101 protein-coding genes and 1 pseudogene (2 of these 102 cut by a window edge) are annotated in these 115,343 nt (G+C 38.7%); 60 read left to right on the forward strand and 42 right to left on the reverse strand.

What is annotated here, in order from left to right; translation table 11 throughout:
* Positions 1–86: the 3' portion of a LysR family transcriptional regulator gene (locus RH40_RS10310; RefSeq protein ID WP_009601416.1), read on the forward strand. Its footprint begins 796 nt before the window's first position; only the last 86 of its 882 coding nucleotides appear in the window; its start codon lies beyond the left edge, outside the window; the stop codon is at positions 84–86.
* Here the strand turns inward: RH40_RS10310 and RH40_RS21240 are convergent.
* Positions 83–526: a prepilin peptidase gene (locus RH40_RS21240; RefSeq protein ID WP_050790439.1), complete on the reverse strand. Its 444-nt coding sequence runs from the start codon at positions 524–526 to the stop codon at positions 83–85. The two genes, RH40_RS10310 and RH40_RS21240, sit on opposite strands and share 4 nt — an antisense overlap.
* Positions 527–693: 167 nt before the next feature.
* Here RH40_RS21240 and RH40_RS10320 point away from each other — a divergent pair, with 167 nt between their 5' ends.
* The 12 genes from RH40_RS10320 to RH40_RS10375 all read left to right on the forward strand — a co-directional run bounded on the left by RH40_RS10320 (position 694) and on the right by RH40_RS10375 (position 11,127).
* Positions 694–912 carry a Flp family type IVb pilin gene (locus RH40_RS10320; RefSeq protein ID WP_009601418.1) on the forward strand — a complete coding sequence of 73 codons (219 nt, stop codon included), beginning with the start codon at positions 694–696 and terminating at the stop codon, positions 910–912.
* Between the two features lie 71 nt (positions 913–983).
* A complete protein-coding gene (locus tag RH40_RS10325) occupies positions 984–1,736 on the forward strand; it encodes a hypothetical protein (RefSeq protein ID WP_009601419.1) in 753 nt (250 codons plus the stop codon).
* The gene (locus RH40_RS10330) at positions 1,723–3,045 is read left to right on the forward strand and encodes a type II and III secretion system protein family protein (RefSeq protein WP_009601420.1); all 1,323 of its coding nucleotides are present in this window, start codon (positions 1,723–1,725) and stop codon (positions 3,043–3,045) included. Before RH40_RS10325 ends, RH40_RS10330 begins: the two co-directional genes overlap by 14 nt.
* A 65-nt stretch (positions 3,046–3,110) precedes the next feature.
* Positions 3,111–3,491: a hypothetical protein gene (locus tag RH40_RS10335; protein ID WP_139056876.1), complete on the forward strand. Its 381-nt coding sequence runs from the start codon at positions 3,111–3,113 to the stop codon at positions 3,489–3,491.
* 3 nt (positions 3,492–3,494) lie between these two features.
* Positions 3,495–4,679 (forward strand): AAA family ATPase, encoded by a 1,185-nt coding sequence (locus RH40_RS10340; protein WP_009601422.1) that lies wholly within the window; start codon positions 3,495–3,497, stop codon positions 4,677–4,679.
* Positions 4,676–5,941 (forward strand): TadA family conjugal transfer-associated ATPase, encoded by a 1,266-nt coding sequence (locus tag RH40_RS10345; protein WP_009601423.1) that lies wholly within the window; start codon positions 4,676–4,678, stop codon positions 5,939–5,941. The genes RH40_RS10340 and RH40_RS10345 overlap by 4 nt, the downstream gene beginning before the upstream one ends.
* Positions 5,938–6,852 (forward strand): type II secretion system F family protein, encoded by a 915-nt coding sequence (locus RH40_RS10350; protein WP_009601424.1) that lies wholly within the window; start codon positions 5,938–5,940, stop codon positions 6,850–6,852. The genes RH40_RS10345 and RH40_RS10350 overlap by 4 nt, the downstream gene beginning before the upstream one ends.
* Positions 6,852–7,718 (forward strand): type II secretion system F family protein, encoded by an 867-nt coding sequence (locus tag RH40_RS10355; protein WP_009601425.1) that lies wholly within the window; start codon positions 6,852–6,854, stop codon positions 7,716–7,718. The genes RH40_RS10350 and RH40_RS10355 overlap by 1 nt, the downstream gene beginning before the upstream one ends.
* Positions 7,715–8,764, forward strand: a complete 1,050-nt coding sequence (locus tag RH40_RS10360; protein WP_009601426.1) for a tetratricopeptide repeat protein — start codon at positions 7,715–7,717, stop codon at positions 8,762–8,764. The genes RH40_RS10355 and RH40_RS10360 overlap by 4 nt, the downstream gene beginning before the upstream one ends.
* The gene (locus RH40_RS10365) at positions 8,761–9,246 is read left to right on the forward strand and encodes a TadE/TadG family type IV pilus assembly protein (protein WP_009601427.1); all 486 of its coding nucleotides are present in this window, start codon (positions 8,761–8,763) and stop codon (positions 9,244–9,246) included. Before RH40_RS10360 ends, RH40_RS10365 begins: the two co-directional genes overlap by 4 nt.
* Before the next feature lie 14 nt (positions 9,247–9,260).
* Complete coding sequence (tadF, locus tag RH40_RS10370; RefSeq protein WP_039954566.1) at positions 9,261–9,842, forward strand: tight adherence pilus pseudopilin TadF; 582 nt, start codon at positions 9,261–9,263, stop codon at positions 9,840–9,842.
* Positions 9,829–11,127 (forward strand): TadE/TadG family type IV pilus assembly protein, encoded by a 1,299-nt coding sequence (locus tag RH40_RS10375; protein WP_009601429.1) that lies wholly within the window; start codon positions 9,829–9,831, stop codon positions 11,125–11,127. The genes tadF and RH40_RS10375 overlap by 14 nt, the downstream gene beginning before the upstream one ends.
* Positions 11,128–11,550: 423 nt before the next feature.
* Here RH40_RS10375 and RH40_RS10380 read toward each other — a convergent pair whose 3' ends face one another.
* The gene (locus RH40_RS10380; protein WP_009601431.1) at positions 11,551–12,777 is read right to left on the reverse strand and encodes an insulinase family protein; all 1,227 of its coding nucleotides are present in this window, start codon (positions 12,775–12,777) and stop codon (positions 11,551–11,553) included.
* A gap of 222 nt (positions 12,778–12,999) precedes the next feature.
* Positions 13,000–14,742, reverse strand: a complete 1,743-nt coding sequence (locus tag RH40_RS10385) for an EAL domain-containing protein (protein ID WP_039954598.1) — start codon at positions 14,740–14,742, stop codon at positions 13,000–13,002.
* 355 nt (positions 14,743–15,097) lie between these two features.
* Between RH40_RS10385 and RH40_RS10390 the strand changes: the two genes are divergently transcribed.
* The gene (locus RH40_RS10390; RefSeq protein ID WP_009601433.1) at positions 15,098–15,496 is read left to right on the forward strand and encodes an RNA-binding S4 domain-containing protein; all 399 of its coding nucleotides are present in this window, start codon (positions 15,098–15,100) and stop codon (positions 15,494–15,496) included.
* 174 nt (positions 15,497–15,670) lie between these two features.
* Here RH40_RS10390 and cueR read toward each other — a convergent pair whose 3' ends face one another.
* On the reverse strand, positions 15,671–16,066 hold the full coding sequence (gene cueR / locus RH40_RS10395; protein WP_009601434.1) for a Cu(I)-responsive transcriptional regulator: 396 nt from the start codon (positions 16,064–16,066) through the stop codon (positions 15,671–15,673).
* 279 nt (positions 16,067–16,345) lie between these two features.
* Here cueR and RH40_RS10400 point away from each other — a divergent pair, with 279 nt between their 5' ends.
* Positions 16,346–17,536 (forward strand): HNH endonuclease signature motif containing protein, encoded by a 1,191-nt coding sequence (locus RH40_RS10400; RefSeq protein ID WP_009601435.1) that lies wholly within the window; start codon positions 16,346–16,348, stop codon positions 17,534–17,536.
* Between the two features lie 59 nt (positions 17,537–17,595).
* On the opposite strand, the gene amt is transcribed toward RH40_RS10400, so the two are convergent.
* Entirely contained in the window at positions 17,596–19,863 is a 2,268-nt protein-coding gene (gene amt, locus RH40_RS10405; RefSeq protein WP_009601436.1) for an ammonium transporter, read from the reverse strand.
* A gap of 326 nt (positions 19,864–20,189) precedes the next feature.
* Here amt and RH40_RS20055 point away from each other — a divergent pair, with 326 nt between their 5' ends.
* From RH40_RS20055 to RH40_RS10435, 6 genes are all read left to right on the forward strand, one after another.
* A complete protein-coding gene (locus tag RH40_RS20055) occupies positions 20,190–20,570 on the forward strand; it encodes a GNAT family N-acetyltransferase (RefSeq protein ID WP_081454994.1) in 381 nt (126 codons plus the stop codon).
* 976 nt (positions 20,571–21,546) lie between these two features.
* Complete coding sequence (locus tag RH40_RS10415) at positions 21,547–22,287, forward strand: SDR family oxidoreductase (RefSeq protein ID WP_009601438.1); 741 nt, start codon at positions 21,547–21,549, stop codon at positions 22,285–22,287.
* Between the two features lie 10 nt (positions 22,288–22,297).
* Positions 22,298–23,509 carry an acetyl-CoA C-acetyltransferase gene (locus RH40_RS10420; RefSeq protein ID WP_009601440.1) on the forward strand — a complete coding sequence of 404 codons (1,212 nt, stop codon included), beginning with the start codon at positions 22,298–22,300 and terminating at the stop codon, positions 23,507–23,509.
* 29 nt (positions 23,510–23,538) lie between these two features.
* Positions 23,539–23,886 (forward strand): phasin family protein, encoded by a 348-nt coding sequence (locus tag RH40_RS10425; protein ID WP_009601441.1) that lies wholly within the window; start codon positions 23,539–23,541, stop codon positions 23,884–23,886.
* A gap of 57 nt (positions 23,887–23,943) precedes the next feature.
* Positions 23,944–25,719, forward strand: a complete 1,776-nt coding sequence (gene phaC / locus RH40_RS10430; protein WP_009601442.1) for a class I poly(R)-hydroxyalkanoic acid synthase — start codon at positions 23,944–23,946, stop codon at positions 25,717–25,719.
* 272 nt (positions 25,720–25,991) lie between these two features.
* Positions 25,992–27,167 (forward strand): MFS transporter, encoded by a 1,176-nt coding sequence (locus tag RH40_RS10435; RefSeq protein WP_009601443.1) that lies wholly within the window; start codon positions 25,992–25,994, stop codon positions 27,165–27,167.
* A 31-nt stretch (positions 27,168–27,198) separates the two neighbouring features.
* Here the strand turns inward: RH40_RS10435 and RH40_RS10440 are convergent, their stop codons facing one another.
* From RH40_RS10440 to RH40_RS10455, 4 genes are all read right to left on the reverse strand, one after another.
* Complete coding sequence (locus RH40_RS10440) at positions 27,199–28,440, reverse strand: SGNH/GDSL hydrolase family protein (protein WP_009601445.1); 1,242 nt, start codon at positions 28,438–28,440, stop codon at positions 27,199–27,201.
* Between the two features lie 228 nt (positions 28,441–28,668).
* Positions 28,669–31,422 (reverse strand): immune inhibitor A domain-containing protein, encoded by a 2,754-nt coding sequence (locus tag RH40_RS10445; protein ID WP_009601447.1) that lies wholly within the window; start codon positions 31,420–31,422, stop codon positions 28,669–28,671.
* Between the two features lie 74 nt (positions 31,423–31,496).
* Positions 31,497–31,760, reverse strand: coding sequence for a hypothetical protein (locus RH40_RS10450; protein WP_009601448.1), 264 nt, complete (start codon positions 31,758–31,760; stop codon positions 31,497–31,499).
* A 644-nt stretch (positions 31,761–32,404) separates the two neighbouring features.
* Entirely contained in the window at positions 32,405–33,316 is a 912-nt protein-coding gene (locus RH40_RS10455) for an endonuclease/exonuclease/phosphatase family protein (RefSeq protein ID WP_009601454.1), read from the reverse strand.
* Between the two features lie 252 nt (positions 33,317–33,568).
* Between RH40_RS10455 and RH40_RS10460 the strand changes: the two genes are divergently transcribed.
* From RH40_RS10460 to RH40_RS10470, 3 genes are all read left to right on the forward strand, one after another.
* Positions 33,569–34,750: an amino acid aminotransferase gene (locus tag RH40_RS10460; protein WP_009601455.1), complete on the forward strand. Its 1,182-nt coding sequence runs from the start codon at positions 33,569–33,571 to the stop codon at positions 34,748–34,750.
* A 52-nt stretch (positions 34,751–34,802) separates the two neighbouring features.
* Entirely contained in the window at positions 34,803–35,447 is a 645-nt protein-coding gene (locus RH40_RS10465; RefSeq protein ID WP_039954602.1) for an ATP-dependent zinc protease family protein, read from the forward strand.
* Positions 35,448–35,610: 163 nt separating this feature from the next.
* A complete protein-coding gene (locus tag RH40_RS10470) occupies positions 35,611–36,075 on the forward strand; it encodes an NUDIX hydrolase (RefSeq protein ID WP_081454995.1) in 465 nt (154 codons plus the stop codon).
* Positions 36,076–36,245: 170 nt separating this feature from the next.
* Here the strand turns inward: RH40_RS10470 and bamJ are convergent, their stop codons facing one another.
* Positions 36,246–36,719, reverse strand: coding sequence for a BamJ family beta-barrel-assembly machinery protein (gene bamJ, locus RH40_RS10475; protein ID WP_009601458.1), 474 nt, complete (start codon positions 36,717–36,719; stop codon positions 36,246–36,248).
* A 270-nt stretch (positions 36,720–36,989) separates the two neighbouring features.
* Here bamJ and RH40_RS10480 point away from each other — a divergent pair, with 270 nt between their 5' ends.
* A complete protein-coding gene (locus tag RH40_RS10480; RefSeq protein ID WP_009601459.1) occupies positions 36,990–37,610 on the forward strand; it encodes an OmpA family protein in 621 nt (206 codons plus the stop codon).
* Between the two features lie 65 nt (positions 37,611–37,675).
* Here RH40_RS10480 and RH40_RS10485 read toward each other — a convergent pair whose 3' ends face one another.
* Complete coding sequence (locus RH40_RS10485) at positions 37,676–37,993, reverse strand: DUF496 family protein (protein WP_009601460.1); 318 nt, start codon at positions 37,991–37,993, stop codon at positions 37,676–37,678.
* Positions 37,994–38,539: 546 nt separating this feature from the next.
* Between RH40_RS10485 and RH40_RS10490 the strand changes: the two genes are divergently transcribed.
* The 4 genes from RH40_RS10490 (at position 38,540) to RH40_RS10505 (ending at position 43,592) form a co-directional block, all read left to right on the forward strand.
* On the forward strand, positions 38,540–39,202 hold the full coding sequence (locus tag RH40_RS10490; protein ID WP_009601461.1) for a YceH family protein: 663 nt from the start codon (positions 38,540–38,542) through the stop codon (positions 39,200–39,202).
* Positions 39,195–39,494 carry a GIY-YIG nuclease family protein gene (locus RH40_RS10495; RefSeq protein ID WP_009601462.1) on the forward strand — a complete coding sequence of 100 codons (300 nt, stop codon included), beginning with the start codon at positions 39,195–39,197 and terminating at the stop codon, positions 39,492–39,494. The genes RH40_RS10490 and RH40_RS10495 overlap by 8 nt, the downstream gene beginning before the upstream one ends.
* A gap of 457 nt (positions 39,495–39,951) precedes the next feature.
* The gene (locus RH40_RS10500; protein ID WP_009601463.1) at positions 39,952–41,049 is read left to right on the forward strand and encodes a substrate-binding domain-containing protein; all 1,098 of its coding nucleotides are present in this window, start codon (positions 39,952–39,954) and stop codon (positions 41,047–41,049) included.
* Positions 41,050–41,114: 65 nt separating this feature from the next.
* A complete protein-coding gene (locus RH40_RS10505) occupies positions 41,115–43,592 on the forward strand; it encodes a LuxQ periplasmic sensor domain-containing protein (RefSeq protein ID WP_241209882.1) in 2,478 nt (825 codons plus the stop codon).
* Positions 43,593–43,606: 14 nt separating this feature from the next.
* On the opposite strand, the gene RH40_RS10510 is transcribed toward RH40_RS10505, so the two are convergent.
* From RH40_RS10510 to yccS, 3 genes are all read right to left on the reverse strand, one after another.
* Positions 43,607–44,866, reverse strand: a complete 1,260-nt coding sequence (locus tag RH40_RS10510) for a hydroxymethylglutaryl-CoA reductase (RefSeq protein WP_009601465.1) — start codon at positions 44,864–44,866, stop codon at positions 43,607–43,609.
* 74 nt (positions 44,867–44,940) lie between these two features.
* Positions 44,941–45,222 (reverse strand): hypothetical protein, encoded by a 282-nt coding sequence (locus RH40_RS10515; protein ID WP_009601466.1) that lies wholly within the window; start codon positions 45,220–45,222, stop codon positions 44,941–44,943.
* Positions 45,223–45,624: 402 nt separating this feature from the next.
* Complete coding sequence (gene yccS / locus RH40_RS10525) at positions 45,625–47,766, reverse strand: YccS family putative transporter (protein WP_009601468.1); 2,142 nt, start codon at positions 47,764–47,766, stop codon at positions 45,625–45,627.
* Positions 47,767–48,305: 539 nt separating this feature from the next.
* On the opposite strand from yccS, the gene helD reads away from it, so the two are divergent.
* Positions 48,306–50,363, forward strand: coding sequence for a DNA helicase IV (gene helD, locus RH40_RS10530; RefSeq protein WP_009601469.1), 2,058 nt, complete (start codon positions 48,306–48,308; stop codon positions 50,361–50,363).
* A gap of 19 nt (positions 50,364–50,382) precedes the next feature.
* On the opposite strand, the gene RH40_RS10535 is transcribed toward helD, so the two are convergent.
* Positions 50,383–50,982: a DUF2238 domain-containing protein gene (locus RH40_RS10535; RefSeq protein ID WP_009601470.1), complete on the reverse strand. Its 600-nt coding sequence runs from the start codon at positions 50,980–50,982 to the stop codon at positions 50,383–50,385.
* A gap of 229 nt (positions 50,983–51,211) precedes the next feature.
* Between RH40_RS10535 and RH40_RS10540 the strand changes: the two genes are divergently transcribed.
* Positions 51,212–52,051, forward strand: coding sequence for an isopenicillin N synthase family dioxygenase (locus RH40_RS10540; RefSeq protein WP_009601471.1), 840 nt, complete (start codon positions 51,212–51,214; stop codon positions 52,049–52,051).
* Between the two features lie 123 nt (positions 52,052–52,174).
* A complete protein-coding gene (locus tag RH40_RS10545; protein WP_009601472.1) occupies positions 52,175–52,804 on the forward strand; it encodes a DNA-J related domain-containing protein in 630 nt (209 codons plus the stop codon).
* A gap of 74 nt (positions 52,805–52,878) precedes the next feature.
* Here RH40_RS10545 and RH40_RS10550 read toward each other — a convergent pair whose 3' ends face one another.
* Positions 52,879–54,741, reverse strand: a complete 1,863-nt coding sequence (locus RH40_RS10550; protein WP_009601473.1) for a putative bifunctional diguanylate cyclase/phosphodiesterase — start codon at positions 54,739–54,741, stop codon at positions 52,879–52,881.
* A gap of 322 nt (positions 54,742–55,063) precedes the next feature.
* Positions 55,064–55,672: a GDSL-type esterase/lipase family protein gene (locus RH40_RS10555; RefSeq protein WP_009601474.1), complete on the reverse strand. Its 609-nt coding sequence runs from the start codon at positions 55,670–55,672 to the stop codon at positions 55,064–55,066.
* On the opposite strand from RH40_RS10555, the gene RH40_RS10560 reads away from it, so the two are divergent.
* The 3 genes from RH40_RS10560 (at position 55,671) to RH40_RS10570 (ending at position 60,501) form a co-directional block, all read left to right on the forward strand.
* Positions 55,671–56,345 carry an ABC transporter ATP-binding protein gene (locus RH40_RS10560; RefSeq protein WP_009601475.1) on the forward strand — a complete coding sequence of 225 codons (675 nt, stop codon included), beginning with the start codon at positions 55,671–55,673 and terminating at the stop codon, positions 56,343–56,345. The genes RH40_RS10555 and RH40_RS10560 overlap by 2 nt on opposite strands.
* Positions 56,346–56,380: 35 nt before the next feature.
* Complete coding sequence (locus RH40_RS10565) at positions 56,381–58,777, forward strand: ABC transporter permease (protein ID WP_050790441.1); 2,397 nt, start codon at positions 56,381–56,383, stop codon at positions 58,775–58,777.
* Between the two features lie 278 nt (positions 58,778–59,055).
* Positions 59,056–60,501, forward strand: coding sequence for an FAD-dependent oxidoreductase (locus RH40_RS10570; RefSeq protein WP_009601477.1), 1,446 nt, complete (start codon positions 59,056–59,058; stop codon positions 60,499–60,501).
* Here the strand turns inward: RH40_RS10570 and RH40_RS10575 are convergent.
* Entirely contained in the window at positions 60,498–61,250 is a 753-nt protein-coding gene (locus RH40_RS10575; protein WP_039954572.1) for a 5-oxoprolinase subunit PxpA, read from the reverse strand. The genes RH40_RS10570 and RH40_RS10575 overlap by 4 nt on opposite strands.
* A gap of 169 nt (positions 61,251–61,419) precedes the next feature.
* On the opposite strand from RH40_RS10575, the gene galE reads away from it, so the two are divergent.
* From galE to RH40_RS10590, 3 genes are all read left to right on the forward strand, one after another.
* Entirely contained in the window at positions 61,420–62,433 is a 1,014-nt protein-coding gene (gene galE / locus RH40_RS10580) for a UDP-glucose 4-epimerase GalE (RefSeq protein WP_009601479.1), read from the forward strand.
* A 502-nt stretch (positions 62,434–62,935) separates the two neighbouring features.
* Positions 62,936–63,475 carry a cytochrome b gene (locus RH40_RS10585; RefSeq protein ID WP_009601480.1) on the forward strand — a complete coding sequence of 180 codons (540 nt, stop codon included), beginning with the start codon at positions 62,936–62,938 and terminating at the stop codon, positions 63,473–63,475.
* Positions 63,472–64,041, forward strand: coding sequence for a YceI family protein (locus RH40_RS10590; protein WP_009601481.1), 570 nt, complete (start codon positions 63,472–63,474; stop codon positions 64,039–64,041). The genes RH40_RS10585 and RH40_RS10590 overlap by 4 nt, the downstream gene beginning before the upstream one ends.
* Positions 64,042–64,215: 174 nt before the next feature.
* Here the strand turns inward: RH40_RS10590 and RH40_RS10595 are convergent, their stop codons facing one another.
* Positions 64,216–65,847 (reverse strand): ATP-dependent endonuclease, encoded by a 1,632-nt coding sequence (locus RH40_RS10595; protein WP_009601482.1) that lies wholly within the window; start codon positions 65,845–65,847, stop codon positions 64,216–64,218.
* Positions 65,848–66,054: 207 nt separating this feature from the next.
* On the opposite strand from RH40_RS10595, the gene RH40_RS10600 reads away from it, so the two are divergent.
* Both RH40_RS10600 and RH40_RS10610 read left to right on the forward strand, forming a co-directional pair.
* Positions 66,055–67,794, forward strand: a complete 1,740-nt coding sequence (locus RH40_RS10600; protein ID WP_009601483.1) for a bifunctional metallophosphatase/5'-nucleotidase — start codon at positions 66,055–66,057, stop codon at positions 67,792–67,794.
* Between the two features lie 521 nt (positions 67,795–68,315).
* Positions 68,316–68,507 (forward strand): hypothetical protein, encoded by a 192-nt coding sequence (locus RH40_RS10610; RefSeq protein WP_009601485.1) that lies wholly within the window; start codon positions 68,316–68,318, stop codon positions 68,505–68,507.
* Between the two features lie 107 nt (positions 68,508–68,614).
* Here RH40_RS10610 and RH40_RS10615 read toward each other — a convergent pair whose 3' ends face one another.
* Positions 68,615–69,172, reverse strand: coding sequence for a PhnA domain-containing protein (locus RH40_RS10615; protein WP_009601486.1), 558 nt, complete (start codon positions 69,170–69,172; stop codon positions 68,615–68,617).
* A gap of 209 nt (positions 69,173–69,381) precedes the next feature.
* Between RH40_RS10615 and RH40_RS10620 the strand changes: the two genes are divergently transcribed.
* On the forward strand, positions 69,382–70,464 hold the full coding sequence (locus RH40_RS10620) for a metalloprotease (RefSeq protein WP_039954574.1): 1,083 nt from the start codon (positions 69,382–69,384) through the stop codon (positions 70,462–70,464).
* Between the two features lie 48 nt (positions 70,465–70,512).
* Here RH40_RS10620 and RH40_RS10625 read toward each other — a convergent pair whose 3' ends face one another.
* The gene (locus tag RH40_RS10625; protein ID WP_050790442.1) at positions 70,513–71,262 is read right to left on the reverse strand and encodes a M48 family metallopeptidase; all 750 of its coding nucleotides are present in this window, start codon (positions 71,260–71,262) and stop codon (positions 70,513–70,515) included.
* A 149-nt stretch (positions 71,263–71,411) separates the two neighbouring features.
* Here RH40_RS10625 and RH40_RS10630 point away from each other — a divergent pair, with 149 nt between their 5' ends.
* Complete coding sequence (locus RH40_RS10630) at positions 71,412–71,840, forward strand: hotdog fold thioesterase (protein ID WP_009601489.1); 429 nt, start codon at positions 71,412–71,414, stop codon at positions 71,838–71,840.
* A 28-nt stretch (positions 71,841–71,868) separates the two neighbouring features.
* Here RH40_RS10630 and RH40_RS10635 read toward each other — a convergent pair whose 3' ends face one another.
* From RH40_RS10635 to RH40_RS10645, 3 genes are all read right to left on the reverse strand, one after another.
* A complete protein-coding gene (locus RH40_RS10635; protein ID WP_009601490.1) occupies positions 71,869–73,032 on the reverse strand; it encodes a methyl-accepting chemotaxis protein in 1,164 nt (387 codons plus the stop codon).
* A gap of 89 nt (positions 73,033–73,121) precedes the next feature.
* On the reverse strand, positions 73,122–73,427 hold the full coding sequence (locus tag RH40_RS10640) for a TehB family protein (protein ID WP_009601491.1): 306 nt from the start codon (positions 73,425–73,427) through the stop codon (positions 73,122–73,124).
* A 43-nt stretch (positions 73,428–73,470) separates the two neighbouring features.
* Entirely contained in the window at positions 73,471–74,244 is a 774-nt protein-coding gene (locus RH40_RS10645) for a ferredoxin--NADP reductase (protein WP_009601492.1), read from the reverse strand.
* Between the two features lie 184 nt (positions 74,245–74,428).
* On the opposite strand from RH40_RS10645, the gene norR reads away from it, so the two are divergent.
* The 3 genes from norR to RH40_RS10660 all read left to right on the forward strand — a co-directional run bounded on the left by norR (position 74,429) and on the right by RH40_RS10660 (position 78,052).
* Entirely contained in the window at positions 74,429–75,991 is a 1,563-nt protein-coding gene (gene norR, locus RH40_RS10650; RefSeq protein WP_009601493.1) for a nitric oxide reductase transcriptional regulator NorR, read from the forward strand.
* Between the two features lie 101 nt (positions 75,992–76,092).
* Positions 76,093–77,808 carry an SgrR family transcriptional regulator gene (locus tag RH40_RS10655; RefSeq protein WP_009601494.1) on the forward strand — a complete coding sequence of 572 codons (1,716 nt, stop codon included), beginning with the start codon at positions 76,093–76,095 and terminating at the stop codon, positions 77,806–77,808.
* Positions 77,801–78,052, forward strand: a complete 252-nt coding sequence (locus RH40_RS10660) for a hypothetical protein (protein WP_009601495.1) — start codon at positions 77,801–77,803, stop codon at positions 78,050–78,052. Before RH40_RS10655 ends, RH40_RS10660 begins: the two co-directional genes overlap by 8 nt.
* Before the next feature lie 625 nt (positions 78,053–78,677).
* Here RH40_RS10660 and RH40_RS10665 read toward each other — a convergent pair.
* Positions 78,678–80,831: a TonB-dependent hemoglobin/transferrin/lactoferrin family receptor gene (locus RH40_RS10665; RefSeq protein ID WP_009601496.1), complete on the reverse strand. Its 2,154-nt coding sequence runs from the start codon at positions 80,829–80,831 to the stop codon at positions 78,678–78,680.
* A 222-nt stretch (positions 80,832–81,053) separates the two neighbouring features.
* Here RH40_RS10665 and RH40_RS10670 point away from each other — a divergent pair, with 222 nt between their 5' ends.
* The gene (locus RH40_RS10670) at positions 81,054–81,956 is read left to right on the forward strand and encodes a LysR family transcriptional regulator (protein WP_039954577.1); all 903 of its coding nucleotides are present in this window, start codon (positions 81,054–81,056) and stop codon (positions 81,954–81,956) included.
* A 40-nt stretch (positions 81,957–81,996) separates the two neighbouring features.
* Here the strand turns inward: RH40_RS10670 and RH40_RS10675 are convergent.
* Together RH40_RS10675 and RH40_RS10685 are read right to left on the reverse strand one after the other, a co-directional pair.
* Positions 81,997–83,206: pseudogene (locus RH40_RS10675) on the reverse strand (alpha/beta hydrolase).
* A gap of 11 nt (positions 83,207–83,217) precedes the next feature.
* A complete protein-coding gene (locus RH40_RS10685) occupies positions 83,218–84,021 on the reverse strand; it encodes a MipA/OmpV family protein (RefSeq protein WP_009601498.1) in 804 nt (267 codons plus the stop codon).
* Positions 84,022–84,188: 167 nt separating this feature from the next.
* Between RH40_RS10685 and RH40_RS20060 the strand changes: the two genes are divergently transcribed.
* Positions 84,189–85,004 (forward strand): LytTR family transcriptional regulator DNA-binding domain-containing protein, encoded by an 816-nt coding sequence (locus RH40_RS20060; protein ID WP_009601499.1) that lies wholly within the window; start codon positions 84,189–84,191, stop codon positions 85,002–85,004.
* On the opposite strand, the gene RH40_RS10695 is transcribed toward RH40_RS20060, so the two are convergent.
* Complete coding sequence (locus RH40_RS10695) at positions 84,993–87,671, reverse strand: bifunctional acetate--CoA ligase family protein/GNAT family N-acetyltransferase (protein WP_009601500.1); 2,679 nt, start codon at positions 87,669–87,671, stop codon at positions 84,993–84,995. The genes RH40_RS20060 and RH40_RS10695 overlap by 12 nt on opposite strands.
* A gap of 206 nt (positions 87,672–87,877) precedes the next feature.
* Here RH40_RS10695 and RH40_RS10700 point away from each other — a divergent pair, with 206 nt between their 5' ends.
* Both RH40_RS10700 and RH40_RS10705 read left to right on the forward strand, forming a co-directional pair.
* Entirely contained in the window at positions 87,878–88,450 is a 573-nt protein-coding gene (locus tag RH40_RS10700; protein ID WP_009601501.1) for an SPOR domain-containing protein, read from the forward strand.
* Between the two features lie 150 nt (positions 88,451–88,600).
* Positions 88,601–89,605 (forward strand): D-alanine--D-alanine ligase, encoded by a 1,005-nt coding sequence (locus tag RH40_RS10705; protein ID WP_009601502.1) that lies wholly within the window; start codon positions 88,601–88,603, stop codon positions 89,603–89,605.
* Here the strand turns inward: RH40_RS10705 and RH40_RS10710 are convergent.
* Positions 89,589–90,548 (reverse strand): tyrosine-type recombinase/integrase, encoded by a 960-nt coding sequence (locus RH40_RS10710; RefSeq protein ID WP_009601503.1) that lies wholly within the window; start codon positions 90,546–90,548, stop codon positions 89,589–89,591. The two genes, RH40_RS10705 and RH40_RS10710, sit on opposite strands and share 17 nt — an antisense overlap.
* A 104-nt stretch (positions 90,549–90,652) precedes the next feature.
* On the opposite strand from RH40_RS10710, the gene RH40_RS10715 reads away from it, so the two are divergent.
* The 8 genes from RH40_RS10715 (at position 90,653) to RH40_RS10750 (ending at position 100,394) form a co-directional block, all read left to right on the forward strand.
* Positions 90,653–91,033: a DUF3319 domain-containing protein gene (locus tag RH40_RS10715; protein WP_009601504.1), complete on the forward strand. Its 381-nt coding sequence runs from the start codon at positions 90,653–90,655 to the stop codon at positions 91,031–91,033.
* A gap of 6 nt (positions 91,034–91,039) precedes the next feature.
* The gene (gene yciH / locus RH40_RS10720) at positions 91,040–91,351 is read left to right on the forward strand and encodes a stress response translation initiation inhibitor YciH (protein WP_009601505.1); all 312 of its coding nucleotides are present in this window, start codon (positions 91,040–91,042) and stop codon (positions 91,349–91,351) included.
* A 339-nt stretch (positions 91,352–91,690) separates the two neighbouring features.
* Complete coding sequence (locus RH40_RS21170) at positions 91,691–93,634, forward strand: calcium-binding protein (RefSeq protein ID WP_009601506.1); 1,944 nt, start codon at positions 91,691–91,693, stop codon at positions 93,632–93,634.
* A 26-nt stretch (positions 93,635–93,660) separates the two neighbouring features.
* A complete protein-coding gene (locus RH40_RS10730) occupies positions 93,661–95,343 on the forward strand; it encodes a hypothetical protein (protein WP_139056877.1) in 1,683 nt (560 codons plus the stop codon).
* Entirely contained in the window at positions 95,333–95,887 is a 555-nt protein-coding gene (locus RH40_RS10735) for a hypothetical protein (RefSeq protein ID WP_009601510.1), read from the forward strand. The genes RH40_RS10730 and RH40_RS10735 overlap by 11 nt, the downstream gene beginning before the upstream one ends.
* Before the next feature lie 24 nt (positions 95,888–95,911).
* A complete protein-coding gene (locus RH40_RS10740) occupies positions 95,912–97,654 on the forward strand; it encodes a hypothetical protein (RefSeq protein WP_009601511.1) in 1,743 nt (580 codons plus the stop codon).
* A 91-nt stretch (positions 97,655–97,745) separates the two neighbouring features.
* A complete protein-coding gene (locus tag RH40_RS10745; RefSeq protein ID WP_009601513.1) occupies positions 97,746–99,464 on the forward strand; it encodes an AAA family ATPase in 1,719 nt (572 codons plus the stop codon).
* Between the two features lie 495 nt (positions 99,465–99,959).
* A complete protein-coding gene (locus RH40_RS10750; protein ID WP_009601514.1) occupies positions 99,960–100,394 on the forward strand; it encodes a DUF3653 domain-containing protein in 435 nt (144 codons plus the stop codon).
* 278 nt (positions 100,395–100,672) lie between these two features.
* Here the strand turns inward: RH40_RS10750 and RH40_RS10760 are convergent, their stop codons facing one another.
* Positions 100,673–100,900, reverse strand: coding sequence for a hypothetical protein (locus tag RH40_RS10760; protein WP_009601516.1), 228 nt, complete (start codon positions 100,898–100,900; stop codon positions 100,673–100,675).
* A gap of 841 nt (positions 100,901–101,741) precedes the next feature.
* Between RH40_RS10760 and RH40_RS10765 the strand changes: the two genes are divergently transcribed.
* The 3 genes from RH40_RS10765 to RH40_RS10775 all read left to right on the forward strand — a co-directional run bounded on the left by RH40_RS10765 (position 101,742) and on the right by RH40_RS10775 (position 104,501).
* Positions 101,742–102,698 carry a DUF4062 domain-containing protein gene (locus tag RH40_RS10765; RefSeq protein ID WP_009601517.1) on the forward strand — a complete coding sequence of 319 codons (957 nt, stop codon included), beginning with the start codon at positions 101,742–101,744 and terminating at the stop codon, positions 102,696–102,698.
* A gap of 339 nt (positions 102,699–103,037) precedes the next feature.
* Positions 103,038–104,003 carry a DUF2971 domain-containing protein gene (locus tag RH40_RS10770; protein WP_009601518.1) on the forward strand — a complete coding sequence of 322 codons (966 nt, stop codon included), beginning with the start codon at positions 103,038–103,040 and terminating at the stop codon, positions 104,001–104,003.
* A 126-nt stretch (positions 104,004–104,129) separates the two neighbouring features.
* A complete protein-coding gene (locus tag RH40_RS10775) occupies positions 104,130–104,501 on the forward strand; it encodes a PH domain-containing protein (protein ID WP_158091825.1) in 372 nt (123 codons plus the stop codon).
* On the opposite strand, the gene RH40_RS10780 is transcribed toward RH40_RS10775, so the two are convergent.
* The 12 genes from RH40_RS10780 to vxrA form a co-directional block, all read right to left on the reverse strand.
* On the reverse strand, positions 104,498–104,689 hold the full coding sequence (locus RH40_RS10780; RefSeq protein ID WP_009601520.1) for a hypothetical protein: 192 nt from the start codon (positions 104,687–104,689) through the stop codon (positions 104,498–104,500). The two genes, RH40_RS10775 and RH40_RS10780, sit on opposite strands and share 4 nt — an antisense overlap.
* Before the next feature lie 363 nt (positions 104,690–105,052).
* On the reverse strand, positions 105,053–105,421 hold the full coding sequence (locus RH40_RS10785) for a hypothetical protein (RefSeq protein ID WP_009601522.1): 369 nt from the start codon (positions 105,419–105,421) through the stop codon (positions 105,053–105,055).
* Positions 105,422–106,732, reverse strand: coding sequence for a hypothetical protein (locus RH40_RS10790; RefSeq protein WP_009601523.1), 1,311 nt, complete (start codon positions 106,730–106,732; stop codon positions 105,422–105,424). It abuts the gene before it with no gap.
* Positions 106,733–107,121: 389 nt separating this feature from the next.
* Positions 107,122–107,868 (reverse strand): hypothetical protein, encoded by a 747-nt coding sequence (locus RH40_RS10795; protein WP_009601524.1) that lies wholly within the window; start codon positions 107,866–107,868, stop codon positions 107,122–107,124.
* Between the two features lie 109 nt (positions 107,869–107,977).
* Positions 107,978–109,171: a hypothetical protein gene (locus RH40_RS10800; RefSeq protein WP_009601525.1), complete on the reverse strand. Its 1,194-nt coding sequence runs from the start codon at positions 109,169–109,171 to the stop codon at positions 107,978–107,980.
* A 332-nt stretch (positions 109,172–109,503) separates the two neighbouring features.
* On the reverse strand, positions 109,504–110,235 hold the full coding sequence (locus RH40_RS10805; RefSeq protein ID WP_009601526.1) for a substrate-binding periplasmic protein: 732 nt from the start codon (positions 110,233–110,235) through the stop codon (positions 109,504–109,506).
* 187 nt (positions 110,236–110,422) lie between these two features.
* Positions 110,423–111,346: an endonuclease gene (locus RH40_RS10810; protein ID WP_039954580.1), complete on the reverse strand. Its 924-nt coding sequence runs from the start codon at positions 111,344–111,346 to the stop codon at positions 110,423–110,425.
* A 395-nt stretch (positions 111,347–111,741) separates the two neighbouring features.
* Positions 111,742–111,897: a YoaH family protein gene (locus RH40_RS20355; RefSeq protein ID WP_009601528.1), complete on the reverse strand. Its 156-nt coding sequence runs from the start codon at positions 111,895–111,897 to the stop codon at positions 111,742–111,744.
* Positions 111,898–111,957: 60 nt separating this feature from the next.
* Positions 111,958–113,154 carry a conjugal transfer protein TraF gene (locus RH40_RS10815; RefSeq protein ID WP_039954581.1) on the reverse strand — a complete coding sequence of 399 codons (1,197 nt, stop codon included), beginning with the start codon at positions 113,152–113,154 and terminating at the stop codon, positions 111,958–111,960.
* Between the two features lie 52 nt (positions 113,155–113,206).
* Positions 113,207–114,082, reverse strand: coding sequence for a DUF2861 family protein (locus RH40_RS10820; RefSeq protein WP_009601530.1), 876 nt, complete (start codon positions 114,080–114,082; stop codon positions 113,207–113,209).
* A complete protein-coding gene (gene vxrB / locus RH40_RS10825) occupies positions 114,082–114,741 on the reverse strand; it encodes a response regulator transcription factor VxrB (protein ID WP_009601531.1) in 660 nt (219 codons plus the stop codon). The genes RH40_RS10820 and vxrB overlap by 1 nt, the downstream gene beginning before the upstream one ends.
* A protein-coding gene (gene vxrA / locus RH40_RS10830; RefSeq protein WP_009601532.1) for a sensor histidine kinase VxrA crosses the window boundary here: on the reverse strand, positions 114,716–115,343 show its 3' portion. Its footprint extends 800 nt past the window's final position; the window shows 628 of its 1,428 coding nt (coding positions 801–1,428); its start codon lies off the right edge, out of view — the gene reads right to left on this strand; its stop codon occupies positions 114,716–114,718. Before vxrA ends, vxrB begins: the two co-directional genes overlap by 26 nt.

A 115,343-nucleotide genomic window follows, 5' to 3' on the forward strand; every position in this document is an offset into this window, starting at 1 on the left:
CGTGCAAGCTAGCTAGACGGTTAAGAGAGTTCGGTAATCCCCATGACGTGAAGAATGATATATCCTATGATGATTTAGACTCTTAATTTGCTAGCAGAGATATAATCAAAAGCATGAAGCTAGATATTGATATTGGTATGCCATATGGTATACCTTTTTTAATCTGAACCTTTTTAAATAAACAGTCGTAAGCGATCATGATTACGACTTGCATAGCTCCTAGAATTCCTATTAAGATAAAATAAAAGGCTATAAAATCAGGCTTGATGGCTAATGTGAAAACACATATCGCTTTGACATCTCCTCCGCCGATAAAACCCAAATACCAAAAACAAAAAAAGACAATAAACGAAAATATAAAAATCAGAGATGAATTAATAAAGTGGCCTTGGTATAGCGAAATTGCTGTCCCTAAGACAAAAATGATCTTTATAATAATGTTTGGTATTATTCTATATCTCATGTCGTAAATCATTACAGTCACACAAAGTATAAAGTAAGATAAAAATATAATATTTATTATCATTTCAGTCTATGGTTTTAATTGTTTGGTCTCATTCTAAGGAAATAATTATCTTTTTGCCATTTTAATTAGTTATAACCTAATAAATAAACTTTATTTGAATTCTTAATGATAACAATGTAAATTTTAAAAGTCGTATTTTTGTCGATAAAATAATCCTAGAGAAATTTATGTTTAATAAAATATTTACAAGTTTATATTTTTTGAAAATCAAGTTTAATGAAGATATACGAGGTGCAGCAGCATTAGAGTACGTTTTTATCGTTGCAGCGATAGCAATAGTAATATTTCCGCTTCTGAGTCAAGATGGAACTTTTATGAAAGCCTTGAATACAGCGTTTAGTGATATGACCACTGCATTTACAGAAGCTACGAAAAAGAAGGGGTAGGAATATAGTACTGTAAAAAAATGTTTATTAAAATAGGGGTAGTTCCCCTATTTATTTAATGAAGGAATGAAATGAATAGAAACATTTCAATATTATTGGTAACGTTGTTTTTATTTACTACAATATATTTTTTTTCACAAGATTCAAAAGATAAACCATTACAGGAAGAAATAGTCAATGAGGACGTCTTGTCCATCTATTGTATAAATAAAAACGTGAAAAAAGGTGAGTTGGTAGATAGGAATTTCATATCCATTATTGACGTAAAAGAAAGTGAATTATCAAACCTAGAATACATCGATTCCAACAATGAAATACCAAGTGGTTCTGTCTTTAAGACAGACTTAAAAGAGGGAGAATTTCTCAGTCAATCAAAGTATTTAGTTCCTGGTGATAATGACTATATAAGCTTCTTACTTGATAGCGATGAATTGCCTTATCTATATGAAAATGTATCTAGCTTTACTGCGAAATCACTGAATTTGAATTCTGGTGATAGGATCAGTTTTATATCTACGATGTCATCAGAAAGTAATGTTTTAATCTCTGGTTATGATGATATAAATAATGTTACCAGCAAGATTGTAATAAATAATGCAAGAGTTTTGCAAGTGCTGAGAGAAAAAAAAGAGGAGACTGATGAAGAAAATACGAGTATTGTTGTGGCTTTAAAACCAAAAGAAATATTAAAGTTAGAGTTGTCAAGAAAGATAAGCGAAGTTTCTATAATTCCTTCGTCATTCAAAAATAAAAATCTAAAAGTAGAAATTAATGACATTTTAGAAAGTAAAATTAGAGTTAGAGAGTTACGTGGTAAATACTAAAATAAAAAAGGTAAATATACTAACTTTGTTGTCGTTAATTTTTATATTTATCTCAAATTGTTCAGCTGCTGAAATACTAAACATTGACCAAGATAGTGCAAAGACTATTAATTTAAAGAATTCAATATCTACTGTTTTCCTCGTCAATCCAACAATAGCAGACTACAAAATTATAGATGATAACAAGCTTGTTATTTTCGGTGTTGGTGTGGGGTCGACCTCGGTGATCGTCTACGGAAAGGGTGGTAGTGAAATTTATAATACTGAATTAATTGTGAATAAAAGTTTAAGACTACTTAAACAAACAATCCTGGCACGATTTCCAGGTGAAACGATTTCAGTTTCTAATATAGGTGATCAAGTTGTCTTGGATGGTGTTGTCAGTAGTGAGAGAGTTAAAAAAGCGGTTTCACGTCTCGTCGGTGAAATGTTAAAAAAACAGAGAAATGTTCAAAAGTATAGCGATGCATCTGGTGGAAATACACAATTAGAATATAACTATCACGAAATAATTAACAATATGAAAGTACTCTCAACAGAACAGATAAATGTAAAAATTACTGTCGCTGAAGTAGCAAGTTCTTTTCTAAATGAAATTGGTGTTAGTTATTCCGAGATGGGTGGAGAAGCGGGAAAATTCGTAAATAAAATCACACACTTTAGTGCAAAAGATATTGTAGCTGTGATTTCTGCTGTAGGCAATGAGAGTGTCGGTCATGTATTAGCAGAGCCAAATCTGTCAGTAATATCTGGAGAAAAGGCAAGCTTCCTTGTCGGGGGAGAAATCCCTATAGGGGTGAGAGATGATAAGGGTGTTTCAATTAGTTATAAAGAATATGGCGTCAAGCTTTCCATGATAGCCAAAGTGGCGGATTCCGAGAACATACGTTTATCACTTTTTCCTGAGGTGAGTACTATAGACGAGAACCATGTAACTAAAGTTGGTCAGCTAACAGCACCTTCCCTTCAAACTCGACGTGCTGAGACAACAGTACAGTTAAAGGACGGACAAAGTTTTGTATTAGCAGGTCTTTTGCGTAGTGAAGAACGGGAGTCTTTGAGTAAAGTTCCTTACTTAGGAGACATTCCAATAATAGGTGCACTATTCAGTCATAGCAAAACTGATCGAAGTAAGACCGAACTTATTATCGTTGCTACAGTAAACCTAGTTACTCCTGTCGATCCGGATAAGGTGAAACTACCAGGCTTCCATAGGACAAGCGACATAGAAAGATTGCTTAATATTGATTTATCTGAATTAACAGAGCCTAAACTTGGAGATATGATCATTCAGGGAGGTTTTAACTAGTGAGGGTATTGAAAGCATCACTTCTAATTTTATTATCAAATATTTCGAATGTATATGGATTAGAAGTGAGAAATGATATTTATTCCGACTATGATAAGGAAATTAAAATCACTCTTAATAACAATGATGAAGCTATTAGTTGTATTAAAGTTTTCGTGGATAAATTGAGAAATAAAAACCCTAAGTATTTGGTAGAATACAGTGTTGACTTTAGCGATTTTATAAATGAAATAAGCATTTTCCTGAGTAATGAAGGAATAGAAGAAGTTAAGTATGAAGCAATAGAATTTAAAGATGAAAGATATGATGTAAGATTATTAGCAGCTTGTCATGAAAAAAAAGAAAAACGCGTTCAATTAAAAATAATAGATAATAAATATAATTTTGGATCCACTGTTGAACATAATAGGGTGATAAGTCTATTAAATCCTTCAAGAGGTCAATGATTAATGAATCTAGATAATATTTTTAAAAAAACAGAAAATAATCAATCTTCTGAAAACAAAAAAGATATCATAGTTTCTGATGATAATGAATTTCTAGAATCCATGAAAGAGAACTATATTATAGAAGGATATGATAAACCGGTACTACTAAATAAAAATAATAATGTAAACTATAAATCTTATACGGATAGAAATGCTAAAAATATTATTATTGACTTTAGGGGTTCTGATGATCTTATCAAAGAAACATCTGATTTAATCTATTATCTGGATATAAGAATATCTCTTTTTGTTGTCGGTGATATTGATTCTATAAAGTTACAAAATGAAGTTAAAAAATTAGGAGCTAACTATATTTTCTTTTGTGGAGATGTTGGTGGTGTTTTTAATGCAATAGATTCTTTTTCACAAGGTAAAAAAAATGGTTTTTCTCGTTCCGCAAAAAGAATACTTATTTTGGGTACGAAAGGTGGCATTGGAGTATCAACAATAAGTTGTTTATTATCCAGATTTATATCTGAAAAAATTAATTTAAAAACTTTATTAATCGAACACTCTTCTTTATCGATTAATTCAGATATACTTTTGGGGATAAAATCAGAAAAATCAAGAAGAAATATCTTTGATATTGAATATACAGAGATAGATAGTGCTATTGCAAGTACATATATAAAGAACTCTTTTGAAAAATTAGACTATTTATCACTAGATAATAGCTTCTCTCAGTCTAAAAGTAAGTCCTTGATGTTAATTAAGCTGTCGGAAGAGGTTAAAGATAAGTATAATTTTATTATTGATTCCGTATGTTCAGAGAAGTTCGAAGAACTATATAATGAGTACGGTCGGATAAAGTATCATCGAGTTTTTGTAATTTGTGAGCCATCTGTAAGCTCTATAAGGACATATAATAATATTAAAAGTAAATTTAAAGATGATAATTTAAAAGTGGTATTAAATTCTAATAGAGTCTCAAAAGATTATATAATGTCTCTAAGGCAAGCAAAAGAAAAAATTGATATAAGTGATGTTTTTCAAATTAATCATGAAAGTAATATAGAAAAAACAATTATTAAACACGGGCTTGAAGGATTAAACAGAACTAAATTTTATACTTCCGTAGGTGAGATAGTCACTGATCTGACTGGGAAAAATTTTGACAAAAAATACAAGTATTCGCTTTTTAAATGAACAGATTCAAAGAAATTTATATAAAAATCCGTGATGAGATATTCGATGCAATTGATGTAGGTACATTAGCTGAATCAAGCCGTATGGAATTGAGTCAACAGTTGATGAGCTCGGTGAATCTACTCATAGAAAGTAGAGATCTCCAAGTAAGCAATCAACAAAGGCAAAATTTAGTCAACGCGCTGGTAGATGAACTCAAAGGGTTGGGGCCTTTACAAGCTTTAGTCAATAATGACGATATTTCTGACATCATGATTAATGGTCCATTTAATGTATTTATCGAGATAAACGGTAAGGTTGAAAAATCACCTGTACAATTTATCAACGAGGAACAACTGATAACCATTGCAAAGCGTATTGCCTCTGATGTTGGGCGAAGAATTGATGACTCAAAACCACTTTGTGACGCGAGGCTTGCTGATGGTAGTCGGGTAAACATAGTTATACCTCCACTCGCAATAGATGGAACTTCGATTTCAATAAGAAAATTTAAAGAGCAAAAGATTAAATTAGAGAACCTCGTAGATTTTGGAGCTTTGTCTGTAGACATGGCAAAGATATTATCAATTGCGAGCCATTGTAAATGCAATATACTCATCTCCGGCGGAACAGGATCTGGAAAAACAACGTTGTTGAATGCGTTGTCAGGTTTTATTGGTGAGGGAGAGCGTGTTGTAACGATTGAAGATGCGGCAGAGCTTCAGTTGCAGCAACCTCACATTGTGCGGCTTGAGACAAGGCAAGCCAGTGTAGAAGGTACAGGAGAAATTTCTGCGAGGGAGCTTGTCATTAATTCACTTCGTATGCGCCCAGATCGAATTATAGTTGGTGAGTGCCGAGGAGCAGAAGCTTTTGAAATGCTCCAAGCTATGAATACTGGCCATGATGGATCTATGTCTACTCTACATGCAAACACACCGCGTGATGCGATTGCTCGTACAGAAAGTATGGTGATGATGGCTACCTCAAACCTTCCCATTGCTGCCATTAGACGGTCCATTGTCAGTGCAGTTGATTTGATTGTTCAGGTTCGCAGACTGCACGATGGAAGTAGAAAAGTAATGTACATATCCGAAGTCGTTGGGATGGAGGGTGATAACGTTGTTATGGAAGACATCTTTCGATTCGATGCCGCCCCCACTTTAGAAGAGGGCAGAATAAGTGGTAAGTTCCATTCATCGGGCCTTTCAAAGAATTCAGTCATTTACCAGAGAGCAAGGTATTTCGGGCTTGAAAGTACTGTAAGAGACATATTTTCATGATGCTATTATTACTTTTTATTTGGTTTACCCTCTTACTATACATCGCATATCAGGATAGAAAATCAAAGAGAAAATTAGATAGTTTAATTAACTCTATCCAAGACGAAAAGTTAGAAGAAAATTCGCGTACTATCATTGACTCTGAATATTTTAATGAAAACTTTTATTCTAAAGTAAAAAAAAGAATAAAAATATCCTTATCAGTTTTTGAACCAAATTTGGTTAGAAATATTTCTCTATTCTTAGTGATTAGTCTTACACTCCTTTACTTTGTCAATGAATTATTTTTTAGGTTAAATCTTATTTTAAGTATAGTACTGATCTTTCCACTAGAATGTTTGTTATTCTATAAGTATATGGGAGGACGGAAAAAGAAGATATTTGTGGAAAATTTTCCAGATGCTCTTAATATACTAAGTGGAGCAATATCTTCTGGCCAGAGTATTGTGCATGCTTTCGAGTATGTTGGTAGTCAACTCAATAATGATGTGGGAAAAGAATTTAAGATAATATCGGAACGACTGCTTATAGGTGAAAACCCTGATGATGTTCTAGAAAGAAGTGGGATCCAGTATCCATATCTTGAATATTTTTTTTTCATATCTGCAATAAGAATAAACATTTCACGAGGCGGACAACTTAAAGATATTATTAATAAAATAAATAGGCTAATGTTTGAATCGCGTTCTTTAGAAAAGAAAAAGAACTCTCTTACAGCTGAATCACGTATGTCAGCGAAAATCCTTGGAGTATTGCCAATAGGATTTTTGTTTGTTTTAAAATTTATTAGCCCAGAAGATTTCGATTTTGTAATGTTTCAAGAGGAAGGAAGACCTATTTTTTACTATCTGATTTGTAGTGAGTTCATTGGTTTTTTTATAATTTGGCGCATCATAAAAGGTGTTGAATAGTGGAATTAGGTATGTATCCTATTTTAGTTTTGACTCTCACTTTTTCTTTCTTTTTGTCTCTTATATTAATATTTATATTTGAAAGTATGAAGCTTAAGGTCAAGATTTCAAAACTGACATTAAATAATTTCCACGAAGAAAAAAATAAAAATAAAATTTTTTATATAATCTCAAGGATAAATTATGATAAGGATGATTTAGAAAAGAGGTTATTCTCTGCTGGATTTTATCATCCAATGATATTGAAATTATATTATCCTTTAAAATATATCATTATGTTTTTATTCTCTGTATGCATATTGATTTCTTTTATTGTTGGTATTATTTCATTATATGATTTGTTTTTATATAATGTTATCTCAGTATTTATGATATTTTTTATTCCGGATAAAATTATAGGATTAAGAATCAAATCAAACATAAAAAACATTAGTTCTCGACTTCCATTTTTACTCGACCTAATGAACGTCTGTGTTCATACCGGCATGACGATCGAATCGAGCTTAGAGTACCTTGCTAAAGAATTGCAAATGGTCGATAGACAATTAGCAAGAGTTGTAACGCTTACAGTCGAACGTGCGAAAATAGTTGGTTTAGATAAGGCCTTGCAAGAATTTTATGATCTTGTGCCAACTAGTGAGTCACAAAGTATGGTTATGACTCTTGTTCAAAGTTTGCAGTTTGGTTCTTCTGTAGGGGCAGTCTTATCGACTTTGTCTAAAGATATTCGTGAACTAAACATGATGGATATAGAAGAAAAAATAGGAAAAATGGGCGCAAAGATGACCATGCCTTTGGTAGTTTTTATTATGATACCCATGCTAGTTCTTATTGTGGCACCTAAAGTAATGAGGGTGATGATATGAAGAAATTATTTGTTTTATTACTTCTAGGCATTACTGGATGTGCGTCGCCTAACAATGAGAACACAATAAAAGAACAACTGCTCATTAGCGCAAATGATCAAGAAAAACTGATAGAATTTTACAAACTCAACGTTCATTCTAATTTAGAATATAAAGCAAAGCTTGTGGAAGCTTATTTAGAACAAGGGGATATAGAATCTGCCGACCTCTATATTAAAACGTATAGTTCCTCCGAAGAAGAACTGCCTTTATTTATATATACGACTGTAAGAGCTAGCTATTATAAGAAAAAATTTAATCAAGCAGAAAAGCAGTTAGAGAGATATATAAAAAAAGGGGGAGATAAAGGACTTTATTTAACTATGTTAGGAAAGATAAAAGCTCACAAAGGTGAACTAGACAAGGCAAAATTTTTATTCGAAGAAAGTAAAAAGTTTGGAGTCTCGGATAGAGATATTAAAAATAATATAGCAGTGGTGAATATGATAGGAAAAGAATATCTAAACGCATTGCCAATTTTATACCAGCTATATCTCGATGATCCAAGTGATAGTAAAGTTACAGCTAACCTCGTTATATCTTCTTTGCACGCAAAGCGTTTCGATATTGTATCTGAGGTTCTTAGGTCATCTAACTTTGATGAAAATAATGATCATATTATAAAACAACTTTCTAATTTAGCTGGTATTAATTACAAAGTTAGTGATAAAGATGAAAAAACAATGGAAATAGAGTTAGTTGAATCAAATGTAAATAAAATAGCCTCAGTTGAAGAACAGGTATATACCCCAAAGAAAAAGACTAATAAAAATAATGGAAAATATCGTATCCAAATATTAGCAACAGATAATTTTGTTGATGATGAGAGGTTGCTTTCATTTAAATCTCTTTATGGAGAAGTATATTTATACCAGCATGGTTTTTGGAAGAGATACTGCATAGGAAGCTTTGATTCTTTTAAAAGTGCGAAAGTGAGTTTAGATAATATGAATATTAAAGGCGCATTTATCGTTAACTATAAAAACTATCGATATAATATTTTATGAAACATAGGCAGTCGGGTAATATAACTATAGAAGCGGCACTTGGTTTTCCCATTATCATTGCACTTGTTTTTGTTTGGATTGAAATTTGTTATTTCTCATATGCTTTGAATTTTTTAGATCATAAGTTATTTAATGCCGTAACGACTGCGAAAAAGTCCAATGTAAGTATTAAAAATGATTACAAGTCTATTCTTATCAAAAGCCTAAATGAAAAAAATGATTACTTTGTCGACAGAGTGGTAAAGAAGGAAAATATTAAATCTGAAGTCTGTTATTATATAAGCTATGAATCTCTAGTACTTAGGGATAATAAAATAAATGGCAAAGTTAATAAAAGTAAAGTAATGTCTCATAATATGCCAATAGCAGTTTATAAACTAAGATACTCATATACACCGGTATTAATTAATTTTTTAGGTGATATTGAGATTTACCGAGAGATTATAGCCTTACAAGAAAAAGAAAGAAGTCAATTTAAGTGATATTGAGGTGTACTTTGAAAAGAAAACAAAACGGCTCTTTTTTAATTGAATTAATGATTTTTCTCATATTTCTTATTAGTATATTGGTTTTAATGATTAATCATATGATTGCTCTTAATTATAAAGGGCAGCTAGATAGACTTGCATATTCTGCTAGTACTATCCTTGCAGAGCGAAAACAGCTATTTGATGGTGATATTGATATATCTTCCAGAGAAAAAAACACTGCTTCTTCACTATATACATTAGTCGCTTCTTCGATGACAAAAATGAATAAAAACTTTGATAAACAGAACCTCTCAGTTAAGGTTGAGATGATTAAATTAGAAAAATCTTCTGGGAAGTCATCAAATACCTCTTTTGAATTAAAATCTTACTCAGTGTATGCACCATCAGCAAAGCGTCACGACTTTCAAAATGATTTTAAATTATCAAAAGAGGAAGTATTAAACCTTCTACCAATGACAAATCGCGGGCGCTACCTTCCTCTGTATCGTGTTTCTTTAAGTTATCAAATTCCTTATGACTTGTTAGGAAGCCTAAATGGTCAGTCACACAGGGTTATAAGTAGTTCTTTTTCATTTGGCAGAATTTGATATGAATCGGTTGAAAAATAGTTGTGGTGCTGCCGCTTTCATTTTCATCTTAATTTTACCCGTGTTGATCTGTGTGATGGCTCTATCGCTGCAGGCATCACAGATATTACTCGCGCAGTCAAAAATTACAGAAGCTAGCGAGGTGACAAGTCTTGCTCTGTCTGCTTTGAGTGAGGAAAGAGCACAACAAAAATTAAGTAGCTATGCAACAAGAGTATTAAAGCACTACCTTGTAGGCACAGATGATGTAAAAGGGCAAGCGACGATGCAATCATCCACCTTTCAGTTTCAAACAGATTTAGTGGGCGAGGCTACACACGAGTTTTGGTTTAAACATAAGCCTCAGGCTGATACTTTTAAGGTTAGTGGTGCTTCTACGTCTCGGAAGCATAAACCACAGCCGATGGATGTTTACTTTATCACTGATCTTAGTGAATCTATGAACCGCAGCGAACCATCGAGATTGACTATCGTTAAAGATGCAATAAGACAGGTTGTATCCAAATTACCAAAAGGAAGTCGTGCGGCTTTCATTGGCTACAATACAGAAAACGTCAAACTGACCGGACGATACTTCGACAAGCGCACTGGTCGTGAGATTACTAGTAAAAAACCTACCGAGCTTCAAGGACCGAATATTTGGGCGGAAAAGTCTATTTACGACTATTTGACGGGACGACATCCTGATTTCGTCATAGAGAATTTGTTTGATATAGCTTTATCTAAGAAAAAGAAGTCGTCTATCGATAAGCTGCTCGAAGGTTATGGCCCGCCAGATCTGGATCAAAAAATACGAGATTTTGAAACAAAATATCCATTTTATGACATTTCACTTACTACTGATTTAGGTTCTTTTAAAGAAACTATTAAAAGCAACGCAATTAACGCTAACGGTAATACTCATTCATGGAATGGTATCATCGCTGCGGCGCGGGAGGCACATCGACAGCCGAGTTCAGTGTTTAACCCTCAACAGGTTTTTGTTTTGCTAACAGATGGGGAGGACTCTAAAAAATTTCCTAAGGGTTATTACGCCCCCTTGTGCGAAAAAATCAGAAACGACATCAGTGATAAGCAAAATCGTAGTCAAATTCAAAATGCTAGTGTTGAGGAAAAAACCAAAGTTACCATGAGTGTCATTGGAGTGGAATTCAACCCATATAAAAATGAGGGAGTAACAGAGTGTTTTGGACGTGAGAATATCTTTGAGGCTAAAAGAGAAGATGAATTAGTAAAAAAAATATTGCAACTATTCGAATATGAAATGGGGAGCCTGGGCTATTAAATTGAAACCTTTACATATACTAATAACTGAGCTAACTCCGGAGTTGGTCCGCCTTTAGAGGCCGCATATAGCGGAACGAAACTAATCAAGACACAAAGCGTGAAAATTGATTTTAATACCATTCAGTCCTTCTACGTTTACTTCAACATTGAATCTGTTTAACAGAGCTTTCCAAGAGCTGGAAGCATATAACATGATAATGCTTAGAGGAATAATTGCATCTTCTCGCAAATGAAATGTAGTTACGATTAGATAGGGGTTAAACACTTCGAAACGTGCCAGTGGATCGAATAGAAAGATTGAACTGTCAGTAAAAATTAAAATAGCGCCTTTAAAAGGCGCTATTTAAGTATGTATCGCAGCTTAACTCGCTTATGATAGTATCAATAAAACCTTATAAAGGTCTAACGCTCAATACCGAATTCACTGGTTTTTGGTGCTATTATAGTAGACAAAATCATTAAGGTTTTCAGGCCAAATTGTTCTGAAAGTTTTCGAAATATCAATCTCATCCATGTGCGCAACATGGAAATTAAAAAGATCAAGATCGTAAGAGGGAGTTGAATAAACGGTACCTTGGTTTATTGCTCTAACTATCCTATCCGCTTGCTCTTTTGTGTAATTAATATTCCCACCGATTTGTGTATGTTCATATAGTTGAGATCTTGTCTCCTGGACAACTATATGATACTCGGACAAAGTGAAGCCCTGAGCATAAATTTCTTTTAGTTCTCTTTCAACTCGGCTTTTTAATACCGTTTTGTCTAGAGTATCGGAAAGGTTTTCTAGCTTGATTTGAGATAGGAGCTCCCCGTTAAATAGAATTTCATTTTCGACGGTGAGTTTCAATTGAGTTTGGTCTGGATCTAGCTCATTAGCTATGCGTTTTGCCAAAAGTTTCGTAGCAAGAAGTGACATGAGCTTCTCGCGTCTCTGTAACTTGCTGTCTTCAACCTCTTGTAAGTTAGAAAGAGTACTCAGAGACATTCCAGTGTCAGTGATAACAATTTGTCGCTTGTACTGGTCTAGTTCAAGGTTTACTGAATGCTCTAATGATGGTTTTACATCGCTTGACCAATCTGAGAAGACTCGTTTTAACAAAGCAAGCTGCTCATTTTTTTTCTCACCACCAGTAACAATTATGGTTGTATGACCCGGTACGTAAAACGTATCTTTAAATTCTACAGCTTGATTATCAAGGGCCTTTGTTGGTTGATTATTCTTTGCTTTTGGTCTGTATGGAGCTTTGAGTCTTTCTTTAATCAATTTGAGAGATTGCTCAAATGTATTTCTCTGTTCATAGTTCAAATCAAGAGAAAAAGTTGTTTGAGTCAATTGAGCACGACCAGTCCACGGCGTATCTTTAGTGACTTGTCTAGATATTACCTGAGCAATTAGTTGTTCATTAAAGTCATGTGCAACACCGGCTGCGACACGTACACGAGCTGACACACCGCTATTTCTATGGATAGTCGGGAGTATAACGATTCTTACACCATTATGAAGTTCAGCTGCTATCGCATGGCCAGGTATCTTGATATCAGTTTCTTTAAACCAAAGAGCACTGTTCTCTCCAGAATAAGCATTTTTGGCAAAAATTAAAGGTACTGTACAGGTAATCAGCAGTAGCCTAAAGAATTGGCGTATCATTTAACTCTCCAGAAATAAATACTTCATATATTTCTGTGCTCGGTATCAATAGCAAGCACTTTTTTGATAAATACATTATTAGTTTAATAGATATGTGTAGCAAAGTTGGCTTAAAACTTAGACAATTTTATCAGCTGGCGAGATTCTGCGAGAAACAACGAGCTTAGTCAAACACGACGAGATAGTTTCCAAAGCCAGTCTTAATTTTGAGACAGGAGTTTTTCAGACTTTTGTGTAGCGACAGGCGCTAGCTAGAGAAAGAGGTTTGGAAAACAAAAAGCCTTGTAGATAAGATGCACCCATTTTGATAAAAATTTGCTGCATTTCAGCATTTTCTATACCTTCAATGACGATATCAATGTTGTGTGCTTTGCATAGCTTGGTTATAAAAGATAGGTATTCAAATGTTGCTGAGTTGTTTAGTGAGCGCCAAGCAATAGACTTATCGATTTTAATTTGTGAAAGGGGCAAATCAAAAAAACCTTTTAATGAACTGTGTCCGGCGCCAAAATCATCAAGTGATAACTTAAAACCGAAGCTTTTTAACCTATTTAGCTGCTCAATGGCATTTTTATTATCATCCAATATTATGGTTTCAGTGAGTTCTAAGACAATAGTATCTGAATCAATTCGATATTTTTCGGCCAGTTGTTTGATGTTTTCTGGAAAGTGTTTAGTTAAAAGTTGCAGCACAGATACATTGACATTGACTTTAATGTTTTTTTTGTTGTTGCTTTTATATTCATTTATAAACTGGCAAGCTTTTTCGAATACAAAATAGCCGAGTTCACTTATAAAACCTTTCGCTTCTGCAATGTGAATAAATTCATCTGGGTAAATTTCTCCCATTTTGGGGCAGCGCCACCTAACCAGACTTTCAAAACTTGCAACGTCTAAAGATTTGCTACAAATAATTGGTTGAAATTTTACTGATAACTTATCATTTTGAATGGCATTTCCAAGCTCTTTCTCAATAAAGAAATGCCGATCAACCTTTTGTTTTGTTACTCCCGAATAGGTACGAATTCCATCTTCTCTTTTGTGATTTGCGTATTGACTTGTTTGTGCTGCAACTCGAACAATCTCATCAGTAGGTACATCGCAAGTTATATTTGGGTATATACCAATACTGATATTTGCAGCGCCCAAAAACTCTATCACCTTAATTGATTCCTGATAAGCATCGTAAATTCTTGCGGCGAGATCGTGTAATGCTCTCTCGCTGTAGTCACCCCTAATCAGAACAGCAAAGTCGTGTGATTGTATACGATAAAAATCGACGAAGTAATCTGGAAACTCACCCAACATGCTTGTTAGGTGTGACAATAGATTACGCATCAATTGTGAGCCATAGAGAGTCTGGTATGAACGTGTTGCGCCTGGCTGTATATACATTAGATGATAAGAATGCTCGGTATCAATATTGAGTGTTTCTAAATCGAGGGCAAGTTTTTGTTCATTGGACAAGCCAGATGAATTATCCATTAACGAAGACTGTTTTACATAAGACTCCATTAGCTTTCGGTCGGATATATCTCGATGGCAACCGATCATAAATCTTTGGCCGTTCACAGTTTTGGTAATGGCGGTTCCCTCTAACCAAATATATTGACCATTTTTACACCTTACTCTGTACTGAGTCGTCATTCGTGTACCGTTTTGTAGGATATGTGCTTCAACCTCTCCTTTAAACACATGCTGATCTTGAGGGTGAATGAGGTTTATCCAATGGCTAAGGTGAGTATGACCAGGGGCAATCCCAAATCGAGAATAGAAAGAAGGATTGTAAAAGCAAACATTGTCACGATCATTCATATAAAAAATGCCATCATTTAGCACATCTATCATATGGCTGAAATGATTATCCATAAGAAGATCGAGTTCAGCACCAGTTAGTCCAATAAAAACATGTTCACCCTCAGGAAACTGGGTGTGTAAATCGCTCGGAATTTGAAAGCTATTCATGGAAGATGCTTGATGATTTTTCGACATATATGTATGAGATACCTAACTGTTAGCCGACGTCGTTTTACAATTATTCTTAATATTTGTTATGTAATTAATACAATAAACAAATAGAGAACTCTAGTCAATTAACCTCATAAGTCGTTGTTCAGAGCGTAAACCTTTGATAAATGTGAATCTCTACCTATTATTAGGGCTAGAAATTGTTAATTTATAGCATCAAATTTACGACTAAAGTATGACGACTTCTACCTCTTATAGTGACTTTTTATGCGCTATATCATTGCAAAGACATTTATTTATCTTTGCAATCAGATTAAAATGAGGACGTTAAGCCTTTAATCCTGAGATTGTTATGAGAGATGAGACACAAACGTCAGAGCCCATAGAAATAGAAGCATTTGGGATTGAGGTCAGCACTCAGCCTATAGAGCTATATAAAGTGCTCAAAATTGCAGAGCTTGTCAGCGGAGGGGGAGAGGCGAAACATTTTATTTCCAACGGTTACGTCGCTGTTAACGGAGAAGTTGAGTACAGAAAGCGGAAAAAGCTCTACGATGGAGACTACTTCGAGTTTAACCAAGAATTTTATGTCATTGTTTACACTGAAGATAAAACAGAGACTTCTAATCTTGAGAGCAATGCGTCATTCGAAAACAATAGCTTCTACGATAACCAAGGTGCTGATGATATCGAAGACAGAAAGCGATCAGAAAAGCCGAGGCAAGGCCGAGCTTCAATTGATTTCTTTTAGAAAGCCCAGATGAGCAGATTAATCAAACTTGCAACGTCGCCAGTCACGACATTGACTTGTCTGTTAGGCAATCCATTCTCTCTCAATCATACATCTAGAGGCTGTTTGAGCGTTTTGAGTTAAAAAAGTCAAAGTAGAGTAATCATATTTACTCTGACCATACGCCGGGAGCAATTAGCGCTTCGTGAGTTCATCTATTATGGGGCAGTGACTTTCGGTGTTTCCCGGACACGCATCAAGCCACTGAAGCAATTGCTCCTGAATTTTTTTTAATTGTTCCATTTTTGCTTGAACCTCCTCAAGCTTCTTTTGCGTTTTTTCTTTGACTTCACTACTTTTTCGGTGCGGATTCGAAGCAAGGGCTACGAATTCTTTACACTCTGTCAAAGAAAAGCCTGCACTTTTTGCTCGAGCAATTAATTTCAGTTGCTCTATGTGTTCGTCAGAATATTCCCGATAGCCGGACTCACTTCGATTTGGTTTAGTAATCAAGCCTTTCTCTTCGTAGAGTCGGATTGATTTTGCTGATAATTGAGTTATTTCACATACCTTACCAATATTAAAACTCATAACCTGCCTCGCTTATACAAACGTATTCTGAGCTTACATTGAGAATAGATGAGAAGCTATTCTTTTGAACACTGAAGTATAGTTAAATTTACAATGTAAATTAATAGCGGGATAGCTCGGTTTATAGATACATCCACTGCCATTTTTTAAGGGAATATGATTTGTGAATCTTTGTTGAATTTTGACTTCTAATACTTTTTTAAAATGTGTCATTCATTCTAGTATTTTTTTAGAAATTGTTTACTTTGTAATCGTTAAACCGTACTTAAAGGAAAAATCATGATCAATACGGCTTCAAAGTTTGCATGTGCATCAGTAGTCGGGTGCTTATCATTCAAAATAATAGCGCAACCATTAGTCAATTTTGAGGGCGATATCTGTGATGAAAGTATTGGCATTTTGAACATTGTGACTGACGGGTATGCTCACGAGACGAGTTGGAAATTGTTATCTGATACTGGTGAACAATTATTTGGGGGGGAAGGGTACGCAGATAATTCGGAGGTGGTCAAAACGATGTGCCTTGTTGAAGGTAATTATACTTTTGAAATTAGTGATTCACATGGTGATGGGATCTGTTGTAGGTATGGGGAGGGGAGCTTTTCCTTCACTGTGGATAAGAAACCAATTTTTAGCGGGAGTAATTTTGGAGATATTATGTCTCATTCTTTCTATGTCGACCCTCCTGCTAGTGATGATTCTGATTCTTATTATGCCCACGCTGTTGGAAAAAAAGGATACCCATTAAAAACTGCACTCTATGAGATTATCAAAGACCATAACACCAGAGGGTACTCAGCTGTGTGGAGTTTGATTAATGATGCTGATATTGACCATTATTTTGATAAAGACCTGACCATACTTGATATTTATTCTGAAAAAGTAAGGGGTCGTGATTCACATAACTTTGAGCCTTCGATCGATCAATGTGGTCAATATCGTAAGGAAAGCGATTGTTATAACCGAGAGCACTCTTTTCCAAAAAGTTGGTTTGGAGGAAAGATTGAGCCAATGAATTCTGATGGACATCATATCTTTGCTGCCGACGGGTACGTGAATGCCAAACGTGGTAACTGGCCGTATGGAGAAGTAGGCTTTGCGACCTATGTGTCTAGTAATGGTTCAAAAGTCGGTCTGGCCAAGTCTATCACTAATTTCAACGGTGTTGTTTTTGAACCGATTGATGAGTTTAAAGGTGATTTGGCAAGAGCGTATTTTTATATGGCGACTCGTTACGAAGGGCAAATTTCGACCTGGGAAGGCAATAACGATAATTCCGATGCTGTACTCAATGGTAACAACACTTCCGTATTTGAGCCTTGGTTGTTAGAGCTCCTTAAACGTTGGCATAAGTTCGATCCTGTCAGCCAGAAGGAGATGGATAGAAATAATAAGGTCTACCAATTTCAAGGTAACCGCAATCCATATATCGACCATCCGGCATTCGTATACATGATATGGGGCGAATAACTTGAGTGGGTTGGTGAAAGATTACCTTGTATTCTCTCACCAACCAATAGTGAAACAACTTAATATTTATATTGATCGGATGTTTTTTTAAATGCCTCTGCGTCCCTGCGCAACGTTTGTGTTACGAGAGTTAACTCCTCGCAACCTTCCTCTGCATCTTTAGCGAGGGTTTCAACTGAGCTAAGTGAATTATTAACTTGTTCGGTCAATACTTGTTGTTTGTCCGCTGCTTGAAGGATGGTGTTGTTATATCCGTAAATCTCTTCTACCGCCTCAATAATTGTTGTAATGGTTCTACTTGTTTGGTCTGTTTCCTTACTTGTTACTTTGGCTTTCTCCGAGTGGACAGATAAAGTCTCTGATGAATGGCGTGTTTGTGCTTGTAGGTTATTTACTTGATCGTGTATCGCTTGAGTTGCTTTTTGTGTTTTTTTCGCCAGATTTCTCACTTCATCAGCGACAACAGCAAAACCCCTCCCAGAATCACCAGCGCGCGCGGCTTCAATAGCAGCATTCAGCGCTAGGAGGTTAGTTTGTTCAGCAATTTCACTGATTAAGTTAACTACGGTTGAAATGTTATTTGTGGCATCAAGTACTTGCGATGATTCTTCTGAAGACTCCTGCAAGTCGACAGCGAGTTGGCTAACAATGTGACGCAGTTGCTCGATTTTTGCACTTCCTAAGTGTCCCTTATCAAGCATTTCTTTTGCTGACGTTGAGGCCTGTGAAGCAGAAAGGTGGTTCTCTGATGCGTGGTTGAGCACTTGGTTAATGCTTTTTACCGCAGCTTTTGTATCTTCACGTTGTTTTTTAGACTGGATAATCGCTTTTTGTACGGATTCATCTAGCGTGGCACATTTAACCAACACTTGCTGTGATGAATTAGCCATCATTGAAATACTGGACTGAAATCTCTCTAAAAGGTTGTTGAAAGCGATGGCGGTCTCACCCGCTTCTGTACCGAACTCTACTTCTGCGCGCGCCGTTAGATCACCGGTTTGGACGATATGCTGCATTGTCTTCATTGTGTCTAACCACACCGTTTTCGCACCATGTTCGGCAACATTAAGGCCAATATGTTCATCCTCAGGATCGACTCTCAGATCGTGGAATAACTTCAGAAAACCAAAAACCAAAAGTCCAGAGCCAAATGCCCATATAAAGACGGAGATGACTCCTTTTAACTGGATCATGAACTGGGACAACCTTCCGTCATTTGTAAGCAGGTCAACAGGTGCCAACAGAGCAACAGCAAGAGTGCCCCAGATGCCTGAGAAACCATGAACAGAGATTGCAGCCACAGGATCATCTAGTTTAAGGACTTTCAGCACGAACTCATCTGCAAAGTAGCAGACTGCACCACCGATACCACCAGCTATCATCGCCATCGTCGGTTCAAAATACATGCAACCCGCAGTTACGCCAACTAAACCTCCCAGTACACCGTTTAACACTTTTTCAACGCGAATTTTGCTCCCTTGAGGAATGGCTGATATGAGGAGACAGACAAGACCACCAGAACTGCCTGCGAGCATAGTGTTTACGATGATTTTAGGGACATTTTCATCTGCCGATAGAGTACTTCCTGCATTAAATCCAAACCAACCAAACCATAAAATAAGCACGCCAAGCGTTGTTTGTAATAAGTTATGACCAGGAATATCCTGAGCTTTGCCATCTTTATCAAATCGGCCTATGCGAGGTCCAAGCATATACACTCCAGCTAAGGCGACCCAGGCACCGACAGAGTGAACTACGGTTGAACCTGCAAAGTCCATAAAACCATCACTTTCCAGCCAACCAGGTACTTCGCTACCGAAAGCACTTCCCCATATCCAGTGTCCAGACACAGGGTAAATTAGCGCGCTGACCGCGATGGAGATAATCACATATGCCGAAAACTTCATTCTTTCTGCAACAGCTCCTGCAACAATTGTGGCCGCTGTTCCGACAAAGGTTGCTTGAAAAGCGAAAAACAACAAGTCTTTCGATGAAGACATACCCTCGCCGAAAAAACCATCAGTGCCAAACCAACCAGCTGAACTGCTACCAAACATAATAGCGAAGCCCAAAACCCAAAAAGTCACTATGGCAGCACATAAATCGCTTACATTTTTGAGAGCAACATTGTAACTATTCTTGGCTCTAACCATACCAGACTCGAGCATGGTAAAACCTGCCTGCATAAAGAAAACAAGTCCTGTTGCTGTAGCTACCCATATAATATCGAGTGTCGGTTGTATATCAGTATTAGCCAATGCTGTGGGAGAAAACGATAAACAAGCGACGATTAGAATTAACTGATAAATATGATAATTAATGTGCATATATATCCCATCATATCAATGTTTTTGACCTCGTCTTTTAGTGTAGAATATTGATGAAATATTTTATGTTATTGGCAAAATAATCTACCGAATATGTTGATTTGAACGCCTGAGACAACTTTGTGGTCGTATCAATCGAATCTTTTTAGTGGTGGGGCAGTATTTTGAAGTTTTGCGAATTATTAGAAGATGAATTAGAGCCATTTTTTGATTATCTTGAAGGTCAGATAAGAGATAACGGGGTCGGTGAAACTCCATACTTTATGCCGGTTTCTAGCTCTATATATGTCTTAGACGAAAGAGTTAAGCGTTCATTTTCGTAAGGTATTCGCGTTAGCCTCAATCACAGACAATGGAGGAAGTGTTGGGTTGTAAAAAATGACTGTGGTTCTATCGTAGGCCACCTTGATTTAAGGCATTACGCCGAAGAACATCACTCTCATCGAGTGCTACTTGGTATGGGTGTTGATAAGGTGATGAGAGGTCAGGGACTTGGTTTTGAATTGATATCAATTGCACGTAATTTTTGTTGCAAGAATAACCAAATCGAATGGCTTGATCTCAATGTTCTCGGTGGAAATCGGCCAGCCATAAATTTGTATAATAAAAGTGGTTTCAAGCAAATTGGGAAGATTGATGACTTCTATCGCATAGATGGAAGACCAATTGCAGAACTAACAATGACTATGTCAACTCATAAACAATAACTTATATTCTCTTGTCCAGAGAATCAATTGTGACACTGTCACTATTGTTATGTTGAGTGTTGATAGTACATTGTACTAATGTGGGAAAAGCTTTTTCCACTTAGCATTTTGAACAACTCTATATCAATGGGTTTTGTTGTCATGGTAACGGCTTGACGGTTCGTTCTCTTGAATAAAAATCTGGTAATCACATCATTATTAAATCACCTGATAAGAGTCGACTATTCCGCTGCGCTTTTTCTTGAATTCAACACTGTGACAGCGCTCTGAATCCTGCATTTGAATTCACTTGGGTATACTCCTAGATTGAGGTTTAGAACTGTTTTTACCACCAAATAACTCATTATTTTGCGTTGTTACCCATCCTGAAACTGATTCTCTGTCAACAAACTCAAAAAATATCAATTTTGTTGCTGGGGTATTCCATGTGCCATATTTTATTATTAGATATGTAAATTAATGCTTTTCTATTTATTGATATTTTTTAATGAAAAAATTTAAAGATAACATATATATCACTATTTATTGTTTGGTGTTAATTAATTATCCTAGTTAGTTTTTAATAACTTACATTTGATTTTCATATATTTATAAAATACCGTATTGATAATCTGAGAAAATAATTTATCAAAGCTTGTCGTATTGATTTATGTAAATCCCACATTTTAAAAATAATCTATAATTACAGATACTTGCAGTTATGTGATTTAATTGTCATCAAAATATTTTCATTTAAAACAGAAGCTTGCATCCAATTAACAATGTCACAACATTTCACTTTTAATGAGATCTTGTTCAACTTTATACATTTATTTTTCAAAAGTATTTGAACTGTAATAATTAACCTTTAATTTAAATGAGCGTAAAGGAATTCTTAAATAATATGTCACTAATAATGTCAGTTGGCTTATGGTGCTTTTAAATTTTATGTTGGCTAAGTAAAAATTAAATACTCTCTCAAAAATGGGGTCTCTTAATGAAGAAAATCGCTTTGATCACTGGAGCTAAAGGCGGAATAGGATCTGCTATTTCATCTCAACTCGTCAAAGATGGCTATCGCGTCATCGCTACTCATTCAGCAGGAAGCCAAGAGTCGGCGCAAGAATGGTTTGATGCCAATAACTTCAATACTGATCAAGTCCGTCTGTTTGAACTCGATGTAAAAGACACAGATCAATGTTCCGAAAGGCTGTGTGGACTTCTCGAAGAGGAAGGAACCATTGACGTTGTCATAAATAATGCGGGCATTACAAGAGATGGTACGTTCAAAAAAATGAGCGCTAGCGATTGGAAAGAAGTGATTGATACAAACTTGAACAGTCTGTTCAACATTACACAGCCTCTTTTCGGTCACATGTGTGAGAAAGGAGCTGGAAGGATAGTTAACATATCATCCGTCAACGGCTTAAAAGGACAATTTGGTCAAACAAATTATTCGGCTGCAAAAGCAGGAATGATTGGTTTTTCGAAAGCACTTGCGGCGGAAGGAGCAAAGTCAGGTGTTACTGTAAATGTCGTCGCCCCAGGCTACACTGCTACACCAATGGTTTCAGCGATGAATACAGAAGTACTTGAGTCGATCAAAGCTCAAATTCCGATGAAACGTCTGGCGACACCTGAAGAGATTGCAATGTCTGTTTCTTATTTGCTCAGTGACGCAGGAGCATACATCACAGGAGAAACCCTCTCTGTGAATGGCGGCTTATACATGCATTAAGGGTGTGAAAATGGAAAGAGTATTTATTGTAGGTGCCAAAAGAACCCCGATTGGATCCTTTGGTGGAAGTTTGAAAGATATTCCCGCGGGTCAACTGGCTTCTGTCGCCATAAAAAGTGCAATGGAGCAAGCCTCTGTTAACGTAAACATCATTGATGAAGTTATCGTTGGTAATGTCGTTTCCGCCGGGCAAGGAATGGGAGTGGCTCGCCAAGCTTCGTTGGCCGCTGGAATTCCTAATGAGGTGCCTGCTTACTCCGTTAATATGGTTTGCGGTAGTGGTATGAAGTCTGTCATGGATGCGGTTAGTCATATTAAGGCTGGTGATGCTAAATTGGTCGTCGCAGCTGGTGTAGAAACTATGTCGCAAATTCCGTTTATTGTTCCGGCTAAAGTTCGCGACGGGAACAAAATGGGAAACATGAGTCTAAATGACCTGCTCATCAATGACGGTCTGACAGACGTATTTAACCAATATCACATGGGTGTGACCGCAGAGAATATCGCTAAATCTGTTGAAATTTCGCGCGAGGAACAAGACAAATTTGCTCTGGAAAGCCAGCGTAAGGCGGTTTCAGCAATAGAGTCTGAAAAGTTCGTTGACGAAATTGTGCCCGTTGATGTGAGAAGGAAGCGTGAAGTAGTGTCATTTTCCGTGGATGAGTATCCAAAGTCTGATGCGACACTTGATGGTTTATCCAAACTTCGTCCTGCTTTTGATAAAGAGGGTACAGTAACAGCAGGAAATGCCTCAGGTATTAACGATGGTGCTAGTGCAATCATTGTTGCAAGTGAGTCAGCAGTGATAGAACATCAACTAACTCCTCTGGTTGAAATTGTGGGTTATGCACAATCTGGATTAGAGCCAGAAATAATGGGGTTAGGGCCAGTTGAGGCCGTCTCTAAGGCATTAGTAAAAGCTGAAATTAGTATCGATGAAGTTGGCGTCTTTGAATTGAATGAGGCATTTGCTGCTCAAGCTTTAGGAGTAATCCACCAGCTTGCAGATAAACATGATGTTTCTAAACAATCCATTCTAGAAAAGTCGAATCCAAATGGTGGTGCAATTGCCCTAGGGCATCCATTGGGTGCTTCGGGTAATAGAATTATCGTTTCTCTAATCCATGAATTAAATCGTGCAAAACATTGTTACGGTGTTGCATCGCTGTGTGTAGGCGGTGGAATGGGAACAGCAATCGTCATTAAATCATTAAATTCTTGAAATTTTTAAGATAAATTGGGAGTCAAAACATGTACACAGATTTTTTTAAAACATTCACTGATCAAACAGAAAAAACACTAGAACCTTACGTAAAATTCAATAAGTTGATGGCCAAAAATGTTGAGGTTTTAACTGAGCTACAACTAAATGCTATGCGCACTTATAGTGAGATGGGACTTACTCAAATGAAAGCGGCAAGTGAGGTTAAAGATGTCACTTCTCTAACGGCATTTAGTGGTCAGCAACTTAACGTATTGTCTAAGCTTTCTCAGCAAATGATGGATGATAGTAATAAGCTTCAATCAATTGCTAAAGAGTTCAAAGATGATATTGAGCAAATCACAACAGAAAACCTCAAAACAGTAACACCAGCGTAATTAGCCCCTTAATGCCGCCGAAAGGCGGCATTTTTTTCCGAGACTAGGAGTAGCATAATGTTACAACACTTCTTTTCGGACTACCTTGTTAAGCTCCAAGAAACCAATCAAAAATGGTGGGAAGATCTAGAACTGAGCAGGGCAGCCGCGAATTCTCCACTCAACAAAGCCATGCAACAAGTGAATTTTGAGGATACGACTAAGCTTTTCGAGAGTGCAGCAAATCAGCCTGCAGCACTGCTAAAGATTCAAGCAGACTGGTGGCAGAAACAGTTACAAATCTGGCAAAGTGTTTCTCTGGCTGCAGCCTCAGAAGAGATTGTTCAATCTGAAAAGGGCGATAAGCGATTTGCCAGTGAAGAGTGGCAAAAAGACATATTGTTTAATTTTATAAAACAGACTTATCTTCTATTTAGCCAGACATATTTAGAAACAATCGAGAGTATTGAAGGGCTTGATGAAAAGAGCAAGGAGCGAATTCTGTTTTTCTCAAGACAGAGTTTAAATGCACTCTCTCCCAGCAATTATATTGCAACTAACCCAGAACTGTTGAAACTTACGTTGGAGCAAAATGGTGAGAATCTAGTTTCTGGTCTTGAACAATTACGAGAGGACGTCGAGTCAAGTGCTGATATTTTAAAAATTCGCATGACAAATAACAATGCGTTTCGAGTTGGTGAGGATGTCGCTAATACTAAAGGCGAAGTTGTCTTTAAGAATGAGCTATTCGAGCTAATTCAATATCGACCACTGACTAAGCAAGTCAATTCAACCCCATTAATGATCGTTCCTCCTTTTATCAATAAATACTATATTCTTGACCTAAGAGAAAAAAACTCGATGGTTCGTTGGCTACTTGAGCAGGGCCATGCGGTATTTATGATTTCTTGGCGTAATCCTAGTGAAGCACAGAGACATACAGAATTTGGCGATTATGTTACAGATGGTGTTGTGAAAGCCGTTACTGCGATTGAAGAGATCACTGGTCAAAGCGAAGTTAATGCTGCAGGTTACTGTATCGGCGGCACGGTGCTCGCATCTACGGTGGCCTATTATGCAGCCAAAAGAATGAAAAAGAGAATTAAAAGCGCAACGTTTTTTACAACGTTACTCGATTTTTCGCAGCCTGGAGAGGTTGGCGCTTATATAAACGATACCATTATCAATGCTATTGAAGCTCAAAATAACGCTAAAGGTTTCATGGATGGTCGCTCTCTCAGTGTGACGTTTAGCCTTTTGAGAGAAAATAGTCTTTATTGGAACTACTACATTGATAATTACTTGAAGGGTAACAGCCCTGTTGATTTCGACTTATTGTATTGGAACAGTGATAGTACAAATGTAGCCGCTGAAACCCATAACTTTTTGCTCAAAGAATTGTACATGAACAATAAGTTGGTGAAGCAAAAAGGGGTAAAAATCGGTGGAGTTTGGATTGATTTAAAGAAAGTGACCATACCAAGCTATTTTGTTTCGACAAAAGAAGACCACATTGCACTTTGGCAAGGTACTTATCGCGGTGCACTTCAAGTTGGTGGTAATAAGACCTTTGTTTTGGGGGAGTCTGGTCATATAGCAGGCATTGTAAATCATCCTGATAAAAATAAATATGGCTTTTGGACGAATGACTCATTAGATGAAAGTGCGAGTGATTGGCTATCAGGGGCTTCTCACACAGAGGGGTCATGGTGGAAGCATTGGAATGAGTGGTTATTAAAATTTAATGATGAGGAACCTATTGACTTATTTAGAGTGGGTAGCGACCAATATCCAGTATTGGATAAAGCACCTGGCAAATACGTCAAACAGGTTTTACCGATAGAAGAAAGTTGATAGATACGCTAGTTTAAAAAGGCCTCTACTTTTTTGGTAGAGGCTTTTTTGTTTCAATGTGTTAATTTATACAGATTCGCTATAATAATGTTTTTGTTTAATTAAAGCTTGTGTTGCTCTGAATCCTGTGTTTTGCCATTCTCGCTAAGCGAATACCTAAAGGTTATTTGAGTCTAGTGACTATACGGACAACAAAATACTCAACAGCTAATACTCGAAGCTGTATTAACCGATTTAAACTGTGGCTTTTCTTTTAATAAAGGTAGAAATTTATGAATCGAAACGTTTGGTTACTTTCTTTGTGCCAAGCTCTTCTTATGACAGGCAATATTCTTTTAGTATCGGTCGTTGGTTTGGTGGGGAAAAGTCTTGCTCCATCATCAGGCATGATTACTTTACCTGTTGCGGTACAGTTTTTGGGTATGATGTGTGCTACCGTTCCCGCTTCCTTAATTATGGGGAAAGTAGGTCGGAAAGTTGGATTTAGTATCGGTAACGTAGCGGGTATTTTGGGATCTGTTGTCGCGTCATTTGCGCTGTTTAACCAATCGTTCTACTGGTTTAATTTGGGAACTTACTTAATTGGTATTGGCATTGGGTTTGGTACGCTTTATAGATTTGCCGCCATTGAACTCTCTGACGTAAAGTTTCGAGACCGCGCTATCTCAATTTCAATGGCTGGTGGGGTTCTTGCTGCCGTTCTTGGGCCAAATTTAGCTGTTTATTCAAAAGGTTTTATTGAAGGAGGGCTTTATATTGGCGCCTTCTGTGCACTTGTGTTGCTCAATATTGCAGCTTTAATTCTCTTGCAGACGATTAAATTTCCCAAACCTAAACCCAGTTCCGATCAAACACCCCCAGACTCAATGCACAAGATTCTTCGTGCTCCTAATTTCCTGATTGCTGTCACTGGTGCGATGGTTGCTTATGCTGTCATGAATATTTTGATGACAGCTACTCCATTGGCAATGCTGGGATGCGGTTTTAACTTTAAGCAAGCCGCTGGTGTCATCGAGTGGCATGTTTTGGGTATGTTTATTCCATCGTTTTTTACAGGAAGACTGATTGAATATCTTGGTTCAAAGCTTGTTATGCTGCTTGGCGGCATTTTGTTTATTGGTTGTATCGCTGTTAATCATCATGGTCAGTCGATCGTGCATTTCCAAATGGCTTTAGTCCTACTTGGTATCGGTTGGAATTTTATGTTTATCGGAGCAACTAGTTTATTCAGTCAATCCTACTCCCAAGCCAACAAAACAAAAGCACAGGCGTTTAATGAGCTTTTTGTGTTCACTTGCGTTGCAATTACAGCATTGGTTTCGGGGTGGCTTGAGTCGACTATTGGATGGGAAAATATGAACATACTTGTTTTACCTGTCGTCCTTTTAGTTATGATTTTCTTATTGAGAAGCATTATTAATACAAGGAGAACACATGCGCTAGTATAAGAAGAGGGCAGGCCATTGGCCCGCCAATCGTCTAGTGCTTCAGGGTGTGGAAGTGCTCTTTTACTATCATATCTGCAATCAAACGATGTACTGCAGTTGTTGGGTGCGTTACTCCCCAGAAGACGTATTTTTCTGCACCCTTGCTCGCACAATCATTCGTCAGTCTATGATTGTAGAGGTAATCTAGATAAGAGCTTCTATTGATATCCAAACACGCATCAACAGAATTTTCTAGACCGTATTTTTCAGGGTGCTTTATCATATCATCAAAGAAAATATCGGTTTCGTATAGGAATATAGTTATCCCCTGTTCTCGATAAAGGTCAGCTTGTGTTCTTATAAAACGATTAAACTCGATTATCTTTGCTTTTATCTCAGCTTTTTGCTGCTCTGATGAATACTTAAATTGAGGTGCGTTAGTTGAGTCTGGCAATGTCCAGAGAAGAATGTTCTTGGCGCCTGACCCCTTAAGTCTTATTAGGGCACTACTTAGATCCGCTTTAACATCAGGCACGCTTCTTTGATAGTTCATGAAGTCATTTAAGCCAAACTCTAAGGTAAACAATGTATTTTCAGGGTTATAGTTTCTGGCTTTGTCGATATAGGAAAAATAGGACGATACTTGATGATAAATACCAGTTAATGCAATGTACTGGTTAGTTCCAGCTGCGCCACCAACAGACCAGTTATAAAGGTCTAATCCGGTATCAGCAGCAAGATATTCCGTCCAAACTAAACCATTTGAAAAACGTCCTAGAAACCAAGAGTTTGGATTGGGGAAGAGACGTTGAGAGCCGTTAAACATATTTCCTGTATCAGACAAACTATCACCAAAGGCGACTATGCGTGTCAATCCATTTGTTTTGGTATCCTCATCATTACTCCATATAGCGTAATTATAAGAATGATACCAATCTGAAGCATAATAGGTTATGTCGGCTGCTTTGTAATTTAACCCCAGTGTTTGTTCACAAGCCTTCTTAATTTCTGACTGTGGTGTATTGGTATAAAACATGTTGGTTAGTGCTTGATTTCCCCACCAATAGCCTTGAATTTTATAATAATCGCCCTTTGCATCTAAAGCCCATTCCCACGTCGTAGCAGGGTCATTTCGGCTTTCTGATGGACGATACCAACACTTGATATACGTTTGAGCGTTATCTTGATACGAGCCTTGACTCAATGGCTTTTGGTTTAGTACTACCGTAGAAAATGGTTCAGCAGATACCAGAGATGTTGTCATCACAACCGTCAATATGAAAGTCCATTTCATAATTACCACCTTAATGATTTTTTTGTAAACAACTCCTCCGACCTGTATCTCACAAGTGTAAAATCAGAGTCAAAGACAATTTGCTAAAAACTATCATAAAGTGTGACAAAATTAACAATAAAGCTTTATTATAATAACAAGGTTGCTTTTAAATCTCGGTGCTAAATTAGTGAAAAAAAACGCAGCCACTGGCTACGTTTAGTCATTTAAAGGGGGTGAGATGAATAATTATATCTTTATGGTAATCATCTTAGTTGTTTTTTGACCATCATCGTCCATGACCGTTAGTTCAACTTCATGTGTACCGTAACTAGGGAATATCATGGTGAAACCTCGTCCTAGTTTGATTGTGCCGTCAGCGAGTTTCCAAACGGTGTCAACAATTCTTCCGTCAGGATCTTTACTCTTAGACCAGATAGTTACCCAGCGGCCGAGGTGTATATACTTAGCGTCAGCAATTGGTGCTACATTTGGCGCTTTAACAGAAACGGTAGTTGAGCTCGTATGACTTGCTCCCTCGGTGTCAACGACAGTTAATGATACCGTGTAAGTGCCAGAATCTGAGTAGTTCCATGTTGGAGAAAATTCTGTGCTCGTATTTCCGTCTCCAAAGTCCCAAAGGTAACTTTCAATCGAACCATCGGGGTCTGAACTGTTATTCGTCACTGAAATATTGAGGCCATCAATGCTGAGACTGAAGTCAGATACTGGAGTGGTATTTGGTACGGTGATTTTCGAAATTTTCACAATGCCAAATGCATTGCTTTCATCTTGATCAACAACTTCTACTTTCACTCCGTATTCACTCAGTAGACGTCCGGAATCGGGAGCTTGCTGGTTCGAGTAATCTTGATCATCTGAGAATGAGCTATTTGCAATTAGGCTGATATCTTCAAGAACATCACCATTATTTTCTAAGCGCATACTTGTCTGATCTTTCAGTGAAAATGCTGCATCACGTACTTGATAACGAGTTTGAGCTGGCTTACCAGACTCAGCCCAAACCATTGCATTTTGGTCAGCATCAACAACACCTAGCCAACCTTCGCCTGGATGTTTACCAACTGCGTTGTCAGTCATTGAACCGTCGACGTACCAAATAATTAGACCAGGCTCAAAAGACATTAGCTGACCAAAGCGCTTAATATTCTTTAAACCTTCATCTACATTGTCGTGACTACGCCACTGTAATAAGTAGTAATGTTCGGATTCGTTAAAACCATCATTCACTCTGTAGCCATTTAGTGAGAAGGTTGGGTCGTTTTCGACACTATCTAAATCAACCACTTGTCCATCAATATCGAGAACAATATCATCAATATGAAGACCTTCCATAGCCAAGCCACCATCAGTGATGTAGTCAAACGCTAAGGTAACTTCTTGCCCTGACCATTGTGTGAGGTCGAACTCAGCATCTATCCAGCCTTCAGAGTCTCCCGCTATTGCAGGCACAAGTCCAGTATTGTACGGATCATCTTTGGTTGTAATATTCCCCTCAATAGCTTTACCGTTGATGAGTACTCGAGCAAAGTCGTAATCTTTTTCAATTTGATACCACGCTTTGAACTTGAGCTTAATCGAAGTACCCTCTGAGATTACCAATTTGCGTTCCATGGAGTTTCTGAGATCATCGCCTTTTCCGCTGTGGTACGCATGTTCTCCGTCAAAGGGTTTTAGGCCTTCGGTGCGTTTCGTAGGAAGATCAATACGAACCATATTTCGATTGCTATTATCAATCGTCTGGTGAATCTTTATCTCTACTGGGCTTTCTTCCAGTTCATTTAGAGAGAGGGTTTGGTTATTTATCCAGCGACCTCCAATAGAAGCTTGTAGGTACTGTTTCGCCCAAGAGCTAAAAGCGGTTGGCTGTGTGCCACCAATTTTTCCTGCCCAACTGCCCGAGGACATAATTGACCAGTACGACACAGGTTCACCCTTGCCAGTGTATTGTGTGTCGTATTCATCGGGGAGACCAAGATCATGACCGTACTCATGTGCACACACACCCGCGGCTGCATCTATTGGTTGTATGGTGTAGTCAAAAGCAGCGTACTTACCATCAAAGCGTTCAGGTACTGTGCTTTTTGTTCCTTCTAATACATGAGGCTGGCCGAGATTCCATCGATGAGACCAAATTGCATCAGCACTAAGCACGCCACCACCAGCTTCTTCACCAACGGAAGCATGGAATATCATTAAGTGATCGATAACTCCATCAGGTTCGCGGAAGTCACCATCACCATCATAGTCATACCTATCTTCAATATCGTAATCGGCCAAGTTTATGGAGGGGTCTTGTGCCAACTGGTTAAGAGCCTCACGAACCAAGGCCTGTGCATTTTTATCATTATCTGTTGTTGATGAGTTTCCCCCATAATGAGATGCCTCTTTAGACGCACGGTACCAACCAGCAGCTTGTCCAGAGACGCTATAGCTATCACCAGACTCGTTCTCGTAATATTGGCGCATCGAGATAAGGTTTTCACCATTCGGTCCCGTATATCCATCATTTGAAAAGAGCAATTCTTGGTAATGTCCGGGCTCGTAGCTGTCGTAGAGCATATCGGTGTGTTCATCGGTTAATCGATTTTCATCCCACGGTAAATCTGGGAAGTCGACTAGAACCGCTAGGACTCTGTCTGTACGCTTTTTGTCCGGGTCAAAGGAGAAAACGTGAGCTTTGTGTAGGCCGTCTTTAGACTTTATGGTCTTGAGAATCTTAGCTCTTTGTTCCAATGCTTTTTTGCCAAATTGAGCATCGCCTTTAAAGCCGCTATTAAGTTTATTTGCTATAAAATTATCGAGTGCTTTTTGTCGCTGTTCTATTGTAGCATTCGGACTCAGTTTGCCTTGTGCGATAAGCATATCAATAACACGATCTTCGTTTATAACACCGAGGTCAATTGGTGTTTGCGCCACGCTACTTGCACTGCAAAAAGTAAGAACTGCTGAAGCTAGCAGTGATTTCCTCATTATTTTCATTATATTTCCTTATATAATAGCAACTACCTACGTTGAATAGGTTATGACGTTGTTGTTGAACCTAAATCGCCCCCTTAATGAGAAAGTGGGTCTTTGATATTCTTTACTGAGATACAGCCATTAGAATCGTTATTTTCTTTGTGATGCTCGCTTTCAGGAGAGAGCTTAGAAAACTTACGAGATAAATATATTTGCAAGGATTCTTGAAGTTCTATTGTGTTTTGATCTTCACATATGATTCCTTGTTTAATAAGAGACTCTAATAGCCTTTGATCATCTGCTTCTAAAGCTGATAACGATGAGCAAAAAACCATAGTTATTAAAAAGACTGACCTCATGTTTTTTCTTATAATTTTGTTTTTAGATAAAGTAGCTAAAAAGTTAATAGTATGTAAGTGCTCAATTTTTTACTAATAGAAGGCAGTGCATAAAACAACAAAAATAGTTAACAAAAAACGTGTGCTTCATACTTGGATAAATGGTTGTAAATTCATAATTTTAGCATATATAGTTGATAAATTTGTTATTTTAATTGTTGGTGATTATATAAGATTCTAATAAATTAGAATATTTGCTCTTTTTATTTTTTATGACTTAATAATTTAAGTTTATTTAAACAAAAATGGCTTGTTGTTCATTTTATGACTCATTTATCATTTTAAATATTAATTGATTTTAATGTCATTATTGATCGAGTTTTAAATTGAATAGGCTATTTTCTTCGATTAGAGATAACCATATTTAAGGTGCTTGGCTTAGTGAGAATGTCTCACCCAGCGAAAAATCTCGACTAGAAGATTTTGTTACCTAAGTTGATAATCTTAAATGGTGTCTATAGGTATAGAGGACTTGCATTTAGGAGTTGGCTAAGGAATCAATTTTATCGCCAAATAACTTATAAAGAGTGGGCTCTCTGGTAATACTATCTTACTTTAATTAATGATTTGTTATCGCTTTGCATCTCATATTTACTAAGTTAAATTCACTCATGATTGGAATTCATAGATGTATAGGATGCTTCTATGATGACTGGACAGTGATCGCTCAACTCGTATTGCCTTACATCTTTGGTTTTGAACGGGAGTTGTTTAGCGGTGGTAAAAGTGTGGGATGAACTGACAATAATATGGTCAATGATACTTTTGTACTTGAATACAGAAGCCCTTTTTGTTTTGGATCTTACATAACACTGTGCAGTCGTATTCTGAGATGTCAGTACAGCTTGAGTCTTTTTGGATATCAAATACCACGCCCATTTGGCTTCATCTGCAATTTGTGAATTAAAATCTCCCAAGACAATATAATCGTGTTGATATTTCTCCCGCTCTCTAATCCAAGAATTTATGTTAATGAGTTGTTCTTTTAATATCCTACAATTTCTTTTTTCCTGATAGTTTTTTCGACAACCTGCTTTGAGGTGGACAGATAATAGATGTACAGATTGTTTTGAAGGTGTTGTTAACTCTATATATGAAGCGAAGCGTAGCCTACTTTTAAGACGTTTATCTAACTGGATGTCTTTGTGATCGCGAACTTTAAAGCTCTTTTTTACTGCAAATCCGGTATATTGGTTAATATCGCTAAATTGATGGATTTGGTTTTCGGCTTTGCTTCGTTGTGAAAGAATGACTTTATAATCTGAACCAACCACTTTACTGATTATGCTTACATCATTTACCTCCTGAAATGCCATAATATCTGCACTTGTTTTTATAAAGTACTTTCTAAGTAAGCGGAGATCACTTCCACCTCTGTTTGGTGAAATGAGCTTTCCGTGTTGTGGTGTGGCTAACCATTGTAAGTTCCAAGTAGTATAACGAATGACCTCTGCTTGTGATTCACAGGCTATCAGTCCCACGAACAAATAAAAAAGTACTTTGATTTTTCGGGGCATGTTCTGAACTTTTAAAACGACGACGGGTAATTGTGACCGTTTAATAGCGGAATTCGACAGGGAAGCTTGAAGTCCATGAGGCTGCTCACACTGGTTGGGTATATTGTATACATCTCATCAATATACGAAATGTTAATTTGCTTAGGTTTTTGTGCTTTTTCGTCGCTATAGCGAAAATATTGGTTCTGGTTTTCTATTTTAGATGTTAGTTTGATTTGATACTTTTCTGAATTTCAAAGGGTTGTGATTTTCATGTTTTCAAATCTTCCGAGTCCAAACTTAGATCCTATCTTGTCTCTAGCTCAAGCTTTTCGCTCTGATCCCCGTTCTGAAAAAGTCGATTTAGGTATTGGTGTCTATAAAAATAGCGATGGCGATACGCCCGTGATGCAGGCTGTAACAAAAGCTCAGGACATTGTTTTCGAGAAAGAAAAGACAAAATCTTATGTTGGGTTAGCGGGTTGTGAAGAGTTTAATGGCCTCATCAGAAACCTTGTTTTGGGCAGTTCGGTAGATCCAGAGCGTACGACGACTATACAGACACCAGGAGCGAGTGGTGCGCTGCGGATGCTGGGTGATTTGGTTAAAGCAGCAAAACCTGAAACGACGGTCTGGATCTCTGATCCTAGCTACGTCAATCATAGACCTGTTATGGAAGCCGCGGGGTTAAAAGTTCGTCACTATTGTTATTTTGACAGAGAGACTAAACAAGTCAATTTGGACAAAATGATGTCAGATCTTGCACAGGCCGGCTCGGAAGATATCGTATTGCTACATGGCAGTTGTCATAACCCTACAGGTGCAGATATAGATTTTGACGCTTGGAAATTAATAACGAAGATGTCTCTCAAAAATGGCTTTGTACCTTTCGTTGATGTTGCATACCAAGGTTTTGGTGATGGTCTGATTCAAGATGTTGAGGGCGTACGTTACATGGCGTCTAATGTTGAAGAAATGCTAATAACGACCTCATGCTCTAAAAGTTTTGGTTTGTACCGAGAGCGTGCTGGTGCGGCTATTGTAGTTAATAATTCACAGTCTCAAGCGAATAATGTAAAAGGGAAGATGCTGACTTTAGCAAGAGCGACTTATACATTCCCACCTGCTCATGGTGCAGAACTCGTTAAAACAATCCTATCTAGCGAAGAACTGACCTCCTGCTGGGAAAATGAGCTAGTACAAATGCGTCAAAGGCTGATGAGCTTACGTGGTGCACTGTGTGAAGAGTTAAGAATTACTCACAATACGCATAAATTCGACTTTATAGAGAAGCACAAAGGCATGTTTACTATGCTAGGCTTTTCACAAGAGCAAATGACAGTATTGAAAGATAAGTATGGGGTTTATGGCGTTGGTGATGGCCGTATAAATATTGCAGGTCTTACAGAGAAAGATATCCCATATGTTGCTGAAGCGATTATCAAAGTTGCCTAAGCTTTGCGTTATCGGCTTTTCATACTCAAGTAATAATGACTGGATCGCTATTATGATGAAACTGTGTAAAGTGCCATTTTTACTCTCAATCTCAAGTATGTTAATGGCGTGCGTGACTACGACAAAAATGGTTGAAAAGGGTCAGGTAAATTCGAAAACTAGCGAGAAAAAGGTCGCGATTGTGCCCAAGGAAGATAGTAAAAGTGTTGCAAGTAAGGCAACCACAACAAAAAAGGGACCACAAAAAATAGTAGAGAGTGACAATAAAACTCTTGATGGAAAGCTGGTGCTTGGGGCTGAAGAATGGGTATATGTTTCAGGACTTCAGGAGTCCTTTAAAGCCCGAGTGGACAGCGGAGCACATACATCCTCTTTAGGGATAGTCGACGAAGTTTTATTCGAACGAGATGGGCACGATTGGGTAAAGTTCAAAGTTGAAGACGGAGATAAGAAAAGTAAAGAAATCTCGCTTCCTGTAAAACGCTGGGTCAAGATTAAACAATCAAATACTTCGGAGCCGCAAAGAAGGCCAATCGTTGAAGCTTGGGTCCAAGTTGGAAGCTTGAAAGACAAAACCGATTTTACTTTGGCTGATCGTAAGCACCTGAGTTTCCCTATTCTGCTAGGAAGAGAGTTTTTGAAAGATGTTGCAGTTGTTGACGTTGGTACTACCTATAAACAAGGTAAACCAAAGTAAATCTCATTCAGATTAGAAAGATGTCTAAATTTGATACTTTGGTTTGTGAGTTCAACAGTGTTACGTACTGTAATATTTAGTTACCATATCCGAGCGCTCTTGGTGAGGCTTTCATTCTTCATCTGCTTCCCAATTTAATTAAAAAATAAAATTAGGCTTAGTTATGAAACATCTTTCTATGGCGATCGTGTGCCGGGGTGGTAAAGTTCTGCTTCAAAAACGCTTTCGACGCTCACAAGGTATGGTGTTCGAGTTCCCTGGGGGAATGGTAAACGAGCATGAATCAGGTACCTCTGCTGCAGCAAGAGAGTTATTTGAAGAAACTGCAATGAGTGATTTAAAACATACTGCAACTTTTTGCGATGTGAATCAATTTGGAGGCCGGATATATTATGCTCTTTTTGATGCCCTTGAAAAAGATGAGCCTATTGCCGTTGATGAGAGTCGAAAGCAGACTTTTCACTGGTTATTTCCCGAACAAATTCCGTTAGAAGACTTTTATCCAGCAGACGTTGCTTTCATTAAAAATAAGTTACTAATAGAAAAGATATACCAAAGTGAATTCGGTTTTCAGGATTCAGGGCATTTTCGCTGCGTTGAGGTCAAGGAAAATAGTGCTTTGGAATAGCAGGGTGTACCTAGGTTTTTTATGTTTCGTTATCAATCAATAGTGAATCAAAGCGAAAAGCGAGGTTTTAGCACAAGGCCAAACCTCGCTTTTTAATGTAGAATAAACCATTATTCGCGCCAGATAGCTTCATAAGGTATTGGTTTTAAGAAGCATAAATGACGGAGTTATTACTTGATACTTAAGAGCTCCACATCAAAGATAAGTGTTGCCGATGGTGGGATAGGGCCTGTTCCATTTTTTCCATATCCGAGAGTGCTTGGGATATAAAGTCGAAACTTATCACCAACTGACATATGGGTTAAACCTTCTTGCCAACCTTTGATAACCTGGTTAAGTTTAAAACTAATTGGCTGCCCTCTTTGTATGGAGCTATCAAAAACAGTTCCGTCTATTAATGAACCTTGGTAATGAACTTCTACAGAGTCCAATGAAGAGGGCTTTTTATCAGATTCTGACTTGTGTAAGATTTCGTATTGTAGGCCGCTATGTGTCACCACAACTTCTTCTCTTGCAGAGTTTTCGCTAAGGAATGCTTGACCCTTTGCGAAGTTCTCTTGCCCAACTTTGTGGTTCGTATAAGTTCGGTATATGAAAAAGCCAGCAAGAATGAAAATGATTATAGGAAATAAGATTTTAGACATTCAATTATCCTAGAAAGAATTTTTTATTGTAAGGCTCGATAATTTAGCCCCACGCTTATTAAATGGGTTGTATACCAGTTAAATTGAAAATGAGTAAAGCAATCTAACAAACCTTTATTCTACGGCTTGTTGGAACATATAGGAAGCTCTCTACACCTGATACAAGCTATTGATGGGGATAAATTACAATTTAGTCTTGGGCAATGGCTAAAGTTTTGTATGAAGAGACCGATATACAAGGTGAGACAAACAAAATATACGGTGGGTTAAATGAAACGCTTTGCTGTGGTAATGATTTTATTATCTGTTTCTGGGTGTGCCAATATGGCTGGCAAAATTGCTACTTTGGGTGAGGATATGCTAGATACTGCACCTCAGACAGATTTTGAAGTTCGTTATCCAGAGTGGGGAGTCGTTCCAGAGACAAGGAGGCTGGACACTGGTAGTAGATTTTCTCAACAGCGTCCCCAAAGTTATTCGGATCTTCAGAGCTTTTTACGCAAAAATGGTATTGATTACGAGCTGCTGCCAGGCGATCACATGATGGTAAAGTTGAAAGACACTATAAAGTTTCACACTGGTTCTGCAAGTGTCTCGTCTAATTCACGATATTGGCTCGATATTATGGGGAGTTACCTTGCCACTCAGCCTGGAATCGACATTGTCATCGATGGTCACTCAGATAATACTGGCGCGCCTTCCTTTAATGATAAGCTCTCAATTCAACGCGCTAGCGAAGTGAAGAAGCAGTTGGTAAGAAATCAGGTCTCAATGGGTTCAATTTATACACGTGGTTATGGCGAATACGTGCCTGCATGCTCGAATAAAACGTCTGTGGGTAAAGCTTGTAATAGGCGTGTAGAAGTGCGTTTTATTGTCTCAAATAATTAGCGTTTTTGGAGTTATGGAGGCTAGTCGTAGTCGGTAATAGTAGCCTCCAAAAGATCTTTTCTAGCTTATTTCTTTTTGCCTAGATTTACTTTGTCTTTTTCAGTTAATTCTCTGATTTTTCGACTAATATCTCTTCTCTGCTTTGATATTTCAGCACTTTTTATAATGTGGTCGTCAACTCTATCTTCGTAATCAGCTTTCATGTTTTTGATGATGGCTATAATTTCATCATTACTCATGTCAGTTTTTATGTAGTCAAGAAGGTTATCAAGTAAGTCGACGCGCTTTTGATTGTCTCGAACTTTTTTCTCATTATCAACAAGCTCTCTTTTTAGCTTATTTTTTCTGCGCGCTTGGGCAACGATTTCGAATACACCACTCATAATTATTTTCCTAACTAAAAAAATTAGTATCATTAAATCATAATCAGCCTCCTTAACCTAGCACTTATATACCCAGTTGGCTTCAACTGGAGGCAAAGTGCATACTTAGTGTTGATTTTAAGTGAATAACAGCACAAGATAACCGGCTTTCCTAACGTCTATGTGCAGCATTTTAAAAGGAAGATTTGCTTCGAGTTTTAGACGCAGCGATTGGTTTTCATTTTGAGTTGTTATACCCAAGTGACTTCAAATCGTTGCCTTGTCGTCAAGCAAGCCATTCTAGCTGAACCTAGCATCTTGAGGTTACTTGGGTATAGTTCCTAAAATTTTCATTTTGCCTGAAAGAAAAATCATCCGTGTTCTTAGCTTTTTATCCTTCTTTAACTGCGTGAATCTTACTGAAGCTATTGTTCTGATATATTGAGAATATTTGAGGAACAATGGACTTCAGGTTATGATTTGGGCTTGCTTTGGAAAACATAATTTCGCCATTTTGACACTTTTGAAATGAAAGTTAGTATTTGAGTAATCGATTAAGGCCCAACTATGAAAATAGAATTAAACGCAATTGAAGCAAGAGTGATCGGATGTTTGATCGAAAAGGAAGTGACAACACCGGACTACTATCCATTGACACTCAATAGTCTAACAACAGCATGCAATCAGAAGAGTAATCGAGAGCCTGTTTTATCACTTACAGAAATTGAAGTTCGAGATGCTCTCGATTCTTTGGTAGCAAAGAGGTTAGTGAGTGATAACGGAGGATCAGGTACTAGAGTGACGAAATTTCAACACAGATTTTGTAATACAGAATTTGGCGATCTTTCTCTCTCGAGTCAGGAAAAAGGAATTCTCTGTTGTTTGTTATTGAGAGGTGCTCAAACCCCTGGTGAACTGCGCACAAGAACAAATCGTCTTGCAGAGTTTGAAAGTGTCGCAGAGGTGGAAAGTGTGCTGGAAGGACTCGTTGAAGCTGAGCAAGGGCCTCTTGTCATAAAATTAGACAGAGAACCAGGAAAGCGAGAGTCACGCTATATGCATCTATTTTGTGGTGAGTTAGACATTTGTTCGTCAGCTCAATCTATGACTGCTTCTAAAAGCAGTGATGGTTGCCTTGATCGAGTTGAAATGCTCGAGTTAGAAGTTGCGGAAATTAAGAAAGAGTTGGAGCACTTAAAAAGTTTTATAAAGACTTCACTTAATGGCTAAAGTAGAGGGTTTCAAAGCAACAGGTTGGTACATATACCTGATAAGATTTGAAAACAATGCTTTGTACTGCGGCATCACTACCGATGTGAATCGTCGCTTTGAACAACATAAATCAGGCCGTGGTTCAAAGCTATTGAGAGGTCGGAGTAACTTATATTTAGTTTGGAGTGAGCGAGTAGGGAACAGCAGAAGCGCAGCCTCAAAAGCTGAGCTCGCCGTTAAAAAGCTTCCTAAAACGAAGAAAGAGGCATTAGTTAACGGATCTTTAAAACTCTCTAATATTATCGGTTGATCTTGTTACAGTCATGGAATAACAACGTTATAAAATGGGTGTGATTAACCCATTAGTGTTCGTGCAATTTTGAGGGCTTCAAGGCGACTTTTAGGCCCAGTACTCCCAAGCTCCTCTATGCAGTATTCAGAGCGATGTCACAGTGTTGAGTTCAAGGAAAATAACGCAGCGAAATAGTCGACTCTCACCAAGTCATTCTCGCTGATTCTAGCATCTTGAGGTTACTTGGGTATATCTATCCCAAAGTAACTTCTAACTATCTTGTCTGGAAAGTTGTCTGTATTACACACAAGTAAGAAATTAACGTTCTGATTTTACGCTTAAAAACTTTGAGAAAGACACGCGATTTCATGGTATTTTTTGTTAATTCTGATCCTTGATAATTTTTTGATATCCATATTTACGTGTAATCTCGCGGTGTAAACGTCAATTAATTATAAACTCCGGTAAACTTATGATGACTCGACAACTCACGCTTTTATCTTTGTATTTATTTTCTACGCTGGTTTGGTCTAACGCTGGGAACAATCTTAATGATTATTGGCAATATGAAGATTTTTTGAGTGTTTACCCAGCTCAAAAAACGCTGGTGGCTGAACTTGCTGAAGCGGTATCGTCAGAACCGATACGTCTATCCTCTACACAGCTCAAACCTATTTCAATTACAGTTATCTATCCTGGTCAACAAGTGTCTGATTATTGGAGAAGAAATCTTAAAGCATTTGAGGTTCGATTAGATAAGTTAAATATAAAATACGAATTAAATCAGATATTTACAAGGCCAGGTGTGGATGTTGACCAACAAAGAATTGCCCTCAATGAGGCATTGATACACAAACCTGATTACATCGTCTTCACTTTAGATTCATCTGAACATAGTGAATTAATTCAAGATCTATTGAAACGTAGCCAATCCAAATTGATTCTCCAAAATATAACTACTCCCGTTAAATCTTGGTTAAAACAGCCATTTTTATACATAGGTTTTGATCACATCTCGGGAACTAGAATGTTAGTCGATTACTTTAAGCAGGCATTTCCAAAGGGTAGTCGTTACTCATTACTCTATTTTACTGAAGGTTATGTGAGTAGCATGAGAGGGAATGTATTTAACGAGTTATTTCAAGACCCCAAAAACCACAAGCTGTCTTCATTTAAGTATACCGATGCAACGCGAGCTTCTGGCTACGCTATGACTAAGGATTTGGTTTCTACAGATCCTAAAATTGATTTTATCTATGCCTGTGCGACGGACATTGCACTGGGAGCGGTTGATGCGCTTGAAGAAATGGGACGGCAGGATATCAAAGTCAATGGTTGGGGAGGAGGTGATGCAGAGCTTTTAGCGATACAGAAGAATAAGCTCGCAGCGACCGTGATGAGACTAAATGATGATATAGGTATCGCAATGGCAGAGGTAATAAAATCAGATATTGAAGGTCGAGATACTCCTCTGGTGTTTTCTGGCAAACTCAAACTTATTACGTTTAGTGATAATCCTACTACTATTAAAAGATTAAAGGAGCAAGCTTTTAGATACTCAAAGTTGGAATGAGAATAATAAATAAGAAAAATAATAAACGCCACTTATCATTTATAGTTACAAACTCCATCTTTTTTATGGTGGCGTTCTTAATTGTTGTTTCCATTTTCCAAAATTATCAGGTTAACAAACAGGTTGTTGAGCTAGAGTTTTCGCGTTCACAACAAAAAACTCAAAGCCTTGTTAGCGAAATTTTTTATCTCCGAACAACCTCTCTAGAGTTATTACAACGCAGCCTAAGCAATGATTTAGCGATCATCAATGCACTATTAGTTAACGATAAATCTGGCATTAAGCAATATTTATCGTCGAAAACACTGACCACACTTCCAACCATTTCTGACTTTCGTTTGATAATAAAAGATGGTCGATATTTCTGGGGCGATGTCAGCCTGAAAGAGCTTGGGTTTGATACAGAAAGCCTCTCTTCACTGATACAAGCGTGCAGTGGTATTGTCGACTGGCACATTCATCGTGTTGATACTCTGAATGAGCCTTTTTATCTGTTGATGCGAAAAGTTCCAATTAAGGGAACAAACACTGACGAAAAGATAGGTGATTCAATTACCGGATATAAGCTCGATGTAAAATCATCACTCTTCAATGCCATATTAGATAAAGGGGGAGTCGATGATATTGCCGTCTTCATGGATGACCAAATTGTCGGCTCAACAATTGCTTCTCCGGAAATGAATGATAAAAATTGGCTTGAGCAAGCTTTTGATAAACCAAATACTCTAAACTATCTAATAGCAAGAACGCATATATCACTTGGACCAGACGAAAAGTCGCTTGAGATATACACATTTCAAGATAATTCTGGTGTTATAAAATTAATTCGCAGTCACTATGTAATGTCGGCATTTGGGGTCGTATTTGTTTTTTTTAGTGCGATTTATATGAGACTGTGGTTTGGTAGGAGGGTATCTAGAGAGCTCGAAACCTTGATGGATTATAGTGACACGACCATACAACAGCAAAGAGTGATTAAATTCAAGGGTTCTAGCATCAAAGAATTCGATCAAATTGGCCGATCTTTCGAGGTATCTTTTAGGCGCTTAGATGAAACTGAAAAACAATTCAGTGATCTTTTTAATTTTTCACTTTCCCCCATCGCGATTTGGAGCATAGAAGATACAGTGCCCAGTCTTAATCCGTCAGCTGAACGAATTTTTCCAGATGCTGTTTCTAAACATCAGTTGGTTGAAAGTTTGGCTCCTCATATAAATCTGTGTTTCAAAGGAGCTACGCTCACAGGAATTAATATCTCTGTGCACAGCAAAGTGTATCGATGGAACCTTTCTCCAATACTCAGCGACGATAAAATAGTAAAAATCATGGCACAAGGGCAGGATATTACGAGCTTCGTGATGGCGGAAAAGGAGAGTGATGAAGCTCGTAAGGAGGCTGAAGCGTCTGCTAAAAATCAGGCAGATTTCCTCGCTAGGATGAGTCATGAACTTCGAACGCCTTTAAATGGAATTATGGGAGTTGCTCAGTTACTAAAAGGTAGGATGGTTGATAAACAAGATATTGAAAAAATGGAAGTTTTATGTTCTAGCGGTGAACATCTCTTAGCTGTACTTAATGATATTCTTGATTTTTCAAAAATTGAACAGAGTAGTTTTAATATCGAAGGAGCCAAATTCCATTTGAGCGACTTGGGGTACTCCATTGAAAAGGTTTTTGGTCCAATATGTTTTGAGAAAGGACTCATGTTTGAATTGAGATCAAACATTGAAGATGATATTTGGGTGTTTAGTGACCAAGTTAGACTTAATCAAGTCATTTACAACTTAGTTAGTAATGCAGTTAAATTTACCCATGAGGGTGAAGTTGTATTGAGTTTATCGTATAGCCAAGGTTCTGAATTTTCTCAATTGCATATCGAGGTAAGCGACACCGGGATTGGAATCAAGAACGAGAGATTAGAAGCAATATTTGATCCTTTCGTCCAAGCCGGACCCGATACCACGCAGATTTATGGTGGAAGTGGTTTAGGGTTAGCTATAGTTCAAAGTCTAGTCACTACAATGGGCGGTAAAGTGGGTGTTGAGAGTGTATATGGCTCGGGCACACGTTTTTTTATTACGGTTCCAATTCAACTGACCTCTTCTGATCACAAAGAACAGAGTGATGAGAAGCTGTCAATTGACCCGAGAGACTTGTTTGAGGAAACGGTACATGTGTTACTGGTGGAAGACAGCAATACAAATGCTTTTATCGCCAAGGCTTTTTGTGAAAAATATGGGATGAAAGTATCCTGGGTAACAGATGGTAGAGCCGCTATTGAATTCTTGGAAAATGACTCAACGGTCAAATTAGTTTTGATGGACAATCAGCTTCCTTTGGTTGAAGGCATTGAGGCAACTGAAATTATCAGGCGAGATCTTGGTATGGCAGTTCCTATTTATGCTTGTACAGCAGATGGTTCAGAAAATACCCAGCTTTCATTTCTGAAAGCCGGGGCTAACTATGTCATTTTAAAACCTATTCAAGAGAGGGCTCTGCATAAGGCTTTTATACATTTCAAGGAACACTTTTTATCGGATTAAAGACTTTTCACGAATTATCTAGCCAGTTTTTGGTGTGCTCGTGAAAAATGTCCTGCACAGAATGCGCCCATGATTGACAGCTCACCAGCCAAGCACAATGCTGCAGCTACTTCAGCGAGCGCTCTCGCTTTACCAGCTCCGTGAAGGCCCATAATGTCTAGACATGCTTTCTGTGAGGGTAAAGATGTTCCTCCACCGACACTACCGACCATAAGGTTAGGCATGGTTACACTGGCATAAAGGTCGCCGGTGTTCGTTAACTCCATACGAGTTATACCTACGGTAGACTCTGCGACACATGCAGCATCCTGGCCACAGGCAATATATAGCGCAGCTAGTGCATTTGCATAGTGCGCATTGATACCAATTCCTCCGTTTAACATCGCACCGGTTGCAGAAACTTGCCCAAACCTGACCAGATCTTTTGGTGTCGTATGAAGGTATTTTTCTACGAGGAATTTGTTTATGGTGATCTCAGAGACAACCTTTTTCCCTCTTACATGCCGCAAAGGGTAGGAGGTTGGTTTCTTATCACCAGAAAGATTGCTCTCTAAGTAAGCCTCTTCGGGCTCGATAGGCGAATTTTTGAGAATGAAAGAATAGATGGCATTGGTCGCAATTGTGACCATATTTTGCCCTGAGGCATCACCAGTATGGTATTCGAAGATCGTGTGTACTTGGTTACTTTCGATATTAAAATTTACATTGACGAGCTTACCATGTTTTGTAGTTGTTTCTGCGACTGCTTTGAAATGATCAACTTGAGTCGATAACCAAGCAACAAACTCTCCAGCTTGAGCAAGACGTTGGAAAACAAAAACGGGTGTTCGAGTTATTCCTTCCTTAAGTAGCATGGTTGAAGCGCCTCCGGCCTCTGTAATTAATTTGGCACCTCTGTTGTAAGAGGCGACCAGCGCAGCTTCGGTTGTTGCTAAAGGTATTAAATAATCACCATTTGCATGAAGTCCATTTACTCTGATTGGTCCAGCTATTCCGACAGGAACTTTTACTGTTCCGATAAAGTGTTCAATGTTCTTGTCATAGACCGTACATGTGCTTTCGGTATACTCATCGAGTAATACTTGGCGATCTGTATACTGTGAAAGTTTTTTCCAGCGCTTGGACAGTGCTTGATTGGAAATGTAAGGATCTAAAGTCAATGATGTTTCGGGACGACCCAAGCGGGGAGAAAGCTTGTGGAAATCTTGAGATGACTCTTGGTCAAAAGTTGTTGAGCTTTTATTGTAACTTGGGTTTGAGTAATTTTTTGACATTGCTTTATGGAAATAGTTAATTTGATTGTGCTTGAGCTAGCATTAGGGTACGACAAATTGGCTTCAAACTCACCTTATATATGTATATCTAGTAATGTTCCTATCATGTCTTGGTCACGTTGCATGATGTTTGTGCCAATTTGATTGTATTGTTCTGCTCTGTTTAGCTTGGTTAAGGAATCAACATTAGAAGGCGATGGAGGGGGATCAAATTTTACTTTGTTAAATTCGTAAGCGTCTCTAGTAGGTTCGATATCAGGCGGTTCTTTCTTTTGTATCTCTAAAGCAGCCTCTTCCATCATTTTTGATGAAATATCTATTAGGTGATGGCCTGGTTGAATTGGAGATACAGACATACAACTTTCCTCTATCTAACTAAAGCCTAATAGCTGTTTGCTTTTTGAGCAAGTTATGCTAGCGAAAAAGACTAGAGATCATCGATAACTCTTCATCTGTGATTGATGAACTCGATTTTGAGGTTAACTCGGCCTCGATTGATGATTTAAGAGAGCGCAGCTGACTCGGTGAAAGGCTTTTTAAATTTGCTTTCATATTCTCAAAATCAACCAAATTGAATTTGGGAGTATTTTTCTGAGACTCTATTGAAGATGACGAGAAAGAATTTATAAAGTAAGACATATCACACCTATCGAAGACTTGCTTAAAGCATACAGGTGATTATATTTTGACACTGTCGTAAATTTGTCTTTTTTTTGTCAAGTCTTGGTGAAAAAACACTGTTTCTCAGAGCTGAAAAGTTAGATTGGTTGCCTGTCTGAGTCTGATTTTTTGACAAATAGGTCATAGAACTCGACAAGGGTTTGGTTTATGAGAGATAGCTGATAATAAATAATTCTAACATTGTCATCTTCTCTTTCAGAGTTGTTTGGCCATAACTCATTAAGCACAATAGATTTTGTTCTTATTTCAATGCTATCTTTTTTGCTTCTGAACAGTGTCTGTAATTGAGAAATTTGCTGAAAAATGCACTCAGAAATCTCATCGATTTCAAGAGTGGTACTTTTGTGTTCAATTTTTTTTCGATGTGCGCCAAGTGTCGATATATAACTAAGTAGTAGGTGATTAAGTACCAAAAATTGATAATTGGCTTCATCAGAGCGATGTTTTGCTGGCTCCAAAGCCATATTACTCATTGCAATACTGAGGGCTGCATCCATTTCATGAGCTTTGCGGCGAGTTACGCGATAAGACAAGCTATCAACTCTTCCTGTACGATATTGTTTGATAATCTGGACAAGATACATTTGATTGGCATTAATAGCGTCTGCTATGAGGGTGTTTAGATTTTTCGACTGCCAATCTGGTAATATAAACGTAACAACTAAAACTGCGAGGAACGAGCCAATTAACGTATCTGTCACCCGAGGCAGAATGATATCGAATCCTTGTCCCGATTGATGGAAGCAAAATAACACTAAGATTGTTATAAAACATGTAGCAATTCCATACTGTGTTTGTCTAAATGCAAAGAAAGCAATACCAGATACTACGACAATCGCTAACTGACTTTCTGGAGAAGGGAACAAAATTAAAAGAGGTACGCCAGTTAGGATTCCAACAAATGTTCCAGTTATACGTGAAACAAGCTTTTTGCGTGTCGCTCCATAGTTTGGCTGGCAGACAAATAATGTGGTGAGAAGTATCCAATATCCTTGTTGCATATCTGATATTTGGATAATGCTAAAGCCAGCAGTTAAGGCGACTGAAAGTCGAACTGCATGTCTAAATAATGCCGAACCTTTTGTAATATGCGTTGTTACTTTTTTTGTGGCTTCTTTTAGACCGAATGCTTGATCATCGGCAAGAAGAGGTCGCTCGATTTGTTTTGTCGGAGAGTGAATGTTTGACAGTTGTTTTTCGATCGAAGCCAAGTTTCTGAAGAGAAAGTGTAGATGCTTGAGTGCAGCTGTCCGACTTTTAGTGTGGTTATTTTGAAGATCGTCAAGCGATGCTTTGAGTTCTAAAAGTGCATTCCTAAAGCGTTGGCCATGTACATATTGCTTACCGCACTTTATTGATTCAGCAATATCCAAGCAAGCTTTGGCTTGGGCATCCACAAGGTATTTAAATCGAAACATAACATCATGGTGCACAAATTCTTTCGCTAGCTCATGATACTTATAGTGACTAGAGCTTATTCTTTCATGGATATCTTGAGCGATAAAGTAAATACTGAATAAGGTGTTATATCCACGCTTGGAACGACTTAGAAATCCTCTTTTGCAATCATTGAGACTACTGACTATCTCTGTATTACGTTTAGATTCCAAAACGATCAAATGTTCTACGTTTGTGTCAGCAGAGGGAAAAAACAGAGAACTTTTAATTGATAGGTATTTAGAGAGATTTACGAATACTTCGGCAAGTGAGTGTTTGACAGAGCGTAACGGGCTGAATAGGTGCCAAATCATAGAAACGATAAAGTACCAAATAGCACCTCCTGTCATTGCGGTAGGCTGAGACCAAAGGCTTGCGCTATCGCTTGCTCCTAGCATCGTGTATATGGCTATCATTAGTGAACCGAAGGCAATATTGGCGTATCTATCTCCCAATGCTCCAAGCATGGTTAATCCGAAGGTAGATATTAGTAGGCATACAATAAAAGCCCATTTCATATGAAACAGAAGCTCAACGGAAAGAGAAGCGAATGTAAAGCAAAGTAGGGTAAAGGTTTGGGACTTTAGGCGTTGTAAAAAACCTCCATCGCTCTCGGAAAGCGCTGCGGCTATTATTCCGAGTAGTATCGGTATACTAATGCTATCGTCATGGAAAAACCAAGACCATAAAACAGCACCACTCAGTGCAACAGCGTTAAGAAGCGCATTGTTTACTCGTTTATCTTTTAAATGTTTCAAGCTAGCAGTTATAAGTTTCGCCATTATCTAGTTTAAGGTTTATCAATGAAAGGTTTAAAAAGAGTATAAAGAATTATTTATACCCTAGTAACTTTTCGATTAGTAGTATACAGACTTGTTCTTTGGAATGTAATATATACTCAAGTATCCAAAATATCCCAAGTTCAGAGATGATGGCTTACCTTACAGTTTGGTCAGTGATTTGTTTTGTTAGGTCAGAAATTGGGCGCTATGTTTACAAGAGCACCTTGCCCTTTATTTAGCGCGTCGTAACTCCGATTTTATCGCCAAGGTATCGGGAAAAAGCGACTATTCGGCAGCGTTTTCTCCTTGAGATGGTTAACTCAATATTCCTGAACCCTATACTTTGAAGATACTTGGGCGCATGAGTTATCTCGAGCTGAATCGTTATTATTAGAGTGGTTTGAGTAACTGTCTAAAGTTAGCGTTGCATAGAACCAATTGAGCTTGATTGAAGTTTTTGGTACTACTTGAGTATATATCATCGGCAAAAAATCATTTGTGCTGTGATAAATTGGATTGAGAAATAAGGCCTGAAGACCATGCATCTAACCGCTAGTAAACAAGCGCAGTTTTTTATTCAAGACGAGTACTTTCACGTCGAACTTAAAGATGACTCAATAATTGTGGCAGCAGCGTTACTAGAAGAGCATATTCCTTTTAATGTTTGGAATGGAAGGGTGAATATTGAACCTGGTATATTTTGGGGACAGTTGAAATTCTATTCACATTCCGAAAACTCTGAACAGGTTGTATGGTTAGTTCAAGGGCTTCCTTTAAAAAAATGCCGAGAGTTCGCTCGTAACGCGGTCGCTCACTACCAAAAGTGGTACCAAAATCAATGTGAGCAGCTAGAGAAGTACTTGCCGAGCTGGGAAGAAAAATTGCATGAGTTTGAGTTTCAGCCAGCTTTTCTAGCACATTCAAGGGTTCACTCTTTTTGCGAGACTGTTTCTACCGATCTGAAAAAGATAGATATAACCCTTGATGAGGCTTCACGAAGAATTCCATCTAGATTAGCGCCTATCGTAGAATGGTTTAGAAATTGTGATGAAAATCTTGTCCGGAGAAATGAACTTTGGATGGAAACCGAACTGGAGAATTGGCAGGTCCTATTTTCACAGATTGAAGCTTCACCATTAAATGACTCTCAAAGACGAGCAGTCTTACTTAATGATGACAATAATTTGGTATTGGCAGGAGCTGGTTCTGGAAAAACCAGTGTTTTGATTGCTCGCGTAGCATATTTGCTTCAAAGCCACTTGGCGCAGTCTGAAGAGTTGCTTATGTTGGCTTTTGGTCGAGATGCTGCGCAAGAAATGAAACAGAGGCTTTCTGATAAAATTGGCATGGCAACCGAAGGCATAAAAGTAAATACTTTTCATCAACTTGGAATGCACATTTTGCAACAAGTAGAATCTGAGGAGATACGCATATCGCCGTTGGTAACAAATAGTGAACAATGTGATGCCTGGTATACTAACTGGCTGAAACAACACTGGGGAATGCCAAACAACTTTAAACGATGGCAAAAACACCTTAATAAGTGGCCAGTTGCATACTTGGTTGGTGATGAAGAATTGGCTGGTCAATATAGCAATACAAAATTAATTCAATGGTTAAGTAGTCAGGTTGCACAGCTCTGTTCTTTAGGAGTGGGTAAAAAAGAGTTACAAAAACGACTAATTGAACACCCAGACTATACTCGATTGAATAGTGAACTTTCATTGGTTTGGCCTTGTTTTCAAGCATGGCAAAATGAATTGAAGCAGGGCGGGTATATTGACTTTAATACAATGATTACTAAAGCGACAAGCTACGTGAAGAAAGGGAAATTTCACAACCCTTGGCGTTATATAATGATTGACGAATATCAAGATATTTCGCCTCAACGGCTAGAATTGATAGAATCACTATGTAAGGGGGTTAGCAAACAGCCTTGCGTACTTTTTGCAGTTGGTGATGATTGGCAATCAATTTATCAATTTGCGGGTTCGGACGTTGACTTAACTACGGGTTTTAGCGAGCGTTTTCCGCACTCGACGATACATAGTCTTGACACAACTTACCGTTTTAACAATCAAATTGGTGCGGTGGCAAATCGTTTTATTCAAAAAAATCCTTTTCAATTAGAGAAACAACTTGAGAGCCATAAACAACAAAAAAGTAAGAGCGTTGCGCTAATCAACATTGCTCAAGTAGAAAAAGTACTCGCTAAACTAAATACCTTAGAAAAAGGTTATGAAGTATTGCTTTTGGGTAGGAATCATTACCATAAACCTGAGCTGTTATTTGAGTGGAGTGAGCGTTTTAAGTTTCTCTCCATTGGTTTCATGACATGCCATGCAAGTAAAGGACGAGAAGCAGACTATGTGATCGTTTTGAATGTGGATGAGGGGCAATTCCCTGCAAAAGTAAAAGCGTTACACCTTGATAATGCTTTGTCTCAAAATTCTGATACATTCCCGTATGCCGAAGAGCGTCGTCTTTTTTATGTTGCTCTCACTCGCGCAAAGAAGAAAGTGTGGCTTGCGTACTCAGCTGGAGGGTCGAGTTTTATTAAAGAACTACTTGAGGGAGATTATCCTATTATCAAGTAGCTCTATGAATGAAAGGCGTTTAATCAGACTTTAAAGATCGTTGGACGACTAAAAGTGTTAATGACAACAATGCGCCAAGTGTGTCCATGAGCATGTCTTTTTGAGCATCCCATATATCACCTTGCGAGCCTAAAAAAGCGATACCTTCGTTACCTCCAGCGAGTTCCGCATACCACCACTCAACTATCTCATAGCCAGCGGCCAGAGACATAATTGAAAACAAGGCAAAACTTGAAGCGAATTTGATGGATAAATTCTTTCTGTTAATTAGGTATTCGGCAATAGGGTATGCGTATAATCCAATTGAAAAATGTGCAATACGATCGAATTGGTTTCTTTCAGAACCAATGAGCGAATTGAACCAATCGAAAGGCACATTTGCAAACGTGTATTTTGCGCCTATGGTGTGTAAACATAACCATATAAACATTAAAAGGTAAGCTGTTTTAGAAAATGAGTAGTGGTAAGAAACCCAGCCTATTATAAGCAATATCGCTATAGCAGGTATTATCTCCGCTATCCAAACAGAACGAGAATATGGCTCTAAAGCAGAAAACAGCAAAATGATGAAATAACAACCGGTAAGTAAGATAAAAATCTTAGGTAGCTTGCATTGCATGAAATCAGTTCCTCTTAAATTTCCTTCATTTTGTCACCAAATAAAACAATGTTCAATAATTTCCTAATTTTGAGTGGGCTTTTTAATATTTTACCGATAATGTTGAAAGTAAGTTTCATGGCACACTATGTGTGCAAATGCTCTATGTGTTTATCTTATCGTTTGCTTTCAGCCCTGCGCACATTTAAACTCTTATTTTCGAATGTATAAATACTAGTAGTAGCACAAGATGAAACTGGAAACTGTCGATTACCAAGCTGAAAATGCCGCTGAACTCTTTGTCTCCTCTTTGAGAGAGACCGGATTCGGTGTCTTGAAAAATCACCCTATTCCAAAAGAATTGGTTGAATCAATTTATGAAAATTGGTACCAATTCTTTATGTCTGAGAAAAAAAACGAGTTCAAGTTTAATGTTGATACTCAAGATGGATATTTTCCGCCAGATGTTTCCGAGATAGCCAAGGGCCACAAGGTGAAAGACATCAAAGAGTACTTTCATGTTTACCCTTGGGGGCAAATTCCTTCTGAACTCAAAGAACAGATCATGGATTACTATGATAGGGCCAATTCTTTCGCTGAGGAATTGTTAGGTTGGGTTGAGTCTTATGCACCAGAAGAGGTACAAGAGAAGTTTTCAGTCGCATTATCAGAGATGATTAACGGTAGTCAACAAACCCTTTTGAGGATCCTTCACTATCCACCGATGACAGGGGATGAAGAGCCAGGAGCAATCCGTGCTGCTGCCCATGAAGATATTAATTTGTTGACTGTTTTACCTGCGTCGAATGAACCGGGTCTTCAGGTCAAAGGCAGAGATGGACAGTGGCTTGACGTTCCATGCGATTTTGGAAGCCTCATTATAAATATTGGTGACATGTTACAAGAGGCATCTGGCGGCTACTTTCCTTCAACGACGCATCGTGTCATCAATCCTACGGGCGCTCGTCAGGAGCAATCTAGAATCTCGCTTCCTCTATTTTTGCATCCAAAACCAGACGTTATTTTGTCTGAAAGACATACTGCTGACACTTATCTTAAAGAACGTCTCAGAGAGTTGGGCGTTTTATAATCGCCACAAGAAGAGCCGGTTTTCCGGCTCTTTTTTTTGGCTCAGACTGCAAATGTAAAAATCGATCCTCGACAAAATCATATTTATGACTTTAATTGAATAAAAAAAGGGGAATTTTACTTTATGGAAGAGCGATACGAACTCATTGAACAGTTCCAACAATATATGGAAAACCCTCTACTGTGGCCTATCTTAGAAGTTTTGAGAAAGCAATCGAGTGGCTGGAAAGTTCATACTTTGTCTGCTCATTTAAGTGAATTGGGTTTCATGCCTGTCTTGGATGAAAAACCGGAAAAAGATCTATTCAAACGTAATTTTCTTATTATGAACGCGCTCTATCAGTTGCAAGAAACACTTTATCCAGACCATTGGCTTCAAGTACAAGCAATGGACATTATACTTATGTCTACCCACCAGTCTATGGGACATGAGGTAGACCAACAAGATCCGCTTAGAGACTACTATATCCATTGGAAGAATTATGATGCCGAGGAGGGAGAAGTGAAACGTCTCCTCAACGAGTTTTGGACGCGCTATAAAGAGTTTGTTGGAAGTACGAATGGTAATGACATGGACAGAAGTAAGGCTCTATCATTGTTTGAACTTCCTTTAGACGCAACACAAACAGAAATAAGAAAGACTTGGCGTAAGCTTGCGCTCAAGTGGCATCCAGATAGAGAGTGTGGAGATAGTGAACAGTTCCGAGTACTTTGTGAAGCGTGGCATGTGCTTCGTCACGAAGTTCACGCTTAAAGATAATCCACTATAGAGAGTGACTCGAACTAGCTTTGTGACTTGCTCTTTTGGGTGCTAGCGTCATTTTTATGCTATTGAGCGCTAATTTTTTTGCGAGACAACAACTTGCTCTCAAATTCTTCTAGCGACATAGGTTTGCCATAAAGGAAGCCTTGTCCAATCTCGCATCCTTGATCGATGATAAAGTTTTCTTGCTGTACCGTCTCAATCCCCTCAACAGTGACTGCAAGCTGCAGCTTTTTGGCCACGTGTATAATTGAAGTTACGATTTCTCTATCTGTAACGTCTCTCTCAATATTTTCGATAAAGCTCTTATCTATCTTAATGACATCAAAAGGAAACTTTTTTAGATAGTTGAATGACGCATAACCTGTTCCGAAATCATCAAGTGACAATGTAACGCCAAGTTTTTTTAACTCAACAAGAGTGGCTTTAGCGACGATTTCATCTGCTATGAGGCTACCTTCAGTAAGCTCTAGCTCAAGATTTTCAGGGGCGAGGCTGTGCTTAGATAGTAGTTGTTTTATTTGCTCAACGAAGCGTGGGCACTGCAGTTGTAATGGAGATACATTGACACTCATTTTAAATTGCTTAATTGATTTTGACCATTCCGCCGCAATTTCAATTGCAGAATGAAGAACAAAGCTTCCAACTTCGTATATCAGGCCATTTTGTTCGGCTAGGTGGATAAGGTTTTCATTAGAGATATTGCCTAAATTAGGATGTTGCCATCGTAACAATGCCTCTGCGCCAATCCATTTTCTTTGGATCGGACAAACTTTGGGTTGGAAGTAAATTGAAATGTTTTTATCTCTGACGGCTTGTAGAAGATAGGCTTCTTGTTGTTCCATATATCGATTAACATTCGATAAGCTGTCAGAGTAGCGATGAAAATTTTGTTTAGATTTTTGGCAAGATGACATTGCGGCGGCTGCAAAGCTTAAAAGTTGACGTGCATCGTTTGTGTCTTTGGTGGTCGATGCGCCGATACAACAATTAAGGTGTATCGTGTTGTTATCGATTACAAACGTTGATCGGCTTGTTTCGATTAACTCTGAAGATAGAGCTTTGAGATCACGAGTATCGTCTTGCATCTTCCATACAAAAACGAGCTCATTGGTCACAGGTCTTGCCGTAATGACTTCTAATTCGTTGTGCTTTTCTAATCTTCGTCTAAATTCGACTAAGAGCTTATCCCAAACCGTGTAACCATATTGAGACTCGATAGTAGTACCATTGGTGAAGTGCATATGCATCACGCCAACTAATTTACCCTTAGAGTATTCTACTTCATTGAGTAACTTTTCTGTTTCGTGTTCGAGAGTTTGTTTGTTTAGAAAACCTGTAGCTGGGTCGTATGACTTTTGATATACAAGCTGTTGTTCAGCCGCCAGCCTTCGATCTTTTTCTTGATTCAATGACTGATTGAGATTAGAAATTCTTAAAGAATGCTCCGAATTGCAGTTTTTTAAATGATTGTTATTGTTTTTTAGCCGATGTAATGTGGAGATAAGAAAAAGCTGATTTTCAACCGAGATCTTGAACGAATCTAAAAGCATGGAATTGTGTTTAAACTGCTCATTGAAGCTATCGCTAATAACGTATATGTGACCGAATACTTCACCACTTGGCCAAGCTATAGGTAAGTTAATAGTTGCTTCGGTGAGGTCAAGTGCTTCTATGTAGCCAACAGTCGTGTTACCAGTAGCGTTATGTGAGCTCGAGTTATGCTGAGACTCCTGAATCGCTTGTGTAGTCCTTGAATCGTAATTTCCAGACGATGCAATGCATAGAACCTCGATTCTTTGTTCTATATTACATGCGATAAAAATGCTTTTTGCCTTCAACGTATCGTTAAGAAGCTCTAGCATTCGCTGCCAACCAAGTCTTGTTTCTTCTGGTATCGACACATTGAGTGTATTTAAGCTGGACATAGTTCATCCTTGTTGGATCATATTGCACTCAGGCTCAACGATTATATTACCTCAAGCATAGCTGGTGGAGATCGTTAAAAGTGATACTCAAAGCTAGCCATTGCGTGATACGTGCTTTTGACCTGTTTTTTTTCAGGCCAGCATAAAGAAATCAATAGCACTATCAGAAGCTTGTCTGAGCAGGGTTCTCTTTTTCTCATAAATAAGATTAGAGCGACAAACATAGATACATTTGATGTTTGTGTCAATATTTGTATGTAATGTATCAACGATCGTTGAGTGGAAGGTTTTAGCTACGGCTAACTATACAATCGCACTTGTCTTAGGTTCTATGAAGTACTTTTATAAGGTGTTGGGCGACAAATTCAGCGATCCAAGGCTGCGCAACCGATTTTGGATGAAGGCCGTCCGACATCATCCATTCAGGTTTTGTTATCACCTCACGAAGTAGAAAAGGAATTAAAGGAACGTTGAGCTGTTTTGCTAAATTTGGATATAGAGCGGAAAAAGATTCAGTGTATCTTCGCCCATAGTTGGGTAAAGTATGAATTTGCATTAGGATAGGAACTGCGCCAGCTTGCCTGATTAAAAGTATCATTTCTGTGAGGTTGTTGGCGATGATTGATGGTTTAAAGCCTCTTAAGCCATCGTTTGCGCCAAGCTCAATAAGTACAAATTCTGGATTATGCTGTGCTAAAAGACTAGGTAAGCGTGCGAGTCCATTTCCAGATGTATCACCAGAAATGCTTGCGTTAATTACAGATATAGGGTGATCAACAGTCGATAGCTTCTTCGTAATAAGAGATGGCCATGCTTCCTCTAATGGCATTTGATATCCAGCACTTAAGCTATCTCCAAGAATCATAAGCGTCTTACTGTGTGCAGATTGCGCGAAAATCAATAAAAAGATAAAAGGAATAAATCTACGCATGAATACATCCATCATTAAAGCCAAATCACTCTTTAAAGCAGTTTCTACCAATCAAGAACAATTGACAATACTCAACGATATAAATTTAGAAGTTACGGCGGGTGAAAGTGTTGCAGTCGTTGGGGCCTCAGGAGCGGGCAAATCAACGCTTATGATGATTCTAGCGGGGTTGGAATCCTCTGATGATGGAGAGGTAGAGCTGCTTGGTCAAAGACTCGATCGAATGAATGATGAAGAGAGAGCAGCTTTGCGTAGTCAATCTATAGGCTTTGTTTTCCAGAATTTTCTACTTATCCCAAGTTTAAGTGCGCTCGATAATGTCACTTTGCCTAATTTGTTGCGTGGTGAATCTATTAATGAAGATCGTGCCACACAACTACTAGCCTCTGTAGGCTTGAAAGATCGTATTAATCACACGCCATCTCAATTATCAGGTGGTGAGCAACAAAGGGTAGCCATCGCAAGAGCTTTTATGATCAACCCAAAAGTATTATTTGCTGATGAACCCACGGGTAATCTTGACCAAAAGACAGCGTCTTCAGTTATTGATTTGTTGTTTGAGTTAAATGAACGTCATGGCACCACACTGGTGCTTGTAACGCATGATGAGAAACTTGCGCAAAGGTGTAGTCGTCGCTTGTCGATGCGAGCAGGCATTATGGAGGAAATATAAAGGTGACAGAATTCATTACTAACAACAAACGGTTAATGAAATGGTGTCTCAGCGAGATTAAACATGGGCAATTGTGGCTTATTGTTTGCTCGTTAGTTCTGATATTTGCATGCATCTTCGCTTTAGCCGCTCTTGCTACACGAATCGACACTGTGTTCGAGATAGAAAGTAAACAGCTTTTAACTGCAGATCTTGTTTATGAAACAACAAAACCTATCTCACCTCAATTATTACGTAATGTTGAAATTGAAGAGGTTACTCACTCTATTCAGACTAGATTCGCAACCATGGCTTTTAGTGATAGTGAAATGAGCTTGATATCGGTCAAAGCGGTTGATAGGTCGTTTCCGCTGAAAGGTGATATGGTGCTTTTTGATGGAGAGAATCGTAGGGATGTCGTGGAGCCGAACGAGTTGTGGCTAGACAAGCGGTTGTTGTCATTATTGGCCGTAAATATAGGTGATGTTGTATCAATAGGCGACCTCGATCTTAATGTGTCTGGAGTAATAGAAAAAGAGCCAGGCATCAGTTTCAATCCTTTTCAACAGATGCCTTCAGCATTGATTAGCTCAGCAGACCTAAAAAATACAGGTGCTGTTCAGCTCGGAAGCCGTGTCCACTACCGTGTTTTTCTTACTGGGCCACAAGACAAACTCGCCCGCTTAAAACAATCCATTGAGTTGACGGTACATGATAGATGGAGAGATTTTAAATCGACCAATCGAGCTAATGATATCTTTAGTAGGGCTGAATCGTATCTTACTTTGACTGTCGTTACGGTGATTTTGATGGGAGCGCTTACATTAGCACTCACTTGTCAACATTATGCGCAATCAAGACACAAGACAGTTGCCATGTTAAAGAGTCTCGGTGCAAATAAGAAATGGATTCTTCACTGGCTGATGGTACAAATTGGTGTGCTCCTATTGATAGCAATTTTTTTCGGCACCTTGTTGGGGGGAGGGCTTGAATATCTGCTGAGAATACCGCTTCAAGATTTGTTGCCAGAAAACCTTCCTGCTTATGGTTACACTCCTTTCTTTACTGCTTTGCTAAGTACAATACTCATAGCAATACCTTCCCTAGGTATACCTATCTCGAGATTGATCTCTGTAAAACCGGCCAATGCGAGCCAAGTTTATGGAAATCGCCGCATACAGTGGTCTCTAATGTGGTTAATTCTTGTACCATTCGTTCCTTTATTTGTTTGGCTGCGTAATGATACAGTCGTTTGGGTTTTGATTGCTGGATTCTTCTTGCTTTTTGTAGTTTTGTCTCTAGTTAGCTTATGGACATCGAAGTATTTAGACAAGTATCAATGGTTTCCATCTCTAAAACTTGCTCTAAGCCGTATAAACCGCACAAAACTTAATAGTGGAATACAATTTGGAGCCTTAAGCTTATCGCTAATGTTGTTAGCTTCTCTCTGGCTAGTGAGAACGGATCTACTAGCTGATTGGGAGAAAACGCTTCCAGCAGATGCACCGAATGCATTTGCTGTTAATATCGCGCCTCAAGAAATAGAACAATATATCAATGAGTTAAATCAAGCTCGTGTTGAGCATTCAACACCTTTTCCTATTATCCGTGGGCGTGTTGTCGAAATTAATGGCTTTGAGGCACGACAAATAGTTGAGAACGCACAAGATAAGGACGTTTTGCGTCGAGAACTAAGTTTCACTTTTGGAAAGCAGATACCCTCGTACAATTCTCTCTCTGAGGGAACCTGGAATAGTACAAAAGGTGTTTCTGTTGAATCAAAAGTAGCAAAAGATCTTGGATTAGAGATTGGCGATAGCCTTACCTTCAGCATTAACAGTCAAAAAGTAACGGCCATTGTAAATTCAATCAGAACGGTCGAATGGCGGGATATGAGGCCAAATTTCTATTTCATATTCACACCCGATGTTTTAGAAGCGATGCCAAAAACCTTCCTGATGAGTTTTAAAGTAGAGGATGGTGATACTCAATTTTTCAATGATCTTTCAAGGAAGTATCCGACCGTTAGTGTGTTTGATATTCGCTTAATAGGAGAAAAAGTACAGGCAATCCTAGCACAGATTGTATGGGCCATCACTCTTTTGGCCATCGTCAGTCTTATTGCTGGTTTGTTGCTTATTTTCACACTATTGCGATTGAGTTTGAGCCAACGTAGGGAGGAAATACAGCTGTACAGAATGCTTGGAGCAAGCAAAGCTCAGATATTGAGAACTGTGTGGTGTGAGTATGGTGTGCTTTCACTCGTTGGAAGCTCTTTCGCATTAATTGGTACAGAGGCTGTCGTGGCTTGTATTGTTTATATCGGCTTTGAACTTCAACCAACACCGCACATATGGCTTTGGTTCTCGTTACCCTTGCTCACCTTTTTCGTTCTAGCACTTGTTGTGAAAAGTATGTTGAGTGAACTTTTGACACGAACGGATAGAGAATGAAGTGAAACTTTGACTTAGTTATCCACAAAAACAGTGGATAAAGTTTGGGATAAGTTGCCCTGTAGATAAGTCGATTTTTCCGCTAGCCTTCTGAGTAGAGGTGTAGCGAAAAAATTGTTATTCACATTTCGGTTAGAATCGAGTTTACAGAGTAAGCGTCAAGTTTTTTTTCAATTTTTTGTCAAATCGACGGATACATTTACCCTAAAAAAAATGTGTTTTTATCAGAATGTTATTCACAGTAGAATGCCAGTGGAATGTCAATATTTAATTAAAAAATGCAATTTCACAAGCAATCAAGTCAGTGTACAAGGGTCGCTATCGTTGGTGGTGGTGTTGCCGGTGCCACCGCCGCATTACATATGTCAGAGCTAGGTTTTCGGGTTTTTTTATTGGAGAAAAGTTCGGGGTTGGTCAATGGTCCTCCAATATGCCATTTGCATGCAGGTGGTAACTTGTATCCGGACATTTCAACTAACCAGTGCCTTCGTTTGTTGAAGCAGTCTATCGACACGATTCGGCTTTATCACCATACGATAAATCGTAGGCCCACTGTTATAGCGATTCCTAAAAACAATGGATTAAACCCGCTCGATCTTAAGAACCGATTAGACTTGCTCAAGCAATGTTATTCTGAGCTCATCGCTAAAGACCCTCTCAACAAGGTGTTAGGTGAGCCATCCGAGTATTACAAGCTTTTCAGTAGAGAAGACTTAGAATCATTAGCGTCTCTGTCACAGCCAGATGTCCCTTCGACTTTTGAAGATTGGCTTATACCTTTTGCTTGTCACACGAATTTTGATGATATTAAATTTCCTATTATTGCGGTTGAAGAGCATGGATGGAGCGTATTCCGTCTGGCTGCGGTAACGACTTTGGCTCTTGAAAAACTCGATAATTGTGAATTGATGCTTGAATCAGAGCTTATTGGGATGGAAGAAGGTTGTGATGGCTGGGAACTCAAGTTAAAAGATAGTCAAGGTCAAGAGCAGTACCTCGACGTTGATTACGTGGTAAATGCTTGCGGTTACAAAACAGGAACCCTTGATGATTGGGCAAATAAAAAGCGTGAGAGAATGGTTGAGTTTAAAGCTGCATATGTGACGAGATGGAGTGAAAATAAGCACCTTTGGCCTGAAGTGATTTTTCATGGAGAGAGAGGAACACCGAACGGTATGGCACAGCTTACACCTTATTCCCAAGGTATTTTTCAACTTCATGGCATGACGAAAAACGTGACACTATTCGAAAATGGGCTAGTGTGCTCTTCGCCAATGTCTTCTCAGCCTTTATTACCCAGAGAACTTCAAGAGCAGTTGGATAGAGGATGGAATGAACAGTTGATCTGTCAGCGTAGTCAGAATGCTATTGACCATATCGGTCAGTATATTCCAGATTATGTTTCTGCTCGTGTTTATGGCAAGCCTCTATATGGTGCGCAACAAATTCCCGGAAAAGATAAATCTCTCAGGGCTGCTGATGTTACTTTTGAAGGAGAGCGCTATGGGAGAATTGAGACGGTCAAAGGCTCTTCATGTTTAGAAGCTGCGATGAAACTGGTACTGACTTGGGGGTTATTTGACTATAAAGATACTAGTATTGAATCCCTTCATTCAGTGACAATGTCACTTTCCGATGTTGAGATTGAACAAAAAGCACAACAATTGGCTTTTGCGCGAGGTTATCCCGTACAACTTGCGCAGTATTACGGTAACATAAACTAGACACCAAGGTCGTGAGTCAATATTTTCTTGATTTTATCAATGATACCAAGGCTAGTGGAATTATCGCTGTGGATACAAATCGTGTCAGGCTCTAGTGCCAATGAATATCCATCTAGTGTACGGATTTTTCCGTAGTTTACGATTTGAGCCACTTGGCTTAATATATCTTCTTCTGTAGAAAGTACAGATTGCGGCATATTTCTGGGCGCAATCTGACCGTTGCTAAGATAAGCTCGGTCGGCAAATGCTTCAAACAAAAGGGGCACATCGTATTTGTCAGCAATATCGAGTTGAGCCTGACTATCATTACCGGCTAGAGTCATTAGTGGTACGTCAAAAACAGATGTCGCATCTATCACGGCTTCGAACACTTCGTTGTTTGTTAGCATGTCATGATAAAGTGCCCCATGAGGTTTTACATACGACAGCTCCGTATTGTTACTGGTACAAAAGCCAACCAATGCCCCAATTTGGTAAATAAGAATATTAGTTATCTCACCTGGTTGGATAGACATTGAGCGTCTTCCAAAACCCAATAAATCAGGGTAACTAGGGTGAGCACCGATAGAGACTTCATTCTCAAATGCAAGCTTAATCGTGTGGTTCATTGTTTGTGGGTCAGATGCATGAAAGCCACAAGCTATATTGGCCATGTCAATGTAGGGCATTATTGCCGCGTCATTGCCTATTTTCCAGCAACCGAAGCTTTCCCCCATATCACAATTGAGCATTATGTTGCGATTTCTCATACGCTTGTCGTCATACCTATCATTATTTCCGAATTATTTATTATTTTTAAGATTAACACTTAATAATGACTTCGCTGGCGCGGGTTTCGATTATATTTGGGATATCAACTTCATTCGTTGATATTTTTAGACTAATATGCTTTAGATTTTATGCAGTTAAGGAATCCTAATGAACGTTTTGGTAACAGGTGGTACTGGTTATATTGGCAGCCATACGTGCTTACAGATGCTAGAAATGGGGTATACACCTGTTTTGTTGGATAATTTTTCCAACAGCAAGGCATCAGTTTTAGATAGAATTGAAGAGGTTTCAGGAACTCGTCCTGTTCTGATAACTGGAGATATCTTAGATAAAAACCTATTAGTAGAGACCATGAAACGTTACGGCATTAGTGCGGTGATCCACTTTGCTGGTCTAAAATCTGTTGGGGAATCTGTTAGCGAACCGCTGAAATATTATTCGAACAATGTTTCCGGTACTCTTTGCCTGGTTGAGGCAATGAGTGAATGTAATATAAAAACGCTAATATTCTCTTCTTCCGCGACTGTTTACGGGGACCCTAGTACTGTGCCGATTAATGAGGGATTTCCCACGAGTGCGACCAATCCATATGGAAGAAGTAAATTGATGGTTGAAGAATGCCTTAATGATTTTTACAAGGCTAACCCAGACTGGAGTATTACTCTACTTCGTTACTTTAACCCTGTTGGTGCTCACCCCTCTGGAAAGCTTGGCGAAGATCCAAATGGTATACCTAACAATTTAATGCCCTTCATTAGTCAGGTTGCAGTTGGTAAAAGAGAATGTCTAAATGTTTTCGGTGGAGATTATCCGACACCGGATGGAACGGGTGTACGTGATTATATTCACGTTATGGACCTTGCTCGTGGTCATATTGCAGCATTAAATAAAGTAGGACACTCGAAAGGTATTCATATTTATAATCTTGGTACTGGAAGAGGTTCAAGTGTTCTCGAAATGATTGAAGCGTTTGAGAAAGCCAGTAATAAGAAGGTTGCGTATAAAATGGTTGATAGAAGACCTGGTGATGTTGCTGAATGCTGGGCTGATCCGCAAAAGGCTCAAAAGGAATTAGGTTGGTACGCGCAGTTAGAAGTAGAGCAAATGGCTATCGATACTTGGAGATGGCAGTCAAATAACCCAAACGGCTATCACGACTAATTTTAGTTTAGCTGTGATGCCTTCTGTAGTGCATTACGGCTACCTTTCATTCCCATCCCGTAACTCTTCTCTAATGAAAACCTTTTCTTATACTGGATCACTTTATGTCTATTTAGTTTGCGACAATCTTTCAATAATGTCTGGTTGTTCGGAAAATATGATAAAAATTGTAAAAAACTGGCTAAATCTTGTGTTTACTAGTTAAACTTTTTGCAGACAATTAAATTTTCAACTTAAAAAACCCTTCTGTAGGTTTTTAAGTTATTGAGTTTGTTGAAATTAAATTTTATTTTATAAGATGGGACACTTTTTAGAAGTTCCTTCAATATTTTCGAATAAGATATTCGGTAAACCAGAGTGTTATTTAAAAGACAAATCGTAAATAATCATCGGACTGTTAACCCTAGTTGCTTTAAGACAATGCTCTCTATGACTTGTATTATGGCCACTTTGGGAGGAGACAAAGCACGTCTTTATCGATGCTTTTATGAGAGGGTTTTACATGAAACGAAAAGTAGAAAACTACAACTTAATAGCGCGTTTAGTGCATTGGTTTTCTGCGGTGGTAATTATAGGAATGTTTATCGTTGGCCTCTGGATGGTAGACCTTTCATACTATAGTGAATGGTATCAGCGCGCGCCACATTGGCATAAATCTGTTGGTCTACTTCTAGCGTTTCTTACTCTGTTTCGTTTAGGTTGGAAGATTTTCACACCTTCACCAGACATTATTGGTTCGAACCGAGAAAGACTCGCAGCGACGACTGCTCACATTTCAATGTATCTGATCTTGCTGACTATTTTTATTTCTGGTTACCTAATATCCACCGAGGATGGTCGTTCTATCGACGTTTTTACTTGGTTTGAATTACCCAGTATGGGGGCCTTATTTGAAAACCAAGCTGATATAGCAGGTGAGATTCACTTCTATTTAGCATGGACGTTAATGGTTTTGGTTGTTGTTCATCTTGCAGCAGCACTTAAACATCACTTTTTAGATCGTGACGATACGTTACGTAAAATGTTAGGAGTATCTAAATGAAAAAAATCTTATCTACTATGGGGATCATCCTTGCCGCGAGTGCATCGTGGTCATCCAATGCAGCGGACTATCAAATTGATACCAAAGGTGCTCATGCATCAGTGAACTTCAAAATAAGTCACCTTGGATATAGCTTCACTAAAGGCCGGTTTAATAATTTCAGCGGCAACTTTTCTTATGATCCAAGCAATGTATCTGCATCAAAAGTAAGCGTAAATATTGATCCTTCCAGCATAGATTCCAATCATGCTGAGCGAGACAAGCATATAAGAAGTGGAGACTTCTTGAATGTAGCAAAATACTCGACATCAAAGTTTGAGAGTACGAAAGTGGTTGATAAAGGTGACGGCAAATTAGAGGTTTTCGGTAACTTAAACCTCCATGGTATCACTAAACCTATTGCTATAAATGCTGAGTTCATTGGTGCTGGTAAAGATCCATGGGGTGGTGAAAGAGCCGGATTTTACGGAACGACACGATTAGAGCTTGCCGATTTTGGTATTCCAGTTATGGGAGCTTCGAGCTATGTGGATATGGAGCTTTATATCGAAGGTATCAAAATTTAATATCTAAAAAAGTGGAGCTCGATACCGCTTATGTAATGCCTTTGGACTTTATAAGCGGTATTTCGACTTAAACTACTACAAACATGCTTCGAGTTAGGTGGGGAAAGAGCGTAGATTTATCATGTAGGATCTGCATTTTCCTCTGAGATTCATGTATTCTATCCTCTTTAACGCTCAGGTATTCCCATTAGCCATAGTGACGACTCTTTTTAATGTCCACCGAAGTAAAATCGGGATACCGTCGATACCACGATTTTCGCAATGAGAGACAATAGCTAACGCTAGGTCGGGTTTAGCAAACTTTTTGAGTACTTTGGTGACCACTTTCTTAGCAGGAATAGGGTGATCCAACGGAACCTTAACCATATTTTTAAAGAAAGACTCAAAGCCATTGTTGTAAAGGTAATGCTCAATATCTCTATCAGGCAATTCGGTTAGCCTATGTCTTTTTTGGTCATTGCCTAACTGTGCTATTACTGCTGCTGCGTATTTTTTCCCAGCTGCATCACCATCTGTAACAACATGCCAGTCAATACCGAAAGCCTTTGCTACTTTAATCAATGACTTAAGTCCTGATTGTGCAAACTCTATAATTTGGATACCCTCCGCGGCAAGGTTATAACCGCATTGGCTTGCAAGTTCATTAAACAGCCATACCTCTGTTTCACCTTCCACCAATAACCAGCAGCGGGCATAAAGTGCTCCAGAACGATGAAACCGAATGTGAAACCCTATTCGTCTAAACTCATCATCTCCCAAATTTTGTTCAGAAATGTATTTGGTAATCGTTTTGTCTGACATTCTTACTAAGCGGCGTATGCTGGCCAAAGGGACTTGGCCAAGCAGATCGCCACTATTTGTGGTTAATATTTTTTGCATTGGCAACAACTGAAGTAGGCCCCAAGCTCGAGCTAAATGGGTTGGGTGTAATCTTCCCTCAGGGTCCTCTACGATAAGCAATGGGCGAGCACAACGGCGCAAGGTTGTCGGCCCTTTGGCTTGTAGATAAGCATTTAGCAGTCCCATAAACAGTAAACGTGTTTGCTTGTCTTTGGTCTCTTCGACAACTTGAGAAACACTTTTTGAACTTGGGGCTGCAGTGAAAAAAATTCCGTCTCTATGCTTTCTAAAGTTTTTTCGAGTATTGGATTTGAATGAAAAGTAATGCTCAACTAATGCATTCATTGCTTTTAAACTACTGCGCATTTCTCCCTTGTTAACGTGTCCAGGTATGGCAAGTAGTCGCCGACACGTATTATCTATACGCTTTTCAACCCGAGCATTAACGTCCTTCGGATCAGCCAAACAGCGCTCGAATCTTCGTGAGTCACGCAGTCTAATTACAGGGTGTAAAGTCATGAGTTCTTCAGCTAATTTTGCTGAGTGATGAAGTGGGATCTGATTTCCTTTAATGTCTAGAAAACTGTATCGAGTATTCACCTCACTTTCATCTCTTGTTGCGCTGAGACGATAGATGATTCTGTTTTGTCCTTGAGAATCTTGAATCCAAACGGGCCTAATTTTTCGATATCGGCCAGCATTTATTTCATTTTTATCGGTTGAAACAAAGCTTAGGACTATCTGTAGATGTTGAGTTTGAGGGTGTGCTATCGAGTAATCTACATGGAAATCTTGCAGTTCAAAATGGTAAGGAACGCCCTCAGGGGGCAGTGCGACTGACAAAGCATCCAGCAGAGAGGACTTGCCCCAAGTGTTCTCTCCAATCAATGTAGTGAGTTCATCAAACGCGATTGATAAACGCTTGATACCACGAAAACCAGAAATCTCTATTCTCTCTAGTTTCATTTAGTGTTTCCGTAAAAGCACTCATTAGTTTAAGCATAATAGAAAAGACTACCATCGGCAGGTGTTTACGTCACAAACTCAAATATCGTTGAGGTTTCTTCTTACAGACAAGTCGCTCTATGGAAGCTCATGCAATGATAGAGATATAAAATTTAATGATTATGTCATCTTTGTTGAGGTAGGATAGGAGAAAATGAGAGAGAGAATATGACGAATAAAAAAAATAAAACAAATAAAACAACAAAACTACGCTTGGCCCATATTAATGACACACACTCCCACTTTGAACCTACATCTTTACAACTCGAGATATGTACCCAAGGGGAAAAGCTCGCTCCTTTTGTTAGTGTTGGTGGGTTTGCTCGAATCAAGTCTAGAGTAGACCAACTGAGGCAAGATTCGCTCGAGAATGAACAAGCGTTTGTTTTCCTGCATGCTGGCGATTGTTTCCAAGGTACATTGTATTTTTCTCTGTTTAAGGGAGAAGCCAATGCGACTATGTTAAATGAAATTGGTATCGACGCAATGGCACTGGGCAACCACGAGCTAGATATGGGAAATGCTCCTGTTGCTCGCTTTGCAAAACAGATTAAGTTCCCTTTGTTGGCTGGAAATTGGGATTTATCGAAAGAATGCAAAGAGAAAAAAGATCGGCTTTCTGATAACGCAGCTGTATTGGGCTATGATGCTGATCAAAAGGCCGCAAAATGGATAACGAAACCCATTGGCAACGACTGTGTAGCTATCTTTTCTCTAGCACTTGATATGATGGAAGATATCTCAAATCCAGATTTTGATACACCATTTATTGATGCCATTGAAACCGCTAGGAATACGGTTGCTCAAATCAATAAAGCCGGCATAAACAAAATAATATTGCTCAGCCACATGGGCTATGAAGCCGATTTAGAGTTTCCAACACATGTTGATGGAATTAATGTGATTGTTGGAGGACATAGTCACCGTCTGCAAGGCGATTTTAGCGCATTGGGTCTTAAGAAAGATGATCCTTATGGCGTAAAAGTAAACAACACTTATGTTGTCCAATCTGGCTGTCATTCGTTAAGTGTTGGGTATTGTGATTTAGAGTTTGATTCAAAGGGTAACCTTGTCACTTTTGGTGGTAAGAACGAATTACTTGTAGGAAAGAGTTTATTTGTCGATGCAAAACTACAGGATCTCCATAGTGATAGTGTTTATGAGCTAGCTAAACAGCATATCCACGAGCATCCTAATGTAGCGGTATGTGCCAGAGATAAATCAATACAATCAGTACTGGAAGATAAATATACTTGCCAAGTCCGCAAGCTACAAAAGGAATACATTGCTGAGACGGACCGTAAATTACGTCATGTAAGAGTCCCTGATACAGAGGGACCTAGCCAATTGGCTCCGATTGTGGCGAGTTCCTTTCTATATAAAATGCAAAAGCTTGGTCACAATGTTGATTTCGCCATTCATAACGCTGGTGGTGTTCGAGTTTCACTTGAGGTTGGTAAAATTTCTATTGCAGACATCGCGGGTAGGTTGTTGCCTTTTGCCGTTCCTATCGGTGTTTACCACATAAAGGGAAAATTCCTGCCTCTCATTCTCGAAGGGGCGATAAACAATGCAACCAATAACGGAATAAAAGGTACTGGTGATGGCTCTTACCCATACGCCTATAATTTGAGCTTTGACTATTTGCATGATGAAGAGCTAGGACAGAGAGTTAAAAACCTGAAATTGTTTGATGGCAATGCATGGTGCCTTGTTGAAAGTGAAAAGGTTTATGTTGGAACTTCATCAGCTTATACCATGAAAGGTAAAGAAGGTTATGAGGCTATTTTAAATATGGAAGGTGAGGGGGTTGTAACTAATTCCTCAATGGCTGATTGTTTCATCGAACTACTCAAGGATCATCCAGACACACTAAATTATACAGATCAGCAGCTGCTTAATTTTTAATCGGCATGCCTTTTGCTAATCATTATATGATTTTTATGTTCACTGGGTAAAAAGGTACCCAAGGAGAAATCATGCGAAATGGTGGATGGAATGAAGTATTGGTCGTCATTAGCTGGATTGGTGTGTGGTCAATGTTACTCTATTTTATTCCAAGTGGTGGATAAAATTGTTGAGAAAAGACCGAATGAAAAGCTTCACTCGGTTTTTTCCTTTAGAGATGTGAGTAAATTGCTGATTTTAGTTACAAAGGCCTATTAAAAAACAAAACAATGTACTTATTTTTGTAATTAAAATGTTAAGTAAAATTGTTCTGGTCACATTGGTAGAATAAATATTAACCAAAAGTTGAATATAAAATCGAATATGAGTGTTTGAGTGAATATTAGAAAAACTGTTTGTTAACGAGTTGTTTCATTAGAAAATTTAATGCGAAATTAGAAAAATAGTCATTTTTTGACCACGTCATTTTTGCCTATTATTGCCCCAACGAAAAGATTAACTCATTTATAGAGAGGCAAAAAATGGCACAAGCAATGCAAGTTGGTACTTTCGAAGCACCTATCTCTATGGATAAAAAAACCTATTCGGTTTCTTTCAAAGGATTGATTGCTCACTTTTTAGATATACTCTTCGGCAAGACTGCGACAGTAAGAGCAGGTTATGCTGCGGATTTATCTGGTTATATCCAAAAAGACATCGGTTTGCGCCGATAGAGCATTGGATAAAAGAACGCCGGCTTTGAGCCGGCGTTTTTGTATTAGTCGTTCTTATGTTAGCCCTAAAGCCTTAGATAAGAAATCGTACGTTTTTCTTTTGCTTATTATTTCTTACGACAATACTCTGCAATCACATACATGGATTGACCACCATTTGCCTTACCAGAAACAAGCTTTGGGTCGTCGCCAATGCTGATACCACGAATAACAGTCCCTTGTTTGATGACTTGGTTGGTTCCTCTGACAGGTAGATCTTTGATAACCGTTACGTCGTCACCTTTTTTAAGTTCAACACCGTTGCAGTCTAAAGGCTTGTCTTCATCAGACATTCCTTGCATAGCCCAATTCAAAGTCTCTTCTTCAAGGTACATCATATCGAGAGCATCTTGTGCCCATGCTTCAGTATTTAGGCGGGTTAACTGCCTCCATGCCAACACCTGGACTGCAGGTACTTGACTCCACATGCTGTCGTTGAGGCAGCGCCAGTGGTTTATATCGGATGGTTCATCAATCTCATGTGAACACGTTTCACATAGCATTACACAATGGTCAACGGTTAAGTGGCTGTGCGGAGGAACAATATAAGGTGTAAGATTGCCATCTGAACTGCAAAGCTCACATTTAAACTTGCAGCGGTCGAGTAGTGTGGTTTCTATTGTCATTTTCTATTTATCAACATTAGAGAAGTGTGGTTATTATCCAGCAAATAACATGAAAAGAAAGGGGTGATTGAAATTTGATTGATTTACAAGTCTATTAAAGATGTTGTGTCAGAATCGAGTGACATTGTCACTTATTTCTTGAATCTTTACCTAGAACATAGTCAACGGCATAATAGCGATACAAATGTATTTACCCACTGGATTTTAGTTTGGAATTACTCTCTATTGATTTTCTTGGCAAGCCACTAAGATTAGAGGCATCTATGGCGGGGTGGCAACAATTGTTTTGGGATAATCAGTTGGTCTCACAGATTGCCGCCGATAGTGAGCATAAAGAAGTTGCTCATCACCAATTTAATTTGCTCCATAAAGGAGAAGAACTTCAATGTTCACTGCAGGCGAGAGTTGTCTGGCAACCATTTTTTATCGAATACTTTGCTTCGTTAGGTGATCAAGTTATTGCCCAAGGCCAGCGTAATAGCAGAGATATAGAGCGACAAACGCCGACTATAACGCCACAGGCCGAAAAAAGATTCAGCCTAGTTGGTCTTTTGTCATTGGGTATGAAAGCGCTCAAAAGCGCCAAGGTAATAAAAGTTGTTCTGGCCTCAGCAAGCTTGGCGGCATACTCTTGGCTATTTTCAGTACAGTTTGCATTAGCACTTCTGGTCTGTTTAGTATTTCATGAGTATGGTCATATTCGGGCAATGAAATACTTTGGTCTGAAAACTAAAGGTATTTATCTGATTCCTTTCATTGGAGGGCTCGCGGTTACTGATGAGAAGCTTAACACTCGTTGGCAAGATGTCGTTATCTCGATTATGGGGCCCATGTTTGGCCTTTTTCTATCGCTAGTGTTTATGTTGGCTTATTGGTTGACCGGATTGGAATTTTTCGCTGGTTTATCCGTCTTTAACGCTTTTTTAAATCTTTTCAATCTATTACCAATACTCCCCCTTGATGGCGGACATATACTGAAAAGTATTAGTTTCTCTATGAATGGTATGTTAGGTATTTGCTTGTGCACGCTTGCTGTTATTGGCGGCATTATCTTAAGCTACTCATTAAGTCTCTCTTTATTGGGCTTTTTACTTTTGATGGGTATGTTAGATATTATTCTAGAGTGGAAAAGTCGACACAATAGCCATCTGCTCCCCTTAGATCGTTATGGGCAAGTAGTATCATCAATATGGTATGTGGCTCTTGTTGCAAGCCTTGTGGCGATTATTTGGTATTTCGGTTCTTCCGGAGATCAGGTCCTCGGATTACCTCTTATACTGCTCGGAAGTTAAGTTAGTATCTTGGCTTAAACGGGACGTGAAAACGTCCCTTTTTTGTGTTTATTGACAGTTTGGCCTTGGTGTATTGGTTGACGCAAGGGTTGTAATTCTTTTTGAAAGATCGCCAATTCTTGTGCCATGAGAAGGGTGAGTGGATAACAGTTCTGGTGGCTGCTTTCCTTGTGAAGCTTTGGACATGTTTTGCCACAACGCGACGCTTTGGTGCGGATCGTATCCTGCCTTGGACATTAGATCTAAACCTACCATGTCAGCCTCAGACTCTTGCGATCTTCCATAAGGTAACAAAAGTCCATACTGAACTCCGATACCTAATGCCGCCATCGTGGTCTTTTGATACTCTTTGTACTCAGAGGACTCTAGTGCGATGCTGGTTACCTGTAAGCCTGCGTTGGCCAGTTGTGTTTGTGACAATCTTTCGTTGCTATGTTGTGCCAAAACATGAGCAATTTCGTGACCAATCACTGTTGCGAGCTGGTCTTGATTCTGCGCAACTTTAAGCAAGCCAGTATAAACTCCAATTTTACCTCCAGGTAATGCGAATGCATTCACCTCGTCACTTTCAAATACGACAACTTCCCACTCAGAAAACCCTGGTTGTTTTGGTACATGTTTCGTGATTGAGTTGGCTACGCAAGTTACATAGTTATTGACCGTTATATTCTTACTGACGGTTTGATCACGCTTGATTTGTTCAAATGATTGTTCGCCAAGTTTGTTCATATTTGATCCTGAGAACAAAAGCAGCTGTTGCCGACCCGTTGGAGATGAGGTGCATGCAGTGACCATCATAAGAACCAATAAATAGAAGGATTTAGACCACACTTTTATTATTACCTTTTATCAAAAATACATCTGAGCACTATAAAATGGCTCAAGGTTACTCGGACATAACTTTACGTTACAATTGATTCGAGTTAAATGCTTTAAATGGAGACTGCATGTCAATTTGGAAAAAGCCGATAGATCTCAATATCTTAAATAATACATCAAAGAACACTTTAATGGAGCATTTGAATATTGTTTATACCGATTTTGGTAGCGATTATATTCAAGCTCAAATGCCCGTTTGTTCGAACACTCACCAGCCACTAGGAATGCTACATGGTGGTGCATCGGTTGCTCTCGCAGAAACCTTGGGTTCGGTTGCTGCCAATTTTTGTGTTGACGGAGAGGGCTATTGTGTCGGTCTAGAAATTAATGCCAACCACGTGAGATCAGTTCGAAACGGTTTTGTTATAGGCATTACTAAGCCCATTCACTTGGGTGTTTCTACACAAGTGTGGCAAATTGATATTAAAGATGAACGCAAAAGATTGGTGTGTACAAGCCGCCTCACAATGGCGGTCAAGAAAAACAAAAAGGGGTAACTTTATCTACCCCTTATAAGAGGGGGAGTTAGGTTTTAAATAAATCTAAATGACCAACAATCTGGTCTGTCACACTTGCGAGACGTTGACCTTGGAGAGACAAGTCTTCACAATCTTTAGCGTTGGAACTAGAGAGTGTCTGTAATGCATCTACTTCAAGGGCGACATCTTTAACCAGTTGGTTTAACTGATTGATATCGATATTATCACCTGAATCTTCACTTACAATAAGATTCAATACGCCTTCAATACTATTTCCGGCATTGTGTAATTCCTCTTGTGCTTTCTGAGTATGGGAAGAAAAAGATTCAAGCACTTCGGATTGAGTTTTTAATTGTTCTCCGGCTCCAAGGACTGCCGTTGATATACCTGCAACTATCTTATTGATGTCATTAAGGCTATTTTGTGTTGAAGCCGCGAGGTTGCGGACTTCGTCAGCGACCACAGCAAAGCCACGACCATGTTCTCCAGCTCGAGCCGCTTCTATGGCTGCATTGAGCGCAAGTAAATTCGTCTGTTCTGCCAGATTACTTATTACTGCTATTACGCTTTCAACTGATTTTGCTTGCTCCGATAGCGCATAAAATTTTGCTTCAAGTTCATTGTTACTGGAGACGTAGCCGGTAAGCTCACCAACCATCTGATCCATATTTGTATTAGCGCGAGAAAGCCCTTGCCGCGTAGTCTCGACGACTTGCCCTGTTTCTTCTGCCTTTGTTTGCAGGGCAACCGATGAGCGGTCTAAGACATCCATCAACTGGGTAATTTCATTGACACGTCTGTCTTGCTCTCCAATACGAATAGCAATATTTCCCGTTTTTAATTTTAAATGTTCAGAAATATCACCAGATTCATTTGCCTGATTTTGGATGACGACGAGTGCTGAGCGAACGTTCTCCCTAAACCGATTGATGACCTCAAGTACATTGCCAAACTCGCTGTTGTAGCGACTATCAATATCACAAGGAACGGAAAGATCTTTATTTTCAAATGCTCTCATATATTGAGTGACATCTCTTAAAGAGTTTACCCCCCAAACCTTTTCATCGATGTCGTGGACGATTAAGAAAACAGTAATTATTATCTGAATAATTTGTGAAAATAGCGAATCGGTGAAAAACACCGCGTTGATAAGAAGTACGATTGCACCTAGCCAATGTATGGTGCGCATACGTAGAAATAGAGACTTCATGATACAGCTGCTCCTGGGGCCAAAAATTTTTCAATAATTGGCCCTTATGGGTTGTGAATAGACATTATTTGGTCAGAAATTGAGAATTATTATTTTGGTTCCGACCAGAAGTTAATATTGAAAATTGCATCTTCGCTTAACTCAACTCGATGCCAATATTGTGGGGGAGTTGTAGTGAAAGACCCAGCTTCAATAATACGGGTAAGTTCAGGATGAGAATCGTCTTTGTTGGCAAAGCCGTAATACGACAGTGTGCCATTCATTACACAGATCTGCCCATATACACCTGGGGCTGTGTTATGGAGAGATAACAGTGCTTTTGGTACCGTTTCCGGTGTAAAAAACGCAGTGGATCTCTTGATGGTATATTCTTTCGGTATGCGTTCAAAATTCATAATACTTCTCCTATTTTTCCTGCATATGTATTCTATGGCTTCATTACCAATAATTTTCAGAGGCAAATTGGCCTGGTTTTCTTCTTAGGTGTTTTTCAAGGCCAATATTTTTAAGGCTATTGCTGGTGTCTTTTACCATTTGTGGGTTACCACACAGATAAACAAAACTCTTTTCACGATCTAATGAGATACCAGCCGTACGCTCTAATTCACCTGAGTCTAGGAGTTGTGGAACCCGACCAGACAATGCGTTAGGGTGAGTTTCTCTCGATATTACGGGGATATATATGAGCTTTCCCGGATATTGTTTTTCAAGTGATTGAATGATGTTGGTGTAAGTGAGATCTTTTCTGTGGCGTACCGCATGAACAAGAACTAAGTGATTAAACCGCAGACCAATTTTTTTATCATTGAGTAAACAAATAAACGGGCCAATACCAGTGCCACTAGATATCATCCATAAATCGCGGGAATCAACAGGTATTTCCTCTAAAGTCATGGTGCCGGTTCCTTCGGTACCGACTAAAACTTGTTCACCCACTTGTAACGAATGTAAAAGAGGTGAAAGTTGACCTCTGGGATCGCTTATTATTAAAAATTCAAGCTCACCTGTGGCTTGGTGCTGCTCTGGATGCGTGATGATCGAGTAAGCACGTTTGATAATTTTCCCATTCTCGTCAAAAAGCCCCAATTTGGTAAATTGACCAGCTTGAAATTGGGTAGAAGGGGAGTGGAGAGTGATCGAGAACAAGGAATCATTCCAATCCGTTCTTTTCGTTACTAGCGCCGATGTTAAGTTTGCTCTTTGATAGGTCATCACTTTCTCCGATGTTTTACATTCGTAGACTCTGTTTATTGTATAGCAGGTTTGGTGCCAATTTATTAGGGTAGGAAGATCAATTGTTTAGAGTGCATCTAAAATGTATTTTGTCATAATGACATTGTTATCTTTGTCATTATGATAATATATTGTATAAATGACAAGAATAAAGGTGCGGTAGATGGTCTCAGAGCAGGTTGGAAAAGAGTGGGTACAGGTCGCTTTAGATTTAACCTCGGGCATTTCAGATCAAGATCGATTTGAACGTTTATTATTGACTATTCGCAATACATTGCAATGTGATGCGTCAGCATTACTTTTGTACAGTGAACAGCATTTTATTCCTCTAGCTATAAGTGGTCTAAGCGATGATGTGATTGGTCGCAGGTTTGCGGTTGAACAACACCCCCGTTTTGAAGCTATTGCTCGAGCAGGTGATATCGTTCGCTTTCCATCGGATAGTGAGCTACCCGACCCCTATGATGGCTTAATTCCCAATCATGAGGAAAAACTAAAGGTACACTCGTGCATTGGTTTACCTCTAATGTTAGAAGATCGGCTCATCGGTGCGGTAACGATTGATGCCTTTGACCCGTCAAAATTTAATCATTTCAAGAATGATGATCTACGTATAATCAGTGCGTTAGCCGCGAGCAGTTTAAATACCGCCTTATTGATGGATAAGTTAGAAAAATGTGCTGGTATTAGCGTCGTAAGAACGAAATCATCATCAAAGTCATTGTTAAAGCAAGACATAATTGGCGTATCTGATTGTATGAATGAGCTAAAGTCACAGATAGACGCTGTCTCAGATACCGATTTATCTGTGCTTATTATGGGAGAAACAGGAGTTGGTAAAGAATTAGTTGCCCATGCTCTACACAATCAGTCCCGACGTTTTGAAAGTCCTTTAGTCTATTTAAATTGTGCAGCACTACCTGAATCGGTTGCAGAGAGCGAGTTATTTGGACATGTCAAAGGCGCGTTTACTGGTGCGATTAGTCACCGAAAAGGTAAGTTTGAACTGGCTGATAAAGGAACATTATTTTTAGATGAAATTGGTGAATTGTCGTTATCTCTGCAAGCAAAATTATTAAGAGCACTCCAATACGGAGATATTCAGAGAGTTGGAGACGATAAAAATATTAAGGTCGATGTACGTATTATAGCGGCAACCAACCGGCTGATGCGTGATGAAGTTAGCCAAGGCCGTTTTCGAGCTGATTTGTATCATAGGCTTAGTGTTTTTCCTCTTTTTGTTCCGGCATTGAGAGAGAGGACTGGTGATATTGCTCTGTTGGCAGGCTTCTTCGCGGAGCGGTGTGCGCAAAAATTAGGCGTTGTTGGTATTGTTATCCATCAGGATACACTCGAACTTATTAAACGCTATGTTTGGCCCGGCAATGTTAGAGAGTTAGAGCATTCGATAAATCGTGCCTCAGTGATTGCCAAATCGGAAGCGCGTGCAGACAATGTTCCAGTAACCCTTGAGCCTAAACATTTTAATTTTTCTAATTATTCCTTAATGGAGCAAAGTATTATATCTGAACAAGTTAGTCTCTCTGAGCCAGTTTCCAGTGAATACGAAAATATGGCACTGAAAGAAGCCATCGATTTATTTAAATCTAAGCTTATTGAGTCGGTATATCGGGAATACGATGGTAATTTGAGTGAAACCGCAAAACATTTGAAGGTTGATGTGGGCAACCTGCATCGATTGATGAAAAGACTCAACTTACGGTAATTATATCAACTAACTGAAGGTATTTTACTTAATTGACTTGATTAGGTAGCAATAAATACAGAAAATCAATTTAATAGTATATGTTTTGAGATTTCCTCTTTATGAGCAGTCCACGACTTAGAGTACAGTTTGAAACGTTGTTTGAACATTATCAGGGCAAAAGCTGTGGTATTCAGTTGGAAGATATTACAGAAATCTTATTTTGTACTCGTAGGAACGCCCGCATTGTACTTAATAAGATGGAGGAAGAGGGGTGGCTCGAATGGCACCCAGCTGCCGGTCGTGGCAAGCTTTCACAATTGGTATTTAAGCGCAGTCGAGCTGATGTTAGCGAGAATCTTGCGAGGCGATACCTTGAAGAAGGAAAAATCACACAAGCTCTCAACGTACTTGACCAAGATAAATCTAAGCTTGCTAAAGTCCTCGACACTTATCTAGGAATTATCCATCAAGAAGATCAACAAGTGGTCCGTTTACCTTATTATCGTCCACTTTCAATGTTAAACCCGACGTTCCCCATTCGGCGCTCCGAATTGCACATCATACAACAGGTTTTTAGCGGTCTTGTAACCATAGACGATAATGATGATCTTCAACCTGATCTTGCTCATGCATGGGAAATGCGTAATCCAAGACATTGGCGCTTTTTTATCAGGCCAAGTGTGCGTTTTCATAGTGGAGATCTACTCACCATGGAAGCCATCACGACTCATCTTTTGTCATTAAGGTCTAGAACACTATTTACTCATGTTGAAAACGTTGTTTCCTCCGGTCATTTAGTTATAGATATTTATTTGAGTCGTGATGACTTTAGATTACCTATTATTCTTGCAGAACCCTGCGCAAAAATTCTGCCACCCATCGAAGAGCGCAATGTAAATTTTGATTTATATCCGGTCGGTACAGGACCTTATAGGGTGGTGCACAATGATGATAAGAGATTAATTCTGCATGCTTATGATAATTACTTTGGGTTTAGGCCATTACTAGATAGTGTCGAGGTATGGGTAATAGATGATGCTCATTCCTCGATGATATTTCCTAGCTTAAGTAAACCTATCCAGCCCACTGATACAACGAATTATATGGATCGTGTCGATCTTGACCCCTGGTGTACTTTTTTACTGCTGAACCGTAAAAATGGTTTGGCTGCATCAAACGATTGGGCCCACTACTTTAGCCAAAGACTTTCTTCACTTAATCTTTTCCAATTAATACCTCAAGAAAAAATCGTTGAACTAGGTGTATTGCCAGCTCATGGACTCAAACCAGGATGGTATCACCATACAAAACAAGGGTTTAGTTCTCCACCGGCTTATCGAACGATCACCATTGCTTATCATGCTCATCACCCAATGTTTCCAACCTTGGTGAAGTGCATTGAAAGTATATTTAAAAGTGATGGATTGAGTGTAAACTTCATTACCTACGAGCTGACGATTGGTGATCTCAATGAGGTAGATATTTGGATAAAGCCAATGGGTATTTCAACACATAGAGAGGATGCTTTGGCAGGTTGGCTGCTCAATCATAGTGATATTGAAATGCTCAGTAAAGACGAAGACTACGCCTACTGGGTGGAAGAGGTTAAAAAGTGGCAGGCAGACCCGAATATTACATTTCCTGCTAATGAACTCGGAAAGTCTTTAGTGGAAAGGTTACAAATAATTCCGACATTGCATTGTTGGTTGGGCGTAAGTCAAGATCATTGTGGGGCACTTCAAAATGCCACATGCAATGCATTAGGTTGGTTTGATTTCAGTCAAGTTTGGGTAAAACCGGAAGAAACCAATGACTCCGGAGAAAATGTTGGCTAAACCAAATACCAAACAGCCTGTAAAGACTGTCGACATCTATTGCGTTAAGTGTAAATTTAAGCTGATGAAATATCGTAAGGGTGGCAAAGGCTCGTTAGTGAAATGTTTTCACGAGAGAATCGTTGATAGATATTTCAATGCTCAGGGGCAATGTCCCAACTGCGGTAATAAATTTGCTCGAGACGCACTAATAAGAGGAGTGCCTGCTTACAAAATAATCGGCGGAAAAGTCATTGTGAAATAGTTCAGTTTTAGCGGATTATCTCATATACCCAAGTGACTTCAAAATGCAGGATTCAGAGCGATACCACAGTGTTGAATTCAAGGAAAATAACGCAGCGGGATAGTGAGCTCTTACCAAGTTATTTGACGATGAAATCCGCGCTGCGGCACGCTCCCGAAGGGCGAGTTGCCTTGCTTTACATACGTCGTTACCGATTTTCAATTTAGATGACTAGATTTTCAAATCGTTGCCTTGCCTGTCAAGCAAGCCATTCTCGCTGAACCTAGCATCTTGAGGTTACTTGGGTACAGATATACGCATTCTTTTTATCATTTAATTTATCAAAAAAAGCTGTTTCATTTAGTAATTTGAATTAAGTCGATAAAAGTATAAAAAAAGTAATTTTGGGTCTGTTATTTTAAAATCGTGGTGATAAAATGAGCGCGATTTATCTTTAACCCGTAATCAAACCTTAGGTATCACAATGGAACTTGGTCTAACGATTGCTTTTATCGTTGCAGCAGCTCTGATGGTAAAAAAAGAAGCCGCTTCTTGTAAGTAACACGTGTTTTTCGCATCCAGTTTAGATGTCTTTTAGCGAAAAAATGTGAAAAGCTCCCTTGAGGGAGCTTTTTTGTTTTTGTATTTAGAATTGATAGTCGGCAGAGACTCCCCAGTTTCTACCCGGTTGACTCTTACCATCGATATTGAAGCTCGAAGTACCATCATCACCATTGAGTTCGTCGTATGACCAATATTTTTTATTCAAGGCGTTAAACAAACCAGCGCGTAGCGTTAGGTCCTTAACCGGTGAATAAAACCCTGTTAAATCGAGAAGGCCATATCCAGGAGCATCAATATTATCCTCCTCACTCCAGTCAGTCTTCCTTGCAACCATTCGCATTGTTGCGTCTGCACCATAATTTTCTCGTTTAAGACCAACAGAAACTCCAGCCGTTAATGGGCTAACAGAGTCGAGTGCATTACCTGTTTGCTTATCTTCCCCATCTGCATAAGCAAGATTAAAGCGGAAATAGCTGCCTGTGGGAGCATTGAAGGCTTCATCAAGTAATAGGGTAGAAGAAAGCTCGGCGCCGTAGATTTCGACTTTGTTTAGGTTTTGTTTTGTATAAACCTTTTTTCCATCTTTTGTACCAGTATGTGATCTTGTAATAAAGTCTTTGTATTCGGATAGGAAAGTACTAAGTTCAAAACTCACAACGTTATTGTCTCCACGTAGCCCCATTTCATACGACAAACTCTTCTCTGATTTTAAATCGGGGTTTGCTTCAATAATTGCTCCTCTTCCGTAGAAATAATATAAATCGTAAACGGTTGGTGCTTTAAACCCTTGGCTGATCTGACCAAACAAAGACAGATTTTCGTTTATGTGGTAGACAGAGCCGAGCTTAGCGGTGAGAGCGTTGTCTTTATTGGCATCATAGTGAGTGCTGAATGCTTCATCTGTCGATGGTGTGGTTTCAAAGCTGTCGTAACGGAGTCCTGTCGTGATGATCCACTGGTCCTCGAGCAGGTGAGCTTGGTTTTGAACAAATAATCCCCATTGTTTTTGCTTAGCATCGGGCATACCAGTAGCACCGGGTTTTGCGACACCGGAGCCAATCGTGTAATCAGTGTTGTCGAGATCAAAATCAGAGCTAATATAGTTCAAACCATATGTGAGCTGATGGAAACTGTCGGTTAAATCAAGAAACTTAGTTGCCTTAGCATTAAGTTGTACCGAGTTTTCTTTTGCCTTACGCTCACGATTCCTCTTGCCGGCGAAATTTGTCGTATCATGATTTTTCGATATTGATTCAGCACCTTGAAAGTCAATAGACCAGTTGATTTCATCGGTAATTACTGTTTGTAGTAACCAATCATGAGATAAACCAACACGAAGTCTTGAATTTTTATCATTATTGTAGCTATCTTGATAGTCGTAGCTACTTTGGCCTGGCCTCATAGATGGTATACTGTAGCCGTTATAATTTAACTCTTTCTCATCATAATCCTTGGTATAATATTCCAAGGTAAATCCAATTTTGTTCGCTTCATTGACTTGGTAAATACCCTTTGCAAAGATATTTTGTAAATCATTGTCGGCAGGATTGGCCTCGCCGCGATCTGGACCTTCGACACTTGAACCGGAATCGTGAGTTTTTGTTTCGTGACCACTTGCATACGTACCAATCAGTATTCCCTCAAAATTTCCTTTCCGTGCAGCGACGGTCGCGGTATTTTTGAACTCATCATCGACAGAAGCGTAGCTGGTCTTTATACCAAATCGTGTTTCATCTTGATCTGTGACTAAAAAATCACTTGGGTTTTTGGTGCGTAGCAGCACCAGACCGCCTAGGGCACCTGAACCGTAAGCTACTGAAGAAGGACTCTTATTAATTTCGATTTGTTGGAGCGTATCGATTTCAATACCATTTGAATAAAACCTTTGTTCGTTCGCTCCGGGGTTATAAGAGTTTGGTTGTTGAACATCGTCGATCATCATTTTGATACGGCTATTTTCTATACCGCGAATATTAAACCCCGAAAGCCCAAATCGGCCAGAACCCTGCGCACTGACTCCAGGCTGATTGTTTAATGCTTGTTTGAGGTCTGACGCTATAGATTTTGACATATCATCAGCGGATACAATTTCTATAGACGAGCTAATATCTTTCTTTTGCTGTTCAGTTTTTGTCGCAGAGACAACGATTTTGTCCATTTCTTTAACATTTTCTGCATGAACGGGAGCGTTTAGTGCTAAAAGTATGGATGCTGATAACAGCGTCTTGTTGTACATTTGTCTATACCTCTGACAGTAATTTGAATTTAAGTCAGAGCGGATTCTATTTCATGCAAATGAGAATTACTATCATTCTTATTTCTGTTTTTTGAGGTGAACAAAGAAAAGATCTAATATATTTGGGATAAGTTACTGTATTATTGTAACAATTTAAATTTGTCATTTATTTTGATTTTTTGATCATGGTCAATATTTTCATAAACATATAGTGGTGATGTTATCAATAACAAGAATCCAATCACTCTCGATGCGCTACACATATTAGATGCCATAGACCGAAGAGGAAGCTTTTCTTCCGCGGCAAATGAGCTAAATAAAGCACCATCATCTCTAACTTATCAAGTTCAAAAACTCGAGCAAGAACTTGATATTATGATTTTTGATAGATCTGGGCACAGGGCTAGTTTTACTCAGGCCGGAAAGTTGATTCTCGAGCAAGGACGCGAAATCTTGTCTGCGACAGAAAAAATGGTCAATGATGCTAGTGTGTTAGCGAATGGATGGGAGCTTGAGATTACGTTAGCATTCGATGGAGTTATTCCAGTTCGCAACTTTTTCGGTTTAGTGAATGCTCTTACCGATATCAGCTCGACTCGTATAAAACTGCAAGAAGAAATACTAGCGGGTGGTTGGGAGGCATTAAATACGGGAAGGGTAGACTTACTCGTGTGCCCCAAAATGGTAACCGTCCAGCATGACCTAAAAGTCGCAGAACTTGGGATAATGGAAATGGAGTGGGTTGCATCTAGTGACCACCTGATTCACAAGCGCAATTGTCTTTTTGATGATAATACAAGAGAGAAATACCGTATTATCGTTATCGCTGATACGGCAAGGGAACAACCCGCCATCAGCGTTAATATCATGCAACGCCAGCCGAGACTGACGGTCACAAACTTTGCCGCTAAGGTTGAGGCGCTTAAAGCAGGGCTGGGTATTGGAACGCTTCCAAAAATGCTCGCAGACGACCTTATTCAACAAGGTTTATTACGCAAGATAGAAGGTTCAGAGACTCAACCAGTCGAAATCATTTTAGCGTGGAAACGCGATAAGATGGGGGAGGCAAAAGCTTGGTGTATTCAGCACTTAATAAAAAATTTTCAACGTACAGCGATACTTTAAAAGGATAATAAAAGGGAAGCGTGTTGCTTCCCCTTGTTTGTTACTGCAGATGTTTAGAGAAAAAATCTACCACTTGAGGCATGACAGTAAATCTATCTTGTGGGCAGTGATCATCTTTACCGCTGTATATTAGCGTAGAGTTGATACTTGCTGAGTCGATTAATTCCATATCATACTGTGGAGCAACAGGATCATTTTTCGCATTAACATTCAATAAAGGTACAGATGTTTTCTTTTTACCCTCTCCAACCAATCCCTGATTAATCAAAGAGAAACCTTTAAGGAAGGCAGCAATTTCCTTATTGCTGGCAGTCTGTAATTGCGCGCGATCTTTGAGAGCTTCAAGATACATAGGTGCAATCTTGGTGATATCCTCCTCTTGTGCCATAAACACCGTGTGAATAGGGCCACACATATTCACTACAGCACTCAAACGCCGCTCTTCTGTAAATGCAATCCGTGCAGCCGTGTTGCCACCAAAACTAACGCCCATAAACCCAAATTTATTTTGATCAATATCTTGCCTTTTGCTCAGTTCATCCATGAAAAAAGAAATTAATTGATCACTTTCAGGTCTAAGTTTTATCGCACCATTAGTTCCTGTTCCCATAAGATCGGTGGCAAAAAATGCAATCCCTCTACTTGCGAGCATATTTGCTAAAGAGAAGAATTCACCTTTATACACATCTATTCCATTGGTTGCGATGACTAATGGCCAACCATCTTTCGGTGCTTTATCAGAAGGTAAATACAAAAGTCCATCTACGTCTTTTCCTTCAAAGACAGCTTCGATCTGATGGAATGGCTTACCCAGCACTTTCCAAGAACGAGCCACAGCATCAATATTTTTTGCATAAACGAGCTGTTGTTCAACGTTATCAGGTTTATGCGGATATTTTGCGATGGCATAGTAGCTGGCCGCTTTACTAAACGGAACCATTGAGTCCTTTTTCTTGCTCCTGCTCTCCTCGTTCAATATACCGGTCACCTATCTTTCCGAATTCAAAAGTCCAGTTGCCTGGCCCGTATTTCAAAATAGTATCGGGATACTGTGCAAATTCGCGTTCTCCATCGGCTTTTTGAATCTTGGTGAAAATTTGCTCGATAGTTTGCAAGTCTGAACCGTTCCAGCTCCAGTGAGCAGGGCGAATGTCTCTAAAAAAATTATCTTGATCAATAGCCTTAGTGCTCGCCACGACAGCAGAAACGGCGAGAACAGTTGCTGAAATAGAAAAGAATAACTTTTTCATTGTTTCTTTCCCTAGAAAGTGTAACTCACGGCTAATCCAGTCATTACTTGACCTGTTTTGTTGGATACCGGGCTATCTTTTGCATCACCCATGAGTCGCTGGTATTCGACTTCCCATAGTACTGACCAGTCGTCAGTGATGCTGTAACGTCCCCATGTACCAAAACCAACGTTTTCTAAACCTGTTCCTGGATTGTAAGTTTTAAAGCCCGTATCGTTAGCTTGCTTCTGATTAACACCATAGTATGCCACGAGAAGTTTTTTGCTTGAAAAACGGACACTTGGACCTATGCCCATGTATAAGTCTTTAGCGACCTCACCTTCGATACCTACGCCTGCTTCCACATACCAACCTTTATGGCCACTACTAGATAATGCTTGAGCAAATTCAATATCTGCAGACAAGATGCCGAACTCCGCTTCTGCAAACATTTTTCCGACAACAGAGCCTTTAATATCTCCTAAGCGTTTATAAGGAGAGTTATTATCAAAATCACTAGAGTCTCGTCCGTCGTCGTAATCAAAAGAGAGACCCAGAGCAAAATCACCAGAAGGCATTTCTTCTCGGTAAAGGTAGGCACCGATCCCTCTCTCTCCATTGAGGAAGAATCGCTCTTTGTAAGTGATATCAACATAAGGAACTACACCAAACTCACTTTTGTCTATTCCTGGAGAGATGGGCTCGTACATTGCTCCTATACCGAGTTCAACTTCCCAATCGCTGGCTGGCTGGTAGTTTTCGTTGGCGATTGCGCTATGAGCTACAGGCAGAACCATAAGAAGGCTTAATTTTGCTGCATTATTTTTGTACTTCACTTTTTATCCCTTTGATTCAGTTACAGGTAAAAGTAAGAGCATCTCGCTCGTTACCTAGAACCGATATTAGAGACAGTGAAAACAAAGGGTACAAAGTATTGATAAAACGTTATTTTTATTGATGAGTGCTATTCATCTTTGACGAATTACACAAAGGTTTTAGAAAAATGAAAGTAATAAGACACCTATCAGATTATTATTTCGCCCACATCACAATCGCAACGGTCGCATTTTTGTTAACTGTGATGGAGTTTCCCGCTGGGCAGAATTTTACTCTGACATTGATTATCTCTGAGTTTCTGAATGTTTTTTCTTTATTTATCGTTTCAATAGGTATCTTTGAGCTAGTTAAAAAGAGAACAAATCAAGCATGGCTTGTGCATACTCTTGTGGTTATCTTTGCCAACTTCTTTACTGTACTTTTGGATTTTAATTTCGACCTTTTTATTTTTGGTCAGGGGAGAATGACGAACGAGTCACTAAATATAGATGAAGTTACAGTGTCACAATTTTTGAGTGAGTATTATGCTGATTTGAAGTATGCAGCAACTTATTGGTTACTTTCCGTGATAATACAGAGGTGTGCAATGGACAAACAAAGGGAAAGAAACGAAAGTACGGACATTCCTCAAGAGCTTAAACACCATGAAGAGACCAAGTGCCATGGCTTTCTTAAGGATATTCCTATTTACGACTACGAGCGTATCGATGTCTTAGAAGCACAAGAAAATTATGTCAAAGTATACGCTGGTGATGGTGAACATCTGGTTTTGTATAAATTTAAGAACGCAATTGCTGAAATGGGTGAGAGTTTAGGGTTGCAGGTACATCGTTCTTATTGGGTAAAAAAATCAGCAATAGGTGAGTTTAAGAAAAAACAGGGGCGAGGAGAGATAGTTACGACAACTGGAAAATTAATCCCAGTCAGCAGGACATACTTGAAAGACACTCAGGCTTGTTTTGAGAGCCGCTTAAAGATGTAAATTTAAGTAGGCGATATTCTCGTCAAACTGAATGTCGATATCAAAACCGAATTCTTTGGCCATGTTTATCATACCGCTATTGTTGGGCATTGTGACTCCTGACAATTGCGGTACTTGTTTTTGTTGACAATATTGAATGATTTTTTTCATGAGTAGTTTACCCAGTCCTTTGCCTTGCTGATCGGAGCGAATTAAAACGGCAAAGTCTGAACTTATATTGTCTGAAGCTAATATTGCGCGGCTTACCCCGAGAATTGAATAGCTAGACTGGGTTTGTTCAACCGCTACGAAGGCCATTTCACGGTCAAAATCTATTTGGGTGAGGTTAGCCAATGCCTCGTGATCAAACTCTCCGACATGACTGAAGAAGCGTTTGTAAAGATCTTCTCTTGATACGTTATGAATGAAATTCGCATGGTAAGGTTCGTCCTCAGGAAGAATCGGACGAATCAATATCTCTCTACCATCTTTTAGAGTGACACTTTCCTCTAGCTCTTTTGGATAAGGGCGTATCGCGAGGCGTTGGCGAGGACTAGTTTGGTGCCCTGCTATGGATAAATTTGCGTCAAGAATAATGAAACGTGTGCCTTTTGTTAAAAGAGGGTGAATATCAAGGTCAACGATTTCAGGGCATTCGATGATCATTTGAGAGATAGTGACTAATATCTGCGCAAGACCATCTATATCAATAGTATTTTGGTCTCGATATTGTCGGATTTTACCTTTTTGCATCGCTTGTATAATCAGGTTTTTGGCTAATGCAGTGTTGAGAGGAGGGAGCCCACAAATTGAGTCTGCCGATATATCCCAATTGGCTCCTCCTTGACCGATAAAAATGGAGGGGCCAAAAATTGGGTCTGTTTTTACTTGAATTCTAAGTTCCTCAAAATCAAGAGATTTAGCCATTTTTTGTACTAAGACACCGTTAATATGAGCTGATGGATCATACCAATGCGCTCGATCAAGAATCGCGTCTACTGCATGTGCGACCTCATCACTATTCCTTAGATTCAGCATGACACCCTGTACGCTTGATTTATGCTGAATATCGACAGAGCGAAGTTTTACAGCCACGGGATAGCCGAGCTTCTCAGCCAAGTGGATGGCCTCGCTACTATCATCTGCAATATAATTTGGTAATACCTCGAGGCCGAATAATTCAAAAAATGGACAAATTTGATGAGTATCTAGATGAATAACGTTTTTGTTCGAACGAATGTTTTTGATCCAATCTTTTGCTAGGAGGAGCTTTCCTTTGTCGACGGCTTCGATTGTTGTAGGAGTTTCCATTAACTGTTGTTGATTGCGCTTATAGTTGACCAGGTGCATGAAGGCAGTGACCGCGCTTTCTGCAGTTCGATAGGTAGGAATACCAGCTTGAGTAAAATGAATCCTCGCTGCGTGGGCACTGCGTTCACCCGACCAGTTGGTTAGAAAGTTAAATTTTCGATGCCTCGGATGATTTTTTATCGTGCTAACGACCTCTTTCGCCGTTTGAAGACCGTCTGCGGTGACTGAAGGACTGCACATGAGTAAAATTGCGTCGCAACAATCTGAATCCATGAGTACTTTAAGAACCTCTGAATAGCGGTGGTAATCGGAGTCCCCATGTATATCAATGGGGTTACTTTTACTCCAAGTATCGGTGAGTATTTTACCGAGTGCATCGAGGGTAGATTGTGATAGAACAGAAAGATTGCCACCCAGTCCTATGAGGGTATCTACCGCGATGATCGCGGGTCCACCACCATTGGTTACGATTGCGAGCCTATCTCCCCTGAGCGGTATCGCATGCGTTAAGGTTTCAACAGCAGCGAAAAGTTCATGTGAGTTGTTGACTCGCAGCATTCCTGCCCTTTGTATTGCAGAGTCATAGATAACATCGAGAGTCGAAGTACCTCCTGTGTGCGCAATAGATGCTTGTTGTCCCTCAATGCTCCTCCCGCCTTTTAAAACAAGAATTCGCTTATTTCTTGACGCGGCTCTAGCCGCAGACATAAACCGCCGCGCATCATCAATAGAATCCAGATAAATTAAGATCGCTTCTGTATGAGAATCATTCGCTAAAAAATCCAAAAGATCGGCTACCTGTATATCAAGACTTGAGCCGAGAGAAACGAAAGTTGAAAATCCAATATCGCGATCATACGCCCAATCTAAAACGGTTGTACAAATCGCGCCAGATTGAGATACAAATGCGAGTTTACCTTTGTGGGCGTCGATGGGAGAGAGTGAGGCATTAAAGTTTGACCATGGCACTATGATCCCCAAGCTATCAGGACCAAGAATTCTTATCCCATTTTCTTTTGCAATCTTTAAGCAGGATTTGGCTATATTTTCGGTATTGATGTCTCTATCGACTTGGGAGTCCGATAGTATCACAGCGGCTTTCGCCTTAACTTGCGCGAGTTGCTTGAATGTTTCTACATGCTTCGACCGAGGGGTACAAACAAGCGCGATATCGGGAGAAGTGGGCAAAAATTCAATTGACGAATAAGCAAGAATACCGCATACCGATGTATGCTCTTTAGTGACTGGCATAATCACGCCATCAAATTCATTATTCAATAGGTTCTTCATAACAATATTACCTGATCGTTTGGGTATGCTTGATGCTCCGATCACAGCAATCGATGTAGGGTTTATCAGGTAAGTTATATTATCCATGCGTTTTCCACTTTGAGTGAATGAACCTTGTTGTATCTTGAGTATCTGTAATTTTGCTGTTGATTTGAACAGAACATATTAGTACAAACCAAGTTTGTGTCATGGGTCACAGAGTATTGATATATAATTAAAAATGTTGGGTTGATTCTCAGCCCTTCAGACGGCATGATCTATAGTAACTAAAAGTTAAGGCGTTCGAATTATTCATGAAAAAATTAGCAATTATTAGCCTATCGGTGGCTCTGACAGCCTGTGTATCAAGCGATTATGTCACGGACGTAAGTTCTGAGAGCTATCGTGAAGATTATAAAACACAACCTATGTTATCTCAGTCTGATATGACTAATGATATCTCTGAAGACAATGTTGCTAACGTTGTACCTATGTCTCAGACTAATAGGGTGACACCGACACATACGACAAAGCCGGTCGTGAAGTCAAAACCTTCAGTTACAATTACGCCCCCGACAGCCAAGCAAGTTGCAATGAATCCACGTTATGGCTTTACAATTCAGGTCGTTGCCGTTGGATCTCAACCTAAAGTAGACCAGTTCGCTCGTAAGCTTCCAAGAGAAGATAATCAGCCTATTTGGGAAAACTATAAAATGGTTAATGGTACCAAGTGGTATACTGTTTTATACGGTGATTACGCGACTAAGTCAGATGCAAAAGCAGCAATTGCTGGTTTACCAATGGAATTTCAATCATTGAAACCTTTTGTTAAGAGTATTGATGATATCAAGAACTCTCAATACCCCACACTTAACAAGCTAAACTGATAGGAAAGGGCATTAAGCCCTTTTTTATTGCCTGTTTTTTACACATGTAACTGGGTAGAGGCAGTTCTTTGACTGTTAGATCGTGTAACGAGTTGGCGATTAGACTAATATATCCTTTTTGTATTTGATGGCACCATGGATAACGTTTTTATGAAGAAAACAAAGATTCTCTTACTTTGTGGCGGTGGCGCAGCTGAACATGAAATCTCTCTGATTTCTGCTGATTTTGTTCAATCTCAATTGGAACTTACTTCAGAATTTGACGTTACGCGAGTTGAGATTAAAGAAAATGGCTGGTTCACTTGTAGTGGTCAAACAGCGAATATCGATACTAACTCTGGTACGTTACAAATAAATGGTGAGTCTCATGTTATTGATTTTGTGGTTCCGTGCATACATGGCTTTCCTGGCGAGACGGGCGATATTCAAGCGTTTTTAGAGCTAACTGGACTTCCTTACCTCGGTTGTGGTTCTGAAGCGAGCACCAATAGTTTTAATAAGATCACTTCTAAGCTCTGGTACGACGCTTTAGGCATTCCAAATACACCATACATTTTTCTGTCTGAGAATAACGATCGCGCTTTGGAATTGGCGAAAGAAAGTTTGAAAAAATGGGGTGCTATTTTCGTTAAAGCTGCCCGTCAGGGATCGTCTGTTGGTTGTTATCATGTTCGACAAGAAGCTGAATTACTAAATGCACTCGAAGGCGCTTTTAGCTATTCCGATCAAGTGTTAATCGAGCAAGCTGTTAAGCCAAGAGAGCTTGAGGTAGCCGCTTATGAATACCAAGGTGTTTTATACATTACAAAACCCGGCGAGGTTATTGCTCCACAAGATAAGTTTTACAGTTACGAAGAGAAGTACAGCGGGACTAGCGAAACCCAAACTGTCGTTGAAGCGACTAACCTAACCGCTGACCAGCAAGCTCTGATTAGACAAAGCGCGGAAAAAGTTTTTAAGCACATGCGCTTGCGCCATCTTTCCAGAATTGACTTTTTCTTAACCCCTGATGGTCAGGTATACCTAAACGAAGTGAATACATTTCCTGGTATGACACCTATTTCGATGTTTCCTAAAATGCTTCAGCATAACGAACACAATTTCGCTGAGTTTATGGCAGATTGTGTCCAAAGTAGTCTTAAACCCAAGGTTTGAAACTTTTAAAGACCATTCTTTCTAGTGCTGCTTTAGAGCGGTTACCAATATATTGGTAAGGCATGGCAGCACTTTTCCAGCGGCCAAAATGTTGGATTTCTTTTACTTTTAGCCCTTGTTCTGCAAGCTCATTAACAGCTCCGACTCGAAGTGAATGCCCGGAAAACTGTATATCGGTTCCTAATGCTTCACTTGCTGCTCTTAAAATCCTATATATTGAGGAATCATCGAGAGGATTTGAGCTAATGTTTCCGTGCTTATCAATTGCACTAAACAATACCTGGTGATCGCTTAGTCTAGTGTCTAGCCATCTCTTGAGATATTTGGATGCGGAAGCCGAGAGGCGGTAAGATTCTCCACCTATATTGACAGAGTAGGCGTCTGGAGTATTGCCTGAAAGATCATCGATAGTTAGCCTTTTCAGCTCAGACCTTTTGAGCATACATTCGAACATTAAATGATATATAGCCAAGTCTCTAATATCTTTTGTATTTTTTGATGAGTTTTTTAACAAGGTCAATTCGTCTAAGTGTTTCTTATTGAATGCAGGCGTTGATTGGGCATCACCGGATTTCTCTATTCGTAATTGAGCGAGTAGGTTTTGTATGCTGACTGAGCTTGTCGGGTCGGAGAGCTGAAGGATCTTATGAACCAATGAAATGGTGACATTGTAACGTTTAAGGGTGGCATACTTTCTTTCTCTCGACTCTTTTTCGAGAAATAATCGAACGGCTGTTACCGAAGCAGGAATTGGCTTAACATTCTTGTTGTGACAAAACTCTAAGAAAAGGTTCCAGTCTTTTCTCATTGCGAGTAACGAGTTATGTGAGTATGAGTTATCAGTTAAAGTATTGATATCCTCTAATTCAATATGTTCAGAAAAGGTGTTTATAAAACTGGTTAAAGTTGTCTTACATGTGACTAAACGAACGTTTTTTCTCATTTTAACGCACTATAACTAAGAATAATGGTATAAATATACTTGATAATGAATTATTTACAATTATTATTAAGTTATCCCAACCAAAAGGTAAGGTTCTATCAACTATGGCTGCAGCAAGTTATCGAGGTTTCACATTAACAACTGTTGGTGAATCAACAGAGACCTGGCAGGTTACTATTAAAAAGCACACGCTGACGGGAAGTATGGCAGCCGTAAAGAAGAGTATCGATTGGTTTTGTGATACGGCGACCTTAATTGATCCGAAAGAATTCAGCGCCATTAACTCGAAAGCTAAAGAAGAAGGGAAACCAGCCCAAGAGGACTTCAATGGCTACCAATTGAAGAATGATACTGGTGACGTGAACGGTTGGTATTGTTTCTTTAACGGCAGGCTAATTAAAGGTGGTAAACTTGCTATACAAAAGCACATTGAAGCATACTTGTTGGCCAAGCAAAAAGCAGAACAACAGCAAATAAAGAAGTAATAACCGATGACACTTGTTTATAGTACCGAAGTTGGGCGCATAACGCCTGATGAACAAAAGCCAGAGAGACCTAAGGGCGATGGCATTGTCAGAATTCAACGTCAAACTAAAGGTAGAAAAGGTAAGGGCGTTTGTATCGTTTCAGGACTAGATCTTGAGGATGCTCCTCTCAAGTTACTCGCTGCAGAATTAAAGAAGGTCTGTGGTTGTGGTGGCTCGGTAAAAGACGGAAACATTGAGATCCAGGGCGATTCAAGAGATAAAATAAAAAGTTTATTGGAAAAGAAAGGTTACACCGTTAAATTGTCTGGCGGTTAAATCAAGTTATTTTCATAAAATTTTCTCCAAGGGTGCATATTATTATGCACCCTTTGTTGTTGCAACAGTTTAATTTATTAAAATAAATTAAACTGAAATCCCATACAATATTACCTTCTCTATTACTAGTTATTTATATAATTATCCTTATTCCATTATTAATCCTTCAGTTAATTCATATAGCTATTTTTAGGATTCAGATCATATTTTAGATTATTGCTTTTAATAAATGTTTATATAAACAATTGTTATCGTTAATATAATTAAAAATTTATATATTCCATTTTTTTAAAAGTGTTTCCAATAGAAATATAGGGTATAGACACAATTGAGGGACAAATGAGTAATATTTATGGAACTAATGACCAAGATACACTAATAGGTACGAATGAAGACGATTCTATATTCGGCCTCAGAGGAAATGATATATTAAGAGGTAAAGAAGGGACTGATAATCTTTCTGGTGGTGAGGGGAATGATAGACTTTTCGGTGACTCAGGAAGTGATTTTCTTCAAGGGGATCAAGGAGCAGATTATCTTTTTGGTGGTCAAGGAAGTGATCGCCTTTATGGTGGCGAAGGAGATGACAAGCTTTACGGTCAGTCCGGGGATGATGTCTTAGAGGGTGGCGAAGGAATCGACGATTTAAAAGGTGGCAGTGGAGACGACAAGCTACTTGGAGAGCAAGGAGAGGACAAACTCTGGGGTGGCGACGGGAATGACGAGTTGGACGGCGGCCAAAGTGACGATGAACTTTGGGGTGAGGATGGCGACGATACACTGATAGGTGGGCAAGGCTCAGATAAACTTTTTGGTGATGATGGGAATGATGTTCTGTACGGCGGACAAAGTAACGATACGCTAAAAGGTGGCGAAGGAAACGATACGCTTTACGGAGGAAGCGGGAATGACACCATTGATGGCGATGGTGTGAATGCTTACGGAGACGATACTCTCTATGGCGGCGAAGGAACTGATACTCTTAGAGGCAATTCGGGAAATGATGAACTTTATGGGGGAGTTGATGACGATATCCTCGAGGGTAACGACGGAAATGATAAAGTCTTTGGCGAGGCTGGTCGCGATAATATATGGGGTGGTCAAGGTGACGATGAACTAAATGGTGGTCAAGGTGATGACCAAATTTGGGGGGGCGTAGGAAACGATCGACTAATTTCCGGAGAGGGTAATGATAAACTCTATGGAGGTGAAGGTGACGATCATTTTTTTATTGATAAAAACGATGAAGTTTATGGTGGTGAAGGCTTTGATACAATCCACTTTAGTCAATATCAATTAAATCAGAAAATTGAGTACTTAAAAGAGCATTATACTTCGGTTGAAGCGTGGAATTTCACTCAATTTAAGGAAAGAGTAAGGATAATAGGAGATACAGGTGATGATTTCATTCACATAAATGATCTGAACAAAAATTATACTATTCTAAATGACGGCAATGATACTTTAAATATTATTCTATCGCCAAAACAAAAAATAGACTTGAGACCAAGAGTGAGCGGCGGAGATGGAAAAGATACTTTACAAATAACATCCAGCTTTATTAAATCAGATGTCAATATAAATTTTAAAGGCATGAGGGATGTTGAACTAATAGAATTTTCTGGTAATTACAACTCCATAACAATTAGTGATTCTTATGTCAATTCTCCGATTAAGTTCACAGATAATGACGATAATATCATTATAAAACCAAGAGTATATACCATCCTTTCTGGAAATGGTGATGATAGTATCGATGCCAGTGGCAGTTATGGTTATAACAGTGCTAGGAGATATATCAATGGCGAATCTGGTAATGATTCAATTAAAGGGAGTAGTTATGATGATACGCTTATTGGAGGTATAGGCAATGATACTATTTCAGGGGGAAGTGGAAACGATATTATTTACGGCCTAGCGTATGATGATACACAATATATTATATCTCAAACAAATAGTAGCGATGTTCTAAAAGGTGAGAATGGCTCAGACGATTTCTTCTGTGATAGCCAAGATACTGTTGACGGTGGTAGCGGATATGACTCAGTAACACTCTTTACTTCAAACTATGAAGACATTAATTTTGATAATATTTCTAATATAGAATCGTTGACTGTTGTTGATATAGATGATTTTCAAAGTACAACATTAACAGGGGAGCTTCTTGTTCAAGCGATGTCAGGAATGGATGCCGACAGTCTCGTCTGGAGCCCTGAAAATAGATTCAAAATAAAAATAGTAGAAAACAATCCAATAGTACTAAGCTTACCCGAAGTTAATTAAAGATAACCGGACCTTGAAATAATATTATGATGAAAAGTACTTTAATTCTACTAAGTTATATATCAATATCAACTTACTCATTAGCTGCAATGAATTATCCACCAACAACAGGAACATGTAGTAATATGTCATCATCAGTTGATGGTGATGTTTATTTTGATAAGAATTGTAGAATAGCATATGTAATGCCTCCAGAAGTCGGGATGATAAAGAGTCATCGTGAAAATTTTGATGAAGAAAAATTAGCCCTTTGTACTAACTATCTATCTACCAAAGAACTGTTTAAAATAAATAACCAGCAGATACTTGACATAATAGTTAGGAGGGGTGAGATTACTAATAGCCTTATTGAAATAGAAGCTTCAATTAAAGAGGTTCAAAAGGTTTTAGATGACTTTAAAACTTCAAATTATGAGAAAATAGAAGGTTATGAAAGTGCAAAACTACACTTGAAAAAGAAAGAAAATGCTTATTTTAAAATTATGGAAGAAGCAGAAAATTGCAGTAGAAATTGTGATTTAATTGAGGAAGAACTAGTTTTTTTAGAAAGTGATTATTTCAACGCTATTGATGATCTATTAAAGTTAGAGGATGACTATAAAGATATAGAATTTTCACTAAGAAATTTTCAACACGATATTGACACTTTAAATATAACTCAGAATGAACTTACAGATCTACTTGATATAGGTTATGATTCAGTAAGTAAGGCATATCTAAGTTTAGAGGAAGCATTTAATCATTACTCGAAGATTGAGAATGGTGAGATTATCTATCTTGTCGATTTATTAAGAAATGAGACAGTGCAAGAGACTAAGAATAGAAATTTACATACTAATCTTATTTGGAAAGAGATGCCTATATATCGTGCTCAAGTTGCGACAAATTATGCATTCGAAAATTTATCGGGTCAAAAAATAAAAGATCTTCTTCTTGTTCCCTCTATAGGAAGTTATAATAGTTTAAATGGTAAAGATAAGGTTGATGTCATAAATTATAGCTATAATGACCGTTTATTAAACGTCAACTTTGATTATGAAAAATTTAACGGTGACGCTTTACGAACGGATCAGTTTTACACTCACCTACAAACCAATCTTATCGGGTCTTGTGAAGCCAAAAATGGAAAAGATTTCTCAGCGTTAATTGCTCCCAGAATTTATTATGAATATGGGCTTAATTTTCCTTTTTCAGTAACCGCTAAGTTAAATGGTAAAGCATTACTTAATCATATAGAAATAAGAAAGAGCAGAAGAAAATACCTCTTTAAAAAAATAAGGTGGACTGAAATAGAAGATTATAAGTCTTATAGTCATATTTTAGATTTGGAGTTTGATTCAGATTCTTCTCTACTTAGTGCAAAAATAAAATCAACCCTGGCTAAATCTATGATTGATACTGATTTATTGAGGTTTATGAATATAGAAGGACGAAGAGAGGACTATCATTTCAATCATCATTATAGCTATTCATCAAAGGGAGGTATATTTTCTTCCATGTTAAATGATGAAAATGTTGCAGTTCCTAGATGGACATTTACAGAAGAAGAAGATACTAATTTTACTAGTTCAAGATATCCATTCAGTTCACTTTTTAGTCCAGACTATGTAAATAAATTTTCTAAAACTATTGTTAAAACTTATCGAGGTAATTACCTTATTCCACAGGCAAGAATTATGACATTTAAGAGTGTAGTAAATGAAAATTAAAATCGGTATTGTATTTTTTACATTTATCCTATCCGTGGTTATTTTTAATTTAAAAGATTTTGAATACTTCCATGATAACAACCAAAAAGAGAATTTAGAAAAAAAAGAAACTTTTAGTGAATTAAGGAAAGAAAATGAAGTCATTAATACCGTTAAAGAATCTTCTATTAAAGAAGAAGTAAACTCAGATGATAGAAGTATTAATGATGAGGTATTTAGAGTAACGGATACAAAAATAGAAGCAAATCAGTATTCTGATAAAGAACTCGAAGCAGAAATTGATTATATAAGAAATTTAATTGAGTCTGAAAGTATCATTGATAAGATAAACCAAAACAGTCTTAATAGTGAAGAAAGAGATCAAGTTAAGAAGCTATTCTCTCTTCATGATAGTCTTTCGCTTGAAAAAACCAGACGCTTAGTAAAAGAAATTGAAGAAGAATACGACGATAAGTTTTTTTTAGAAATGGAGGAATCATTAAAAGATTTAAAAAAGGATATTCAAGATACAAAAGAACAAATAACTAATTATTCAAATTCATAAAAGATAACGTAAAGTAGGTTGTTAATGTTTAAAAAGTCACCGTTAGTTTTAGCTCTGTTACTTGCAACAACAGGTGCTAACGCAGTGCCCAGCTATAAAGTCTGTTCAAATGAGTCAGGTAAAGCTAGAAGTGCTTCAAATATCTATTTCAGTGATGATTGTAAATACGCTTACGTTGGACTTCCTAATTATGGAAAAGCAACGATGAATGGATACACATCTATGAATTTAGATCAGTGTCAAAATTACGATCAGGTAAATGATACAATAGAAGTGATTGTTGAATCAGCACAAAGAAATATACGAAGAATTGTAGAATTTACGAATGAAGTTGAGGAAGTTCAGCAGAAATTAAACGAACTGGAAGAGGAACGTGTTGGCTTCGAGTTGGAAGCTGTGAACTTGGGCAAACAAATTGACTATATTGTCAAAACTATTCTACCACCACTTGAAGCAGAAGAAAATGCAAAGCTTTTGGTATTCGCGAAATGTAGAAAGATGGCGAAGACTTTGGGCGAAGATATACTTGAGTTTTGTAGTGATTCATATCAAGAGTATGATGAGGTCAGTACTCGAACTTTTGAACAGAATATTAAAAAAGGACGGCTGACACGAGAAAAAAGTACAGCTTTAGCTGAAGAGTACGAAATTTCTAACAAAATAGAGAGGCTAAGAAGAAACAGATCTGCTCTTGAGGATTTACTTATCTCCGCTAAAAATCGAGTAAATGATCTGTTAAAAGAAGTTCGAGAATCTAAACAGTATTATTTCCGTATTTATGGTGCCACTGCGTCCTTGTTGTTCACGACTGATGTTGATAACTTCATTAATGAAAAGCGTCGAGCATTCGAAGCAGACAATACTGGATTCGAAGACCTGATTTGGAGAGGTATTTCTCCTTTACCGAATTCGACCGAAATTGACTTTCTAGTCAATCAACCTGGTGATATTGATGCTGTAGCCAACCAAAACTATCCAATTATGTCTATCGAAACACCAGATAGCTTGTTTAGAAAACCCAGTGATTCGATTCAGTTTTTTTCTGCAGGTGGCAACAAAGATTATCTTGCAGCCTCTCCGTTTCCTAACTCATTCTCCGCGGTATTAAAACTCAATGTTGCCGGTGCATGTGAAATAGAGCATAAAACTGATAACTCAGAACTTCTCAATTACGTTAATCCAAACGTTACTGCAATGTTTGAGATCAAAGGCAAAAATAGTTACAGAGCTGAAATCAAACAAAAGAGAGTTGTTGAGTTTTTTGAAAAAACACAACAGCTTGGCATTAATGCCGGAGCAATTACCTATGCTGACGTGAAAAAGAAAATTCGAGAAGCCAAAAACTTAGATACTTTGGTAACGATTACTTTCACTGCTGACACAGGGAAAGGGGTTGAAGAACAAAGGATAGAGAAACGCATGCTTGAAGAGAACCTGGTTGAACGTGCCATGGTTAACATGCTTGATACTATAGCTCAGAGAACGGTTGATCCAAATATTGAGGTATATCGACAGGAAGTAAAAGATGGCCTTGCTCAATTGCCACAATACGATCCAGAACGCGCTGAGTCAGGTGTTGAAGGTGCAAGGTTTGTGGATTCGGGTACTCCGGCAACACCTAATATTCAATGGGAATCTCCTATAGGAATTAGCTACCAAAAATCTATTACTGACTATAAGAGTGAATTAAACGCCTTGTATGTTGAGGAGGTGACTGAAGACTCATTCACTCCTCTTTATCAAAGTTTTGGCTTTAAGAAGCAATAGCTCTTATCCATCCTAGACTAATGCTCCTTCAGGGAGCATTTTTTTTCTATTAATTTCTATATTTTCTCAAATTATATCACTGAGGATAAATATGAGACCTACATTAAAACCACTGGCATTACTATTCTTATCTTTTTCGAGCATCGCCGTCCCCAGTTATCAACAGTGCTCAGGTAATCAAAGCGCGGCAAACAATATCCTATTCGATAGGGATTGCTCAACGGCTTATGTTGGATTACCTGACAAAGGTAAAGTTGTTCTCGATTCATATTCAAGTTTTTATACCGAAGATTTCTGTGAAGAATATGAGCAATTAAGAGAACAGAACGTATTGGTTAAAAGTCAGATAAATACTGTATTTCATGCGAAATTGGATTGGATAAACACGCTTTTTGAAAATGGAAAAGAAATTTTGACCAAGAAAAGTGAAATTTCTGAACTCAATACTCAGTCAGAAATATTTAGCCAAAAGATAGATGTTTTAAGAGAGGTAATCGCAGATTATAGAAGAAGAATTAACACATTGACCGAGTTAATATCCACATGTCCAGATGAGGCGCAATGCGACCAACTAACGGAACAACTCACAGAAACAAAACGCAATTACTTTGCGAATCGTCGTGAAAGTAGGGCACTAAGCGAAAATGTTGACCAGATTTCTATGAAAACTGCACGGGTATACCAAGAGATTGAGAGCTTGCAAAGTCGGGTTGATAATATGGAGATACGTATTAATGAGCTCGACAAGGGGCTACGAGAGCTGGACGATTTAGTATATGACCGCATGTACAAGTATCTCAATATCTACGGTTCAACTGCAAAATTGCTTTTTAGCCTTAATATGGACGAATATATTCAAGACAGAAAAAGAAGATTCGGTTCAGTAGCTGAAACGTACAACTGGAAGCCCATGCTTTTCAAAAATGTTAGGTTGTGGTTGAATGTGAGTGAACCTTCAGAAAGAGAAGAATATCAAGTAACATGGAGTCCAGTCATTGATATTGTTACCCCTGAGTTTTCTTCATTTGGTAAGGAGTTTATCTCGGGAAATCCAGAATCATCGCAAAACCCGATACTTACGCCACAAGATATTCACACACAAAATTTGGAATCTTATCTAGAGAACTCCAAGGCCATGCCGACTTCATTTGCCAGCTTAGTTAACTTTAATCTGCATGGTGCATGTCTATTAAAGGGCCGAAACTTGGGAGAGCATATATTGCCGTACGTAAGTGCAACTTTATCTGCGGAATATGATGTTAAAGGCTTTGCTTCTTATCACGCCGTTGTTAACCAACATTCGATACTTGAGTTTTTACGTGAAATCAAAAGCCGGGGTTTCCTTGGTTTTGGTTCTGTTAAAACGAAAATTCGTAAAACAGAGAGCCATCAGAGGCTTGTCAATATAACACTTAACGCCGATAGTTATGCAGGAAAGGAAATTACCAATAGGTATAAACGCTTGTTATCTACAGGAATACTGGAACGTGCCTCGATCGCAATATTAGATTCGATTGCAACCAGAAGACGAGGGCCGAATCATTGGTTACCAGACCTTGATGAAGAAGGAAGTGAGATGAAAAATGAGCTCGTTGCTTTAGGTCCCCGATTAAATATGACTAGTATGATGTGTCGTTCAGCCGGTAGAGTATTCTGTGACAATGGATGGGAGATAGGAAAGTTCTCATTCAGCAATAACTCATATCGTTACAAAAGCGAAACGAAAGCCCATTATGAAGAATCGATCTCTGACGTCTATTTCCAGACATTTAGCAACAGTATGGCTTTTGAAAATGTCCCAAACCAATAAGGCGGCGATATCAAATGTCGAGTCGACTTCTTATTATTAGTAGCGAAATACTAGTACTAATAATCAAGAATTGATTCTTATAAGCTAAGTAATCATCATTTATCAAACGAAAGTTAGATTAGTGATGATTACATACTTTATGGTAAATACGTTATGTTTAATGTTTACAGAGGCAGAGGAGGTTGTCATCCTCATAGTTCGCACATTTAATTTAACATAAGATATATAATGCGCACTCATTAACATTTCAAATCTCCAATCTCTCAGCAAGTAAACTTTGCTCTAAGCAAAGAAATAAATCTCATATAATCAGTATCTTATAAAAACTCATGTTTGATTTAATTGCTTCCCGAGCATTCGCTCTCGTTGTGCCAATGAAGTGACATTTTGTTTTATCGCCTTTCAAATCGCTTCTTAAAAGGATTTGGCAATCAATAAATCAAGATTAATCGGAAATTGGCTGAGTTAACATGTTGAAATGTGAAGGATATCACAATGAATGTTGAGGGATTTAAAACCCTATACTGGCGTCAGTTTGACTCTATTCGCGAAGGTGCTGAATATTTTCATGTCACTAAAGTTACGATTCGCCGCTGGCTTAACGGCGAAACCATTATTAACCCTATGGCTGAGAAGCTTCTGATTATTCGTGCCATTGGCTACTTACCTAATGATGTTCGCTGGCAAGGCTTTCGTATTGATGAGCATCGTGCGGTATTGATAACGCCCGAAGGTCGAGAATTCAGTCCTAGAGAACTTGAGGCTTTCGCGCTATGGCGCGACGAGTATAAAGAACTGATAAAGTTACACGGTCACATAGAACGACCACCAATCATCCCTGCTAGAGAAAATCCTTTACCATTTCGTGGCGGTCGGCGTATGCAGGCTGCTCCATGGATTCCGAGCAAAATTAGAAGGGCTGGCAAATAATCAATAGGCTCCAGAGGAGCCTTTTTATAACCAATAAGGAGTTTTATCAAAGTCAGTTCATAATACTTAATTTTTCAATAATGTCGCCCAATATTAGCTCAGAAAAGTGTGTTTTATGATCAATCCAATCACCACCGTACAATCCATCTATTGCATACTGTATTCTTCCATCACTCATGTAAAGAACATTAAAGTAATAAGTATGGATATTGTCTAGATTTGCCACGTGATGTGAGAATTCTGGCCATTCAAGAGTCAAAGACAGCACAAGTTCATGTTCATTTTTTTGTGCGAAAAAAATCTTGCTCTGATATCTGTGAAGGCATATGGTCACGGTGATATATTTTAATCGTTTCATCTGAAGTATTTGTATCTACTGCTAAATCTTTGAGAATTTGCTCTTTGAGCTCACCCAATTCCGCCATAATTTTTTTAGCACGAATTTCTCTTTTAGAATATATTTCTCTCTGCAACTTATTCAGTGTTTCTAAGCTTTTATCCTGCATGGTTCCTCCATAAATAGTACATTAGTGTAAAGTTGCATATGTTGGCATTTGGACGTGATTTTTAACTTGATCTTGATCATCTAATAAAGAAAACCCGCTTTCGCGGGCTTTAACTCTCATTTTCTAACCTGGTCACTCTTGAATCTAAGTTTTCGAGCATAAACCTGAGCCACTTGATATCGGTTTTTAGTACAGCCCCTACTCCAACGTCTAAGCAAAAAGACCTGATGGCAAAGACAAGCAATTACTGATACCCCTAGATTTACGTAGCAGCGGTCTTTCGACGGTCCCGAAATGCAAGTGAGCAGAAAGCTCTAAACACAAACGGCTCTTAATTGAGCCGTTTTTGCATTCGATACCTATTAAATTCACCGTTTGTGTGGATAACTGGCTAGCGTTTCTGTGTTTAACCGGCGCGTTTGAGGTGCTTATCCTTTTGTACTGAATAAAGAGTTTTAAGGTTTGAAGAATACAACGAAGGATTTAGTGCATAACCCTGAATGCTAAACAAAGAAATATATTAACTTCTTAAAACCCACCTAATCGGTGGATTGTTTAAATGAAGCGGCCTTTCTTGTTCGCAAGCGAACTGGGGCCTTTGGACTGAGACTCTCCAACACAGTCGATCGGCTTTCTTACACTCGGTAGGTTTCTGCCCCGTTTTTATCGCTTCGCGATGGCTTAGCAAGGGATAAGGCGGAGATCGTAAGCTTGCGAAATCATCAAGCTAAATAAAGTCTGTAAAATAATCAGAAAATAAATTCAAATATATGCAACCAGGATTATAATGGTCGTGATGTATTTCTTATTGAAAAACACTAAATTATTGGGGGTTTAACTAGTGGCAAAAACACGAATTTTTATCAGTTCTACGTATTTTGATCTAAAACACATACGATCTGATCTCGAAAGATTCATTAGAGAACAAGGCTATGAGCCAGTTTTGAACGAACATGGTCATATACCATATGGAAAGACTGAAAAGCTTGAAGAATACTGCTACAAAGAAATAGATTCATGCTATATTTTAGTTGCTATCATAGGTGGTCGATTCGGCTCAGAATCAAAAGAACAGGAATATTCTGTATCAAACCTTGAGCTTATAAGAGCGAGAGAGAAAGGTAAACAAGTCTATATTTTCATTGAAAAATCTGTGGTTTCTGAGTATAAAACGTATCAAGTAAACAAAGACAACACTAATATATCATACTGTGCTGTAGATGATATTCGTGTCTATCAGTTTCTAGATGAGGTCCACCGATTAAGTATCAATAATCAGATTCAGTCATTTGAATCTGCCAAAGACATACAAGTTTACTTAAGAGAACAGTGGTCAGGTTTATTTCAACGGTTGTTATCAGAAATAGGTCGACAAAAAGAGATTGATTTAGTATCTGATCTTAAAAACACAGCTCAAACCTTAAACCAATTGGTAGATTTTGTTAAAAACCTTGAATCTAAGGGAGAAAATGCAGTATCAGATATTCTATTGAGTAACCATCCTGCTTTTAACGAGATAAAAAATAAATTAGATATAACTTTTAGAATTATCTTTCAGAACTTAAATGAACTCGATAGATTGTTAGCAAGCCGTGGTTATCAAAGTTTGTATAAAGCAGACCCTACTGGCTGTAACAGTCGAGAAGGCTTTTACGGCTGGATGAGTATAGATAGTGAAAAGATCCTTTATGTTTCTACAAGTATTTTCTCAGAAGATACGTTGAAAATTTTCACACCAAGTGAATGGAATTCTGAATGGATCTATCTCGAGACAGAAATAGACGATATATTCTTCTAAAATCATTGCGACCCAATTTAATGGGTCGTTTAAATACTGTACGACTAATGTGTTTATCCCGATTAATCCGAAGAACTTAAACCACATACCCTATCCTTTTTTTGTACTGAGGCCTTAAAGCTCAGATTCTTCAACACAGTCGTTTGGCTTTTTACACTCGGTAGGTTTCTGCCCCGTTTTTATCGCTTCGCGATGGCTTGGCAAGGGGTAAGGTGGAGATCGTAAGCTTATGAAATTTCAGTTGTTACAAAATTAATTTATAATAACTCCCAACACCATTTAGAACCTATCAGTTTTCGCGTTGTATATTCGTCTTACAACATTATGGAGAGAAATTGCTTGTTAAAAAGTTTATTTAAGTACGCTTCACCACATGCGCAGACTTTCGATGATTTGCTTATTAGAGCAAGTCAAAGGTATTCACTCAATGACCCGTTTGAACTTCGTCCATCAAGTCGTGATGTTCTAGAGTCATTATCAAATCTAGCGGGAAAGAAAAATTTAGATTACAAACCATCTTATGATGATTACGGAATTATATCGTTCACTGAAACTCACAATAATTTACTAATGTGGGCTCACTATGCCAACCAACACAAGGGAATCGTCATTGAATTTGATATGGCGAAGCTAAACTTCAATCGATACCAAAGTTACCCGATATTCGACAATGATGAAAATGATGAAACCTTCGCCTCCGAAAATCCTATTATTCAAGAACTGAATGAAGGGCAAGTTCAAAGAGTTTTATACAGCCATAATCGGCCAAATGAAGAGGCGTACAGTGACATATTAGAGCACTTTTTAGTTAAAAGTGATGAATGGATGTACGAGAAAGAGCACAGGGTTATCGTTCCTCTTATAACTGCAGAACGTATCATTATTCGTAAGGATTATCTTCAGGTAATCGAAAATGCTTTAGAAATTGACTACAAATATGTTTTAACAGACTTTGGGAACGGTATGGTAATGGTCTCATTTGATGAAGCTTTACGTGCTGAATCTGGTAGGTTTTATTACGCATCTGATTCACAGATCACCGATGAAGAGTTTTTTCAATCATTTAAAATGGCATTTCTCGGCGAGATTTTTTCTGAATTATCAAAAGACCCCTCAAGTATATTTTTATATAAGCTACCTTCTGAAGCTATAAAGAGAGTTTTTTTTGGCTGCCGTATGAGTGAACAGGATAAAAAACAGATAATAGAAAAGGTTATAGACAATGACTTACTGAAAGAAGTCTCGTTTATGGATGTGGAAACAAGTAGATCAAGATTTGAGCTAGATTTTTCTGAAGAGTATTAATTTGAAATGCACAAATTAAAAACATCTAAAGTAAGACGAACAATTGAAGCTGTGGTCGGCATATCTCTAGAGCTATTATCAATTTATTTTGTATATCTTACTTTTAATTGGACGGTGAGTTCTGTCTTGAACGAGAATCTATCAGAAGAGACGCTATTGAGTTTACTTCTCCTTCCTACACTTTATGTTTTGAGGGAAGCAGGCCATATCTTTGATCCCCTATCAGTCAAAGTGGAGATAAACAGAGATAGGGTTTCAGTAACTAGAGGGATTTGCACGAGGATACAGGATACCCTTGAGTATAAAAACATCGAAAATACTGAAATTACTACTACTCTACTTGGTAAAATTTGTGATTACTCAACAATACGATTTTACTCGCCGGGTGGAAATGTTGAAATTCCTTATGTATATAAGGCTAAAAAAATTGTGGTCATGGTAGAAAAACTGAAGAAAATAAAATTAGATTTAGATAATGAGGCCACGGGACTAGATTAATCCGCTGCTTGGTTATCACAAATTTCATAATCAAATAAATGAGGTAGCTCTAGCGAGTCTCGCCACCATATTTGTGTTTTTTTATCCAGTTCATTATTCCTAATAAAAGCGACCCAATTCACTGGGTCGTTTAAATGCCGCCTGACCAACGCGTTTACCCCGATTAACCCGAAGAACTTAAACCACATACCCTATCCTTTTTTCGTTTGATTGAGCGTTTGATCTTAACGCACAAACGCATTCCCAAAAGTGTGATTGTAGCTCGATGCTTTCGTTGTCTTAGTAACGGCTCTCCCTCTTTCCATTGAACCTGTACAGATGCGAGATAGCCGCGAATACCATGCTGATTTCGTAACAATGTGCGATCGGGGCTGTGTTTGTGCATGCACTTGGTTAAGTCGGTGTTGGTTAAGTGAGGTATATAATGGGGATTGTACAAGCACTTGGCCTTGATGGGAAAACGATCTTAATTCTAGTGGGGCTGTTTAAGCTTCATACTAGGGTAACGGTTTTGGAGACTAAAGGTGGATAAAGGTAGCTATCGCTACCTTTTAGAAAGAAATACCTAACCCCTTTTCGATAAAAATAAGAATAAAAACTATTATCCAACTCCACATTCCGCCAGCATTCCACCACATAAATGCTTTAAACTTTAAAGAGTCAGTTTTCACTCTGTGACGAATAAACGGATAGGCAACGCAATAGTTAATGAATCTAGTACCGACATCATGAGGTGCTTGATGTTTTGGCAGCATGTAGCCGTAATCGTTGTAATATTTATTTAAATCTTTAGCCAACTGCTTATCGATGTAAATAATATACTTAAAACTGCCTAGAGAGATTAAAGGGAGTATAATGATTGATGGAAAACTATAAGCAAGTGCATACACCCCAAAAAAAGCAATCAAAAAGTTTATCATTTAAAACTCACTCCACACACTCTCAATCTTTTCGTAAATGACATCAGCACCAAATTTCCCTGCGGTAGTTCCCGCTACTCCACCAATAGCACCTCCCACTACTACACCGCCGATCGCGGCAATGGCAAGAACCGGAGCAGAAGCGGTGACACCTACAAGAAGTGCAATAACGGTAACAGCACCTGTAGCTGCGCCAGCCCCTAGATTTCCACCCAAAATACCGCCCCCAATACCACTAAAAAAACCTGCCGTTTCAACAGTTATTGTCTTACCACACTCGCCATTACCGTCTACGTTGCAAGCTTCGTAGATACTATTAACTCCGCTCGCGCCACCAACGGCAATGCCAATATATCCTAGCCCTCTGGATGCTGATATACCTATGGATATGTTGGCAATACGTTTGCCAAGATCTTTTACAAAACCCTTTTTTAAAATTTCATCTGCATTGTGAATGACAGACTTTGTCGAAAGCTTTAAATTTTTCTTCACTTGTTTATAAATTGGCAATTTTACGCTGCGCTTAGAGAGCATTGCAAAAGAACCGTCAAGTTTTTTAAATAATGCCGCTCTTTCAGTTGTAAATATGCCATAGTTCACTCCGCCAGTGCGGCTGGCCATGGCAGCTTGAGCGACATAAAGTTCATTGATCTCCAGCAAGACGTCTTGAATATTTTTCAAATGTTGGCCTACTAAAGCAGAGGTTATACCTACCCCAGTAGAAACTTGTGAATGGTAGTCACTAGGTAATCCGTATTTCTTTACCTGCTCGATTAGCTGATGGGAAAACAATTCAAAATGACGGTTCAATGTTGCAACTTCTTCATCAAGTAGTTTACTCATTTCAAGGCTAGCAACCTTTGCTTGTTCAACTAACTGTTTTAAAGTTTCTATGTCTGTGTCTTCTTCAGGTTCTTTTGTAGGGATAATAACTATCTCGCCTTCTCGAACGGGCTCATTTAGGTGCTTATTATATCGTTTAATAAGATCCTGATGCTCTTGGGTGGTTTCTGATGTGAAAAGACTAGCGAATAAATGTTCTTGAGACTGTGTGCTAGGTGATTGCATCCAGCCCAACGCAAACCGCTCAGTAAGAACACGCTCACGATTTTTAGCCCAACGCTTTTCATCTTCCTCTGTGTAGGTTAACTCTTCACGCCTAGCTGCTTTTTGTTTGCCCGCTCTTTGTTTTATCGTTTCTTCTAACGGTTCTGGATTAGTTATTAATTGCCCCAAATCATCAAGAGGCTTATAGCCACCACCAGATGAAGTTACAGGTTTATTACTTTTCTTAAAGTCGCCAATTGACATATCTTATCCTAAAAAATTTTAACCCTTTGACATAATAACAATTTTTTATTTTTTAGGTTAAAGTTTGAATAATTTAAGTTAAATTGACTATGAAAAAACACATATCGAAAGTTAAATGTTCAAGTAAACAGAACCTTTTTACTCAGTCTTCTTACTCCAAATCGTTTCATTTATTCTTCTAAGCTACACCACATTAGACTTGGTTCTTACACATACCCTTATAATAAGATCATATGTGGATCGATCCCTACCTCCTGGTGTAATAAGATTGTCACCTCGTATTTAAAACCTCCCGAGGCTTAGACATTGGGAAATGCCACCGATGCCCAACCAAAAAAGCCGGATCACTGATAACAGCCAGTGACCCTCACCTTTTAACTTTTGTCATTTTATATGTTGGGTGTTGGACCAATAGCTTTTATGTATCTAGGTTTTCGTTCCCAAAAGTTTCCTTTTTTACTCTTTTTAGGCTCTAAGGTTACAGTCCACATTTCTTCTCTAAACGCAATGAGCGGTGAGTTTCTGTAGGATTTCATTTTATCTAGAGCCTGACTCAACTTTAGTCGAGTATGTATCACGCCTTCTGGGGCACCGGTGTGTGGGTCATATTGTGATTCTGTTTGATATCTATTTTGAATTCGCGCATTTTCCAAGTCCTGGCGACGAAATTTTTCTAGAAATGAACTCATGGCATCATGGAGAGCGTGAATATCTGCCATACGTTTTCGTTCGTTATTGGTTAAGCCGTAATGAAATATATCCAGATCGGTACCGCCTTCATCATCTCTATCGGCGGGGCCTTCGACTATGTTCCAAGATGGCCAAGACAATTTGGAATATATCTCTTCACGATCTTTATGAGTCAAAAGTTTAGACTTCAGGCGCTCGATAGTCACTAGTTGCACGTCGAAGGCGTTCACATTTACACCCAACGCTCTCATATAAAACTCGGTCTCTTTCCACCATTGGCACATAAGAAGTGCTTGCCACGTATCTCTTAGCATATCCCACGGAATAATGTGATGAAATTTCCAGTCTATGTCAGGGCTAAGCTTTGTTCGAGCCCAGTGTCCAGGACTATTGTCACGCGCGTTGGGATTATCACCACCAAATGCGCCATCGATTAAAATAGTCATTATTTCTTCCCCTATTTTTTATTATCGAGCTCAAAGCCACTGCAGAAGCTCTACTAAACATTTTGGAGTTATTTGAAAGCCTCCTGTGGGAGCCTTTTAGCAACAATTGTTATGTCACTTTATGGATATGACTACCCTTGTGGGTGTTGATGAAATCTTTGCCATCGACAAACTTCGTCTTAGAGTTATTCACCATATAACCAATCGTATTACCAAAAATAGAATCGATATGGCGGGCGTACTCGCACTCTCTAGTTACACCACGTTCTGCAAGTAGTTTCTCCATTTTATGGGAATAGACTAAAAAGTCCTCAACACTTATTGTCCCCGGGGCTTTTGCCTTACCGGTGATAGAGGCGACAACCTCAGCTGGCGTTAAAGAGCCATTAAGGTTTTCTAGAATTTCTACGGCTTTTATAGGGTTCAAACCAGAAGGTCGTGTATACATGTCGTAAAGAATTTCGACATTGGTAGCAAGATTTTCTTTGAGATGACCTCCCATTATGTAACTACCGTTACCCACAGGGCCCGTCTTATAATTTGTTTCACCGTTGAGGTGTTTAGCTAAGTCGCCACCTGGTGTGATACTTACGCCAAAATCGAAAAAGTAGTCTCCTGCGTTTAATGCCAGAAAAGAAACGATATTTTTTGTGAAAGCGGGACTGCTATGTTTAAGATGTTCCTGATACAGCTCTTTTATCTTCTGGCTTGCGGAAGGTGTTGCCATGCTTTTCTTGGTTAGGAGCTCGTTGACAGAAACAAACTTAACGTTATCAGGAATATCGATATTTGAAGGATGACATGTATTGCCCTCATTCCTTCTATCGAGATAGATAATATGTTTTACCTTTGGCGTGATCTTCGCATTGGCGATGACATTTAAAAGTCCATGTCCTTGTTCTGAACTCGGAAGTGGATTATCGACCCCTTTTTCCGAGTTCGTATTGATCCAACAATAGGCGACCACTTTAGTGGGTAATTTGGAGGAAGAAGGCTTGACGCACAACAGTGAGCTCAATTTACTCTTTTTCTTATCATCACGGAGTGGCGATAGAACTACCGGAGTCGTTGTTCTGCTGCGCTGTGACTTTACCCTCTCACGATTTGCAGCCCATCTCTTCTCATCTTCATCGTTAAAAGTAAGTTCTTTCCTGCGAGCTTCTCGCTGTCTTACTTGGCGCTGTTGGGTGGTTTCCTCTTCGAGAACGAGCTCTTTTTCAATCGGAGGGATTGGAAGAGGTTGATAACCTCCTCCGGACGATGTTGTGATTTTTTTATTTGAATTAATGCTCTCTAATGGCATCTCAGATACTTCCAAAAAATGATAATCTTCATTTTTATATCTGATTAACTCATTGTTGTTGTTATTATTGTTATAAAAAATTGAAGCCGCTTCCAGATTAATTTTTGATCAAATAGATTAATTTGCAACCTAAATATGTATTCTTTTAGAACATTGGTGAATGAAATGTTAACCAATTTTAAAATTGAAACTTGAGGGTGACGGAAAAGTATTAGGATTTAATATGTATTGCTGAGATTTGTTTTATGAATAAATTTTACCTCGGTGAGAAGCAAAAGGCTCTTACGACTGTGCGAGATACCCGCATCGTAATCATAAGAGCCGCACTCTATCTAATTAAACCAATTGTTTAAAACATCTGCTTCCGTTTTCTCGAGCAACTTTTGTAACTTACCGTTATCCCTCATTTCTATGATCTTTTTGTCAATGATGGGAACGAGCTCGGCTTTGTCTTTATGGATGTAGTGATAAAGATCTAGCGTGGCTAACGGAGGCCCTGCCAAATCTATGTTTGTGTACCCTAGTTTCTGTAAGGTAAGACTCCCATTGAGCGGATTAGTGAGAGCAAGCTGAGCTCTGCCTTTATGAAGGAACTTCATCATAGCTTCTGCGTTGTCCATCACCTTAACTTTTTTGGGGTCGACATCTTGAGTGATCTTATCAGTATGTTTTACTCCGCGCACAATTACAGATTTGTAGCGATTTAAATCGTCTTTATTGGCGACTTTTATACTGCTTCCATCAATTGAATATGCGACGGTTTTGAGCGAATAATAGGGAGTGGGAACTCGTATTACATTGGGTGTTTGCTCGCCGTAAGCAAAGATTCGCGCAATCTCTCCATCAACGGAGCCGCTGTTGGCCGATTCCTGAGCGCGCAATCCAGGCATTTCCTTAACCACCAAACCATAGCCGAGTTCATCGTATATTGCGGTCATAACCCGAGCGCTGATCACTTGCTCCGGCAATTTCTCAATTGAAGCAAATGTGAATGTGGTCGAATTAGCGTAACTACAGAATGCCACGGAAAGAGCTACGATGATGATACTTCTAATTGTCCCCATATCTTGCAACCTCCTAATACTGCGTACCTGATAAGACTAGATACTAGACGTTGCTTTAGCCAAATAGAAAATGGACAATATTGAAAGAAATTTTGTGACAATGTCACCGACATGCATTAACTATTGATAAGCATAACAAAACCTAATAGCAAAATATGGTTAAATCAGTGACAACGTTACTTTTTGTTTATTTACAGTTGCCTGCTTTCGAATATCCTGCGGTAATTGCCTCTTTTTCAGATTTAAACAAAACTAGATTTTTTGTACTGACTTGATTGTAACTTGGACATCCCTCTGCAAGGTGATATTTTTTGCTTCTTTTATTGCCGTGCAACGCACCTGTTTCATGCGCTGCTTCTGGCAGCTTAGCTTTTAAAAGCTTGCTTCGATCCCCTTCCTTCCATTGTTTTTCTCCAACGACAAAAGGATTATTGTGATTCATTACCTTCGCAATACGCAGGGCTCTTTCTCTTTCCCACGAGCTCACTGGAAATTTCTTATCCCAAGCGATAAAGAGCTTTTCTTGTTGTTTTGACATTGGGAACTGATATCTATCGTGCATATAAAAGTAAGTTCTGGCGATCATACCTTTCACTTCATCGCGAGGCTCGACGGCACGCTGTTTAAAATCAACCTTAAAGTCGCACTGGCCATAATATTTCTGATTGGTTTGTACTTGATTAAAATTGAAATTCGACCTGTCACCATTTACCTCTCCCACTGCTGGAGCTAGGTTATAGAGGTCGGCTTCCATTAACGAAAATACTGGGTCGTTTTTCGAACAGTTTTTGCGACCACCATTTTGCCAACATTGGCGAGCTTTTCCAAAGTTTGAGGCGGGTACAATATGCTCCCATTCTAGGCGCTGAGCACGTTTAGTGTTTTTTCTAACTTTATAGCCACATGAGTCTAAATCTATCACACCACCACTACGCCCTTTGAATTCAAAAGAGCAACCACAATAAAGCGTCCCCTTTTGCATTCGGTCAAAGTACACGTCATTTTTAGCGATTACCTTCGCTTGGCTAAAATCATCTGGCTGAGCAAAAGCTGGAGAGAAAATGATAGATAGGAGAACAATACTTGAGGCGCTAAAGAGTTTATACAACATCAGTCTATATTTTATAAAATGTAACTCACCCAATCCTAGGTAAAAAAACTCCCTCTTTCAATAAAATAATCAATAAGATTTCTTTATATAACTCCATAGTATTCATAGACTAAGAAAGATAAAACTTGTGACAGCGTCACTAAGCTGTATGCTTAATTGTCAGTGTAGTGATTTATGCTGGGTCAGATTTAAGTCAAAAGTTGGCTTGTAATTTTATTACAGAATAAAAATTTACCATTGTAGTCTTAGCATTTTATTCTAAGATAAATGCATGTTTTAATTGTATATATTGATTTATTCAGAGATTTCCTATCTTTTTAAGGGGGCGTTATTTTTGATGTATTAGTTTAAGTTAATTTAGTTATAGTGCATTAAGAGAGAGAAAGTAGCGTGTGCTACTCTCCAGATGAACTCGCCATCTCTTCTCGGATTTTTTCCGATACAATCTTAATTGCCTCAGCAGTACTTACACCTTGAGACATAAGTTCTTGAATTTTTTCGACCGCTTTTTGTTGTTCTTGGTGGGATAACGTCGGTAGGTCATTTAACATAGTCAGCTCCTTCAAAAATGAGAGCCGACTATATTACGCAGAACCAATAAGGTCTAGTAGTTAATAATGAGAAACGAAATTTATATAAGCTCCCATTGCGTTCTTGTTTGTATAGCTGGCGGCAAGGTCCAACTGAAATAAATTTAAAGGTGAAAGGCCAATACCCGCAGTAACCGTATCCTCACGATTATCGTAAGCAAGATTCTTATTCCAACCTGCACGCAATTTCAATTGGCGCATGATATCGATCTCCCCCCCTACCCTCAGCATACGAGAATTATCTTTGAAACTAGTAAACTTTTCTTCTTCACGTAAATCGTAATCAACGCTGATGCTAGCATAATCACCAACAAGCCCAACACCAACTGTGTATTGAGGACGCATCTGATAATCAAACACAACCGGTTGAAATACTCGACTTTGATTAGGGTCTACCTTAGAAACAACTGTTGTGCCTTCCAATGTTTGTGATTTAACATCCCGAGAAACGAGATTTATGGCCGAAAAACCCACTCTAACCGGCCCATAAAACCACAAAAAACCCGCATCAAAGTTGAACATGGTTTCGCCTGTTCCATTATCTCTAACATCTTTTAGCTCATAGTTGTTAAGATTAGCTCGGTAGACGTAGGTATAGAGGCGTTGTAGTTTTGGTGTAATACCAAAAGATATGTGTTGCCCCAAAAAAGTTTGATATTTTGCTAAAGATAAACCAACCTCTGTCACCCCTATGCCAACAGCATCAACACCACTTAGTTCGGCATTGACCACGGATGAGACTGGCCCTGTTGCAGCATCGTAAGAATCAATTTGAGCGAAAGATTCTGCATACGCTTTCCCGAAAAGATTTGCTGCAACGAATTGATTAGGAATAGCAAAAGAAACGACACCTCCAAGTTCGAGGTTTGCTGTGCTATTTTTAAGACTCTTTAATTTAGATTCAATCTCAGTTGCCTTGGATAAATCACCTGCGATCGCTTTGTCTAGAAGACTGGATATGTCTTTTAGGTCGCCAACTAAATCATCTTCATTGCGATATTGCACACCAAAACTAGGAGTGATCATACCAAGATCATCATTGCGTCGATAAATTGCCGTTATTGCGGGATTATAAAAGGAGCCTGTTAAGAAGTTTCCTGCAACGACGCCAACACCACCCATTCCATCGCCTCGCGCTTCAATTGCGTAGTTATCCGCTATTGCGCACGCTGATAATAGAGAGAAAGACAGGGGTAATAATTTCCATTTATGTTCCATACGATACAAAACTATTTTGTTTCCATGTACTTCCATTCTCTATTAACTCGCGTTATTCCTCCACTGAAACGTCGTATGTTTTATTAATAATTTGGGATTGCTCTACAATTATCGGTCCTTGCCATCTTTGATGACTGATAGAAACCCCTAAAACATACCTACCAGGTGGGATATTCGCACTATCTAGTGAAGTGGGATAATTTGAGTCGTATTGCTTGGACCAGACTTTAGTATATTTGTTGTCAATATAATCATAAAGGGCGATCTCAAACTTGGGTAAAGGGCAGTTCCGATTCAGTAACGCATTTTGCTCAACCTTCCATTCTGCTTTCGCATTCCAGCGAATGGAGATTTTAGGTTCGGTATCGCTGAGTATGACCCATGTACTCCAAGAAGACTGATCTTGCGCTGTGATATCAAGTCGATAAAGACCTTTCGCGATATCACTATTTAAATTGTAGCGCTTGAGGTACTTCATTAATCCGAGTTCATTATGAGACGCAGAATACTTGAAAGTGTTATCAGTCGAGAGTTCTTTTGACACCCACCTTGTCAGTGTAATATCAAAAATTTCTTTAGTCGCATCAACTTCAATAATTGCACGGTACGCGTCCCTGCCTGGACTTTGAATTTCTGTTCTTCGTATGGTGACATTGCTTAACCACGAAGGCAGAGAACGCTTATCGAAGCCTTTACCACAATCAACATCTAGGGATTGGAGGAACAAATCATTGAGGTGGGGGGCAATACTGCTGTTTTTTTCTAACTGCCAAACTTCTACCAGAGATGAAAACATCCCTGACAAATCGTTATTCAACAAATGTCTGTGAGCTTGAGTCAGGGGAGAGTTTGACTCAAACCAAGATACCTGTTTAGACATTACGGAAGCGCTACTGAGTAACGCCCCGAGCAATAGAAATAACCTCATTATGCCTTCATTTTGTAGCCAACTCCCCGAAGAGTCTCAATTTCAAGTCCCGGTAGCTTTTGGCGAAGTTGCAGAACATGTGTATCAACGGTTCGAGTTGTAGGGAAATGATTGTACCCCCAAACATGATCAAGCAATTCGTCTCTTGTAAACACTCGGCCTAGATTACTCGCTAAGAAAAGCAATAAATCAAACTCCGTGCGCGTCAAGGTAATGAAATCGTCTTTGTAAATCACTTCACGTGTTGATTTGTCAATTTTTAGATGCTCTGTTTGAACGCGGCTATCGTCTTGAAGCTCATCTTCAGGGGCACGCAACTGTGCACGAATACGTGCAAATAACTCCGCCTCAGCAAAAGGCTTAGTTAAATAGTCATTAGCACCCGAATCAAGCCCCATGACCTTATCCTTCACAGTGACCAATGCGGTTAATAAAATTACAGGTATGTCTTTTAACTTTTTCCAATCAACCAAATGCTCTACCGAATCACCATCGGGTAATTGGCGATCCAAAATGACTAAATCCGCTTTTTCCCAATATTGAGCCACGTCAGCAATTGTCTCTGAGTGGAAACACTCGTATCCTGCTTGCTCAAGGCTAACTAATAGACCATCAGCCAGGTTTTTATCGTCTTCAACTAAAAGCAGTGTCTGTTTCACAAGGTATCTCCAAAATAAACGTTGTCGGTGGCCCGATTAGGGACATGCGCCCTCCCATCCTGCCAACCATAGATTCAACGATAGTCAAGCCCAAACCAAGACCGCTTTTGCTTACGAACGGCTTTCGTAACTGCCGCCAGTCTCTCGCAGACAGTTCACCTTGGTCGATCAGCTTAACTGTAATTTTTTGGTTCTCTGTTGTTACATCGACAACAACAGGAGCCACACCATACTTGAGCGCATTACGTATTAAGTTATCTATGCAAGTGCCCAACCAATATACATTAAGTTTTGCGGAAACGTCACTATTGATAATAAAGTCAACGTTGCCGTTAAATTCTTCCTCTATCTTGAACTCTAACCATTCTTTAACTGACGGTACCCAATCACTTGCAAGCGGTTTATTATCTGATTGCAAATAATCTTTGCTCGCTTCGGCAAGTTGCCTAAGACGTCTTGAATCCTCACACAACCTTCGGAACTCGTCGTAGACTGATTCAGGCAGCCTTTCGAATTCCCGTCGAAACCCCTCTACCGTGAGAGATAAGCTTGCAATAGGAGTACGAAGCTCATGAGTTAGTATTTGCAATATAAGCATGCGG

Source organism: Vibrio caribbeanicus ATCC BAA-2122 (genome assembly GCF_000165125.1).
In the GTDB taxonomy this organism is placed as follows: domain Bacteria; phylum Pseudomonadota; class Gammaproteobacteria; order Enterobacterales; family Vibrionaceae; genus Vibrio; species Vibrio caribbeanicus.

Excerpts from the sequence above, each read along its gene's own strand:
- norR (WP_009601493.1), top strand. The coding sequence starts at position 74,429 with ATGGTCTCAGAGCAGGTTGGAAAAGAGTGGGTACAGGTCGCTTTAGAT.
- RH40_RS10400 (WP_009601435.1), top strand. The coding sequence starts at position 16,346 with ATGATCAATACGGCTTCAAAGTTTGCATGTGCATCAGTAGTCGGGTGC.
- helD (WP_009601469.1), top strand. The coding sequence starts at position 48,306 with ATGCATCTAACCGCTAGTAAACAAGCGCAGTTTTTTATTCAAGACGAG.
- RH40_RS10500 (WP_009601463.1), top strand. The coding sequence starts at position 39,952 with ATGACTCGACAACTCACGCTTTTATCTTTGTATTTATTTTCTACGCTG.
- RH40_RS10445 (WP_009601447.1), bottom strand. The coding sequence starts at position 31,422 with ATGAAAATAATGAGGAAATCACTGCTAGCTTCAGCAGTTCTTACTTTT.
- RH40_RS10665 (WP_009601496.1), bottom strand. The coding sequence starts at position 80,831 with ATGTACAACAAGACGCTGTTATCAGCATCCATACTTTTAGCACTAAAC.
- RH40_RS10625 (WP_050790442.1), bottom strand. The coding sequence starts at position 71,262 with ATGATGGTCACTGCATGCACCTCATCTCCAACGGGTCGGCAACAGCTG.
- RH40_RS10345 (WP_009601423.1), top strand. The coding sequence starts at position 4,676 with ATGAACAGATTCAAAGAAATTTATATAAAAATCCGTGATGAGATATTC.
- RH40_RS10785 (WP_009601522.1), bottom strand. The coding sequence starts at position 105,421 with ATGATAAACTTTTTGATTGCTTTTTTTGGGGTGTATGCACTTGCTTAT.
- RH40_RS10470 (WP_081454995.1), top strand. The coding sequence starts at position 35,611 with ATGAAACATCTTTCTATGGCGATCGTGTGCCGGGGTGGTAAAGTTCTG.
- RH40_RS10515 (WP_009601466.1), bottom strand. The coding sequence starts at position 45,222 with ATGTCTGTATCTCCAATTCAACCAGGCCATCACCTAATAGATATTTCA.
- RH40_RS10545 (WP_009601472.1), top strand. The coding sequence starts at position 52,175 with ATGGAAGAGCGATACGAACTCATTGAACAGTTCCAACAATATATGGAA.
- RH40_RS10705 (WP_009601502.1), top strand. The coding sequence starts at position 88,601 with ATGAAGAAAACAAAGATTCTCTTACTTTGTGGCGGTGGCGCAGCTGAA.
- RH40_RS10700 (WP_009601501.1), top strand. The coding sequence starts at position 87,878 with ATGAAAAAATTAGCAATTATTAGCCTATCGGTGGCTCTGACAGCCTGT.
- RH40_RS10465 (WP_039954602.1), top strand. The coding sequence starts at position 34,803 with ATGATGAAACTGTGTAAAGTGCCATTTTTACTCTCAATCTCAAGTATG.
- RH40_RS10730 (WP_139056877.1), top strand. The coding sequence starts at position 93,661 with ATGATGAAAAGTACTTTAATTCTACTAAGTTATATATCAATATCAACT.
- RH40_RS10750 (WP_009601514.1), top strand. The coding sequence starts at position 99,960 with ATGAATGTTGAGGGATTTAAAACCCTATACTGGCGTCAGTTTGACTCT.
- galE (WP_009601479.1), top strand. The coding sequence starts at position 61,420 with ATGAACGTTTTGGTAACAGGTGGTACTGGTTATATTGGCAGCCATACG.
- RH40_RS10505 (WP_241209882.1), top strand. The coding sequence starts at position 41,115 with ATGGTGGCGTTCTTAATTGTTGTTTCCATTTTCCAAAATTATCAGGTT.
- RH40_RS10570 (WP_009601477.1), top strand. The coding sequence starts at position 59,056 with ATGCAATTTCACAAGCAATCAAGTCAGTGTACAAGGGTCGCTATCGTT.
- RH40_RS10630 (WP_009601489.1), top strand. The coding sequence starts at position 71,412 with ATGTCAATTTGGAAAAAGCCGATAGATCTCAATATCTTAAATAATACA.
- RH40_RS10805 (WP_009601526.1), bottom strand. The coding sequence starts at position 110,235 with ATGGGGACAATTAGAAGTATCATCATCGTAGCTCTTTCCGTGGCATTC.
- RH40_RS10595 (WP_009601482.1), bottom strand. The coding sequence starts at position 65,847 with ATGAAACTAGAGAGAATAGAGATTTCTGGTTTTCGTGGTATCAAGCGT.
- RH40_RS10535 (WP_009601470.1), bottom strand. The coding sequence starts at position 50,982 with ATGCAATGCAAGCTACCTAAGATTTTTATCTTACTTACCGGTTGTTAT.
- RH40_RS10790 (WP_009601523.1), bottom strand. The coding sequence starts at position 106,732 with ATGTCAATTGGCGACTTTAAGAAAAGTAATAAACCTGTAACTTCATCT.
- RH40_RS10810 (WP_039954580.1), bottom strand. The coding sequence starts at position 111,346 with ATGTTGTATAAACTCTTTAGCGCCTCAAGTATTGTTCTCCTATCTATC.
- RH40_RS10495 (WP_009601462.1), top strand. The coding sequence starts at position 39,195 with ATGGCTAAAGTAGAGGGTTTCAAAGCAACAGGTTGGTACATATACCTG.
- RH40_RS10455 (WP_009601454.1), bottom strand. The coding sequence starts at position 33,316 with ATGCCCCGAAAAATCAAAGTACTTTTTTATTTGTTCGTGGGACTGATA.
- RH40_RS10480 (WP_009601459.1), top strand. The coding sequence starts at position 36,990 with ATGAAACGCTTTGCTGTGGTAATGATTTTATTATCTGTTTCTGGGTGT.
- RH40_RS10485 (WP_009601460.1), bottom strand. The coding sequence starts at position 37,993 with ATGAGTGGTGTATTCGAAATCGTTGCCCAAGCGCGCAGAAAAAATAAG.
- RH40_RS10540 (WP_009601471.1), top strand. The coding sequence starts at position 51,212 with ATGAAACTGGAAACTGTCGATTACCAAGCTGAAAATGCCGCTGAACTC.
- RH40_RS10415 (WP_009601438.1), top strand. The coding sequence starts at position 21,547 with ATGAAGAAAATCGCTTTGATCACTGGAGCTAAAGGCGGAATAGGATCT.
- RH40_RS21170 (WP_009601506.1), top strand. The coding sequence starts at position 91,691 with ATGAGTAATATTTATGGAACTAATGACCAAGATACACTAATAGGTACG.
- phaC (WP_009601442.1), top strand. The coding sequence starts at position 23,944 with ATGTTACAACACTTCTTTTCGGACTACCTTGTTAAGCTCCAAGAAACC.
- RH40_RS10390 (WP_009601433.1), top strand. The coding sequence starts at position 15,098 with ATGAGAGATGAGACACAAACGTCAGAGCCCATAGAAATAGAAGCATTT.
- RH40_RS10610 (WP_009601485.1), top strand. The coding sequence starts at position 68,316 with ATGGCACAAGCAATGCAAGTTGGTACTTTCGAAGCACCTATCTCTATG.
- cueR (WP_009601434.1), bottom strand. The coding sequence starts at position 16,066 with ATGAGTTTTAATATTGGTAAGGTATGTGAAATAACTCAATTATCAGCA.
- RH40_RS10575 (WP_039954572.1), bottom strand. The coding sequence starts at position 61,250 with ATGAGAAATCGCAACATAATGCTCAATTGTGATATGGGGGAAAGCTTC.
- RH40_RS10490 (WP_009601461.1), top strand. The coding sequence starts at position 38,540 with ATGAAAATAGAATTAAACGCAATTGAAGCAAGAGTGATCGGATGTTTG.
- RH40_RS10380 (WP_009601431.1), bottom strand. The coding sequence starts at position 12,777 with ATGATACGCCAATTCTTTAGGCTACTGCTGATTACCTGTACAGTACCT.
- RH40_RS10600 (WP_009601483.1), top strand. The coding sequence starts at position 66,055 with ATGACGAATAAAAAAAATAAAACAAATAAAACAACAAAACTACGCTTG.
- RH40_RS21240 (WP_050790439.1), bottom strand. The coding sequence starts at position 526 with ATGATAATAAATATTATATTTTTATCTTACTTTATACTTTGTGTGACT.
- RH40_RS10815 (WP_039954581.1), bottom strand. The coding sequence starts at position 113,154 with ATGGAACATAAATGGAAATTATTACCCCTGTCTTTCTCTCTATTATCA.
- RH40_RS20355 (WP_009601528.1), bottom strand. The coding sequence starts at position 111,897 with ATGTTAAATGACCTACCGACGTTATCCCACCAAGAACAACAAAAAGCG.
- RH40_RS10565 (WP_050790441.1), top strand. The coding sequence starts at position 56,381 with ATGAAATGGTGTCTCAGCGAGATTAAACATGGGCAATTGTGGCTTATT.
- RH40_RS10735 (WP_009601510.1), top strand. The coding sequence starts at position 95,333 with ATGAAAATTAAAATCGGTATTGTATTTTTTACATTTATCCTATCCGTG.
- RH40_RS10800 (WP_009601525.1), bottom strand. The coding sequence starts at position 109,171 with ATGCCATTAGAGAGCATTAATTCAAATAAAAAAATCACAACATCGTCC.
- bamJ (WP_009601458.1), bottom strand. The coding sequence starts at position 36,719 with ATGTCTAAAATCTTATTTCCTATAATCATTTTCATTCTTGCTGGCTTT.
- RH40_RS10460 (WP_009601455.1), top strand. The coding sequence starts at position 33,569 with ATGTTTTCAAATCTTCCGAGTCCAAACTTAGATCCTATCTTGTCTCTA.
- RH40_RS10360 (WP_009601426.1), top strand. The coding sequence starts at position 7,715 with ATGAAGAAATTATTTGTTTTATTACTTCTAGGCATTACTGGATGTGCG.
- RH40_RS10780 (WP_009601520.1), bottom strand. The coding sequence starts at position 104,689 with ATGTGGTTTAAGTTCTTCGGGTTAATCGGGGTAAACGCGTTGGTCAGG.
- RH40_RS10420 (WP_009601440.1), top strand. The coding sequence starts at position 22,298 with ATGGAAAGAGTATTTATTGTAGGTGCCAAAAGAACCCCGATTGGATCC.
- RH40_RS10635 (WP_009601490.1), bottom strand. The coding sequence starts at position 73,032 with ATGAAGTCTCTATTTCTACGTATGCGCACCATACATTGGCTAGGTGCA.
- RH40_RS10440 (WP_009601445.1), bottom strand. The coding sequence starts at position 28,440 with ATGAAATGGACTTTCATATTGACGGTTGTGATGACAACATCTCTGGTA.
- RH40_RS10435 (WP_009601443.1), top strand. The coding sequence starts at position 25,992 with ATGAATCGAAACGTTTGGTTACTTTCTTTGTGCCAAGCTCTTCTTATG.
- RH40_RS10340 (WP_009601422.1), top strand. The coding sequence starts at position 3,495 with ATGAATCTAGATAATATTTTTAAAAAAACAGAAAATAATCAATCTTCT.
- RH40_RS10550 (WP_009601473.1), bottom strand. The coding sequence starts at position 54,741 with ATGTCCAGCTTAAATACACTCAATGTGTCGATACCAGAAGAAACAAGA.
- RH40_RS10365 (WP_009601427.1), top strand. The coding sequence starts at position 8,761 with ATGAAACATAGGCAGTCGGGTAATATAACTATAGAAGCGGCACTTGGT.
- RH40_RS10425 (WP_009601441.1), top strand. The coding sequence starts at position 23,539 with ATGTACACAGATTTTTTTAAAACATTCACTGATCAAACAGAAAAAACA.
- RH40_RS10715 (WP_009601504.1), top strand. The coding sequence starts at position 90,653 with ATGGCTGCAGCAAGTTATCGAGGTTTCACATTAACAACTGTTGGTGAA.
- RH40_RS10645 (WP_009601492.1), bottom strand. The coding sequence starts at position 74,244 with ATGACCTATCAAAGAGCAAACTTAACATCGGCGCTAGTAACGAAAAGA.
- RH40_RS10695 (WP_009601500.1), bottom strand. The coding sequence starts at position 87,671 with ATGGATAATATAACTTACCTGATAAACCCTACATCGATTGCTGTGATC.
- RH40_RS10640 (WP_009601491.1), bottom strand. The coding sequence starts at position 73,427 with ATGAATTTTGAACGCATACCGAAAGAATATACCATCAAGAGATCCACT.
- RH40_RS20060 (WP_009601499.1), top strand. The coding sequence starts at position 84,189 with ATGAAAGTAATAAGACACCTATCAGATTATTATTTCGCCCACATCACA.
- RH40_RS10740 (WP_009601511.1), top strand. The coding sequence starts at position 95,912 with ATGTTTAAAAAGTCACCGTTAGTTTTAGCTCTGTTACTTGCAACAACA.
- RH40_RS10760 (WP_009601516.1), bottom strand. The coding sequence starts at position 100,900 with ATGCAGGATAAAAGCTTAGAAACACTGAATAAGTTGCAGAGAGAAATA.
- RH40_RS10555 (WP_009601474.1), bottom strand. The coding sequence starts at position 55,672 with ATGCGTAGATTTATTCCTTTTATCTTTTTATTGATTTTCGCGCAATCT.
- RH40_RS10350 (WP_009601424.1), top strand. The coding sequence starts at position 5,938 with ATGATGCTATTATTACTTTTTATTTGGTTTACCCTCTTACTATACATC.
- RH40_RS10560 (WP_009601475.1), top strand. The coding sequence starts at position 55,671 with ATGAATACATCCATCATTAAAGCCAAATCACTCTTTAAAGCAGTTTCT.
- yciH (WP_009601505.1), top strand. The coding sequence starts at position 91,040 with ATGACACTTGTTTATAGTACCGAAGTTGGGCGCATAACGCCTGATGAA.
- RH40_RS10585 (WP_009601480.1), top strand. The coding sequence starts at position 62,936 with ATGAAACGAAAAGTAGAAAACTACAACTTAATAGCGCGTTTAGTGCAT.
- RH40_RS10510 (WP_009601465.1), bottom strand. The coding sequence starts at position 44,866 with ATGTCAAAAAATTACTCAAACCCAAGTTACAATAAAAGCTCAACAACT.
- RH40_RS10745 (WP_009601513.1), top strand. The coding sequence starts at position 97,746 with ATGAGACCTACATTAAAACCACTGGCATTACTATTCTTATCTTTTTCG.
- RH40_RS10820 (WP_009601530.1), bottom strand. The coding sequence starts at position 114,082 with ATGAGGTTATTTCTATTGCTCGGGGCGTTACTCAGTAGCGCTTCCGTA.
- RH40_RS10590 (WP_009601481.1), top strand. The coding sequence starts at position 63,472 with ATGAAAAAAATCTTATCTACTATGGGGATCATCCTTGCCGCGAGTGCA.
- amt (WP_009601436.1), bottom strand. The coding sequence starts at position 19,863 with ATGCACATTAATTATCATATTTATCAGTTAATTCTAATCGTCGCTTGT.
- RH40_RS10795 (WP_009601524.1), bottom strand. The coding sequence starts at position 107,868 with ATGACTATTTTAATCGATGGCGCATTTGGTGGTGATAATCCCAACGCG.
- RH40_RS10385 (WP_039954598.1), bottom strand. The coding sequence starts at position 14,742 with ATGAATAGCTTTCAAATTCCGAGCGATTTACACACCCAGTTTCCTGAG.
- RH40_RS10320 (WP_009601418.1), top strand. The coding sequence starts at position 694 with ATGTTTAATAAAATATTTACAAGTTTATATTTTTTGAAAATCAAGTTT.
- RH40_RS10325 (WP_009601419.1), top strand. The coding sequence starts at position 984 with ATGAATAGAAACATTTCAATATTATTGGTAACGTTGTTTTTATTTACT.
- RH40_RS10450 (WP_009601448.1), bottom strand. The coding sequence starts at position 31,760 with ATGAGGTCAGTCTTTTTAATAACTATGGTTTTTTGCTCATCGTTATCA.
- RH40_RS10615 (WP_009601486.1), bottom strand. The coding sequence starts at position 69,172 with ATGACAATAGAAACCACACTACTCGACCGCTGCAAGTTTAAATGTGAG.
- RH40_RS10655 (WP_009601494.1), top strand. The coding sequence starts at position 76,093 with ATGAGCAGTCCACGACTTAGAGTACAGTTTGAAACGTTGTTTGAACAT.
- yccS (WP_009601468.1), bottom strand. The coding sequence starts at position 47,766 with ATGGCGAAACTTATAACTGCTAGCTTGAAACATTTAAAAGATAAACGA.
- RH40_RS10710 (WP_009601503.1), bottom strand. The coding sequence starts at position 90,548 with ATGAGAAAAAACGTTCGTTTAGTCACATGTAAGACAACTTTAACCAGT.